The sequence below is a fragment of the Methyloversatilis sp. genome (genome assembly GCF_030698125.1).
Classification (GTDB): domain Bacteria; phylum Pseudomonadota; class Gammaproteobacteria; order Burkholderiales; family Rhodocyclaceae; genus Methyloversatilis.
Window position 1 is genome coordinate 112,499 of sequence record NZ_JAUYNV010000004.1, and the last position, 115,343, is coordinate 227,841.

Annotated in this window: 96 protein-coding genes and 1 tRNA gene (2 of these 97 running past the window's edge); 90 read left to right on the forward strand and 7 right to left on the reverse strand. The window is 64.3% G+C overall.

Annotated elements, in window-relative coordinates:
- Nucleotides 1–1,161, reverse strand: partial view of an adenosylcobalamin-dependent ribonucleoside-diphosphate reductase gene (locus Q8Q80_RS01205; protein WP_305631173.1) — the beginning only. Its footprint begins 1,728 nt before the window's first position; 1,161 of the gene's 2,889 nt are visible here — the first part of the coding sequence; the start codon lies at nt 1,159–1,161; the stop codon falls past the left edge of the window.
- Nucleotides 1,162–1,377: 216 nt separating this feature from the next.
- A complete protein-coding gene (locus Q8Q80_RS01210; RefSeq protein WP_305631174.1) occupies nt 1,378–2,748 on the reverse strand; it encodes a HAMP domain-containing sensor histidine kinase in 1,371 nt (456 codons plus the stop codon).
- A 15-nt stretch (nt 2,749–2,763) separates the two neighbouring features.
- Here Q8Q80_RS01210 and Q8Q80_RS01215 point away from each other — a divergent pair, with 15 nt between their 5' ends.
- From Q8Q80_RS01215 to Q8Q80_RS01235, 5 genes are all read left to right on the forward strand, one after another.
- Nucleotides 2,764–3,396, forward strand: coding sequence for a response regulator transcription factor (locus Q8Q80_RS01215; protein WP_305631175.1), 633 nt, complete (start codon nt 2,764–2,766; stop codon nt 3,394–3,396).
- A 243-nt stretch (nt 3,397–3,639) separates the two neighbouring features.
- On the forward strand, nt 3,640–4,275 hold the full coding sequence (locus Q8Q80_RS01220) for a PEP-CTERM sorting domain-containing protein (protein ID WP_305631176.1): 636 nt from the start codon (nt 3,640–3,642) through the stop codon (nt 4,273–4,275).
- Nucleotides 4,276–4,421: 146 nt separating this feature from the next.
- Nucleotides 4,422–19,463, forward strand: a complete 15,042-nt coding sequence (locus Q8Q80_RS01225; RefSeq protein WP_305631177.1) for a leukotoxin LktA family filamentous adhesin — start codon at nt 4,422–4,424, stop codon at nt 19,461–19,463.
- Nucleotides 19,464–19,513: 50 nt separating this feature from the next.
- Nucleotides 19,514–21,172 (forward strand): ShlB/FhaC/HecB family hemolysin secretion/activation protein, encoded by a 1,659-nt coding sequence (locus Q8Q80_RS01230; RefSeq protein WP_305631178.1) that lies wholly within the window; start codon nt 19,514–19,516, stop codon nt 21,170–21,172.
- 289 nt (nt 21,173–21,461) lie between these two features.
- A complete protein-coding gene (locus tag Q8Q80_RS01235; protein WP_305631179.1) occupies nt 21,462–24,416 on the forward strand; it encodes a leukotoxin LktA family filamentous adhesin in 2,955 nt (984 codons plus the stop codon).
- 93 nt (nt 24,417–24,509) lie between these two features.
- Here the strand turns inward: Q8Q80_RS01235 and Q8Q80_RS01240 are convergent, their stop codons facing one another.
- Complete coding sequence (locus Q8Q80_RS01240; protein WP_305631180.1) at nt 24,510–25,307, reverse strand: S24 family peptidase; 798 nt, start codon at nt 25,305–25,307, stop codon at nt 24,510–24,512.
- A 116-nt stretch (nt 25,308–25,423) separates the two neighbouring features.
- Here Q8Q80_RS01240 and Q8Q80_RS01245 point away from each other — a divergent pair, with 116 nt between their 5' ends.
- The 40 genes from Q8Q80_RS01245 to Q8Q80_RS01440 all read left to right on the forward strand — a co-directional run bounded on the left by Q8Q80_RS01245 (nt 25,424) and on the right by Q8Q80_RS01440 (nt 52,725).
- Nucleotides 25,424–25,807: a helix-turn-helix domain-containing protein gene (locus Q8Q80_RS01245; RefSeq protein WP_305631181.1), complete on the forward strand. Its 384-nt coding sequence runs from the start codon at nt 25,424–25,426 to the stop codon at nt 25,805–25,807.
- Between the two features lie 2 nt (nt 25,808–25,809).
- Nucleotides 25,810–26,247, forward strand: a complete 438-nt coding sequence (locus tag Q8Q80_RS01250) for a hypothetical protein (RefSeq protein ID WP_305631182.1) — start codon at nt 25,810–25,812, stop codon at nt 26,245–26,247.
- 11 nt (nt 26,248–26,258) lie between these two features.
- Nucleotides 26,259–28,499 carry a Mu transposase C-terminal domain-containing protein gene (locus Q8Q80_RS01255; protein WP_305631183.1) on the forward strand — a complete coding sequence of 747 codons (2,241 nt, stop codon included), beginning with the start codon at nt 26,259–26,261 and terminating at the stop codon, nt 28,497–28,499.
- A gap of 58 nt (nt 28,500–28,557) precedes the next feature.
- A complete protein-coding gene (locus tag Q8Q80_RS01260; RefSeq protein WP_305631184.1) occupies nt 28,558–29,295 on the forward strand; it encodes an AAA family ATPase in 738 nt (245 codons plus the stop codon).
- The gene (locus Q8Q80_RS01265) at nt 29,295–29,651 is read left to right on the forward strand and encodes a VVA0879 family protein (protein ID WP_305631185.1); all 357 of its coding nucleotides are present in this window, start codon (nt 29,295–29,297) and stop codon (nt 29,649–29,651) included. Before Q8Q80_RS01260 ends, Q8Q80_RS01265 begins: the two co-directional genes overlap by 1 nt.
- On the forward strand, nt 29,638–29,835 hold the full coding sequence (locus Q8Q80_RS01270) for a hypothetical protein (RefSeq protein WP_305631186.1): 198 nt from the start codon (nt 29,638–29,640) through the stop codon (nt 29,833–29,835). The genes Q8Q80_RS01265 and Q8Q80_RS01270 overlap by 14 nt, the downstream gene beginning before the upstream one ends.
- On the forward strand, nt 29,832–30,296 hold the full coding sequence (locus Q8Q80_RS01275) for a hypothetical protein (RefSeq protein WP_305631187.1): 465 nt from the start codon (nt 29,832–29,834) through the stop codon (nt 30,294–30,296). The genes Q8Q80_RS01270 and Q8Q80_RS01275 overlap by 4 nt, the downstream gene beginning before the upstream one ends.
- Nucleotides 30,296–30,565 carry a hypothetical protein gene (locus tag Q8Q80_RS01280; protein WP_305631188.1) on the forward strand — a complete coding sequence of 90 codons (270 nt, stop codon included), beginning with the start codon at nt 30,296–30,298 and terminating at the stop codon, nt 30,563–30,565. Before Q8Q80_RS01275 ends, Q8Q80_RS01280 begins: the two co-directional genes overlap by 1 nt.
- Nucleotides 30,562–31,185, forward strand: a complete 624-nt coding sequence (locus Q8Q80_RS01285; protein WP_305631189.1) for a hypothetical protein — start codon at nt 30,562–30,564, stop codon at nt 31,183–31,185. The genes Q8Q80_RS01280 and Q8Q80_RS01285 overlap by 4 nt, the downstream gene beginning before the upstream one ends.
- On the forward strand, nt 31,182–31,502 hold the full coding sequence (locus Q8Q80_RS01290; protein ID WP_305631190.1) for a hypothetical protein: 321 nt from the start codon (nt 31,182–31,184) through the stop codon (nt 31,500–31,502). Before Q8Q80_RS01285 ends, Q8Q80_RS01290 begins: the two co-directional genes overlap by 4 nt.
- Nucleotides 31,499–31,771 (forward strand): hypothetical protein, encoded by a 273-nt coding sequence (locus tag Q8Q80_RS01295; RefSeq protein WP_257096831.1) that lies wholly within the window; start codon nt 31,499–31,501, stop codon nt 31,769–31,771. The genes Q8Q80_RS01290 and Q8Q80_RS01295 overlap by 4 nt, the downstream gene beginning before the upstream one ends.
- The gene (locus Q8Q80_RS01300) at nt 31,768–32,574 is read left to right on the forward strand and encodes a hypothetical protein (protein ID WP_305631191.1); all 807 of its coding nucleotides are present in this window, start codon (nt 31,768–31,770) and stop codon (nt 32,572–32,574) included. Before Q8Q80_RS01295 ends, Q8Q80_RS01300 begins: the two co-directional genes overlap by 4 nt.
- Nucleotides 32,571–33,167: a host-nuclease inhibitor Gam family protein gene (locus tag Q8Q80_RS01305; protein WP_305631192.1), complete on the forward strand. Its 597-nt coding sequence runs from the start codon at nt 32,571–32,573 to the stop codon at nt 33,165–33,167. The genes Q8Q80_RS01300 and Q8Q80_RS01305 overlap by 4 nt, the downstream gene beginning before the upstream one ends.
- Nucleotides 33,168–33,184: 17 nt before the next feature.
- Nucleotides 33,185–33,424 carry a hypothetical protein gene (locus Q8Q80_RS01310; protein WP_305631193.1) on the forward strand — a complete coding sequence of 80 codons (240 nt, stop codon included), beginning with the start codon at nt 33,185–33,187 and terminating at the stop codon, nt 33,422–33,424.
- A gap of 2 nt (nt 33,425–33,426) precedes the next feature.
- Nucleotides 33,427–33,702: an HU family DNA-binding protein gene (locus Q8Q80_RS01315; RefSeq protein WP_305631194.1), complete on the forward strand. Its 276-nt coding sequence runs from the start codon at nt 33,427–33,429 to the stop codon at nt 33,700–33,702.
- Between the two features lie 89 nt (nt 33,703–33,791).
- Nucleotides 33,792–34,439 (forward strand): phage protein GemA/Gp16 family protein, encoded by a 648-nt coding sequence (locus Q8Q80_RS01320; protein WP_305631195.1) that lies wholly within the window; start codon nt 33,792–33,794, stop codon nt 34,437–34,439.
- Nucleotide 34,440: 1 nt separating this feature from the next.
- The gene (locus Q8Q80_RS01325; RefSeq protein ID WP_305631196.1) at nt 34,441–34,872 is read left to right on the forward strand and encodes a Mor transcription activator family protein; all 432 of its coding nucleotides are present in this window, start codon (nt 34,441–34,443) and stop codon (nt 34,870–34,872) included.
- Between the two features lie 29 nt (nt 34,873–34,901).
- Nucleotides 34,902–35,843, forward strand: a complete 942-nt coding sequence (locus tag Q8Q80_RS01330; protein WP_305631197.1) for a hypothetical protein — start codon at nt 34,902–34,904, stop codon at nt 35,841–35,843.
- Nucleotides 35,844–36,018: 175 nt separating this feature from the next.
- Nucleotides 36,019–36,543 carry an N-acetylmuramoyl-L-alanine amidase gene (locus Q8Q80_RS01335; RefSeq protein WP_305631198.1) on the forward strand — a complete coding sequence of 175 codons (525 nt, stop codon included), beginning with the start codon at nt 36,019–36,021 and terminating at the stop codon, nt 36,541–36,543.
- Between the two features lie 50 nt (nt 36,544–36,593).
- A complete protein-coding gene (locus Q8Q80_RS01340) occupies nt 36,594–37,073 on the forward strand; it encodes a hypothetical protein (RefSeq protein WP_305631199.1) in 480 nt (159 codons plus the stop codon).
- 149 nt (nt 37,074–37,222) lie between these two features.
- The gene (locus Q8Q80_RS01345) at nt 37,223–37,510 is read left to right on the forward strand and encodes a hypothetical protein (protein ID WP_305631200.1); all 288 of its coding nucleotides are present in this window, start codon (nt 37,223–37,225) and stop codon (nt 37,508–37,510) included.
- A complete protein-coding gene (locus Q8Q80_RS01350) occupies nt 37,507–37,854 on the forward strand; it encodes a hypothetical protein (RefSeq protein ID WP_305631201.1) in 348 nt (115 codons plus the stop codon). Before Q8Q80_RS01345 ends, Q8Q80_RS01350 begins: the two co-directional genes overlap by 4 nt.
- Nucleotides 37,851–38,147: a hypothetical protein gene (locus tag Q8Q80_RS01355; RefSeq protein WP_305631202.1), complete on the forward strand. Its 297-nt coding sequence runs from the start codon at nt 37,851–37,853 to the stop codon at nt 38,145–38,147. Before Q8Q80_RS01350 ends, Q8Q80_RS01355 begins: the two co-directional genes overlap by 4 nt.
- Before the next feature lie 2 nt (nt 38,148–38,149).
- Complete coding sequence (locus Q8Q80_RS01360; RefSeq protein WP_305631203.1) at nt 38,150–38,650, forward strand: DUF1804 family protein; 501 nt, start codon at nt 38,150–38,152, stop codon at nt 38,648–38,650.
- Nucleotides 38,650–40,299: a phage terminase large subunit gene (terL, locus tag Q8Q80_RS01365; protein WP_305631204.1), complete on the forward strand. Its 1,650-nt coding sequence runs from the start codon at nt 38,650–38,652 to the stop codon at nt 40,297–40,299. The genes Q8Q80_RS01360 and terL overlap by 1 nt, the downstream gene beginning before the upstream one ends.
- 2 nt (nt 40,300–40,301) lie before the next feature.
- The gene (locus Q8Q80_RS01370) at nt 40,302–41,009 is read left to right on the forward strand and encodes a DUF2786 domain-containing protein (RefSeq protein WP_305631205.1); all 708 of its coding nucleotides are present in this window, start codon (nt 40,302–40,304) and stop codon (nt 41,007–41,009) included.
- Nucleotides 41,006–42,595, forward strand: coding sequence for a DUF935 domain-containing protein (locus Q8Q80_RS01375; protein WP_305631206.1), 1,590 nt, complete (start codon nt 41,006–41,008; stop codon nt 42,593–42,595). The genes Q8Q80_RS01370 and Q8Q80_RS01375 overlap by 4 nt, the downstream gene beginning before the upstream one ends.
- The gene (locus tag Q8Q80_RS01380) at nt 42,592–42,786 is read left to right on the forward strand and encodes a hypothetical protein (protein WP_305631207.1); all 195 of its coding nucleotides are present in this window, start codon (nt 42,592–42,594) and stop codon (nt 42,784–42,786) included. The genes Q8Q80_RS01375 and Q8Q80_RS01380 overlap by 4 nt, the downstream gene beginning before the upstream one ends.
- 14 nt (nt 42,787–42,800) lie before the next feature.
- Nucleotides 42,801–43,697, forward strand: coding sequence for a recombination-associated protein RdgC (locus tag Q8Q80_RS01385; protein WP_305631208.1), 897 nt, complete (start codon nt 42,801–42,803; stop codon nt 43,695–43,697).
- A 25-nt stretch (nt 43,698–43,722) separates the two neighbouring features.
- Nucleotides 43,723–43,995, forward strand: a complete 273-nt coding sequence (locus Q8Q80_RS01390; RefSeq protein WP_305631209.1) for a hypothetical protein — start codon at nt 43,723–43,725, stop codon at nt 43,993–43,995.
- Nucleotides 43,992–45,308, forward strand: a complete 1,317-nt coding sequence (locus Q8Q80_RS01395; RefSeq protein WP_305631210.1) for a phage minor head protein — start codon at nt 43,992–43,994, stop codon at nt 45,306–45,308. Before Q8Q80_RS01390 ends, Q8Q80_RS01395 begins: the two co-directional genes overlap by 4 nt.
- A 123-nt stretch (nt 45,309–45,431) precedes the next feature.
- Complete coding sequence (locus Q8Q80_RS01400) at nt 45,432–46,022, forward strand: phage virion morphogenesis protein (RefSeq protein ID WP_305631211.1); 591 nt, start codon at nt 45,432–45,434, stop codon at nt 46,020–46,022.
- 264 nt (nt 46,023–46,286) lie between these two features.
- Nucleotides 46,287–47,387, forward strand: coding sequence for a phage protease (locus Q8Q80_RS01405; RefSeq protein WP_305631212.1), 1,101 nt, complete (start codon nt 46,287–46,289; stop codon nt 47,385–47,387).
- 39 nt (nt 47,388–47,426) lie between these two features.
- Nucleotides 47,427–47,834: a hypothetical protein gene (locus Q8Q80_RS01410; protein WP_305631213.1), complete on the forward strand. Its 408-nt coding sequence runs from the start codon at nt 47,427–47,429 to the stop codon at nt 47,832–47,834.
- Between the two features lie 47 nt (nt 47,835–47,881).
- Nucleotides 47,882–48,919, forward strand: a complete 1,038-nt coding sequence (locus Q8Q80_RS01415) for a Mu-like prophage major head subunit gpT family protein (RefSeq protein WP_305631214.1) — start codon at nt 47,882–47,884, stop codon at nt 48,917–48,919.
- A gap of 88 nt (nt 48,920–49,007) precedes the next feature.
- Nucleotides 49,008–49,517 (forward strand): hypothetical protein, encoded by a 510-nt coding sequence (locus Q8Q80_RS01420; RefSeq protein WP_305631215.1) that lies wholly within the window; start codon nt 49,008–49,010, stop codon nt 49,515–49,517.
- A 39-nt stretch (nt 49,518–49,556) separates the two neighbouring features.
- Nucleotides 49,557–49,937, forward strand: a complete 381-nt coding sequence (locus Q8Q80_RS01425; RefSeq protein ID WP_305631216.1) for a hypothetical protein — start codon at nt 49,557–49,559, stop codon at nt 49,935–49,937.
- Complete coding sequence (locus tag Q8Q80_RS01430) at nt 49,934–51,694, forward strand: hypothetical protein (protein ID WP_305631217.1); 1,761 nt, start codon at nt 49,934–49,936, stop codon at nt 51,692–51,694. Before Q8Q80_RS01425 ends, Q8Q80_RS01430 begins: the two co-directional genes overlap by 4 nt.
- Before the next feature lie 5 nt (nt 51,695–51,699).
- On the forward strand, nt 51,700–52,125 hold the full coding sequence (locus Q8Q80_RS01435) for a phage protein Gp36 family protein (RefSeq protein ID WP_305631218.1): 426 nt from the start codon (nt 51,700–51,702) through the stop codon (nt 52,123–52,125).
- A 12-nt stretch (nt 52,126–52,137) separates the two neighbouring features.
- Nucleotides 52,138–52,725 (forward strand): phage protein Gp37, encoded by a 588-nt coding sequence (locus tag Q8Q80_RS01440; RefSeq protein WP_305631219.1) that lies wholly within the window; start codon nt 52,138–52,140, stop codon nt 52,723–52,725.
- A 27-nt stretch (nt 52,726–52,752) separates the two neighbouring features.
- Here the strand turns inward: Q8Q80_RS01440 and Q8Q80_RS01445 are convergent, their stop codons facing one another.
- Nucleotides 52,753–52,998, reverse strand: coding sequence for a hypothetical protein (locus Q8Q80_RS01445; protein ID WP_305631220.1), 246 nt, complete (start codon nt 52,996–52,998; stop codon nt 52,753–52,755).
- Between the two features lie 124 nt (nt 52,999–53,122).
- On the opposite strand from Q8Q80_RS01445, the gene Q8Q80_RS01450 reads away from it, so the two are divergent.
- From Q8Q80_RS01450 to Q8Q80_RS01525, 16 genes are all read left to right on the forward strand, one after another.
- The gene (locus Q8Q80_RS01450; protein ID WP_305631221.1) at nt 53,123–53,329 is read left to right on the forward strand and encodes a hypothetical protein; all 207 of its coding nucleotides are present in this window, start codon (nt 53,123–53,125) and stop codon (nt 53,327–53,329) included.
- A 3-nt stretch (nt 53,330–53,332) separates the two neighbouring features.
- Nucleotides 53,333–54,757 (forward strand): phage tail sheath C-terminal domain-containing protein, encoded by a 1,425-nt coding sequence (locus Q8Q80_RS01455; protein WP_305631222.1) that lies wholly within the window; start codon nt 53,333–53,335, stop codon nt 54,755–54,757.
- A gap of 16 nt (nt 54,758–54,773) precedes the next feature.
- On the forward strand, nt 54,774–55,148 hold the full coding sequence (locus Q8Q80_RS01460; RefSeq protein ID WP_305631223.1) for a phage tail protein: 375 nt from the start codon (nt 54,774–54,776) through the stop codon (nt 55,146–55,148).
- A 6-nt stretch (nt 55,149–55,154) separates the two neighbouring features.
- Entirely contained in the window at nt 55,155–55,514 is a 360-nt protein-coding gene (locus tag Q8Q80_RS01465; protein ID WP_305631224.1) for a hypothetical protein, read from the forward strand.
- 181 nt (nt 55,515–55,695) lie between these two features.
- Nucleotides 55,696–57,546: a phage tail tape measure protein gene (locus Q8Q80_RS01470; protein WP_305631225.1), complete on the forward strand. Its 1,851-nt coding sequence runs from the start codon at nt 55,696–55,698 to the stop codon at nt 57,544–57,546.
- Nucleotides 57,543–58,808, forward strand: coding sequence for a DNA circularization protein (locus Q8Q80_RS01475; RefSeq protein ID WP_305631226.1), 1,266 nt, complete (start codon nt 57,543–57,545; stop codon nt 58,806–58,808). Before Q8Q80_RS01470 ends, Q8Q80_RS01475 begins: the two co-directional genes overlap by 4 nt.
- 57 nt (nt 58,809–58,865) lie before the next feature.
- A complete protein-coding gene (locus Q8Q80_RS01480) occupies nt 58,866–59,207 on the forward strand; it encodes a hypothetical protein (protein ID WP_305631227.1) in 342 nt (113 codons plus the stop codon).
- Nucleotides 59,208–59,221: 14 nt separating this feature from the next.
- Complete coding sequence (locus tag Q8Q80_RS01485; protein ID WP_305631228.1) at nt 59,222–60,355, forward strand: phage baseplate assembly protein; 1,134 nt, start codon at nt 59,222–59,224, stop codon at nt 60,353–60,355.
- Nucleotides 60,352–60,912 carry a phage baseplate assembly protein gene (locus Q8Q80_RS01490; protein ID WP_305631229.1) on the forward strand — a complete coding sequence of 187 codons (561 nt, stop codon included), beginning with the start codon at nt 60,352–60,354 and terminating at the stop codon, nt 60,910–60,912. The genes Q8Q80_RS01485 and Q8Q80_RS01490 overlap by 4 nt, the downstream gene beginning before the upstream one ends.
- A gap of 48 nt (nt 60,913–60,960) precedes the next feature.
- Nucleotides 60,961–61,308, forward strand: coding sequence for a phage GP46 family protein (locus Q8Q80_RS01495; RefSeq protein WP_305631230.1), 348 nt, complete (start codon nt 60,961–60,963; stop codon nt 61,306–61,308).
- Nucleotides 61,308–62,366: a baseplate J/gp47 family protein gene (locus Q8Q80_RS01500; protein WP_305631231.1), complete on the forward strand. Its 1,059-nt coding sequence runs from the start codon at nt 61,308–61,310 to the stop codon at nt 62,364–62,366. Before Q8Q80_RS01495 ends, Q8Q80_RS01500 begins: the two co-directional genes overlap by 1 nt.
- Nucleotides 62,363–62,920, forward strand: coding sequence for a YmfQ family protein (locus Q8Q80_RS01505; RefSeq protein ID WP_305631232.1), 558 nt, complete (start codon nt 62,363–62,365; stop codon nt 62,918–62,920). The genes Q8Q80_RS01500 and Q8Q80_RS01505 overlap by 4 nt, the downstream gene beginning before the upstream one ends.
- Before the next feature lie 11 nt (nt 62,921–62,931).
- A complete protein-coding gene (locus Q8Q80_RS01510; protein WP_305631233.1) occupies nt 62,932–63,654 on the forward strand; it encodes a phage tail protein in 723 nt (240 codons plus the stop codon).
- A 9-nt stretch (nt 63,655–63,663) separates the two neighbouring features.
- Nucleotides 63,664–64,161, forward strand: a complete 498-nt coding sequence (locus Q8Q80_RS01515) for a hypothetical protein (RefSeq protein ID WP_305631234.1) — start codon at nt 63,664–63,666, stop codon at nt 64,159–64,161.
- A 128-nt stretch (nt 64,162–64,289) separates the two neighbouring features.
- Nucleotides 64,290–65,084, forward strand: coding sequence for a DNA adenine methylase (locus Q8Q80_RS01520; protein WP_305631235.1), 795 nt, complete (start codon nt 64,290–64,292; stop codon nt 65,082–65,084).
- Nucleotides 65,085–65,129: 45 nt separating this feature from the next.
- Entirely contained in the window at nt 65,130–76,841 is an 11,712-nt protein-coding gene (locus tag Q8Q80_RS01525) for a leukotoxin LktA family filamentous adhesin (RefSeq protein ID WP_305631236.1), read from the forward strand.
- Between the two features lie 132 nt (nt 76,842–76,973).
- Here the strand turns inward: Q8Q80_RS01525 and Q8Q80_RS01530 are convergent, their stop codons facing one another.
- Together Q8Q80_RS01530 and Q8Q80_RS01535 are read right to left on the reverse strand one after the other, a co-directional pair.
- Nucleotides 76,974–77,312 (reverse strand): cupin domain-containing protein, encoded by a 339-nt coding sequence (locus Q8Q80_RS01530; RefSeq protein ID WP_305631237.1) that lies wholly within the window; start codon nt 77,310–77,312, stop codon nt 76,974–76,976.
- A gap of 262 nt (nt 77,313–77,574) precedes the next feature.
- Nucleotides 77,575–78,894 (reverse strand): DUF1329 domain-containing protein, encoded by a 1,320-nt coding sequence (locus Q8Q80_RS01535; RefSeq protein ID WP_305631238.1) that lies wholly within the window; start codon nt 78,892–78,894, stop codon nt 77,575–77,577.
- An 872-nt stretch (nt 78,895–79,766) separates the two neighbouring features.
- Here Q8Q80_RS01535 and Q8Q80_RS01540 point away from each other — a divergent pair.
- The 20 genes from Q8Q80_RS01540 (at nt 79,767) to Q8Q80_RS01635 (ending at nt 106,380) form a co-directional block, all read left to right on the forward strand.
- On the forward strand, nt 79,767–80,465 hold the full coding sequence (locus Q8Q80_RS01540) for a CoA transferase subunit A (protein ID WP_305631239.1): 699 nt from the start codon (nt 79,767–79,769) through the stop codon (nt 80,463–80,465).
- A gap of 1 nt (nt 80,466) precedes the next feature.
- Entirely contained in the window at nt 80,467–81,114 is a 648-nt protein-coding gene (locus tag Q8Q80_RS01545; RefSeq protein ID WP_305631240.1) for a 3-oxoacid CoA-transferase subunit B, read from the forward strand.
- Nucleotides 81,111–81,548 (forward strand): hypothetical protein, encoded by a 438-nt coding sequence (locus Q8Q80_RS01550; RefSeq protein WP_305631241.1) that lies wholly within the window; start codon nt 81,111–81,113, stop codon nt 81,546–81,548. The genes Q8Q80_RS01545 and Q8Q80_RS01550 overlap by 4 nt, the downstream gene beginning before the upstream one ends.
- On the forward strand, nt 81,545–82,141 hold the full coding sequence (locus tag Q8Q80_RS01555; RefSeq protein ID WP_305631242.1) for a peroxiredoxin: 597 nt from the start codon (nt 81,545–81,547) through the stop codon (nt 82,139–82,141). Before Q8Q80_RS01550 ends, Q8Q80_RS01555 begins: the two co-directional genes overlap by 4 nt.
- 20 nt (nt 82,142–82,161) lie before the next feature.
- Nucleotides 82,162–82,791: a glutathione S-transferase family protein gene (locus Q8Q80_RS01560; protein WP_305631243.1), complete on the forward strand. Its 630-nt coding sequence runs from the start codon at nt 82,162–82,164 to the stop codon at nt 82,789–82,791.
- Nucleotides 82,792–82,823: 32 nt separating this feature from the next.
- The gene (locus tag Q8Q80_RS01565; protein ID WP_305631244.1) at nt 82,824–83,477 is read left to right on the forward strand and encodes a glutathione S-transferase family protein; all 654 of its coding nucleotides are present in this window, start codon (nt 82,824–82,826) and stop codon (nt 83,475–83,477) included.
- Nucleotides 83,478–84,043: 566 nt separating this feature from the next.
- Nucleotides 84,044–86,191: a hydantoinase/oxoprolinase family protein gene (locus Q8Q80_RS01570; RefSeq protein WP_305631245.1), complete on the forward strand. Its 2,148-nt coding sequence runs from the start codon at nt 84,044–84,046 to the stop codon at nt 86,189–86,191.
- Nucleotides 86,192–86,203: 12 nt separating this feature from the next.
- On the forward strand, nt 86,204–88,528 hold the full coding sequence (locus tag Q8Q80_RS01575; RefSeq protein WP_305631246.1) for a hydantoinase B/oxoprolinase family protein: 2,325 nt from the start codon (nt 86,204–86,206) through the stop codon (nt 88,526–88,528).
- 38 nt (nt 88,529–88,566) lie between these two features.
- Nucleotides 88,567–89,073, forward strand: coding sequence for an acetone carboxylase subunit gamma (locus Q8Q80_RS01580; RefSeq protein WP_305631247.1), 507 nt, complete (start codon nt 88,567–88,569; stop codon nt 89,071–89,073).
- Between the two features lie 210 nt (nt 89,074–89,283).
- Nucleotides 89,284–90,291 (forward strand): YCF48-related protein, encoded by a 1,008-nt coding sequence (locus Q8Q80_RS01585; RefSeq protein ID WP_305631248.1) that lies wholly within the window; start codon nt 89,284–89,286, stop codon nt 90,289–90,291.
- A 17-nt stretch (nt 90,292–90,308) separates the two neighbouring features.
- A complete protein-coding gene (locus Q8Q80_RS01590) occupies nt 90,309–92,711 on the forward strand; it encodes an RND family transporter (protein ID WP_305631249.1) in 2,403 nt (800 codons plus the stop codon).
- Between the two features lie 87 nt (nt 92,712–92,798).
- A complete protein-coding gene (locus tag Q8Q80_RS01595) occupies nt 92,799–94,382 on the forward strand; it encodes a DUF1302 family protein (protein WP_305631250.1) in 1,584 nt (527 codons plus the stop codon).
- Between the two features lie 18 nt (nt 94,383–94,400).
- Nucleotides 94,401–95,717, forward strand: coding sequence for a DUF1329 domain-containing protein (locus Q8Q80_RS01600; RefSeq protein ID WP_305631251.1), 1,317 nt, complete (start codon nt 94,401–94,403; stop codon nt 95,715–95,717).
- Between the two features lie 150 nt (nt 95,718–95,867).
- Nucleotides 95,868–97,835: an AMP-binding protein gene (locus Q8Q80_RS01605; protein ID WP_305631252.1), complete on the forward strand. Its 1,968-nt coding sequence runs from the start codon at nt 95,868–95,870 to the stop codon at nt 97,833–97,835.
- A gap of 142 nt (nt 97,836–97,977) precedes the next feature.
- Nucleotides 97,978–99,186 carry an acetyl-CoA C-acyltransferase gene (locus Q8Q80_RS01610; protein WP_305631253.1) on the forward strand — a complete coding sequence of 403 codons (1,209 nt, stop codon included), beginning with the start codon at nt 97,978–97,980 and terminating at the stop codon, nt 99,184–99,186.
- A gap of 239 nt (nt 99,187–99,425) precedes the next feature.
- The gene (locus Q8Q80_RS01615; protein WP_305631254.1) at nt 99,426–101,480 is read left to right on the forward strand and encodes a sigma-54-dependent Fis family transcriptional regulator; all 2,055 of its coding nucleotides are present in this window, start codon (nt 99,426–99,428) and stop codon (nt 101,478–101,480) included.
- A gap of 665 nt (nt 101,481–102,145) precedes the next feature.
- Nucleotides 102,146–103,441 carry a DEAD/DEAH box helicase gene (locus Q8Q80_RS01620; protein ID WP_305631255.1) on the forward strand — a complete coding sequence of 432 codons (1,296 nt, stop codon included), beginning with the start codon at nt 102,146–102,148 and terminating at the stop codon, nt 103,439–103,441.
- A gap of 132 nt (nt 103,442–103,573) precedes the next feature.
- Nucleotides 103,574–104,080 carry a 5-(carboxyamino)imidazole ribonucleotide mutase gene (gene purE / locus Q8Q80_RS01625; RefSeq protein ID WP_305631256.1) on the forward strand — a complete coding sequence of 169 codons (507 nt, stop codon included), beginning with the start codon at nt 103,574–103,576 and terminating at the stop codon, nt 104,078–104,080.
- A 168-nt stretch (nt 104,081–104,248) separates the two neighbouring features.
- A complete protein-coding gene (locus Q8Q80_RS01630; RefSeq protein ID WP_305631257.1) occupies nt 104,249–105,394 on the forward strand; it encodes a 5-(carboxyamino)imidazole ribonucleotide synthase in 1,146 nt (381 codons plus the stop codon).
- A gap of 5 nt (nt 105,395–105,399) precedes the next feature.
- Nucleotides 105,400–106,380, forward strand: a complete 981-nt coding sequence (locus Q8Q80_RS01635; RefSeq protein WP_305631258.1) for an L-threonylcarbamoyladenylate synthase — start codon at nt 105,400–105,402, stop codon at nt 106,378–106,380.
- Here the strand turns inward: Q8Q80_RS01635 and Q8Q80_RS01640 are convergent.
- Nucleotides 106,367–107,110: a DUF3108 domain-containing protein gene (locus Q8Q80_RS01640; protein WP_305631259.1), complete on the reverse strand. Its 744-nt coding sequence runs from the start codon at nt 107,108–107,110 to the stop codon at nt 106,367–106,369. The genes Q8Q80_RS01635 and Q8Q80_RS01640 overlap by 14 nt on opposite strands.
- A 100-nt stretch (nt 107,111–107,210) precedes the next feature.
- On the opposite strand from Q8Q80_RS01640, the gene Q8Q80_RS01645 reads away from it, so the two are divergent.
- The 9 genes from Q8Q80_RS01645 to Q8Q80_RS01685 all read left to right on the forward strand — a co-directional run.
- Nucleotides 107,211–107,286: transfer RNA gene (locus Q8Q80_RS01645), tRNA-Ala, on the forward strand.
- Nucleotides 107,287–107,517: 231 nt separating this feature from the next.
- On the forward strand, nt 107,518–108,513 hold the full coding sequence (locus tag Q8Q80_RS01650; RefSeq protein ID WP_305631260.1) for an NAD-dependent 4,6-dehydratase LegB: 996 nt from the start codon (nt 107,518–107,520) through the stop codon (nt 108,511–108,513).
- Nucleotides 108,514–108,586: 73 nt separating this feature from the next.
- Nucleotides 108,587–109,699, forward strand: a complete 1,113-nt coding sequence (locus Q8Q80_RS01655; RefSeq protein WP_305631261.1) for a LegC family aminotransferase — start codon at nt 108,587–108,589, stop codon at nt 109,697–109,699.
- Nucleotides 109,696–110,865, forward strand: a complete 1,170-nt coding sequence (gene neuC / locus Q8Q80_RS01660) for a UDP-N-acetylglucosamine 2-epimerase (protein ID WP_305631262.1) — start codon at nt 109,696–109,698, stop codon at nt 110,863–110,865. Before Q8Q80_RS01655 ends, neuC begins: the two co-directional genes overlap by 4 nt.
- Before the next feature lies 1 nt (nt 110,866).
- Nucleotides 110,867–111,934 carry an N-acetylneuraminate synthase gene (gene neuB, locus Q8Q80_RS01665; protein ID WP_305631263.1) on the forward strand — a complete coding sequence of 356 codons (1,068 nt, stop codon included), beginning with the start codon at nt 110,867–110,869 and terminating at the stop codon, nt 111,932–111,934.
- Nucleotides 111,927–112,574: an acetyltransferase gene (locus Q8Q80_RS01670; RefSeq protein WP_305631264.1), complete on the forward strand. Its 648-nt coding sequence runs from the start codon at nt 111,927–111,929 to the stop codon at nt 112,572–112,574. Before neuB ends, Q8Q80_RS01670 begins: the two co-directional genes overlap by 8 nt.
- Complete coding sequence (locus Q8Q80_RS01675) at nt 112,571–113,626, forward strand: nucleotidyltransferase family protein (protein ID WP_305631265.1); 1,056 nt, start codon at nt 112,571–112,573, stop codon at nt 113,624–113,626. Before Q8Q80_RS01670 ends, Q8Q80_RS01675 begins: the two co-directional genes overlap by 4 nt.
- Complete coding sequence (locus tag Q8Q80_RS01680; RefSeq protein ID WP_305631266.1) at nt 113,623–114,324, forward strand: cytidylyltransferase domain-containing protein; 702 nt, start codon at nt 113,623–113,625, stop codon at nt 114,322–114,324. Before Q8Q80_RS01675 ends, Q8Q80_RS01680 begins: the two co-directional genes overlap by 4 nt.
- Nucleotides 114,308–115,343: the 5' portion of an N-acetyl sugar amidotransferase gene (locus Q8Q80_RS01685; protein WP_305631267.1), read on the forward strand. 287 nt of this gene lie beyond the right edge of the window; only the first 1,036 of its 1,323 coding nucleotides appear in the window; its start codon is at nt 114,308–114,310; its stop codon lies beyond the right edge, outside the window. The genes Q8Q80_RS01680 and Q8Q80_RS01685 overlap by 17 nt, the downstream gene beginning before the upstream one ends.

Consider the following 115,343-nt stretch of genomic DNA (forward strand, 5'->3'; position numbering starts at 1 on the left):
CAGCATGATCAGCGCGTCGCCCAGGCCGGTGAAGCCGAGGCCGACGCGGCGCTTCGCCATCGCTTCGTCGCGCTGCTGCGGCAGCGGCCAGTGGGTCACTTCGAGCACGTTGTCCAGCATGCGGATGGCCACCGCGCAGACTTCGGCGAAGCCGTCGAAATCGAATTCGGCTGTTTCGCCGAACGGCTTCTTCACGAAGCGGGTCAGGTTGATCGAACCCAGATCGCAGCAGCCATAGGGCGGCAGCGGCTGCTCGGCGCACGGGTTGGTCGCCTCGATGCTTTCGCAGTAGTACAGGTTGTTGTCGCGGTTGATGCGGTCGAGAAACAGGATGCCCGGCTCGGCGTGGTCGTAGGTCGAGCGCATGATCTGGTCCCACAGCTCGCGCGCCCGCGGCTTGGCATAGACCCACAGGCCGTCTTCGCGCTGGTACGCGCCGGCGGCCTTGATGTCGCTGGCAGGCTCGGCCTTGTGCACCAGGTCGACCGTGCTGTCGGCTTCGACCGCCTTCATGAAGGTGTCGGTCACGCCGACCGACACGTTGAAGTTGGTCAGGTCGCCGCTGTCCTTGGCGTGGATGAATTGCTCGATGTCCGGGTGATCGCAGCGCAGCACACCCATCTGCGCACCGCGGCGGCTGCCCGCCGATTCGACCGTTTCGCACGAGCGATCGAACACCCGCATGTAGCTGACCGGGCCGGACGCACGCGACTGCGTGCCGCGCACGCGCGCGCCAACCGGGCGGATGCTGGAAAAGTCATAGCCGACGCCGCCACCGCGGCGCATGGTTTCAGCGGCCTGCGCGAGCGCCGTGTAGATGCCCGGGCGCTGGTCCTCGATTTCGGTGATCGAGTCGCCGACCGGCTGCACGAAGCAGTTGATCAATGTGGCGGTGAGCTGGGTGCCGGCGGCGGAACTGATGCGTCCGGCCGGCACGAAGCCCCGTTCCTGCGCGTCGAGGAATTTCGCTTCCCAGTGCGCGCGGCGGTCTTCGGCCTCGGCCTGCGCAAGCGCCTTCGCCACGCGACGGCGCACTTCGGCCACCGTCGTTTCGCCGCCCTTGGCGTATTTCTCGATCAATACTTCGCTGGAAATTTCCTGCTCGGGCAGGCAGGCGATTTTTTCTTCTTCGGTCAGCGGGACCAGGTCGATCTGTTGCATGGGGTGTCTCCTGACTTCGGTTCACCGAACTTTACGCTTCGGTGAAACGCCGCAACAGCCTTGACAGGCAGCCGGCCGGGCGGTCGTCCGCCTGCCGTCTGGCCTTGCGGACGATGGCGACGGCGCGCTGCGCGATTGCAGTGCAACATGGCCCGGAAAGCTGGGCTGGCTGTGGATCGCCGCGCCCAAAGGAACCCTCCCCACCGGCTCTGGCAGCTATGCCTTCGGTACCCTCAGCGCGAACACGCTGCCGTGGCCGACGCGTGAGCGCACGGTCAGCGGGTGCCCCAGCAATTCCGCCTGCTTGCGCGCCAGCGCCAGACCCAGACCCTGACCTTCATCGTGCCGGGTCTGGCGGTCGTCGAAGCGGCGGTACGGAATGAAGATCTGCGGGATCAGTTCTTCGGCGATGCCCGGCCCGGTGTCCCACACCTGCAGTTCCACCTCGTCGCCACGCGAACGGGTGGCGACGAGCACGCGGCCGCGGTCGGTGTAGCGCACCGCGTTCGACACCAGATTGTCGAGAATGGAACGCAGCATCATCGGGTCACTGTCCAAAGTGGCGCGAGCCGGGCGGATCACCAGTTCGATCCCCTTGTCGCGCGCCAGCGGACCGAACTGGGCGGCGCACGACGCCAACACTTCGGCCAGCGGCAATGCGCGGCGCACCACGCGTGCCTCGCCGGCTTCCAGCCGCGACAGTTCGATCAGTCGCGACAGCTGGCTGCTCATCGCGCGCACCGCCTCGTCGACGCCGGCGCAGGCTTCATTCACCGTCGCGTGGCTCACTTCGTCGTCGCGCAGCGAGCGCAGATATCGCATGTGCAGACCGACCGCATGCACCGGCTGGCGCAGATCGTGCGTCACGCCGGCCAGAAAGAGATTCTTGGCACGCATCGCCGCCTGCACCGCGTCGCGCTCGCGTCGCAGCGTGTCGGCCAGGCGCGCGTTCTGGCGCGTCAGCAGCAGTGCATTGCGCATCGTGGCGTGCGCGTTGCGCCCGAATGAAACGAGTACCGCGAGGTAGAACACGATGGTCAGACCACCGGCGATGTTGATGGCGCCGCCGATCAGCCACGACTTGACGACGAACGGCACCAGCGCGCACACCAGATACAGATTGAGCGCGCGTGGCAGCGCCGTGGTGGCGGTGACGGCGCCGCCAGCCATGCCGACCAGCATGGCGACACTGAAGAAGTCCATGAACGGGTCGCGGCCCTCGTAACCCAGCCAGGGCAAAACGCCCCAGGCCAGACCGGTCAGCGCGGCGATGATCGTGTAGATGCGCTCGGTGCGGTCGAGTTGGTGACCGCCCAGATCGCCCAGTTTGGGCTGCATCCAGCGCACGTACAGGGCGCGCAGGGCGACCAGCAGGCAGACGATGGCCAGCCACACCCAGACCGCCGAGTGTCCCTCGGCGCTGACCAGCACCGCCGCAGCGGTGCTGGCCACGGCAACGTTGCCGGCAACGATGGTGGGCGTATGGCCGAACAGCACGCCCAGCAGATCGCGCCGGACCGCCTCGCGTTCGTGCGCGCTGTCATCCGTGCAGTCGTGTGCGTCGAGCGGTATCGACGTCATCGCCATGGTATTTTCCGGCGCATGGAAGCCCGCGAGATTAGCATCGTCGTTGCCGAAGACCACGCCCTGGTGCGCCAGGGCCTGCGTCTGATGCTGTCGCGTGCGCCGCGCGTGCGCTGGCTGGGCGAAACGGGCGATGGTGAAGGCGCGCTGCGGCTTGCCCGCGAGCTCAAGCCGGACGTGCTGCTGCTCGATCTGGGTCTGCCGCGGCTCGACGGGCTCGAAGTGATGCAGGCCATCTCCGTCGCTCATCTGCCGACCCGCGTGCTGGTCGTGACGGCGCGTCAGGATGCCGCGACCGTGCAGGCCGCGCTGTCTTTCGGTGCGCATGGCTACATGCTGAAGACAGACGACGCCGACGCGCTGGTGTCGGCCATCCACACCGTGGGCGACGGCGGCTACCACGTCAGCCCGGAACTGGCGACCTTGTTCGGCCATGGCGCGACGGCAGAACACGAAGGCCTGACCAGCCGCGAAATGGATATCGCCAGCCATGTCGGACGCGGCCTGTCGAGCAAGCAGATCGGCGCCGAACTGGGCATTTCCGAACACACGGTACGCAAGCATCGGGAGAACATCGCCCGCAAGCTCGGCCTGCGCAACGCGGCCGAGCTGGTGGCCTGGTCGATCCGCCAGCGCCTTCCCGGGGCGTGACCCGGCCGTCGTAGCCGGCCGTGATCCAGTTCCTGCTTTTCTTCATGTCCTGCCGCGCGCTACGCGCTTGTTCGTATTTACCGCCCAAGAGGCTGCGCGCCTAATTCCCTCCTGAAATTTCCGGCGGCGCGTCTGCCGAGTTCCGCTCCGTAAGCGTTTCCCGGGTGCGGGATTCGACACGGTCATGGTCCGGAAGTCACGCGCGGGCAAGCGCCCGCCGACATCCACAACAAGGAGGTTCAGATGACCATTTCCGCTTCCGGCGCGCTGCGAAGTGCCGTGTTTTCCCTGTGTCTGTGGACGGGTGCCGCGTGCGCCGTGCCGATCACCTTCCAGACGACCGGCTCGTCCGTGCAGACCTATTTCGAGGGGCATCCGCTGGCGAGCGCGAGTTCCCGCTTCGACGGGCTGAGCGGCGTACTGGATCTCACGCGGGACACGCCGGTGCTGGCCAACTATTTCAAGCTGTTCGCGGGCACCGGGCCGGCAGACGAATCCGGCATGAGTGGAATCCAGTACCGGACCCACGCGCTGAGCATGACCGTCATGGGCCTCACCCGTTCATTCGAGGTCGACATCGGCATGCAGGAAATCGCCAATGGCCAGTACCAGCTGTATGCCTTCGATCTGCCGACGCTGACCTTCGACCTGGGCGCGACCGGCGTGCTCACCGTGACACCGGACCCGCTGCGTACCCAGTCGGTGCAGTTTCTGGCCAATACGCCCCTGTACCACTTTCGCGATGTGCGCGCGACCTTCGAGTTGTCCGGGCCGCTTGTTTCGGCCGTGCCCGAACCGGGGTCGCTGGCGCTGACCGGGCTCGCCGTTGCGGCGCTGCATGCGATGCGGCGACGCAACTCGATGCGTTGCAGAAATTGACACATATGGCGTCAGGATGCGGTGTCCGCGGAATCCCGACGTGATGCATTGAACACCACCACTGTCACATCAGCTTACAATCATGTAGGAATAATTCCTACGAGCGACCGCAAAGCACGGTCGTGGCAGTAACCGGGAGTCACACCATGAAAAGTACGCAACGTCGTCGCAACCTGCCAAGGTTGCGCACCCTGGTGGCCAATCTGCACCGCCCGCACGGATTCGCGATCGGTATGGCGAGCCTGCCGCTGCTGATGTCACCGGCGGCGTGGGCGCAGGCGATCCAGGCGGATGGCCGGACGCTGACGACGGTGAGCACGGCCGGAGCGGTGACGGACATCCGGACCGGCACGATTGCGGGCAACTCCGGTTTCAACTCGTTCAACACCTTCAGCGTCAATTCGGGGCACACGGCGAACCTGCACGTGCCGAGCGGGGCGGTGAATCTGGTGAACATCGTGCGTGATGCGCGCAGCGACATCCACGGCACGCTGAACGCGATCCGCGACGGGCGCATCGGCGGCAATGTGTTCTTTGCCAATCCGCACGGATTTGTCGTCGGCGCGGGTGGCGTGGTGAATGTGGGTTCGCTGTCGGTGAGCACGCCGACGCAGGGCTTCGCGGACCGCTTCTTCGTCAATGGTCAGCCGGATGCCGGCGCGGTGGGTCAGCTGCTCAACGGGACGGCGCCGCTGTCGCGTGCGGCGATCCGCATCGATGGGCGGATCAACGCGGTCGATGGCGTGACGCTGGCGGCCGGCACGGTGAGCGTGGCCGGCGCGGTGCTGACGGGGGCGCGCTTCGAGGGGCGTGCGCCGGACTTCACCGACATCGTCAATACGCAGGGAGTGAGCACGGGCAGCCGGCTGGTCGAGCGGGCGGGGCGCATCTACATCGCGGCGGACGAGGACATTGAAATCGCCGGCACGCTGGATGCGCGCGGCGGTGCGGGGATCGACGGGGGCGAGGTTGAACTGAAGGCCGGGCGCGACATCCTGATCGACATCGACGCGATGGTGACGGCGGCCGGCGACGGGGACCACTCGGACGGCGGACGGATCGACTCGATGGCGCAGCGCAACGCCACGCTGCGCAGCGGCGCGGTGATGGATGCGAGTGCCGGGGCGAGCGGCGACGGCGGCTTCGTCGAGTTCTCGGCGAAAAAGACAGTGTCGATCAGTGGCGGCGCGCTGCGCGCGGGCGCCGGCGCCGGCGGCCAGGCAGGTCACATCCTGATCGATCCCGAGGAACTGCTGTGGACCGGTTCCGGCTTCGACATGTACTCGCAGGGCGCGCTGCTGGAATTGCGCGCCGACGACCGCATCGTGCTGGACGACGTGTTCCTGTCGTCGCGTAAGGTCGATGGCGCCGCGTCGCGTGCCAACCACCTGGGCGGCGACTCGACCGGGGCGTCGGGCAAGATCAGCCTGGTGTCGAAGCAGATCGAACTGAAGAACGGCACGCAGTTGCTGGCGAATGCGGACAACGGCTTCGCCGCCGGCGATGTGGAATTGCTGGCGACCGACATCAATGCCGTCGGCGCGGTACGTTCGGCCGATGCAGGTATCAAGGTGCAGGGTTCGACGATACGCGGCGCGACCATCACCTTGTCGTCGGTGGCCGATACATCGCTCATCACACAACTGCTCGACACCGTCCCCAACATCACCGTCGAACAGGCGCAGACCTATCTCGATTCGGAAATGGATGACATTTCCGACGGTCCCGGCGGCGAATACCTCGCCATCACGACCGACGCCACTGCGCTGACCGAAATCAAGGGCTCACTCATCAGCGGCACCGGCGATGTGACCATCAAGGCGCATGCCGGCGCCCGCGCCGGCTTCGAAAAGATCGCCACCGCCGATGTGATCATCGGCGACGACAACGGGGTTGCCAGCACGATCAGCGGCCGCAAGGTCGACGTGGCGGCGACGTCGGACACCTCGCTCACCTTCAACGTGCTGGGCAATGCGCTGCGACTGGCCGACCAGAGCTGGCTGCCGGCCGAAGACAGCGGCGAGGTGCAACTGCTGAACGACCAGCTGTTCGATTTTTCCAGCATACCGCTGGTGTCGCTGTCGGAATCCACCGCGCGCGTCACCGTCGATGGTGCGACCGAACTGACGGCGACCGACACGCTGACGCTGTCCTCGTCCGCCACGTCGGCCGCCAAGCCGACGTTTGCCGGGCTCGTCGTCTTTTCGGTGGCATGGGGCGAATCCACGGCGATCGCCGAAACCAGGGTTCAAGGCACGACGAAGCTGGTCAGCGGCAACGCGACATCGGTCAAGGCCGTGACCGACACCGAACTGAACGTGACCGCCAGCGTCAATTCGACCAACAAGCCGATCGACGCGACCTTCGTGCGCGCGTCCAACAACGCCACCACCAGTGCCATCGTCGGCGACGACACGACGACCACGGCCGGGTCGGTCGCAGTCGAAGCGAACACCAAGGCCGACATCTCGGCCGGCGCGATCGCATCGAACACCGGCGGCAGCGGTCTGGGCATTTCGGTCGCGGTCACCACCTCGACCACGAACACCACGGCCACGCTGGGCGGCGACGTCACGACCACCCACGGCGACGTCAAGGTCGACGCGAAAACCGACATCGCCAAGAACAGCAGTGCTGCCGAAGCGGCGACGCTGGGCAACCCGAACACGCTGTCGGCGAAGATGACGAATTTCACCGCCGGCATCCAGCGCAATGTCGGCAGTTCGATACTGGGCGCCACCGGCCTGGTCAGTTCCGGCACAGCCAGCAAGATCACCGACTTCATGTTCCCCGGCATCAAGGAAGGCAAGTTCAATGCCGCCGGTGCCGTGTCCTACACCGATTCGGAAAACAACGCGAGCGCCAGCATTGCGGCCGGTGCGAGCGTGAAGGCGCAGGGCAAGGTCGATGTGGTGTCCCTGATCAACGACCGCCCCAGTGCGAGCGCCGACGCCAAGGCCACCTCGACCGGCACCGCCATCGGCGGCTCGGTGGTGATCGCCAATTTCCTGAACAACAGCGATGCGTGGATCGGCGATCTGGCCGAGGTCGACGCACGCGGCGCGATCCGGGTCGATGCGCAGACGCACATTCCCTATCCGTGGCAGATCGACTGGAGCTCGCCGGCCGTCATCCTGAATCACCTGCAGGGCAATCTGCTCGACCTCGTGCTGACGACGTTCGCCCTGAATTCGGCCAGCGGCAAGAGCGGCCTCGGTCTCGCGGCGGCGGTCACCGTGTTCACGCTCGAGAACAACTCGAACGCCTGGGTCGGCGAGGGCGCGAAACTCAACACGATCTACGACAACGCGGTCGATCCGGCGCTCGATCTGGCTGCGCAGTCGGTGACCGTGTACGCGAAGAACGACGTCAATACGGTGAATGCGGTCGGCATTCTGTCGAAGAAATTCCTCGGCAACAGCGGCGGCAAGGCGGCGATCGGCGGTTCGGCCAATGTGCTGGATATCAGCGGCGAGGCGGTGGCGGGCATCCGCGACGGTGCCGACGTGCGGGCCGAGCAGGACGTCGAGGTCAAGGCCGAAAGCAACAACCAGATGGTCACCGTGACCGAGGCGGGCGGCAGTTCCGACCAGGTCGGCATCGAAGGCGCGCTGTCGATGAATACGGTGCGCACCGACACCATCGCCTACATCGACGACAAGGCGACGGTCGATGCCGGGAAGAATCTGACACTGGATGCCGACAGCGAAATCCGCACGATTTCGGTGGCCGGCGGCATCGTCGTCACCAAGGGGCCGGTCGGCATCGGCCTGTCGGTGTCGCTGAACACGCTGGACGCCGACGTGCGCGCCTTCATCGGCAACCGCGATCCCCTCCTCGATCTGACACCGGCCACCGGCCTCATCAAGGTGGGTGACAACCTGACGCTGGCCGCTACCGCCGACACTGAAATCAGCGCCTACTCGCTGGCCGGCGCGGTCGCCACCAGCAGCAAGTCGCAGACCGACGTGCCGGCCGGCGCGGGCGAAACCCAGGATGGCAGTTCGAGTGCGGCGGTGGCCGGTTCGGGGTCGTCGAGCGGCGGTTCGGCCGGCTCCGGCTCATCGGGTGGCAGCGCGGGGTCGGGCACCGGCAAGGGCAAGTTCGGCATCGCGGTATCGGGTGACGCGTCGGTCAACGACATCGAAGCCGACACGCTGGCCTACATTTCAAGCGGCGTGCAGGTCCAGCAGGCCGACAATGTGTCGGTCACCGCAGACAACACGCTGGACATCAACGCGCTCTCCGGCGCGGTGACCATTTCGACCCAGCAGGATGGCAACAGCATCGCCGGCTCGTACGCGCAGAACACGCTTGCCGGCACCACCAGCGCCTACATCGCCGACGCGAGCGTCACCCAGAACGGCACGCTGACGCTGGACGCCGACGTCGATGGCAACATCAAGACGCTGTCGGCCAGTCTGGCCGGTGCCAAGGGCAAGGCGGGCGTGGCCGGTTCGGTGTCGGTCAACGAAATCAGCAACACCACGCACGCCTACATCGCGCGCTCGTCGCTGAGCGGCGTCAGCACTGCGTTCATCGGTGCAAGCGACCTGTCCGGCATCCAGTCGGTGGCGGGCGCCATCGCCTTCGGCGGCAAGGCCGGCATCGGCCTGTCGTTCGCGTGGAACAAGCTCGACAACGACACCCTCGTGTATGTCGATGACTCCGATCTGCAGGCCGGCGGCAGCATCACGCTGGACGCGCAGACCGACAATGACATCGATACCATTTCGGCTTCGCTCGGTCTGAGCAAGGGGCCGTTGGCGGGTTCCGGTGCGGTGGCGGTCAACACCATCACCAACACGACCGAGGCACGCATCCGCGGCAAGAAGACCGCGCTCGGCATGGACGCCGCCAGCGGCATCGCCGTGCTGGCAAAGGACGACTCGGAAATTTTCGCGCTGGCCGGCGCCATCGGTGCGACCAGCGGCAATGCCGGCATCGGCGCATCGGTCGCCTGGAGCGAGGTCGGCAACTCGGTGAAGGCGACCATCGAAGGCGGCGCCGACGTACGCACGACGAATGGCGAACTGAAGGTGGATGCAGCCGCCGACACGCGGATCGACGCCACGGCGGTGGCCGGTGGCGTGGCGGACAAGGTGGCGGTATCCGGATCGTTCTCGTCGGTCGAAACGGACAATACCGTCAGCGCCAGCATCGTCGGTTCGAAGGCACAGGCGGACAACAACGCCGTCATCGTCACGGCGCGCGACACCTCCGGCATGCTGTCGATCGCCGGCAGCGCGGCGCTGTCGCTGGGTGGCGCAGCGGTCGGCGTCGGCGTCGCCTACAACGTGATCGACAACACCACTGAGGCGCTGGTGACCAACTCGGATGTCGATGGCACGAGCATCCGCCTCGAAGCCACCGAGAATGCCGAGATCGAGGCGATCGCCGCGGGCGGCGGCGGCTCGGCCAAGGTGGCCGTGACCGGTTCGCTCGGCATCAACACGATCAGCAACAGCACCGTGGCCCACGCCTCGGGCTCCGACCTGGATGCCAGCGGCGACATCACGATCAAGGCGCGCGACGAGTCGGAAATCCTGTCGATTTCCGGCGCGGCGAGCGGTGCCGGTACGGCAGCGGTGGGTGCGGCAGGTTCGTACAACTCGATCGGTGGCGAAGTGCGTGCCGAACTGTCGGGCGGCAGTGCCGATGGCGCCAATGTGCGCGTCGATGCCGAACGTCAGGGCACGCTCGACGTGTGGGCGATCGCCGGCTCGGCGGCGGGTACCGCCGGCTTCGCCGGCTCGATCGCCCTGAACAACGCCGGCGGCGGCACGACCGCGCGCATCGACGACGGTGCGATCGTCAACGCGACCGAAAGTGCGACCGTCACGGCCGAGGCCGATGACTTCATCAAGTCGCGCGCCGGCAGCGTGGCTTTCGGCGGTAGCATCGGCGCAGCCGGCGGCATCGCCTTCAACGACATCCAGTCGACGACGACCGCCGAAGTGAGCGGTGCCAACACGTCGGTGACCGCGCTGGGTGGCGGCTCGGGCGAAGGGGTCGACAACGGCGCGCTGAGCGCCTACGACAGCAGCAAGCTGCCGTCGCAGCAACCCTTGTCCGGTCGTCAGCAGAAGGACACCGTGAAGGGCGTCAGCGTGGTCGCGTCGTCCACCGCGATGGTCGAGAACATCGCGCTCAGCGCGGCGGGCGGTGGCAATGCCGGCGTCGCCGCGACGGTGGGCATCGCGATGATGGGCGGCAGCACGACGGCGCAGGTCACGGGCGGGGCAAAGCTGAACGCCAGTCTGGGCACCAGCGACCAGGAAGTACGGGTCGCGGCCTATCACCACGACCAGATCGGCTCCGCCACCGGTGGCGCGGCGATCGGCGGTGACGCCGGCATCGGCGGTGCGGCCGACACGGCCGTGGTGTCGCATGTGACGACGGCGAAGGTCGATAACGCCACGCTGCAGGCGAACAAGGCGGTGACCGTCGATGCCGGTTCGACCAGCAAGTTCGAACAGGTCATCCTCGCGGTCGGCGGCGGAACCTATGCCGGTCTGGCCGGCACCATCGGTGTGCTGCTGGTCGATGGCACGACGCAGGCGCTGGTCAACAGCAGCGATCTCGAATCGCAGGGCTCGATCAAGATCGAGGCAACGTCCGACACCGAAGTCGACATCGATGCCGGTGCGCTCGCCGTCAGTGGCGTGGCCGGTGTCGGCATCACGGCCGCGGTGACGGTCGTCGAGCAGGCCACGCTGGCCCGCGTCAGCGGCACCAGCCGGCTCGATGCCGACGGTGCGACGACCATCCGCGCCGATTCCGGCTTCGATCAGGAAGTGCTCGCCGCCACGGCGGCGGCGGCCGGCGGCGTCGGGGTGGCGGGCACCATCAACGTCGTACTGGCCAAGGGCACGACCGACGCGCAGGTCGGCACCGGTGTGCAGATCAATTCGGACACCGCATTCGGCGGTACCGATGCGCAGGATGTATTCATCGAAGCGGACGACCTCATCAAGGTCGAGAGCGGCGTGGGCAGTCTGGGCGTGGGCATCGGCGGTGCCGGCGTCGGTGCAGCGGTCGATGTCGTGCTGGTACGCAGCGGTTCGTCGGCCACGGTGGCGACCGGCGCGCAGATCACTGCCGACGGCGACATTTCCGTCACCGCCGACAGCGTGCGCGATATCGATTCGACCACCGCCGCTGCGGCGGGAGGGCTGAGTGCCGGCATCGCCGGCGCGGTATCGGTCATTTCCATCGGCACCCGGCCGGATGGCGACGCCAGCGACAACACCACCGGATCGGTCAGCAAGGCGACCGAACTGGCGTCGCGCAGTGCCACCGGCAACCAGATCGACAGCGACACCGATGCGGCCGATGCGTCGGCTGCGCGCGCGAACGCGGCGCGTGCCGGCATCAACGCCTCGTCCGACTTCAACGCGACACCGAGCAATACGTCCGCCGCCGCCATCGTGGCCAGTGGCGCCACGCTCAATGCCGGCGGCAATATCGATGTGCTGGCGCACACCCGCAGCGATACCGATGCTACGGCGATCGGAGCGGCCGTTTCCGGTGGCGTGTCGCTGGGAGGCGGCATCGCGATTTCGATGGTCGAAGATCGTACGGTGGCCAGTCTCGCCGGCTCGACGACGGCAAGCGGTGACGTGACGGTGCGGGCGACCGACGATCAGCCGGACGTTTCGAAGCTGCGCACCTACGCCGGTGGCGCCGGGCTGGCCGGCCTGGCCGCCAGCTTCGCGTGGCACGAAAAATCCTCGACCGCGACGGCCAGTCTGGGTGGCATCGTGACGGCGAGCACCGGCAGCGTGACGGTCAATGCAAAGGTCGATCACAACCTCGATGCCGAAGGGGGGGCAGCCGCCCTGGGTGTCGTGGGTATCGGCGCCGCGATCGCCTACGTCGATGAAACCAGTTCCGCCGAAGCACAACTGCTGAATGGCGCCGATATCACCGCCGAGTCGCTCGACGTGTACGGACAGTCGCGCACCACCTCGAAGGGCGAGGTGGTGGCGGCCGCCGGCGGCATCGTGGCCGGTGCGGGCGCCGATGCCAATGTGAGCGACGTGTCTGCCGCCCGGGCGACCGTCGGCAACAACGTGAAGGTGACGACGGTCGGCGGCCTGACGCAGATCCGCGCCGACAGCGACCCGGTGGCCGAAGCGGTCACCGTCGGCATCGCCGTGTCGGCCGGGCTGTCGATCGGCGTGTCGCTGGCCGAAGCCACCGTCGATACCGATTCTCTCGTCACCATCGGTACCGGCTTCGACGTGACGGCCGGAAACCTCACGCTGAAGGCGCAAACCCTGCCGCGCGCCGGGCGCGAAACGGCCAGCGCCGACGCACTCGCGGCCGGCGGTGGTCTGCTGCTGGGCGCAACCGCCACCGAAGCGATCGCCACGGTGGAATCGATCACACGCGTCCAGATGGGCGCTGGTCACGACATCAAGCTCGGCAACGGTGTGTTCAACACGCTGTCGAAGTCCACCGTCAGCGGGCTGAGCGACGTGAGCGGCATCGCGATCGGCTTCATCGCGGCCGGTGGCAACAGCGCGGAAACGACGGTCGACAGCACCACCGAAGCGCTGATCGGCGCCGGCACGATCAACGCCGGCAGCATCGTCATCCGCAGCGAAAGCAGCGATGAACTGGATGCCGGATCGACATCCGGTGCGGGCGGCCTGGGCGTGCTGCTGGCAGCCAGCGTGGTCAACGATGCCGATGCGACGACCACAACGCAGGTCGCCGGCACGCTGCGTGCCGCCACGGTCGATATCGACGCGAAGCACACCACCGATTTCCAGGGCACGGCCGACAGCACGTCGGCCTCGGTCGCCGGCTATTCCGGCGCCTGGGTCACCAACACGGTGGACAACACGACCAAGGTCGAACTGCTGAACGGCACCCGCATCGAGAACGCGCAGACCGTCGACATCGATGCCGAAACGCGTGTCATCAAGGGTTCGGCCGGCGCCGACTGGACGGTGCAGGCGGCGTCCGGCGGCATCCTGTCCGGTGCGTCGGGCGCGAGCTACTCGACGATACGCAACGACACCGACGTGCTGATCGGCAGCAACGCCTTCATCGATGCACGGGTGGCCGGTCTCAACGCCGGTGCGATACGCCTCGGCGCGAAGAACGATGTCGATGTGTACGACGCTGTGCTGCTCGACACCGGTGGTGCAATCGCCATCGCGCACACCGAATCCTTCATCAATGCCGACAGGAACGACGCGGACATCACGGTCGGCGCGGGGACTCTGCTGCAGAGCGACGGCGACATCGTGCTCGATGCGCGTACCGAAGCCATCATCGATACCGAGGCGCAGAGCAAGACCTACGGCCTTGCAGGGGCGCCGTCCGGCGAGTCGCTGTCGCGCCTGATCACCAGCAACGACATCCATCTGAACGGTGCGCGTCTGGAGTCGGAAGAAAACATCCGCCTGCTGGCCGGGCACAACAACAATCTGGTTGCCGATGCCGAAACCCGGCTGTGGAACAAGACGGTCATCCCGATCAACAGCGTGCCGGACGCGCACGGCGAAATCCGTCAGGACAACCGCATCAGCATCGCCGCCTACAACGCCGACCTGACCGGCATCACCGGCATCCGCGAACAGCAGATCGCGCGTGCGGCCGTGGCGTCGGTCAAGGACATCGACCTGAAGGCGGGCGAAGGCAGCCACACCACGCGCGGCTACGGCAGCGGCACCGACCTGTACCGCGAGGCGCTGGAAGCGCTGGGCAAGATTTTCGACGACGACATCAGCCTCGACATCAAGGGCGGCTCGCAATTCACCGACTCGCGTTCCGGCGTCAACGTCAATGGCACCGTGTTTGCGGGCACGCGCCACCACCAGTATCTGGAGTTCGCAGCCAACGGCAGCGTGCTGCGCCAGTCCGAGAACATGAGCTTCAGCCGGCGCAACAACGTGTCGCTGCAGCGGGAAATCCAGAGCCGGATCGACGCACTGCAACTGCTCTACAACGAGTACATCAATGACAACCCGGATGTCGCCAACGGTTTCCTGAACGATATCCAGATACTGCAGGCGCGTCAGACTCAGCTGGGTGTCGGGGCGACCGTGAATTTCGTCGATATCGATCCGGCCGCGGCCTATACGGGCAACATCAGCATTACCGGAGACTGGCTCACGGGCGCTTCGGCGGCTGAACTGATCGCGCCGGGTGATTCGATCATCGAAGTGATCAACAACGGCAATCAGTTCGTGCGCATCAAGCCGGGTGTCGCGGCGCTCGATTGCATGGCGGCGCTGTGCATTCCCGGCGAGGCCGGTGGGCTGGTCACGCTCAACGGCGTGCGGGTCAGTTCAACGGCCGAAATCAACGCGCGCAACCAGTACGGTCAGGTGGCGAGCTTCGCCGCCGGCAACGTGGTCGACCGCACCAATTCGCCCGACCCGAAGATACTGCTGAAGAATACCTATGAAGATCCGGTCACCCTGAATGCGCTGAAGCCGGAAATCCATGTCGATGGCGACCTGTCCAATGCACGCGGCATCGTCAAGATCGAAAGCACCGGCTCCGTGCTGGTGGCGTCGAATGTCGTCGCCCAGACCATAGACATCGCGACAAAGGGCGATTTCATCAAGACGTTCTCGCTCGGCTTCAGCCACCTCGCGGGCGACCCATCGCTGTACGACGTCGTCGCCGGCTACATCAACAGCGCCGGCAATTTCGTCAACGGCTACCAGCAGCAGTACGAGGCGATCGCAAAGTCGGAATTCGGTGTCGCCACCAGCGCCTTTTCGACCTCCCCCTGGTACAACAACTACAAGGCGTATTCGGTTGCCAATGCCGGGCTGACCGCCGAAGGCAGCACCATCGCCGGCAACAACGTGTTCATCAGCGGCGAGAAGCTGAACATCAACGGCCTGATCCAGAGCGGGCTGACCGACTACAACCTGACGATCAATTCGACCGTGCTGAATCAGGCGAAGGCGGCGAATGGTGGCTGGGTCGCGCTCGAACTGCCGTCGGCCGGCAGCACGCTGGCCGATGTGTTCAGGCCCAAGGTGCGCTGGGACGCCGCCAGCAACACCCTCGAGCTGGGCTCGATTCAGGTCGAGGGCGGCTACATGCAGTTCTACGGCGACATCTTCAGTACCGGAAACGGTCAGCTGAAGGTGCGCGACGGCTACGGGCGGATCGAAGTCAGCAACACCTCGGGTGCAAATCTTGCACTGAACCGGCTCGATACCGGTTCGGCCGCGGCCGGCACGATCAAGATCATCGACACCAGCACCAAGTTCAACGGCAAGCCGCTGGAAACCGTGATCACGCGGCTGAACGGACAAGTGACCTACACGCAGACGAACGCGTCGTCCGACGGACTCCGCCCGACGGTCACGGTACTCGGCGACGCCTCCGGCAGGCTCGCGACGTACAAGCCACGTGGCGAGCGCCGCTTCAAGTGGATCAATGCCGAAACCTACGACGTCTACAAATGGGAAACCTACTCGAAGAGCCTGCTGTTCGATGCCGCGTTTCTGGACGCGCTGTCCAAGGATCCGGGCGGCCGGTCCGGCGGTGACACCACGACCACGCGCACGGAGCGCATCAGCGGTGACTGGCTGGCGCAGGACAACCGCACGGCCGACTACATCATGGACTTCACCAAGACGCGAACCGGTGTCGCGACCAAGGGTGTCGACTCGCTGTGGATTGTCGACAGCTACGGTTCCGACTGCGCCGGTGACCTGTGCGTCTCGAAAACGTATGTGTCGCGCAAGGAATGGGAGTGGACCGAGCGCAACTACTATGTTCACAGCCTGAACGCATCGAAGGCGATCAACATCCAGTTCATCGGCCACGACACCGGTCTGCTGAACGTCAGCAGCAATGGCGCGCTGGCACTGCAGGGCGCTGTACGCAATCTCACCGGAAACACGTCGCTGTCCGGCTCCAGCATCGTGGCGGGTGACGTCGCCAAGATCATCGCCGGCAACCTGACGATGACGGCGAGCAACGGCTCGATCGGCGGCCCGGCCCTGGCCGGCAGCAACCACATCAAGCTCGACCTGCAGGGCACCGGCGCGCTGACCGCGTCGGCGACCGGCGGCGTGGCACTGTGGGAAACCAAGGGCGACATGCGCCTCGTCAATGTCACCGGCGGCAACGGCAGCCTGGTCGACCTGAAGGCGGACGCCAATCTGGTCGACGCCAATGGCGCGGCCAACAATGTGGTCGGCGGTTTCGTGCGGCTCACATCGGAGAACGCGGGCATCGGCAGCCTGGCCGATCCGCTCGAAATCGATGTCCGCTCGCCGAATGGCTGGATCGAGACGAGTGCGGCAGCGGACACCGGGCTGACCGAAACCGACGGCGACATGCGCCTGCTGTCCATCTCGGCCAATGGCGGCGACGTGCGGCTCGAGTCGGTCAATGGCTCGATACTCGACGTCAATGAAGCACAGCAGGTCGATGTGGAAACACGCGCCCAGCTGCTTCAGGTGGCACAGCGTGCGCGGCTGACCGCGTCGGCCGGCGCGAACCAGAGCGTCGACAACACGCTCAAGGCATACAACGACCAGAAGGAGCAGGATTACCTGCAGTACTGGCAAATGCGCGGCCTGAAGGAAAACTTCGACGCCAACGGCGCATCGACCGGCTTCACCGCCGCCGCCTACGACGCCGGCTACACCTTCGTGCTCGATGCGCAGACCGCGCAGGCGCTGCGTACCGCCAATGGCTGGGGCGACGCGGAAATCGCCGCCTACCAGAACCAGCGCACCGCGTTCTTCCACCAGGCGGCGGCCGAATTCGGCACCGGCAGCGCCTCCACGTTCAACAAGGACTTCAGCTACAACGTCGCCGTGCAGGACACCACGCGCGCCGACGCGCTGCGCGACGGTGGCGCCTGGACCGAAGCCGAAGTCACCAACCGCATCGCCGCCGGCCTGTTCAAGGACACGTCGGACACCGAAGTGCTGATCGAAGAGGCCAACGTCATCGGCGACAACATCCAGCTGATCGCGGCGCACGGCATCGGCAAGGAAAGCGCCGCGCTGGTGATCGGCACCAACCCGACGGCGTGGACGGAAGACCAGCAACTTGCGCTGATCGCTGCCGAGCGGGCCGACGTGCGCATCGACACCGATGCGAAAACCATCACCATCCTGCGCAAGGACGACGTCGATTTCACCGCGCAGAACAACGGTACGATCACCGCGACGGCGACCGACAGCATCTACCTCGGCTCGGAAGAGGATGTGCGGGTGGCCTCGATCGCGACGCCGGCCGATGTGCGCCTGAAGACCGCCGGCGCGCTGCTGAGCGCCGCGACGACCGGGCAGGCCGCTGTTCAGTCGCGCAATGTGACGCTGGAAGCCGGCAGCGGCGATCTGGGTCAGGACACGCTGGCCCTGATCGTGCAGGTGGCCAACAACGCGACCGTCACGGCGCGCGCCGGCGGCGACCTGTTCCTGTCCAGTCTGGTCGGAGACCTCCGCATCGACCAGATCTACACCCCGGGCCTGGCCCGCATCCGCTCGGCGGGTGCGCTGGTCGAAGTGTCGTCGGACCTGCAGCGCGACATCCAGGCGCGCTATCTCAGCCTGTACGCCGGCACCACCATCGGTGGCACCGGCAGCAGCGAGCTGGACGCGCTTGATCTGGGTGCTTCACCCGACGGCTGGGTCGAACTCGAAGCCGCAGACGGCATCCATGTGCGCGCCGTCGATGGTGCGCTCGACGTGCGCAGTGCGCTGTCCAGTGCCGGCGACGTCACGCTGCGCTCGCCCGGCAACCTGAACATCGGCGTCATCGACGCGGGCGGCAAGCTGATGCTCGACGCCGCCGGTGACGTGGTGCAGTCGGCGCAGACCGTGGCGGCGGTGGGCAACATCGACCTGTCGGCCGCGCGCTACATCATGGCCGACGGGGCGACGCTGCGCGCCCGCGACGGCCGCATCGACATTGCGACCACCGGCGACGTCGTCGTCGGCCGCATCGAGGCGACCAACAACGCCACCGCCCAGGCCCTGCGCATCGTCGCCGGCGGCGGCATCCACGACGGTGGCGACATCGGCACCTACGACCTGGTCGCCGCCACGCCGGGCGCCGGTGTCGTGCTCGAAGCAACCGATGGCATCGGCAGCGCCACCTGGAACAACGGCATTCCGCTGCCGGTGGCCGATGCACTGGAAACCGACATTGCGATGATCGATGCCATGTCGACGGCGGGCGGCCTGCAGATCGACGAGAAGGACGATGTCGCGCTCGGCACTGTCGAGACCGACGGCGATCTGGCGGTCAAGGCCGGCGGCACGATCAGCGGCAACAGTGCCTACACCGCGCGCGGCAATCTCGACCTGCTGTCCGGCAACAGCGTGACCGTACTGGAAGCGACGGCGGAAGCCGGCAATGCGACGGTGATCGCCGAACAGGACATCATCATGGATGCCGTCACCGCAGGGCAGGGCGTCAAGCTCCAGGCCATCAACGGTCGCGTCAGCGTGAAGCGGCTGACCGGCGACACGCTGGACATATCCGGCAAGGGCGACATCGATCTGGGTACGCTCAGCGTCAAATCGAAGATGAGCTTCAGCACCGAATCGATCACGGCCAGGGTGATTCACACCGGCACCAGCGGTCCGCTGCTGATGAACGTGACCGGTCCGCAGGGTGGCATGGCGCGCTGGGTCGATCTGACGTTCGACAGCCCGATCGGCACGCGCTTCGAGCGGCTGTATTCGCAGGATGCGCGGATCGAGACGGAGCGCGGCTGGCTGGAAGTGCTGGATGGCCGGATCGACAATCAGGCGCGCTTCATCAATCCGCAGAGCAATGTTTACATGGACAATGCGACGACGGTTATCCAGCCGGCGGACATCCAGCTCAATGCGCCGGACAGGCAGTTCGCGCTGCGCCTGGAACGCTACCGTCTGGTGACCGAAGAGACGGCGCTGACGCGCAGCCCGCTGCACGAAGTGGTCAATGAGACGGACCCGGACAACAGCGGGCGGGAGGAGTCGCGTAACGCGATCGAAGGTCGGGTGCCGAATCCGACGCGTCCGCAGGCGGTGAATGTGGTGCCGGCGCTGTCGCAGATCGCGATCAACATCCCGCTGGACATTCCGGCCGTGAATTCGGGCGAGGAAGAGACGGAAGAGGAAGCCGAAGCCCGCCGCAAGGCCGAGGACGAGGCGCAGAATGCGCCCGGCGAAACCCCGAAGGAGACCGCACCGTGAGGCGCGCACACAGGTTGTTCGGCAGACATGCCCGCAGGACTCCGCTGGCCGTGGCAGCACTGACGTGCGCCCTGGGCGCGGCGGCGCCGGCGCAGGCGCAGGTGACCCCGCAACTGCCGCCTGCAGCCGACCCGGGCAGCATCCAGCAGCGCTCGCTGGAGCTCGAGCGGCGGCTGCGCGAAGAACGCGAACGCCGGCCGGAGTCGGAGCCGTCGATCGACCGCGAAGGGCTCAAGCCTGCGCCGGCCAGAAAGCCGGCGGTGACGTCGAGTTTTCTGCTCAAGCGCATCGACTTCACGAAGTCGGAACTGCTGTCGGAAGAGACGCTGCGCGGGCTGGCGGCGACGGTCGAAGGACGTGAAGTCACGCTGGCCGAAGTGGTCGAAGTCGTCGAGCGCATCAACACGCTGTATCGCGAGCGCGGCATCCCGACCGCGCAGGCGGTGCTGCCGGCGCAGGAAGTGGCCGACGGCAATGTGACGATCAAACTGGTCGAAGGGCGTGTGGGTGACATTCTGCTCGAAGGGAACGCGAGCACCGCCGACAGCTTCATCCTGTCGCGGCTCGGCCAGACGAAGGGCGATCTGGCGGACGTGGGGGCGCTGGAGCGCAGCATGATGCGCTTCAACCGCAGCCAGGATGTGCAGCTGCGCGCCGAACTGAAGCCGGGCGCGAAGTTCGGCGAAACCGATGTGGCGCTGACGGCTGTGGAGCCGCCGAAACACGAAATGCGCGTGTTCGCCGACACCAGCGGCAGCTACGCGACCGGCGTGTATCGGGCCGGCGTGTTCTACCAGAACCGCAGCCTGTTCGGCTTCCGGGACGCGTTGAGCGCGTCGCTGATCGGCGCGGAGACGGGGGGGCACGAAGGCCGCGCACTGTCATACAGCATTCCACTGGGCACGCTGGGCACGCGGCTCACGCTGTCCTGGTTCGAAGACCACACGCGGATCAAGAACGGCCCGTTCGCGCCGCTGCGCATCCGCGGTGAATCGACGGCATGGACGGCGTTGCTGCGCCATCCGCTGCTGATCGGCAAGAACTACCAGCTCGATGTGCTCGGCGGGGCGAAGAAGCGCAAGACGGAAAGCTGGATCGAGGGGCGCAAGTTCCAGTCGACCGACATCGACGACGTGTCGGCGGGCGTGGATGCGCAGTGGTGGGAAAGCGACCGGATCTGGACCGGATCGCTGACCTACTCGACGGGGGATGCGGACCCGATCGACGATGTAGTGTCGACCTCATTCAAGATCTGGCGCGGTTCGGTGCGCCGCGTGCAGGAATTCGGCGAAGGCTGGTCGGTGCACAACACGGTGGCCTTCCAGTACACGCGTGACGAGAACCTGACCTCGAGCGAACAGTTCCTGATCGGCGGCGAGGGCAGCGTGCGGGGTTACCAGACAGGTCTGTTCAGCGGCGACAAGGGGCTGATCGCGTCGGTGGAACTGCACCACCCGCTGCCGCAGGCGCCGGTGGCGCCGATCAGGACCAGCGGTTTCCTGTTCCTCGACTACGGCGCCGTGGAGCCCTTCCGTCCGCCGGAATCGACGCGCGGCAGCGACACGATGGCGAGCTACGGCTGGGGGCTGAACGCGAACATCAATCAGAACATTTCGGCCCGGGTGACGCTCGGGCTGCCGATCCGCGACCGCCCGCAGGAGCCGCGTGGCTACTACGTGCACGTTCAGGTCGTCGCCCAGGTGTTCTGACGGCGCCGGGACAACCGCGGCGTGCACCGCGCCACGTCTGGCCGCTCGGCTGGTGCCTGCGCGGCGCCCCACTTTTGCGCTGGCGGGAGATTGAAAAGTGCCGTTCCGGATCCGATTCCTGAGCTGAAGACGTTCGGTCGATTGCCGGCAAGGTTCAGCGCATTTTCCGTTGCCGGATCGCCGACGATAGGGCCGTGATGCGTCACTTCTCGTGACATTGCTCAAGATCAAGTAGGAGTTTGTCCTACAAGCGCACATTGGTTTTTTTGATGATCGAAAAGGATCAGCAATGAAACCGACGCGCTCCACTTCAAGTCTGCCTGGCCTGCGCACGCTATCGGCGGCGCTCGCGCCCTCTTTCTGCACCCTGGCGGGCATGGCGAGCCTGCCGCTGCTGATGTCGCCGGCGGCGTGGGCGCAGGCGATCCAGGCCGATGGCCGGACGCTGACGACGGTGAGCACGGCCGGTGCGGTGACGGACATCCGGACCGGCACGATTGCGGGCAACTCCGGTTTCAACTCGTTCAACACCTTCAGCGTCAATTCGGGGCACACGGCGAACCTGCACATGCCGAGCGGTGCGGTGAATCTGGTGAACATCGTGCGCGACGCGCGCACCGATATCCACGGCACGCTGAACGCGATCCGCGACGGTCGGATCGGCGGCAATGTGTTCTTTGCCAATCCGCACGGATTTGTCGTCGGCGCGGGTGGCGTGGTGAATGTGGGTTCGCTGTCGGTGAGCACGCCGACGCAGGGCTTCGCGGACCGCTTCTTCGTCAATGGTCAGCCGGACGCAGGCGCGGTGGGTCAGTTGCTCAACGGGACGGCACCGCTGTCGAGTGCGGCGATCCGCATCGACGGGCGGATCAATGCGGTCGACGGCGTGACGCTGGCGGCCGGCACGGTGAGCGTGGCCGGCGCGGTGCTGACGGGGGCGCGCTTCGAGGGGCGTGCGCCGGACTTCACCGACATCGTCAATACGCAGGGAGTGAGCACGGGCAGCCGGCTGGTCGAGCGTGCGGGGCGTATCTACATTGCGGCGGACGAGGACATCGAAATCGCCGGCACGCTGGATGCGCGCGGCGGCGGCGGCACCGACGGGGGCGAAATCAAACTTGAGGCCGGGCGCGACATCCTGGTCGACATCGACGCGATGGTGACGGCGGCGGGTGACGGCGCGGATTCGGACGGCGGGCGCATCGACTCGATGGCGCAGCGCAACGCGACGCTGCGCAGCGGCGCGGTGATGGACGCGAGTGCCGGGGCGAGCGGCGATGGCGGCTTTGTCGAGTTCTCGGCGAAGGACACGGTGGAACTCGCCGGTGGCCAGTTCCTCGCTGACGGCAGGGCGGGCGGTGCAGCGGGCCTGGTGCTGATCGATCCGCTGAACATCGTGCTCAGCGCAAACCTGCTGCGCGGTGCCGGCGGCTACACCGGCATTCCGGCCGGGCCGGACAATGGCGTCAGCGTCACCGGTGCCAACCTGGTGCTGCAGGCGGACAACAGGATCACGGTGAACGAAAACGTGACGGTATCCAGCCGCCGTGTCGCCGGAACCGACGCGGCGAGTCACGCGACCGGCGCTTCGGTCGGGCCGTCCGGCGACATCACCTTCGAAGCGAAGCACATCGACCTGAAGTCCGGCAGCAAGGTGCTGGCGCACGCCGACGGCGATTTCGCCCCTTTCGGAGGCGACATCCAGTTGCTGGCCACGGACAACCAATCGACGCCAGTGCTGGGCTCGGTCGAGGATTCCATCGCGTCCATCACCGTCAACAACGCCACCATCACGGGGCGCGATGTCACGCTGAAGGCCGACGCGAACGACAAATGGGTGTGGACGGGCGAGGAGTACACCGACGCGCTGCTCGGCTTTCTCGACGATCTGGCGCTGGTGGTCGATGCCACCGTGTCGGTTGCCCACGCCACGATAGATGTCGATGGCGGCGCGCGCATCGAAGCGAGTGGTGATCTGAAGATCGAATCGGTGGCGGTGACCGATGCGTCGATGCGGGTGGTCGGCTCCGTGCTCGGCATCGGCTACGGCGAAACCGACGCGCTGGCCACGGTCGACATCAAGCGCGCCACATTGTCGTCCGGCGGCGCGATGACGCTGCGCTCGCAGGCCGACAGCACGCTGCTGGTGAAGGTCGACACGATCAACTCCGGTCACTACAACAACATGCTGTCGACGGCCAGCGAGTACGCCAACTTCGCCTTCGCCGTCGGCATCGCGAATCAGCGCGCCGAAACGACGGTGGGCAGTGCGGCGGTGATCGCGAAGGCGGCATCGCTCGATGTCGAAGCGACCGGTGCCAAGTCGATCGAGGTGTCGGCCACCGGCAGTTCCTTCAAGGACGGCATGGCCTCGTCCGGCATCGCGGTGCTGGTGAACACCACCACGATGACCGCTTCGCTGGGTGGCACCGTGACCGATGCCGGCCGCGTGAGCGTGACGGCCTCGCTGTCCGACGACGCGCAGACCGAGGTGGGCGCATCGGCGGGCACCGCGGGCGACCCCAACCCCGAAGAAGGTTTCAGCAACGCCCGCCCGATCGATGTGGCGCTGTTCGAAAAGCTGACAGCCTTCGTCGCCGGCGTGCCGAACAAGGACGCGCGCGCCGGATCGAGCGGCAACTTCGGCCTGTCGGCGTCCTTCGCATGGGTCGACAACAGCAACGCGGTGAAGGCAGAGATCGCCACCGGCGCGGGGGTGACCTCGCGCGGGCGTGTCGACGTGTTCGCGAACGCCGAGGAGTCGCTGTCCTTCGAAACGTCTGCGGCGGTCGACGAGCGCTCGCTGGAGGCGCCGGATCCCGACCACCCGCTGCCGCCCGACGAACAGAAGGCGAAGACGGAAGAAAAGAAGAAGATCGCGATTTCCGGTTCGATCGCGGTGATCGACGTGGCGCATCGCACCGATGCGCTGATCGGCGATGGCGCGACGGTGAATGCCGCCGGTGCCATCACGGTCGCAGCCGACACGAAGCTGACGCCGTTCTGGACGCAGTGGGTCGATGCCTACGACACGCTGGACACGATGGACTGGGCCGACCCCGACGCGTGGACGAATCTGGGCAGCAATCTGTTCGACCTGATCGGCCAGCCGATCAACGCGACGTCTTGGGTGCAGAGTGGCGTCGAAAGCGAAAGGCTGTCCTTCGCCGGCTGTGGGGAGGTGATCGTTTTGGCACAGCCGGAGATCCTGGCGAGCGACGATGAAACCCGCGCCAGACCGTGATCTGAGCCAAATGAGGCGCGGGTGAGGCTTTCGCGCAATCCGTGATCAAACCGCGCAGATTTGCGCGGGTTTTGGCACTGCAGCGGTCGTGGATCAGACCTTCTTGAACATGGGGCTACCGAGCACTCGGCCGTGCAGTTTGAAGTGCGGCTGATCGCGCAGCGTGCTCACCTCAATCGGCGGGTAATCGGCGTTCGAGCTTTCGATCACCAGGCGATCGCCGCGCAGGGATAGGCGCTTCACAAACAGGCCGTCGTCGAGCTCGAATACGTACGCGCCTTCACTCAGGCGCTCGATATCGCCACGGTCGATCATCACGATCTCACCGTCGTGGATGTCTGGCTCCATCGAACGACCGACTACCGGTATCAGTGCGAGGCGGTGCCACGAGACGCCGACCTGCGCTGCGAGCCATTTCCGGTCGAATGCGAGGCTCCGGGTTGCCTCGCCACCCTGCACGAACGCGCCAAACCCAGCACTGGCGCGGACATCGTAGTACGGGATGAATGCGTACTCGGCGATATCGATGTCGTGTTCGACCCGGTGTTGGGCAGGACTTCCGTCACCGGTCGTTAACTCGGTTGATCCAACAGGTCGCGAGTAACCGCCATCGTTGCTCAGCGATGAGTTACTCAAGCTGGTGCGCTCGGACGTCAGCATCACGCCCTCTCCATCCAACAGCCAGCCCAGATTCAACCCCTGCCGGTGCAAAGCACGGAGAAGTTCGCCGCTCGGCATGTTGCTCCCGCTTTCGTTGTCCTGGATGCCGCGTTTCGACACATCGAGCGTCGCCGCGAACGCATCCTGCGACAGCTTCAAGTGTTTGCGAAATTCGCGCAGACGGCGCCCCACCGCCTCCTTGTCACTTTCGGGACTCAAAGCGTCAACCATGGCGGCGACCCTCCGCGACGTTGACACTTTTATATGTGCCTGATTTGACGAGTAAAACCATTTTCATGCGAAGAAAGGCGAAAAGTTAAGCGTCAACTTCCATTCGTCGCGTTGACATGGCACGTAACAACGTGCTTAATGCACATATCAACGGCACACGAATACGTGACATGGAACGTACCTCGGCACCAAAAAAAGCCAGTCAGGCAAACGACTGGCACCCGGCAGATATCGTCGCGGCTCTTCGCAAGGCGGGCTGGTCAGTACGCGGACTCGCCCATCGTCACTCGGTTACTCCAACAACGATTTCCCGTGCGATGCGGCAGAGCTCCGCCGCCAACGAGAAGCGCATTGCCGAGGCACTGAAGCTTGATCCGAAACTGATCTGGCCGTCTCGCTACAACGCTGACGGAAGCCGCAAGTTGCAAGGCTTCCAAGCCATTCGACAGTGTACTCGCGAGACTGTCGCGCGCAATGGCAAGGATAGGGCGGCTGCCTAGACATGAGTCGCGACTCGCTCACCGTCGACATGTTCACGCCTTACGCGGTGCCGACGCCTCATGCGCCGCTGCCTGGCGCACTGGCGTTCAGCGCGGTACTGCGCGGGCTGCTTTCCGAGGCGATCAAGGCGTCGCCGCTGTCTCGGGAAGAGATCGCAGCGCGCATGTCAGTGCTCACCGGGCAAGAGATCACGCTGCACATGATCAACGCCTGGACGGCGGAAAGCCGCGAAGGATGGCGCTTTCCGCTTGAGTTCGCGCCGGCGTTCGAGGTGGCGACCGAGACGCACTCCATCACCGCCTGGCTGGCCGACGTGAGGGGCGGCAAATTACTGGTTGGCCGTGACGCGATCAACGCCGAGCTCGGACGCCTGGAGCGGATGCGCGACGAAGCCGCGCGACGCATCAAGCAGCTCAAACGCACGGTGGGCGACGAATGATCCCGGCGACCGTGAAAGAGCTCGCGGACGTGCTCGCCGTCTCGAAACAGGCCGTACTGCAGCGTGCCGCACGCGAGGCATGGCGCTTCGTCGAGCAAACCGTACGCGGCGGACAGCAGAAGGCATACCTGGTCGAGGCGCTGCCTGAATCACTTCGCATCGCGCTCATCACCGCCCGCATGCAGGTACCCAGCAACCCCGCCGCCGCGACGCCATCCGCTGCGAACGGTTCGGCCGGCACTTCGGTACCGGCCGCTTTTTCTTCCCGGTCGTGCGCCATTGCGGCGACTGATCTCACCGACACCCAGCGAGCCGCGCGCGACGCCCGTGCAGCAGTACTTGCCGCCGTGCGTCGCCTGCAAGCCGACGCCGGCTGCGCCCAGGAGGCCGCCATGGTGACGCTGCTCACCCATGCGCGCGCCGGCCGGCTCGAAGGGCCGCTCGACAGCCTGCTGCGCGCCGCAAGAGACAACCGTGGTCGCAAGGTCGATGAATACCCCTCCGTTCGCACCCTGAAGCGCTGGCTCTCGGCCCCCGATCTCGCGCCGAGGCGGCCTGTGGCAGACATGCGTGTGCCGGCTTGGGCGGCCGACTTCCTGCGCGAGTACCGCAAGCCCCAGAAGCCAGGCGTCACCGAGGCCTACGAGGCGTTCGCCATGCAGTGGCCCGGTGTATCGATCCACCAGGTGCGCCGATTCCTCGACAAGCTGGGCGAAGTCGAGCGCAACCGCGGCCGCATGCTGCCGCGAGAACTGAAGGCCCTGAAGCCCTTTGTCCGCCGCGGCACCGATGGCCTGCTGCCGGGCGACATCTACACCGCCGACGGCCACACCTTCGACGCCGAGATCGAGCACCCCGACCACGGCCGGCCGTTTCGCCCGGAGATCACGGGCGTGGTCGATATCGCCACGCGTCGCCTGGTCGGCTGGTCGGCGGGCCTCGCTGAAAGCACATGGACCGTGCTCGATGCACAGCGCCACGCCTTCACCCGCAACGGCCTGTGCGCGATCTGGTACGTCGACCGCGGCGCCGGCTTCGCCAACGCCCTGCAGGCGGACGAAGTACTCGGCGTCATCGAGCGCATGGGCATCCGCATCGAGCACTCGCTGCCCTACAACTCGCAGGCCCGCGGCGCCATGGAGCGAAACCATCCGTCAGTCTGGATCCGCGCAGCAAAGAAGCTGCCCACCTACATGGGCCGCGACATGGACCGCGAAGCGCGGCAGAAGGTGTTCAAGATCACCCGTGCCGCACTCAAGGATGGCCGCCGCAGCGAGTTGCTCATGGCCTGGCGTGACTTTCTCGCCTTCATCGAAGCGGAAGCCGAGGCTTACAACGCCCGCCCGCACAGCAGCTTGCCGCGCATCGTCGATTCGGAAACCGGCCGCCGCCGTCACCAGTCGCCGAACGAAGCCTGGCAGGCCGCCGTTGCGCAGGGCTGGCAGCCTGAGCTGCCGCGGCCGCAGGACGTGCAGGAAATGTTCCGCCCGTACAAGCTCGCCATCGTGCGCCGCGGCGAAGTGGTGCTGCACACCAACATCTACTTCGCCCAGGCCCTGGCCGACCTCGACCTGCACGGCGAGAAAGTGCGCGTCGGCTACGACATCCACGACCCGTCGTCCGTGGTCATCCGCGATCTGGACGGCCGTTACATCTGCACCGCCGAACTTGACGGTAACAAGCGCGGGTACTTCCCGCAGTCCGTCATCGAGCAGGCACGCGACAAGCGCGCCGCGGGCCGCGAGCGGCGCCTGCAGGACAAGCTCGAAGAAGTGCGCGCCGAGCGCGATGCCGGGCGCGTGCTTGAGCACAGCGCCGGCCCCGGCCTGTACGACCCGCTGCTCGACATCCCCGCCGTGGTCATGCCTGAAGCGCTTCAGCCGGCGCTGTCGTCCAGCGAGAAGCGCGACGAAACAGTCGTCACACAACGCGTTGCGGCAGGTGCGGACGAGTCGCGCCCTGCCGTCCCTGAAGTCGTCCAGTTACCCGGCACCCAGCCGCGCCCGCGCTTCGGCCCGGACGATGACCCCGACCAGTACCGCTGGCTGGTTCGCAATCCGCATGCCTGGGACGCGCTTGACGCCGAGTGGCTGCTCGAATTCGTGAGTGGTGGCCTGTACGAAAACCTGCTGGCGCGCCTCGCCTACCAGGGCGTCGCCTGGACAGCGGATCTGGAAGCACGGGCAAGGGAAGTGATGCGTGGCGCGCGAGACAAGCCGATTGACGAGAGTTTTGAGGTGGCCGCCGGTTGAGCTGTCACTCAACCGACGTCCGGAGCAACACAACGTTTGCAGTCAGGAGGGTAGCACTTTGAAAAAAGCCTTTGTCGAAACCACCAACGTCGAGCGCTTCCGCTCGGCGCTCGCCGCGGTCGAGCAACGCGGCGCACCGGAGGCGAGCTGGCTGCTCGTGTCCGGTGACCCAGCACTTGGCAAGAGCACCACAGTCAAGCAATGGGCCACGCGCAACCGTGCCGTGTATCTGCGCGCCAAAGAGTTGTGGACGCCCGGCTTCTTCATCCGCGATCTCGCGGCGGAGCTAGGCGAAGACGACGAAGGCTCGCTCAAGAGCGTGTTCGGCCGCGTCATCGCACGCATAGGCCACACACAGGCCACGATCGTCATCGACGAAGTGCAGCACTGCCTGCGCAACTGCGCCGCGGTGCTCGAAGAGCTGCGCGACATCACCGACACCACGGAAACCATGGCGGTGCTGGTAACCGGCGTCGAGCAGGTGCAAAGCCGCATCGGCAAGCACGCGCAGATCTCGTCGCGCATCGCCCGCGTGGTCGACTTCCGCCCCGCCTCGGTCGAAGACATCGGCCTCATGTGCGCCCAGCTGTGCGACGTCACAGTCGGCGCTGACGCTGTCGCGCTGATCCATCAAGAAGCGCAGGGCCGCATGCGCCAAACCATGAACGCACTGGTAGCGATAGAGGCCATCGCCCGTCGCAACAAGCTCTCGGCCGTCACCGCCGCCGACCTGAAGGGCGTGGCGCTGGTGCAGGACTGGCGCGTCAAGCGTCCCGCCTCGAAGGAGGCTGCGTAATGGATGAGATCAAGACATACACGCACGCGGAATGGCTGGCGGAAGCAGAGCGCCGGTTTGGCGCCGACCGTATGAAATGGCGATTCGTTTGTCCCTCCTGCAGCCACGTCGCATGCGTGCAGGACTGGAAAGACGCGGGTGCCAGAACAGGTGAAGTGGCTTTTTCTTGCGTTGGTCGTGCCCTGGGTACGCCTGAGGGCGACGCGCACGCCTTCCGCTACGCCGGTGGCCCCTGCAACTACACCTCCGGTGGCCTCTTCTGCATCAACGGGGTCCAGGTGATCACCGACGACGGAAAAACGATCCCGGTCTTTGATTTCGACGGCGCGGCGGAGGTGAGCGATGCCGCGCACTGAAACCATCCAGTGGATTGATGACGGCAGTCGTCCAGATGCCGACGAGATCGTACTGATCACCCTCGACGACGGCGAAGTGGTTGAAGGCTGGTTTGACGGCGAAGTCTTCCGCAACAGCCTGATCGACAACTTCGATGACGAAGTGATCGCCTGGGCGAACTGGCCGCAAGGGGCACGCGCATGATCGAGATTCACGCCCGCGTCCGCTACAAAACCGGCACCTACATCGCCTCCGGCGGTGGCCTGCGCGCGAGCTGCAGCGCCGGCCCGCGCATGGCCATCGAGCGATTGGCCGAAAAGCTCGCCGCCCGCTTCGACGTGCCGATTTACGCCGATATCGACTGGATCACTGGCTGCGAATGGCAGGTGCTGCTCGATGACCGTGAGCACCTCTTTGCCTGGTGCTGGCAAAACGGCGTGATCGAGTTTGGCGAAGCCGTGCCCGATGGCGCGCTGCACGTGCTCGACGGCACCCCCTTCGACGTGCGCGACACCATCGAAGCCACCGCGCGGCTGGCGCACGACGGTACGACATGGCTGGTGCCCGGCGTGCCTGAGGCCAGCGATGGCAAGGCGCGCGTGAAGGCGCTGATGGACTATCGCCGCTGGTTGATCGAGCGGCTGAGCGTGGAAGGAGCCGCGTGATGGCCGGCCGAATCCTCCCCCTCGGCGAAATGCCGCTGAACTGTGTCTCGGTCGGCTTGGCTACCCTGCAGCAGGGCCGATACGGGCTGCTTCGCTTGTCGCTGAGCGAGCCCGTAATTCACAACCAGCAGACCGGCCGCATCTGGACCATCACCTGGCCACAGCTTGTCGAACTCGCCCGCGCCGCCGGCATCGACGAACACGATCCGGCTGTCGCCGCCGAAGCGGCCAGCGCCATCGCTCGCGCGATGGGAAAGGCGGCGCCATGAGCTGGGTCGCCCAACGAGTACTCGCCGCCACCGGCACGGCTCAGCCCGGCGACTGCCTGCGCGAAGCCGATCTGGCGCTGCGCACCGGCCTGACCGAAAAGCAGACCGAAAACGCCTGCCGGGTGCTGGTGCGCCGCGGCCTGCTCTCGCGCCGCGTCGCCGGGTGCCACAACCTCACCGCCGAGGGGCGCGCCGCGCTCGATGCCGGCAGCCGAATCGCCAGCGGCCCGCAGCACCCGCATGTTGCCGGGCGGCGCATCGTCCGCGCCGAGACGGCGCGCGATCGCATGTGGTCAGCCCTGCGGATGGAGGGCAAGGCCACGCTCGACGATCTCGCCATGCTGGTCGCGCAGGGCACCGAAGCCGACCTGAAAAACAACCTCATGAAGTACATGCGGATGTTGGAGCGCGCCGGCTACGTGAAGCGCCTGTCGGTGAAGGAAGCGCCCCTGGTGCTCACCAGTAACGGCTGCATCCGCTGGTGGCTGCTGCCCGACCGTAACACCGGCCCGATCGCACCGCGCCCGGTGCCCAAGCGCCGCGCGCTCTACGACGCCAACCGCGACCGCGACTACCCGCTCGATGGCAGCGGCTGGGCACAGCCCGAGGAGTGTTCATGACCCCCGAAGCCCGCGAACTGTTCGACCGCGCGCTAGCGGAGCACGGCCCCGTGGAGGTCGCACGGCGGTGCGGCTACAAGAACCACACCATCGTCAGCCTCATCGCATCTGGCAAGTACGAAGCGAGCACCCAGCGCTTCGGCGAGCGGGTGCTCATCGCCTTCGGCGTCATCCGCTGCCCGCATCTGGGTATCGACATCCCCCGCACCGACTGCGCCGGCCACGCCCTGCGCAGCGTGCCCACCAGCAGCCCGGAAAAGCTGCGCCTGTGGGTCGCCTGCCAGGCCTGCCCGCACAAACCCAAGGAGGCTGCATGAACACCGAACCTGACCGTCAGCAGTATCTGATCGACGCGCTCGCGCCGCCCGATCGCAACATCGCAACCCTCGCTGATCTGTGTTTCGTCGCCGTGATCGCGCTGGCCACGGGCGTGCTGGCGATGGACTACTTCACTGCCCGCGAGATAGAGCGCTGGGTAGAGCGTGGCGGCGACCTCGCCATCGCCGGCTACACCATCGTCTGCGAACTGCCGCTGACCATCGACTGCCAGGCGCGGCTCATCGGCCCGAATGAGGTGCGGCCATGAGCGACGAACTCTCTGTCACCAGTCAGTTGTGCGAGTTCGTGCGCAAGCACGGCCCGGTGCGAACCCCCGCGCTGCGCGAGGCATTCCCCGAGTGCTCGAACCCATCGGCCTTGCTCGCAGGCCCGGTAAAGATCGGCTATCTGCTGTCGTGCGAAATCATCGGTGCAGGCGCCAACGGCCGGACGTCGAAACTCAACGAGTTCCGAGTCTCCGAAGTGGCAAGTGGCCAGTCGTACGAGGCGTTCAAGAGCAGAGACCTCGCTGCGCCCGCGCTTTCGGCGATACCGCTCAAACACCAGCCGTTGAGAAATCGAACGCCCTCAAGAGAGGCGCTCGAACAGCCGGTGCGGAAGAAGGCGATCGAGGCAGCGAAGAATCAGCCGGCGCCTCTGGCGAAGTGGCCGGGCAACAAGAAAGCGGCGGTCTACACGGAAGGCGCCATGCGCTTCGTTTCGGCGGAAGCATCGCCGAACAAAGCGGAGCCCAGATCCCCGGCTGCAACAGAGAAGCAGCCCACGAAATCGCATTCCGATGCGGGCTTCCGCACGGGGCCCGATCGCTCAGCCGCTCCGGACGGTGTGTCGAAGTCTGAAAGCCCCGCCACGCCTGTCGCTCAGGCGGCCGCTGGCCTCATCACAGCCCCGGTTTTTCTCATCACATCGCTGGGTGATCTGGTCATCTACGAAGGAACCCAGCAACTGGAATTCACCCCGGCTGCCGCGCTCGCGCTGGCCGACTTCACCGCCCGCGTGCGTCCGGCAATCGAAGCCGCGCTCGCCAACCACCCCGGAGCCTCCGCATGAAGTCCACCCCCGAACTCACCGCCATCCGCGACGCAGCGCAGCAGCTCGCCGCGAAAAACAGGGTGCTCACCGCCCTCGGCGCCGCGCAGCAGGCCGCGCTCGTCAAGGCCGTCGAGCCCATTACAAAGCAGTTTCGCAGCGCGCTCGACGAAGCAGCCGCCGAGCGCGCCGAGGCTGAAGCCGAATTGCTGCGCCTGGTCGAGGCTGCCCCGGCGTTATTCGGGAAGCCGCGCTCGATCACCGTCGATGGCGTAAAGACCGGCTTTCGCAAGGAGGAGGACAGCCTCGACTGGTCAGACGAAAAGGCCGTCATGGCCCGCATCGAAAACCTGCTGCCCGAGCTCGCCGATTTGCTCATCCGCACCGAAACCACCCTGGTGAAGGACGCGCTGGGCCAGCTCACCGAATCTCACTTGAAGCGGATCGGTGTGCGCAAGGTGCTCGGCGCCGATCGAGCGTTCGTCACCGTTGGCGAGTGCGATGTCGACAAGCTCGTGAAAATCGTCCTGGCGGATGCTGCCCGCCGCATCGGTGACGACGAACCGGCCAAGAAGGCCGGGAAAACCAAGGTCAAGGCCAACGCGTCGGCCTGAGTCGAGGAGGTAGGAAAATGCTTAAAGCATTGGATCATTTATCGGACTATCTTATTGTCATGTCTCTGAGCATGGCGGGCCTCAAAACGCTGGGCCATACGCCCGAGCTCAGTTGGCCGATGGTCTTTGCACCGATCTGGTTGCCGGCCGCGCTGATCGCGCTGCTCGTCGCAGCCATCGTCGTGCTCATCGCCATCGCCGCCGCGTGTCGCATCGTCGTAACCCCTTTCACCCGTAGCACCCCACCCAAGGAGTAACCATGAACCAAGCTGAAACCATCCGTGCCGTTGCCGAATCCGCCGAGGTCAGCCATGCCGAGGCCGAGCGCGTCCTGAAGGCTCTCGGGTACGTCGCCCAGGCACACCTTGATGCTGACGAAATCGTGCTGCCCGGCATCGGCAAGCTCAAGGCCAGCCCTCGCGCCGGCCGTACCGGCCGCAACCCGAAAACTGGCGAGCCCGTCGCGATCCCGCCCAGCACCACCGTCAAGTTCAGTGCTGCCAAGGCGCTGAAAGACGCCATCAACCTCGTCTGACCCGCGCGGGCCAAGCCCCAAGCGCCACGGCGTGCGCCGTGGCGCTTGATCCTTGCCCCTCCGACCTGCCCTGCATCGAAAGGACGCCCATGAAAGCCGCCGCCACGCCCATGATCTCGCCGCAGCTCGCCGCACGCCGTCGTGCCGTGCATGCCGCGTGCCGCCAGCTCGGCATGGACGACGACGCCCGCCGCGACTTCCTGCAGGCACACGCCAGCGTCCGTTCGACCAACGATCTCGATCTGCGCGCCTGCCAGCGCGTGCTCGATGCCGCCCGCAAAGCCGGTGCCGCACGCCCCGCGCCGGAGAAATACATTGGCCGCCACCCCGGCTACCCCGCGAGCTGCCGGCGCGGCTGCGGTGCGCTGATGGAAAAGGTTGAGGCACAACTGGCTGACATGAAGCTGCCGTGGGCCTACGCCACCGCCATTCTGCGGCACATGCACACCACCGCGAGACTCGAATGGGCTACGCCAAAGCAACTGCACGACCTGGTCGCCGCACTCGCCATCGAGCAGCAGAAGCGTCACCTGGTGGAAGCCGTTACTGCACTCGCGCGCGCCTTGGGCAAGACCGATGCCGACCTTGATCGCCTCGCGCGCGACCTCGCCCCTGTGCCGCGGCCGCTGCCGCCGAAGTGGCGCCGCGACCTGCGCTACCTCGAACTCATGGCGCAGCAGCTTTCAGCATCGTGGGCCGCACATCAGGCCGCGCAACGAGACCACGAGGCCGCCTGACATGAGTCTGCCGCAGTCCGTTGTAGATCTGATCGAGCTGCTCGGGTACGAAGCCGCGATGCGGCTGGTTGACGCGTTCGGCGGGCTTGAGATCGAGGTGCCAATGGGCCGGGCCGCTGCCAACCCTGAGCGTGGCAGCCTGACTGCGCGGTTGATCGAGGTACTCGGCGCAACGCTTGCCGCTCGCTTTATGCATACCTACGGAGGCGAGCCCTACTATGTCGCGAAGTGCATGCAGGCTATCCGTGATGATCGCGACCGATCGATTCAGGCCGACTACGACGCAGGCGTTCGCGTACCCGACATCGCACGCAAGTACATGATCAGCGAGCGCTGGGTCTGGGTGGTTCTCAAGCGCGCGATCGGCGATCAGCAGGCCGGGCGCAAGCGCGACGACAGTCAGTTGGACATGTTCAACACGACGAACGGATAATCCAAGCGCAATCGAAACGGGAGGGTGGGATGAGACGACTTTGCTACGTTCTGGTTTTGTTTTCGGTTTTCGCGCCTGCACAAGCCGCGCCAGACTCGGAGCGGTGCTACACGGGAAAATTCGAGGTGGTTGGCGACAACGGTCCCGAGTTGCGCACCTATGCGCAACGCCTTCCGCAAGCGCAGGCCTACATCCGTGAGGTTGAGACGGCTCATGAAATGGGCAGCGAATTGGTACTTGAGTTTGTTCGCAGCGGCGGCAATGCGGATGTCCGATCCCAGGTAGTCAAGTTCAAAGCCTTGCAGGAAAAGGGCGAGAAACTTTTCCCGTTGTGGACTCCGTATTACGGCTGTGGGCAACTGGGCTTTGCTGCCGGTGAATATTTTCGCGGTTATTTGGCGGCCGCCAACGGGCAAGGCAAACGCCAGATGGAAGACGGGCATCGTCTCTGGAACAGCACATCGACCAATTGCGACGCGGAATTGGACTATGGCCCGCCTGAACGATCGCTGAAACTACGCGCCCCCGGTGCGATCGGTAAGGTCCCGTTTCGTGGCTGCACGATGTCCATCGATGAGGCGGATAGTGCGCTGAAGGTATGGACCTGCCCAATCTCTTCGCTTCCAGGTTGCGCCGGCCACTCGCTGTCAGCCGGTGCCGCAAAAGCCAAAGCACGTTGGCTTCATGATCGAGTGACCGGCAAGCCGCAGACCGGCGCTCTCATGGCTGAGCGTATCGATCTCCCGATGTACAACCGCTACATCGAAGGGCAATTGAAACGGGCGATCAAGATTGCGCCGATCGATGAGCCCGAATTCAAGCCGTATCTCGTGTGCGTCAAGGCTGCAAAGAGCCTCTATCAGTTCGCGACGATCCGGCGTGCAGAGAACGGGCAGAGCGAGAAGTCTGAGAAATACCGCCAGCCCTACTGGCAGCAGATCGGTCAGTGCAAGGAAATCCTGGGTTCTTGACGCTTATCGATTGAGGTAATGTTCAGCCGCCCGGTGCAAAGCCGGGCGGTGCCTGAACCCCTTCACCCCGTAGCCGTGTTCATTCCCCGCGCATTCTGCGCGCATGGACACGCGCCCCTCCGACCACACTCCCGCCCGCAACGCTGAGCCCGTCGAAACCGGCCTGAAGCGGCCGGTGCGGCTCATCGTCATTCACTGCAGTGCCACGCCCAACGCGCGCACGCTGTTCTACGGCGTGGGCACGAAAGACCTGCGCACGCCAGTCGACGAGATCGACGCCTGGCACAGCGACCGCGGTTTCAAGCGCAGCCCGCTTGCCATGGCGCGCTTCAACCCGAGCCTGCGTGCGATCGGCTACCACTATGTGATCGCCCGCAACGGCGGGCTTTTCACCGGCCGGCACCCAGACGAAGTAGGGGCGCACGCCCAGGGCCACAACAGCCACAGCATCGGCGTCTGTCTCATCGGCACAGATCAATTCACCTCGGCGCAGTGGGCCACGCTCGCCGATTGTCTGCCTCGCTGGTGCGAGGCGCACCGTGTCGTGCGCCGGTTCGCTACGCATGACAGGCTCGAAGGCGTGTGCGGGCACCGTGATCTGCCGCTGGTTGCCAAGGCGTGCCCGGGCTTTCGGGTCGCAGAATGGCTGCACGGTGGCATGGAGCCCTTGAACAATCACATCGCAAGCGAGGCGCCCTGATGGCACCGCTCGCAATCGCATTGTCACTGGCCGAACTCGCGCCCCGCCTCATGCGTTACTTCGGCGCCGGCGAGCAATCGACCGTCGTGGCCGAGAAGGTGATCGAGGTCGCCAAGAGGGTGACCGGCGAGCCCACCGGCGAAGCCGCGCTGGCCGCGATTCAGGGCAACCCTGATCTTGCACATGAGTGGCGAATGGCCACACTCGCGGCCGACACCGACCTTGAGCAGGCCTATCTAGATGACCGCCGCAACGCCCGTGCCCGCGACGTCGCGCTCGCGCAGGCCGGTTTTCGCAACCGGCGCGCCGACTGGATGGTGGCGATCGACGCCGTCGGCCTCGTGGCCTGCCTGGCGGTGCTGGCGCTGTTCCGCAAAGAGATACCCGCGGAAGTCGTCACCCTGCTCAGCACCATCGCCAGCCTGTTCGGCGTGTGTTTGCGCGACGCTCACCAGTTCGAATTCGGCAGCTCACGCGGCAGCCGCGAGAAAGACGTGATTCTCGGCGGCGCCGCCAAGCCGCCTTCCTGACGCTTCGTCGTGCGTGTGCCATCGCCGGCCCAGTGGCCTTGTTACGCCGGCAGCCCGATACGTGGTGAGACGAGCGCCGTCCTCCCGGAACCTTTCCCGGTGCAACGCGCGGCGGGGTCGGGCACTTCCAACAGACGAGAGACCTGCCGATGGACATCAACCTCGAACCCGTCATGTACGTCGGCCGCGGCTACACGCTGGCCGATGGTTACGAAGGGCGCCAGCCGTACGAACTGGTGTTCAGCGTATTCAAGGTTTCCGAAGGCCGCGCGCGCGTCTTCGCAGCCCATGGCGAGATTGATCGCGCCACCTTCAAACAGATATCCAAGGCGCTGGCTGACAAGGGTTTCCACACCGCGCTGGTTGAGCGTCACGGCGTTGAGCAGGAGTGGAACACCGGCCTGCAGATACCCGTTCGTACCGAGAGCAAGGCATGAATTTCGACTTCGACGCGGCCAAGTTCTGGCTCGCAGTGATGAATTTTGCGGTGACCGTGCTCGTCGGGCTCTACGTCTGGTCGAGCAATCGCCACCGGGTGACGAACGAGCGAATCAGCGAACTGGAGAAAGGCATCGACGTGCGGCTCGACACACACGACTCACGGCTTGCCACGCTTGAGGGGCAGGTGCGCGCCGCCCCCACGCACACCGACCTCGCCGACATTCACGAAAAGATCAACCGCGTCGCCCAGTGCTCGGCGCGGATGGAAGGCGAGCTCAAGTCGCAGAGCGACCTGCTTCGCCTCATTCTCGACAAGATCGCTGGAAAGGGTTTGCAATGAGCAGTGCCGCACTTCGTATCGTCGAACAAGACCGCCGCCGCGCCATGCTGGCCGTGCTACTGGTCGCACCCGCTTTCAGGTTCCCCGTGCGCGCCGTGCGCCAGGGTGTCGAGGGGCTGGGCTACGTCGTGAGCCTTGATTTGGCGCGCACCGACATCGCCTGGCTGGTCGAGCAGGGGCTGGTCGAGCAGGCCGACGAAGTGGTGACGCTGACCGACCGCGGCAACGATGTGGTGATGGGCCGAGTCGCGCAACCGGGCGTGAAGCGGCCCGAACCCGGCCAGATCGGGTAACCGTGGCACACGGTGACGACACCCGCCGAAAAGTCCGCGCCAGCTACGTCTTCGACCAGCTCGGGCTCGAAATTGCCGCCGTGAAGGAAGGCGTGCCTGAAGCCACCGCCCGCCGCTGGAAACGTGAAGCCAAGACAGCCGGCGACGACTGGGACCGCGCGCGCAGCGCGCAGCTGCTCGCCGGCGGCGGCATTGAAGAAGTGGTGCGCCAGACCCTGGCCGTCGTGGTGCAGCAGGTGCAGGCCACGGTCGAGAGTATCCAGATCAACACCGACATCGCCCCGGCCGAGAAGGTGCAGATGCTGGCCAGCCTGGCTGACGCGTACAACAAGCTCATCGCAGCATCGAAGCGGATGCTGCCCGAGACCGACAAGCTGGCGGTGGGCATGGACGTCATCAAGCGCCTGGCTGAATTCACGCGCGCCCGCCACCCGCAGCACGCCAACGCACTGCTGGCTGTACTGGAGCCCTTCGGCGACGAGCTGGCCAAGGCCTACGGCTGATGGCCAAGCTCAAGTCCCGCCGCGCCTTCCTCGACGAGCTGGCCGAACTGTCGGCCGGCTTCCGCCAGCAGATCGAGGCGGCGGTCTCCGGCTTTGACCCTGACCCCGCCCAGCGCATCGCTCGACGCGAGCGCGCATGGAACGACTTCGAGTTCTTCTGCCGAAGCTACTTTCCGCACTACGTCACCAAGGCCAACAGCGCCCTGCATGACTACCTGTACCGGCGGCTGCCCGAGATCGCCGATTCGCCACGCTCAGAGACCGACGCCATCGCCGCGCCGCGCGGCGAGGCCAAATCGACCATCACGACGCAGCTCTTCACGATCTGGTGCGTCATCACTGAGCGCAAGTGGTACCCCATCATCGGCATGGACGCCTTCGATCAGGCGGCGATCATGCTCGAAGCGATCAAGGCCGAGCTGGAGAGCAACCCGCGCCTGGGCATGGACTTCCCGGAAGCAACCGGGCAGGGCCGCGTGTGGCAGGCGGGCGTCATCCTCACGAAGAACGAGCGCAAGATCGAAGCGGTGGGCAGCGGCAAGCGCATTCGCGGTCGCCGTCACGGGCCGCACCGGCCCGACCTTTTCGTCGGCGACGATCTGGAGAACGACGAGAACGTCAAAACGCCAGAGCAGCGCGACAAGGGCCAGACGTGGATCACCAAGGCCGTGCTCAAGCTCGGTGGCGCGGGCGAGAAGTTCGACGCCATCATCATCGGCACCATCTTGCACTACGACTCAGTGCTCGCCCGGCTGCTGGCCAACAAGCTCTGGCGTGCACGCAAGTTCAAGGCGCTGATCAGCTGGCCTGACCGCATGGACCTCTGGGACAAGTGGGAGGAGCTGCGGCTGAACGCCAGCATCGAGACCTCCGACGCCTTCTACGACGAACACAAGGCCGCGATGGAGGCGGGTGCCGTGGTGAGCTGGCCGGCAGGCCGACCGCTGCTTGAGCTCATGAAGATCCGCGCCCGCGACGGCCACGCCTCGTTCGACTCCGAACTGCAGAACGATCCGCTCAGCGACGACGACGCCCCCTTCGCCAAGGTCATCACCTTCTGGGTCAATCGCCTGTCGCAGTGGGTGTTCTATGGCGCGTGCGACCCGTCGCTGGGCAAACACGGCAAGAGCCGCGACCCCAGCGCCCTGCTGGTGGGCGGCATGAACCGCGAGACGGGCATCCTCGATGTAATCGAAGCCGCCATCCGCAAGCGCCTGCCCGACCGCATCATCGAAGACGTGATCAGCCTGCAGTCGGAGTACCGCTGCCTGCTCTGGGTGGTCGAGGCGGTGCAGTTCCAGGAGTTCCTGCGCACCGAGCTGGTGAAGCGCTCCGCGCAGCGCGGCATTCCGGTACCGGCGCGCCCGACTACGCCCGGCGACGACAAGATTCTGCGCATCGAAGCGCTGCAGCCTCACATGGCCAACGGCCTCATCCGGCTGTACCCGTCGCAATCGACCCTGATTGATCAGCTGCGCCACTTCCCGAAAGCCGACCACGACGACGGCCCCGACGCCCTCGAAATGCTGTGGAAAGCCGCACTCACGCTGCGCGGCGGCGGCCAAGGCTTCCAGTCCGTGCCGCGCCACAAGACCACCAGCAGTCGCGATGACGACTACGCCGACCACCAACAATCCCGGAGGATGTAACGATGACCGACAAGGACAAGATCCTCGACAAGATCCGCAAGTGCATGGCGCTGTCGGCATCGAGCAACGAGCACGAGGCCGCCGCCGCGTTGCGCCAGGCGCGCGCGCTGATGGAGAAGCACGGCATCACCGACACCGATGTGTTGGCATCCGCCGCGGGCGAGATGCGCACGAAGGCAGGTGCTGCATCGCGTCCGGCCCTTTGGGAGGCGAACCTTGCTGCGGCGACCGCTGCCGTCTTCGGTTGCCAATCCATTTTCGCAGGCGGTGTGGCATGGGCAGATCACCCTGGGCAGTGGGTCTTCATCGGCACGGGCGCGCGCTATGAAGTCGCCAAGTTCTGCTTCGAAGTGTTGCTGCGCCAAGCGAAACGCGCGCGCGCCGAGCACATCAAGACGGTGCTGCGGCGCTGCAGGCCAGCGCTCAAGACGCGTCGTGCAGATCTGTTCTGCCACGGCTGGGTCGCCTCAGCGGTTTCGAAAGCCGAAGTGCTGGCGCTGCCGGAGGACGAGCAGAAAGCGCTCGAGGCCTACCTCGCGAAGGCCTACCCGTCGCTGAGAGAGATCAAGACCATCAGCAGGAACGAGAAGAAGAGCATGTCGGGCACCGACTGGCTCGATTTCGCCCGCGGTCATCGGTCTGGCGCCAGTGCGCAGCTTAACCCTGGTGTCGGCGCCAACGGCCCGGCGCCGGCACTGGAGGGCGCATGAAAATCCTCGACCAGTGGGGCCAACCCATTGAAACCAAGGTGCTACGCGAGCCGCAGACATCCAGTATCGGCACGCTCAGCCACGAATGGATCGAGCATGGCGTATCGGCCGGGCTGTCGCCGGCGCGGCTGGCGAGCATCCTGCGCGAGGCCGACCAGGGCAACCTGCTGCGCCAGCACGAGCTGTTCGAAGACATGATGGAACGCGACGCCCACCTCGCGGCCGAGATGGGCAAGCGCTGCATGGCCATCCAGAAGGTCGAGTGGGACATCGTGCCACCGCGCAACGCGACCTCGGCCGAGAAGGCTGCAGCCGAGTGGGTGGAAGAGGTGTTGCGCGACCTCGACGGTATGCAGGATCTGTTGCTCGCGATGATGGAGGCCGTGGGCCACGGCTTCGCGCCCATCGAGCTGGAGTGGCGCGTCGAGGGCCGCGAATGGCTGCCGCAGTGGTACGCCCGGCCGCAGACGTGGTTCCAGCTCGACCAGGCGCGCCGCGAACTTCGCCTGCGCGACAACAGCGCAGACGGTGCCGTGCTGCAGCCCTTCGGCTGGATACTGCACACCCGCAAGCGCGCCAAGACCGGTTACATCGGCCGCCTGGGCCTGCACCGTGTGCTGGCGTGGCCCTACCTGTACAAGGCCTATGGCATCGGCGACTTCGCGGAGATGCTGGAGATCTATGGTCTGCCCTTCATCGTTGGCAAGTACTACCCGGGCTCGTCGAGCGAAGACAAGAGCAGCCTGCTGCGCGCGGTGACTGCGCTGGGCCACGACGCCCGCGCCATCATGCCCAGCGATATGGAGCTGGAGATCAAGGAACTGACCGGCGGCGGCAGCGGCCAGCCGCTACACCTGCAGATGGTGAGCTGGGCCGACAAGGCGCAGAGCAAGGCCATCCTCGGCGGCACGCTCACCAGCCAGGCCGACGGCAAGACCAGCACGAATGCGCTCGGCAAGATCCACGAAGACGTGCGCGACGACATCCTCGTGAGCGACACCGACCAGATCGCCGCCACGCTCACCCGCGATCTGATCTACCCGCTTATCGCGCTCAACCTTGGCGGCATCGACGGCCTGCGCCGCTGCCCGCGCCTGGTGTTCGACGTCGAGCAGCCGGAAGACATCGAGCTGCTGTCCGAAGCGCTGCCCAAGCTCGTGGCCATAGGCATGCAGATCCCCGCGAGTTGGGCGCACGCCCGTCTCAAGGTGCCGCAGCCCGAGGGTGACGAGCCGGTGCTGGCCACGGCTGCGCCGGCGCAGCCGCCTGAATCGAATCCCGAGCCAAAGCCCGGTGCAAAGCCCGGCAAGCCCGCCGCCTTGCGCGGCGAGCTGCCCGAGGGCGATCCGTACCCTGACCAGACCGCGCTCGATGCCGCGCTGGACGCCATCCCGGCAGGCGTGCTCGACGCCGACATGCAGCAGCTGCTCGCACCGGTGTTCGAAGCGCTGGAAGGCGCGGGCGGCTTCGAGGAGGCGCTTACCCGGCTGGGTGAGCTGTACCCGCAGATGAACGACCGGGCGCTCGAAGAGCGGCTGACGCGAGTGATGTTCGCGGCGGAAATGTGGGGAGGTGCCAACGCATGACATGCCTGCGAATTGAGGAAGCCCGAAGCGAAGCAGATGGCGAGCTCGTTGGGTATCGGCTGACGACAGAACCGGGCGGACAAACGCTCTTGGTGTTTGCTGACCAGGCTGCGATGCCGGGCTTTCGTCTCGGTGACGCGTTCGTGCCGGGCTACGGTGATCGTATCAACTACACGCCGAAGGCGGACTGAGAAAGGAACCCGAAGTGTTCTTCAAGAACCTCCAGATCTACACCCTTGCCGCGCCGCTCGCCCTGAGCGTCGCCCAGCTCGCCGAGAAGCTGGCAGCCAAGGCATTCCAACCCGGCAGCAGTATCGAGATGCAGCGCATTGGCTGGATCTCGCCGCGCGACAACGGCAACCTGGTGCATGAAGTCGGCGCGCAGTTCCTGCTGGCGCTGCGCGCTGAAAAGAAGCTGCTGCCTGCGTCGGTGATCAATCAGGCCGCCCGCGCACGGGCCGAACAGATCGAAGAAGAGCGCGGCTACCGACCCGGCCGGCGCGAAATGCGCGAGCTGAAAGACGCAGTCACCAACGAGCTGCTGCCGCGCGCTTTCCTGGTACAGCGCGACACTCGGATCTGGATCGACCCAGACGCCGGCCGCATCGTGGTCGACGCCAGCACCAGCACCAAGGGCGACGAAGCCGTGCAACTGCTGAACGAGTGCGTCGAGCAGCTGGGCGCGCGGCCGTGGCAGACCGTGTTGTCGCCTGTGTCAGCAATGACCGCATGGCTGGCGGCCGACGAACCGCCGAACAGCTTCACCATCGACCAGGACACCGAACTGCGCGCCAGCACCCAGTCGAAGGCCACCGTGCGCTATGTGCGCCATGCGCTCGAAGCTGACGACGTGCGCCGCCACATCGAGGCGGGCAAGCAATGCACACGGCTGGCGCTCACCTGGATGGACCGCATTTCGTTCGTGCTGACTGAAACCCTCGCCATCAAGCGCGTGACTCCGCTCGATGTGCTGACCGAGCGGGAGGACGGTGCGAACGATGAGGCCGAGCGCTTCGACAGCGACTTCGCGCTGATGACGGGGGAGCTGGGGCGGCTGTTTCCGTGGCTCGAAACAGCCCTTGGCGGTCGCGCGAAGGGCTGAGCGCCTGTTGGGCGCGGAGGACACCATGAAACCTGACTATGTGATCTGTGTTGGCGGCACGCCGGGCCACGGGTGGCTGACATTGCCCAGCGACGAACAGCGACCGATCGATCTGATAGTGACTACCGACCCGGAAATGGTGGCGCGCTATTGCGACTACGCGGAGGCCAAGCCGCATTTTGATGCCTTGGTAGCGGCACATCCTCGCCGCCAGTTTTCGATGATGACGCTGGCTCCACTGGGATCTGATGGCGAGACATTCGAGACGCCCAACACGCCTGTAGCCACCGCTAGATGATCAAGGCCCTGCTCAAGCTTGCAATGAACCTTGTACCCGAGCGCGCCGTCGAGTACTTCCGGTCGCGCGGTTTGCGAATTGGTGCAAACTGGCAAGAAACGGCACAGGCGGCGCGTGCTGGCGCTTTCAGCGTCGCGGCCGTCACCCGCGCCGACGTGCTGCAGGACATCCGCGCGTCGATCGACCGCGCGGTGGCCGAGGGCATCACCTACCAGGACTGGCTCAAGACTCTGCGGCCGCAGCTGGCGGCGAAAGGCTGGCTCGGCCGCAACGTCACGGATCCGGCTACCGGCGAAATCCTGCCAGGCAGGGGCCTGCGGCCGCGGCACCTTGAGACGGTGTTCCGCACCAACACTCAGGCGGCGTACATGGCTGGTCGGTACAAGACGATGGTCGAGAACAGCGATCGCCGGCCGAACTGGATGTATGTGGCGGTGCTCGACAACCGCACCCGGCCGCGTCACCGCAGCCTGAACGGCCGCGTGTTTCGCTGGGACGATCCGGCCTGGTCGGCGCTGTACCCGCCCAACGGTTACAACTGCCGTTGCCGCGTGCGCGCCCTGACCGATGAAGAGCTGACAGAGGAAGGTCTCGCGCTCTCGCGTGGCGAGGGGCAGATGGAAACCGTCGAGCTCGACCTCGGCCCGCGCCGCGGCAAGCTGGCCGTCACCGGCTACCGCGACCCGCTCACGAAAACCCTCTTCGCACCTGACCCGGGTTTCGACCACGCACCCGCCGGCAGTTGGGGCCGCGACGTCGCTCTTGCGCGCACAGTTCAAGCCATCCAGTCGCCCGAGGTTCGCATGCAGACGTGGCAGGCGCTCAACGCGAGCCCAGCGCGCGCGGGCGCCTGGCGCGACTTCGTTTCACAGGTGGTCAGCACGCGCGGCGATGCCGTGCGCCGCGCTGGCCACGTCGGCCAGGTGCTCGGGTTCGTCGATGACCAGGTCGCCGGCTTCGCCCGCCGCATGGGCGACGCACAGCCCACCCGCGTGGCGGTGATGACTGAGAAGCAGCTGCTGCACGCCGACAGCGCGCGGCATGAAGCGGGCGGCAGCCGGCTGGAGGCGGACGACTACGCCATGCTGCCCGGCATCGTCGCCGCGCCGGACGCGGTGTATTGGGATGCGCTGCATCGCAACGTGGTGCTGGTGCGCTGGCTGTCAGACGATCGAGCGGTGATGCTGCCTGTCACGGCGGGATATCGAGAAAAGAAGGTCGGGCGCATTGACGCAGTGGTGAATGCGCTGCGGGTGCCGGCCGCGCGCCTGCGCGATCGCAGCCGCTTCGTACCGATGGGAGATGAAGAGTGAGCGGGGGAGTCCGTAGCGGGTGGCCGGCTGTCCACCATCACCGTCCCGCTGCCAAGGCGGGGTCTAAGTCGCTGGCTCGCCGTCTGATTCCCAGCGGTCGCCACGGATGCACGGAGGATAAACGTGTTTGAAGTCGAGATACAAGCGGCCGATGCCCTGGCCGGCCTGCGCAACGTGGCAGAGAACACCCGCAGCCCGCGCCCGCTCATGCGCGCCATTGCGGGCACGCTGGAGAGCGAGACCGAAGCCAATTTCGCCGCGCAAGGTCGGCCGGCGTGGCTGGGCCTGTCGCCTCGCACCCTCAAAAAGCGCGGTGCCGGCGCGAAGATCCTGCAGGACACCGGGCGGCTCGCAGCCAGTGTGGCCAGCCGCTACGGCAAAGACTTCGCGAGCATCGGCAGCAACGTGGCGTACGCGGCGATCCACCAGTTCGGCGGCACGATCAACCGCGCGCCGTATTCGTCGAGCGTGCGCCTGCGGACGGACGCGAAGGGCAGGCTGCTGCGCCAGCCGACCAACAGCAAGCTGGCCGTGTTCGCGAAAGACTCGCACAAGCGCGCGGTGACCCGCCGCTACACCGTGGGCGCGTACGGCATCACCATTCCGGCGCGGCCGTTCTTGCCCGCAACGGCACTCGGCCGACTGCATCCGCGCACCGCCCGCGCCATCGAGAGCGACGTGCAGGCCTGGCTGCGCTCGATCACCGAACCGTGACGAACCGGCCGCAAACCCGCGCCGCCATGCGGAAATCGAAAGCGAGCCCATTTTTAGGCCCTCCAAGGCGTTTGTGTGGGTGCTGGGCTAACATCGGGCGTCTGCGGTAGCGATCGGGGCGCCCGCGCCGAGGTAACGGGGACTTAACGCCGGGTTTTCAGCGAAGGGTTGTTGCCGAAACAGCCCTCGCCCGGTTAGGGTTTCGCGCGTCGGCCCTGTCGCCACCTGTTTCACCATCTGAACACCTTCACCCCCTGACCGCCTGTGTCGCCCCGCGACGATGGCGGCATGTCTCGCAAAGCCCCCTCTGCACCTGTCCGGTTCGCCGCCCTGAGCGTCACGCTTGCCGCCGACGGCCGTGCGCCGGCCGAGGTCATGATCTTCCCGGCCGGCCGCTTCCGTTCGACCGACGGCAGCGGCCGGCCGCTGGACGTGGCGGCCGGCTGGCGCATGGACGCCGCCGCGGCCGCGCGCCTGATCGATCAGGTGGGCGCCCGCGGTGCGGATACCGTTATCGACTACGAACACCAGACGCTGGTCGCGCAGACCGCTGGCGTGCCCGCGCCCGCGGCGGGCTGGTTCTCGAAACTCGAATGGCGCGACGGATCCGGCCTGTGGGCCACCGACGTGCGCTGGACTGATCGCGCTGCAGCGATGATCGCCGCCAACGAGTACCGCTACCTCTCCCCGGTTTTCACATACGACCCGGACGGCACGCCGAACCGGCTGTTCCCGATCGCTCTCACCAACAACCCCGGCCTGGGCGCGCTGCCGGAGTTGTCTGCCGCCCTCACTGCGCTCATCGCCACCACGGAGTCACCTGATATGGATCTGCTGAAATCGCTGCTGACCGCTCTCGGTCTGCCGGCCGAAACCACCGAGGCCACGGCGCTGACTGCTGTCACCGCGCTCAAGGCCAAACACGACGAGCAGGCGGCCAGCCTGACCGCGCTCGCTGCCGACAAGACCGGCCTCGAAAGCAAGGTGGCCGCGCTCACCGCCGCCGGCGCCGATCCCGCCAAGTACGTGCCGGTCACCGCCGTGACCGAACTGCAGACGCAGCTCGCCGCGCTGACCGCGCAGATCACCGGCGGCGAAGTCGACACCCTGGTGAAGGACGCGATGGCCGCCGGCAAGATCCCGCCCGCCCTTGAGCCCTGGGCGCGAGGCCTCGGCAAGAAAGACATCGCTGCGCTGCGCGCCTACGTCGGCGCAGCCGCCCCGGTCGTGGTACCCGGCCAGACGCAGACCGGCGGCGAGAAGCCGAAGGACGGCAGCGCGCCCGCGACGCTCGACGCCCAGGAGCTCGCCGTCTGCACCGCCATGGGCCTCAGCGCCGAAGAGTTCGCGAAGGCCAAGGCGTAAGCCCGCGCCGCATCCCGATCAACTGAACGGAGTTACCACATGGCCGCCCTCACTGAAGAACGCCTCACCCCGGCCCGCGACGCGGACCGTTTCGAGTTTCCCATGGCCGCCGCCACGAAGATTTTCCGCGGCGCGCTGGTGTGCATCAACGCCTCCAGCCTCGCAGTCAAGGGCGCGGTCGCGACCACGCTCAAGTGCGTGGGCATTGCCGAAGAAACCGCCGACAACAGCGCCGGCGCCGCCAGTGCAATGACGGTGAAGGTTCGCCGCGGCTGCTTCCCGTTTGCCAACAGCGCGTCGGGTGACCTCATCGCGCTGAAGGATGTCGGCGGCGACTGTTTCATCGTCGATGACCAGACAGTCGCGCTCACCAACGGCGGCAGCACCCGCAGCGTCGCCGGAAAGATCCGCGACGTGAACGCCGACGGCGTCTGGGTCGATATCTGACCGCCGCCCACTGCACAGCACCCATCGATCACCAGGAGCAACGCCCCATGAAACTCTCGCGCCTCATCCATCAGCCCGCCCTGTGGGTGGCCGTCATCGTGCTGGCCATTGTCACCGCGCTCATTCACATGCCGGTTCCGGAGGCCTCCGCGGAAGCGCTCGCCTTTGGTGGCCTCGGTCCACTGGCGGGTCTTGGCCTGCTTGGCATCACGATCGACCCGGGCGTGCTGCGCAACCTCTATACCGGCTTCAAGGCTGCGTTCCAGAAGGGCTTCGACGGCGTCACGCCGCAGTGGGATCAAATCGCCACGCGCGTGCCGAGCTCGACCAGCCAGGAGGACTACGCCTGGTTGGGCGATATGCCGGCCATCCGCGAGTGGATCGGTGACCGCGTCGTACGTGGTCTTTCCGAATCCGGCTACACGATCAAGAACAAGACCTTCGAGCTGACCGTCGGTGTCAAGCGCGAGAAGATCGATGACGATCAGTACGGCATCTACACGCCGATGATGCAGGACATGGGGCAGCGCGTACGCCAGTTTCCCGACAAGCTGGTTTTCGGACTGCTGAAGGATGGCTTCGCCACCCTGTGCTACGACGGTCAGTACTTTTTCGACAGTGACCACCCGGTGGGTCAGGGCGTGGTCAGCAACGTCCAGGCCGGCGGAGGCAACCCGTGGTTTCTGCTCGATACCTCGCACAGCCTCAAGCCCCTGATCTATCAAGAGCGTCGCCCGTTCAGCTTCGTGCCGATGACCAAGCCCGACGACGAAGGTGTGTTCACCCGCGCCGAGTATCGCTACGGCACCGATGGCCGCTGCAATGTGGGCTTCGGCTTCTGGCAGATGGCTTTCGGCTCGAAGGCAACGCTCGACGCCGCGAACTTCAACGCAGCTTACGCAGCCATGGGCGCCTTCAAGGACGAAGCCGGGGAGCCGCTCGGCGTGATGCCGCGCCTGCTGGTGTGCGGCCCGAGCAACCGCGAGCCCGCCTTGACCGTGGTCAAGGCAGAGCGCAACGCGAACGGCGCCACCAACATCAACCGCGACGCAGTCGACGTGCTGGTCGTGCCCTGGCTGGCCTGATCCACCCCATACACCCCGCGAGAGCCAGTACGCACCCCCGCCGGGTAAGAGGTACCCGGCGGGAGGGCGGCAGACAGGAGATCAGAGCATGGTCAAGACCCCCGCAGCAAAGAAAAACGTACCCAAGCCTGCTGCCAAGGAGGCGCCTGGCGCCGATGCAGCCGCCGCCGAAAAGCAAGGCGCCCCCACTGCCGACCAGGATGCAGGCGTTTCGACTGATCCGCCTGCATCTACCTCGACCGAGGCCGGTACCGAAGGCGCGCCGCCGGCGTCCAGCGACGCAGACGCCGAAGCGGCCGCAACTGCAGCTGCGGCTGTGAAGCTCGACGGCGTGCTGTCCGGTCACCCCGCCACGAGCCTGGATGTGACCGAAGGCGCCGATGGCGTCGTCACTGCAGATCCCGCCAGCGAGATCCAGGCCACGACCGAAACGCGCGTGTCCGGTTGGGTTGTCGAGTGCAAACGCGCGCGGGGTATCTGGCGCGCCGGCCGCTTCTGGCCGCCGGTGCCGACCGCTGTGCCGGATGACGAACTGACCGACGAGCAGCTTACCGCGCTGCAGGCCGAGCCGCTGCTGTCGGTCGTTGGAGTCGAGTAATTGGCGCTCACGGCCGAACAACAAGAAACGAGGTGATCTGTGCGGTACATCAACGATTTCGACGGGGCCAGCAAGAAGGGCATCAGTGCGGTCCTTGATCTGGTTCGACGGTTCGATGTCATGGACTTGGACGTCGTCCAGTTCGATATCGAGAACACAGGTTCGGCAGCACTGACCTCGCTGCGCCTTTTCGGGCGCGCCTCGCCGAATGCCCCGATGCGGGACATCACACCGGTGAGCTGGACTAGCGAGTCGGCTCTAATGTTCCAGCCCCCATCTGTAGCGCCCACGTTGCTGGCGGCAGGTGCGGCGACACAGTACGGCATCAACGTCACCTCGATGTACCAGGTGGAGATTCATGCGGCTGGCGCGGGCGCCGTGCTCGTGCTTTCCGCTGGTGGCTATAAGGTGCAGCCGTGAGTGGGATCGATCGGTTCGGGCGTGACTATTCGCCGCCTACGCCCGAATACGGCGCGAGCTTGCTCGAGGCGGTCTCAGCGAGGTCGAGTGGTTGGACCGATACTGTGTTCGGCCGCCTGCTCCACGTGCGCGAAAATGAGCAGATCGACGTTGCTCTTCGTGCTTGCATTGCCGATCTTCGATCCACCGCGATCCTTAACGGTGGGAGAGTCCCCGCCATCATCGTTAAAGGCCAACGCTATGGGTTGGGCAGCCAATCTGGCCTCTCGGCAATGGTCACCCTTGAACCATTTGTCGAGCTTCGTTTTGTAGGGACGACATACATTGACTGCGCAGGTAAGACCGTCCCGATCTTCTGGGTGCGTAACGACATCACGCCCGAGATCAACTACGGACCGGAGTCGGATAGCAACAACAAGAAGATTATCGGAGGTTCTTCCCTGATCCTGTCGTGCCAAAGCCAAGCGTGGCTTGCGGGCTCAGTCGCGATCCGGTGGGGCAACGGCGACGGCGTCTGGGGTACGAATTTCACAGGCCTGAACAAGTACTACAACGCCTTCATGGAGGTCGAGAACTTGCACATGCAGTTCTTCGACCACTCGATTGAGTTTACGAACAACGGCTCCTTCTGTTCGCGCTGGACGAATGTGTGGTCGTCGAATCCCAACTGGTCGATCGTGACGTCCAGTTCGGCCGCGGAGAAAGACTCGTATGAGATGCACTCTTTCATCAGGTTTTTCTCGGCTAACACGAACCAAGGGCATATACAGTGCAATAGCGGCGGCGCACGCGACCATCAGTTGTCGTTTCTGCATTCGTCTTTGACGTTCACAGCAGGCACGGTGGTCGAACTGAACACGGCGGCGCAGTGCCGCGTCGAAATCTCGTCGTCCCGAATCGAGAACTTCGCAAAGGCCACCGACGCGAAGGTTGCAACGCCGCGCTCCTGGGTGCGACTCAACAACCTCACTATGATTCCGAGCAACAGTCTTGGTGGGCCGCTGGAGTCGCCGACAATTCGTCCGATATTCCGCGGCCTGGCTCACAACGTGCAGTGCTGCGACGTGCGCTGGAACATCGTTTCAATCGTCGCTTGGTCAAACGATAGCTACAACGATGCGGCGCGGCAGTTCATCGCTGACGACGATGTGGTTGTCACGATGAGCGATTCCTACGCCGACGATCCGCCCGGATCGATCACGACAAATAACTCCATGAGACTGCAGCCGATCAACAAGGCGCAAGTACTCAACCGCAACTGGAATTTCGAAGAAGCTACGCTCGCCGGCTGGACGGCTGGCGGTACCGGAAGCATCACGCTCACTACTGCTGCGAACGAGTTCTATGGCGGTGTTCGAGGCGTCAAGGTCACCAATGTGGGGCAACACAGTAATTTGCTGTGTGAGCCGATCCCCGTTACGCCTGGGCGGTTCGTATATGGCAATGCGGTCATGAGGTACTCAGACACCTCCACCGACAACTTGCCGAACGTCACTTTCGAGGTGATCTTCTACCGGGCGGACGGAACGACCGTGATATCGAACTCTATTGTTTCGACCCCGGTTACCCAGCACAACTGGTGGAATCGGCGCTCAGCGACGCGATTCCTCCAGAGCAGCATTGGCACCGGCTTGGTGCGAGTGCCGATTGCGGCTCGGTTCGCAGCGATGAAGATGTACTGGCACGGCAACGGGCCTGTGACGACGCCTACGACCGGCGTTTATTGCCTAGATAACGCGCCTTTCTTTTCATTGTGACCTCAATGCCTTACGCCAGTGTTCTTCAATTCGAACTCGCTCTCGGCGCCAAGGAAACTGCGGCGCTCGCGGATCCTGAAGCGACCGGCACGCCAGTGCCGGGCCGGATCGACTACGGCCTCACCCTGGCCAGCGGCGACATCAACATTATCCTGGGCGACCGGGCACCTGCCATCGCCGCTGCGCAGCCCGACTTCCTTCAGGCCGCGTGCATCCACATCGCCCGCTGGCACTTGTCTGGTGCCAATACGATCGAGAACGACCCCATCACTGCGAAGCATGACTACTACACGCGGCTGCTGCGCGACATGGCGGATGGCGTCGTGGGCAATAGCGGCGGTGAATCTGGCGGAGGCTCGCCCCACTATGGCGATGTGCAGATCGTCTCGCCAGTGAATGCCAACCCGTTCAGCCGCGCCAACCGGCGCTGAGCTGCCGTTGCCATGCTGATCTACGCCGACATCGAGGACGCGATCATCGCGCGCATCAAGGCTGCGCAGACGGCCGGCGCGCTGGGCTACCGCCTGGCGCACATCGACAGCTACGGCGGCGAATTCGATGACGATACCTTCTGGACGAACTTCCGCAGCTTCCCGGCCGTGTGGGTGACCATCGGCGGCGAGACGGTAGAGCGCCTGGGTCGCCGCGCCCGACGTGCCACGGTACGCGGCGCGGTGATGGTCGGCACCCGAAGTGCGCGCGGCGAGCGGTTCGCCCGTATCGGTGTGACCGGAGAGCCGGGTAGCTACCAGATCCTCGACGACGTGCGCCAGCTGGTGACCGGCTTCGGCCTGGTCGCCGAGTGCGAGCCAATCGAACCCGGCCGGGTCACCACGCTGTACAACACGCGCATTGGCACCAACGGCCTGTCAGTGCTCGCGCTGGAGATTTCGACTCGATACGACTTCGAGGTACCCGATGTGGCGGCGGGTGACGCGCAGGACATCACAGAGATCGCACTGAACTACAGGCTGCAGCCGGGCGATGGCGCGGACGACGCACAGGATGTAGTGATCAACCCGACCGCGTAGGTGTCATGCGGGTCAATGGCCCGAAGGCTACTGCTCGACCATCCCTGTGCCGTGACGACCGATGCCAATGAAGTTCCCGGTATTCTCGCAAAAGTCGATGCCGGTATCCGCGTAGTACATAGGCTTGACCTGTTCGTCAGCAGGATTCTCGTTGTCGCCCGTCGTAGTCAGTGCAAAGCACACTAGGGGCCTGAAAAACATTTTCCCCTCGTCTTCGAAGGCAGCATCCCAGCCTTCCGCCGGAATGATCTGGACGATTGTGTAATTACTCATTTTCGCTCCTTTTAAAATCCCCGCTTGAGATTACCACTGAAGGTATTCACCCCCTTGTTCCATCGCGCGCGCGCGGACGATGTGGGCTCCTGCACCGCAGAGTCACATCGCCCCGGAGGCGCCCATGTCCCAGACCACCGTCCGCGTCACCTGCGCCCCCGAGCGCCTGGCGCCGCGCGAGACCAACCCGCGCAAGCACTACCCCGCAGCCGGCGATGAGCCGGTCGAGATCGCGCGCACGCCGCATATCGAGCGCCTGCTCGTCACCGGCGACCTGATCGACGCCGACGCCAAGCCGATTAAGTCGGCGCCCACGAAAGCGAAGGGGTAACCGATGTCGAGCCCGAACGTCTCTTTCTCGCAGGTTCCCGGCAGCATTCGCACGCCCGGCACCTACATCGAATTCAACGCGCGCCTGGCGCTGCGCAACCTGCCGAACAACCGGCAGACGGTGCGGCTGATCGGCGGGCGCACCAGCCTAGGCACCGTACTGGCCGGCGTGCCGACGCAGATCTTCACCGATGCGGAAGCCAGCACCTACTTCGGCGCCGGATCTCATCTGCACCTTATGGTGCGCGCGCTGCTCAAGGCGAATCCCTACGTTGATCTCACCGCGATCGCCGTTGACGACAACGGCGCCGGAGTGGCGGCGACCGGCACGGTCACCATCGCAGGCACCGCGACCAGCACAGGCACGCTCTCGGTCAAGATCGGCGGGCAGTCGGTCGACGTCCTGGTCGAGTCAGGTGACTTGCTCGCCGCAGTCGCCGCCGACCTGGTCGCCGCGATCACCGCCCGGCCGGATCTGCCGGTGACCGCTGCGGCGGTGTCGGGCGTCGTGACGCTGACCGCCAAGAACAAGGGCACGACCGGAAACGACATCAAGGTATCGGCCACGCTGACCGGCGTCACCGGCATCACAGCAACCGTGGTGGCGATGGCCAGCGGCGCAACGAACCCGGACATCGCAGCCACGCTCACTGCCATCCAGTCGGCGGGCGACGAGATTCTGGTGATGCCCTGGACGGACACGGGCAACCTCACGAAGCTGCGCGACCACCTCGAACTGGTGGGCAATGCGCTGGAACAGCGCGGCGCGATCGGCATCGTGGCCACGCACGCCACCTACGGCGCCGCGGTGGCGCTGGCCGCCGGTATCAACGATGAGCGTGTGCTGCTCGCCTGGCTGGCCGGCAGCGCCTCGCTACCCTGGGAGACCGCCGCCGCGCTGGCCACGATCGCGGCCTTCGAAGAAGATCCCGCGCGCCCGCTGAACGGCCTGGAACTGATCGGTCTGGACGTGCCGCCGATCGCCAGCCGCCCCGGCCGTACCGAGATCGAGAACTGCCTGCACAACGGCGTCACGCCGCTGAAGGTGAGCCCTGGTGAGCGGGTCACCGTGGTACGTGCCGTGTCGACCTACACGGTCAATGGTCAGGCGGTCGCCGACCCGGCCTGGCTCGACATCACCACGATTCGCACGCTCGACTACGTGCGCTTCAGCCTGCGCCAGCGCATTACCGCACGCTTCCCGCGCGAGAAGGCGACGGCGCGCGTGCTGCGCGACATCCGCAGCGAAGTCATCGACGTGCTGCTGCGCCTCGAAGACATCGAGATCGTCGAGAACGTGACGGCCAACATTCCCGGCGTGATCGTCGAGCTCGACAGCGTCGAGATCGGCCGGGTGAATGTCCGGGTGCCCACCGATGTCGTCAATGGCCTGCATGTCATCGCGGCCGTGATCGACCTGATCCTGTAAGTGTAAGGGGAACGACATGGCAGAGAAGTTTGCCGGTCACATCGTGCTGACCGTTGATGGCCGCGAGATCGAGGTGGTGTCGCTCAACGCCTCGCAGAACACCGGCCGCAAGCCGGTCATGACCATGAACCGCAAGAAGCGCGTGAGCGGCCACGCACGTGGCCTCACCACCTACGAGCTGTCGCTCGAAGTGGCAATCCCGATCGACGGCAGCGAGCCTGATTGGGCGGCGATAGAAGACGCCAAGATCACGCTCTACCCCGAAGGCCACGACGATCAGCGCGAGAGCTACTACGGCTGCGCATGCACATCGGTGAGTGCGTCGTACCGAGTCGACGGCGAGGCGGTGCGATCGCTGTCGATGTTCGCCCTCGACTACAAGCGGGAGTAAGCCGGCATGGATCTGATCACCGAAGAAGTGCCGCTGCAGTACGGCCTGGCGCCGTGGAGCGCCACGGCGAAGACGGTCGTGCTGCGTCAGGCCACCCTGCAGGACGTGTACGTCGCCGTGGCGGCAGTCGAAATGCCCGACGACATGGCGGGCGCGGGCCGCATTGCCTACCAGATGGCGATCGACGACGCGCAGATCCTCGCGCAGGTCGATCGCATCGACGGCAACGAGCCGCCCGAGGTGCGCCGCCTGGCTCAGCTCATTCACCCGGACGACATGTCGTCGCTGCGGGCAGCGTCCGAGGTCATCAAAAAAAAGCAGCGCGGCGAGAGCGAGCCCTCGCCGACACCCGAGCCGTCGAAGTAGCGCTGGTCGGGCGCGGCTTTCGGCTCGACGATATCCGCACGGCCGACCAGGCCACCATCGAAAGCTGGATCGGCCTGCTGACCCGCAAGGCCGGGCCGTTTGCGCAACCTGCGGCAGAGCCTGCCCCGACCCGATCACGTAACTGGAAGAAGCGCCTGCACCAGAAGGCACCGCCCAAGCCATGACAGACCAGGTCATCAATCTCACGTTGCGCTACCGCGACGGTGGCAGCGCCAACGCCAAGCGCGCGCTGGAGACGGTTGAGCGCGCGCTCGCCGGCACCAGCCGTGAAGGCAAGGGCGCTGCGCAGCAGGCGGCGCGCGTGGTCGAGCAGTTCCGGAACCTGGGCAACCTGCGCCCCAACGAGCGCGTGCCGCGCTGGTTTCGCTCGATCGCAGTTGAAGCCGCCGCTGCCGCCGGAAAGATCGAGCAGCTCACGCGCGGCGTCGGCCGCTTTGTGGGTGCCTGGGGGCAAGGTGCAGCCGGCCTCGCCGCGGGTCGTGCCGTGCTGGCTGACCCGATACGCCAGGGCATGGACTACGACCGGCAGTTGCGCAACGTCAGCAATACCGCGTACGCAGGCCAGAGCCTGGACGCTCGCCGTTCCGGCATGGCGCAGATCAACACCGGCGTGATGGCCGCCATCCGCGCTGGCGGCGGCACGCGTGAAGGCACGCTGGCCACTGTTGATCGACTTGTGGCCAGCGGCCAGTTCAATGCACAAGGCGCGCTGACCGAACTGCCGGCGCTCAACCGCTTCGGTACCGCCTCGGGCGCCGACACCGGCGCGCTGGCGGACATCGCCATCCGCGCCCGTCAGACGTTCGGCCTCGGCAGCACAAGCGACACGCTCGACATGGCGATGCGTGCTGGCCAGCTCGGTGGCTTCGAGTTGCGCGACATGGCCAAGTGGCTGCCGCAGCAGATGGCCGCAGCGAGCACGCTGGGCATGAGGGGCACGGGCGACTTTGCTGCGCTCCTCGCGGCCAATCAGGCTTCAGTGATTACGGCCGGCACACGTGACGAGGCCGGCAACAACCTGGTGAACTTGTTGGCGAAGATCAACAGTCAGGACACGTCGAACGACGCGAAGAAGCTCGGCATCGACCTGTCAGGCTCTCTGGCGGCAGCACGTGCGCGCGGCACCAACCCGCTCGATGCCTTTGTGAACCTCACGGATAAGATCGCCAGCCGCGACGGTCGATACGTTCAGGCACGCGACCAGGCGCGCAGCGCGACCGGTGACGATCAACGCGCCGCCATGACCTCAATGGCCGACCTGCTGCAGGGCAGCGCCATCGGCAAGATCGTGCAGGACCGCCAGGCCCTGATGGCGCTGGTCGGTATTCTGGGTAACCGCCAGAGTATGCAGGGTATCCGCGGGCAGCTCGGCAGTGCCACCGGCACGGGTGATGCCGCGTTCGCGCTCATGGCCGAGTCGCCCAGCTACAAGGCCGAGCTGCTCGCTGCCGAGAAGGCAAACGCCATGCAGACCGCGCTCGACACCATCAACCCGTCGCTCGGCACGATGGCCGAACAGACAGCCGCACTGATCCAGCAGTTTCCCAACCTCAGTGCTGCAGTGCTTGCGACCACGACGGCGCTGACGGCCTTGGCCGCTGCCGCGGGTGTCGCGGCGGGCGTTGGCTTGCTGACGAAAGCGGGCGGCCTCGGCCGGGCTGCCGGTGCGGGTGCTGCAGCGGCCGGTACCGCCGGCAGGTTGCGCACGTTGGCCGCGCTGGCCGGTGGCATGCCGCTCGCAGCGTGGGGCGGCAGCGCTGCGACCTTCGCAACGGCCGCGGGTGGCGTGGCCGGCGCAGGGCTGCTCGGTTACGGCGCAGGCACGCTCATCAACGAGGGCATCAATTGGGGCGCGTCGAAGATGGCCGGTGAAGACACGAGCCTCGGCTCGCTGCTGTACGACTTTCTGAATCAGGCCAAGGAGCCGGTGAAGGTCGAGGTGACGGTGGTCGACGGGAACATCGTCGCCTCGGTCAACGAGAAGAACAGCCGCGAGGCGCGTCGCCAATGAGCTGGGTCAATTCGCTCCAGGATGCGAGCTTTCGCGGCGTCGCCTTCGAAGTGCGCACCACGCGTGATGCCGTGCAGCGCGCGGTGGTGCAGTACGAGTTTCCTTACCGCGATGGTGCGCAGCTCGATGACCACGGCGCCAGCCCACGGCAGATCGCTCTGACGGCCGTCGTCTACGGCGAAGACTACGAGGAGCGCCTGGCGCAGTTGCTGTCGGCGCTTGATGCTGCCGGGCCAGGCGAGCTGGTGCATCCGGTATTCGGCGTCATCGCCCGCGCCCAAGTCGCCGATCGCGAGGTGACGCACGACGCCGAGTCGCCCGACGCGTGCGAGGTTTCGATCCGATTCATCGAGAGTGGCGAACCGGTTGTCTTCTTCGCGAAAGCGACCTCGCGGCAAGCCGCGCAGGTCGTGGCCACGCGCAGCCAGGCCGCGCGCGAGAGCGGCGTCGCTGCCTTCGGCAAGAACATGGAAGCGATCAAGCAGCGCCTCACCGCGCTGCGCGATCGCGTCGCGGTGATCGGCCAGCTTGATGCCATCACCAGTCAGATCCGCGGGCAGGTTCAAGGCGTGCTCACCGCCGGGCTCGATGCGCTGACATTCCCGACCAGCTGGGCCGCCGACATCACAACCCTGATCACCGGCGTGACCAACGCGCCCACAGCCGCGCTCGATCGGCTGCGCGGCACGCTCTCGGGCTGGTCGCTCATCCGCCGCGCCATCTTCCCGGCCGGCGCACGCTCCGGCTCGCTGGCCGTGCCCGTGGTGGCGCGCAGCGCGGTGCCGGTGACGCAGCGCACCGACATCGCTGCCACCACGCAGGCGCAGTGGGTGGCACTCGACCTGGTCGAACGCGAGCGCGCGATCGCGCTGGCCGAGGCGGCGGGCGCGCTGCTCGAACTCGAATCCGATGAAGCGACACTCACGCCAGGCGATCTTGCCACTGTCGCTGCGCAGACCCGTGAAGCGTTGCAGGCAGCGATCGCCAGCGCCCGCAACACGCTGCCGCTCGAAGATGCCCACGCCGTGGGCGAGGCGCTGCGCAACCTCGCCGCGGACGTTCAGGCCGCGGCCGAGGCCGTGATCATCACCCGCCCGCCGCTCATCGAACGCATCGCCCCGGCCACCGGCAACCTGCAGCTGCTCGCGCACTGGTGGTACGGCGACCACACCCGGTGGGCCGAGCTGGCGCAGCTCAACCCGGATGTGGCCGGGCGGGTGTTTGTGCGGGCGGGTGAGCGGCTGAGTGCGTATGCGCAATGATTTCGGGTATGCCTCGCCCTATCAGCGGGGCGTTGGATGATGAGAAGGACGAGACAGATGGGAAACCACAGGGCCGGTATTGCGATGGGTAAGGCCGCCGAGATGGCACTCAAGATGCGCACGAATCAGACGGCGATTGAGTTGCTGGACATGATTTGCGAACCGTACCGAGGCTGCGACGCAGAATTTGAAGCTGAGCATCCGGACCTGCCCGGGCGCGTTCACCCGGAAATTGTCGATTACACCGACCCGAATGGACCGCTCGGCGTGCTCATCGTGGAAGCTTTTGGTGAGAGTGGGCGTGACTACATGATGGGTTGGCCAGAAGACGAGGGATCGGTCAATGCGTTCTACTACGGACCCTACAATCAGTTCAGCGAGCGTTATGAGTTTTGCTGACGCAAGCATCGCGCATGACTGACGATCGCGTCTCACTGCTGCTCGCAGGCGCTGCCCACGCTGACTGGCTTCGCTACGAGCTCGACAGCGACCTGCTGACCCCGGCTGATGCCTGGTCGGTGACGCTGGCACTCGACCCTTCCGGCACCATTCCCACTGCGGTGCGCTCGGGTGAGCCTGTAGAGCTACGGGTGGGTGATGACCCGGTGATGGTTGGCCGCGTGGATACCGTACACCTGCGGAGCCGGCGCGGTGGCGTTGAACTGACCATCGACGGCCGCGACAACTCGGGCCAGTTGCTCGACTGCTCGGCACCGATCTTCACCGCGCAGAACCTGACGCTACCGGAGGTGGTGGCCAAGATCGTGAAGCCCCTGGGCATCACGAAGATCCGCATCGACGCCGACAATGCCCTGCGCCGTGAAAAGGTGAGCGTGGAACCCGGCGACACCGCCTGGGATGCGCTTTCGCACGCGGCGGTGGCGAACGGGTTGTGGCCGTGGTTCGAGCCGGACGGCACGCTTGTGGTGGGCGGGCCGGACTACTCGGCAGCGCCGGTGGCCACATTAATTTATGAGTCCGATGGGCGCGCGAACAACGTGCTGTCACTCGATCTCGAAGACAGCCTGTCGCTGTCGCACAGCTCGGTCACCGTGCTGGCGCAGACGCACGGCGGCGGCGAGTTGCGCCAGGCGCGCGCGGGCATCCGCGCCAGCTTCAACGATCCGAGCGTGCGCCACTATCGGCCCCGCGTGGTTGTCGATCACGAGTCGGACACCGCAGCTCACGCGCAGGAACGCGCCCGAAAACTCACGTTGGATTCACGCCTGGTGCGCTGGGAGCTGCGCGCCACGGTGCCAGGTCACCTCATCAACGCGCCCGGTCAGCCCGCGCACGGCCAGCCCTGGCGGCCGGGCATGCGAGTGGCCGTACGCAGCACGTTGTATGGCCTGCAGGGCATCTACTTCTTGATGGCACGCAGGATGACCGGCGGACGAGGTCTGCCGACGCAGACCGTGCTGACGCTGAAGGAAGACAGCGTGTGGATCGTGAACGCCCACCCACACAAGCGTCGCCATCGGCGCGGCCGCAACGCGGTGCCCGGCGCGGTGCTCGACATATCCAACCAGCCGGAGGCAGCGCAGTGACGCCGGTTGATGTCGTGCGCCGCGAGATTTCCCGCGCCCTGTCGGGCATGCGCCAGGCGTTTCGCGGCGTGGTAGGCAGTTACCGCCACCGCGCTGCCGGGCCGATGCTGGCCCGCGCCGAAGGCCTCGCCGACGAGCAGCTCGTGGACGTCGAGATCATGCAGCAGGCCGGGCTGGTGAGCGGCCTGCCCGCAGGCACACCGGTCATCGTGCTGCCGATCGGCGGAAAGACTGCGCAGTCGGTCGTGATCGCCAGTGAGCACGGCACGTATCGCGTGCTCGTCGCGCCAGGCGAAGTGGCGCTCTACCACCTGACCGAGCCCGACTGCAGCGTGCATCTGAAAGCCGGCCGGGTGGTCGCGATCAAGTGCGACAAGCTGGAAGTCACGGCGGATAGTGAGATCAAGCTCACGGCGCCGATCGTGAAGGTGAGTCAGGACGTGCAGGTGCGAACCGCTTCAACACCGTACAGCTTGAATGCGTTCCTCGCGGCCTACAACGGCCACAAGCACACGGAAACCGGTTCGATTACGACCGGGCCAGACAGCACCGTATGAAGCCCTTCACCCTGCGCCAGCCACGCGCGCGCGCGTAACGTCCGCCCCATGCAACCCCGCATCGACCCTGCTACCGGTCTGTACGACGGCACCCGCATCACCCACCTCGGCAACGCCGTGTGGCTGCGCATCATGACGCCGCTCGGCAGCTGGTGGGCGCGCCCTGAAGTGGGATCTCGCCTGCACGAGCTGCAGCGTCAGAAGGCTCTGCCACGCATCGCGGTGCTCGCAGAGCAGTACGCCGAGGCGGCGCTGGCTGACCTGGTGCGCGACGGCCGGGCGCAGTCGGTTTCTGCGCGTGCGCAGATCAATGGCGGGCGCGTGGATCTGACCGTCGAGGTGATCGATTCAACGGGCCGCCAGTGGTCCTACGCATTTTCGCAGGTGCTGCACTGATGGCGATCGCGCTGCCGAGCTTCGAGGACGTGCGCGACGCGCTTCTGCGTGATGTTCGCGCGCAGCTCGTCGACGCGGACGTGTCGGTCGACTCCGACTGGTACGTGCGCGCCGCCGCGGTGGCCAGCGCAATCACCGGGCTCTACCAGCACCAGGCGTGGATCGCGCGCCAGATACTTCCGGACACGGCCGACACCGAATATCTCGAACGCTGGGCTTCGCTCTTCGGCCTGCAGCGCCTGCCGGCGTCGAGTGCGACCGGCACGCTGCGAATCACCGGGCTGGCGGGCAGCGTGATCGCAGCCGGGCTTGAGGTACAGACTGCCGCAGGCACACGTTACCTGCTCACCGCAGGCGGCACGATTGGTGGTGGAGGCACGATCGATGTGCCGATTGAAGCAGTGGCGGCTGGCGCGGCCGGCAATCTCTCAGGCGCAGCCACCCTCACGATCAGCGCGCCGCCAGCCGGCGTGCAGGTCAACGCACTGCTGGTTGCTGACCTCACCGGCGGTGCCGACATCGAGCTCGACGCTGCAATGCTCGCGCGCCTGCTGCGCCGCATCCAGAACCCGCCACACGGCGGCGCGGCACACGACTACCAGGCATGGGCGTTTGAAGTGCCCGGCGTCGCCGGCGCCTGGGTGCTGCCGCTGCGCCGCGGTATCGGGTCTGTCGACGTGGCCATCATGGCAGTCGGCGGCTTGCCCAGCCCGTCGCTGGTGGCCGATGCGCAGGCCTACATCGACGCGCGCCGCCCGGTGACCGCCGACTGCATCGTGATCGCCCCGGCAGCAGTGCCTGTCGCAGTTACCGCCGCGCTGGTGCTCTCCGGCACGACATTGATCACCGCCACCGCGCAGATCAACCAGGCGCTCGCCGAGTATTTCGCCGCCTTGCCGCCTGGCGGCACGGTGGTACGCACCCGCATCGCTGCGCTGATTGCCGACACGGCCGGCGTCACCGACTTCACGCTCACCGCACCGGCCGCGAACGTGACGACGCTGGCGAACAGCGTCTCGGTGCAGATCCCGACGCTGGGCACGGTGACGATCACATGATGCATGCCGATCTGCTGCGCTTGCTGATGCCGGCGCCGTATGACGTAGAAGGCGCGCGCCTCGCGGCTGAGCTTGACGCGGAGGCGCGCGTGCTCGATGCAGCGCAGGCGCAGGCCGGCATCCTGCTCACTGAATCCGACCCGCGCACGACGGCAGCACTGCTGCCTGACTGGGAGCGCGCCACCGGCCTGCCGGACACCTGCCTGGGTGCCGGTCAGAGCTTCGCGGAACGCCGCGACCAGGTCGTGCAGCGCATCACAGCACAGGGCGGCGGTACGCCGGCGTATTTCGTGCAGCTTGCGGCGCGCATGGGCTACGCCGTCACCGTCACCGAGTTCGATGTCCACACGTGCGAAGACGCGTGCGAGGACGCGCTGCTCGATGAGGTTTGGCGCCTCGCGTGGCAGGTGACCAGCGCGCTCGACACCATCCGCGATTTCACGACCGAAGACGACGCAGACACTCCACTGCGCGTCTGGGGAAACGAACGCCTCGAATGCGGCCTGAGCCGCTACGCGCCAGCACATGGCGTGCTGATCTTCGCTTACCAGTAGGAGCCTGAACCATGCAACGCGTTACCCGATCAACCGCGGCTGTCGCACTGCCCGCCCCACCAGCCGGCGCGGGATCGCCCGGATTTTTCACCGGCGGCAACCCGGGCACCGGTACGCCGGCCACCGTGCCGGGCTTCGAGTGGTTCAACGGCGTGCAGGAAGAGCTGATGTACGTGATCGAGCAGGCTGGTCTCACCGGATCCGCGACCGACCACACGAAGCTGCGGCAGGCACTCGTGCTGCTGGTCGCGGCTGCTGCCGTTCCCACCGGTGCCATCCTTTCGTTTCCGGCCACCGCTCCGCCTGCGGGCTGGCTGAAGGCCAATGGCTCGATTTTGTCGCGCACCACCTATGCGGCGCTGTTCGCGTACGCAGTGGCATCAGGAAACTACGTGACTGATGCCGCTTGGTTGGCGAGTCGCCCAGGCAGCTTCTCGCAAGGCGACGGATCAACGACCTTCCGCATCCCCGACTTTCGCGGGCTGTTCATGCGCGGCTTTCACGACGGATCATCGTCGTACGAAACGAACACCGGTGTGTTGATCGGTCAATACCGAGACTCCCAGATCAAGGCACACATCCACTCGTACCAGACGTCCAACAACAACACTGGCGGCACTGGTCTGCCTGCCGCGTCAATTGGCGGTAGTGCGTTCTCGAGCAACACAGATTCCACCGGGGCGACCGAGGGCTTCCCGCGTCACGCACCCGCGCTGATCTGCATCAAGTACTGAGGAGTCGAGATGTTGATCTATCACTACGACCGGCTGACCGGCCGGTTCCTGCAGGCTGAAGGTGCGGACTCAGATCCCAAAGACCCTGAAACGTACTTGGTGCCGGCATTTGCGACTGAGATTGAACCTCCCGCTGCGCCCGAGGGCATGTTCGCAGCGTTCATCGATGGCGCCTGGGGCCTCGTCGCAGAGCCTGAGCCCGATGAGCCCGAGCCCGAGTCACCGGAGCAGATCCAGATCCGTCTGACAGCAGTCATTCAGAGGCATCTGGATGACCAGGCGCGCACGATGGCCTACGACAACATTTTCACCGCGGTGACCTACGCCGAAGAACCGATTGTCCCGAAATTCCAGATTGAGGGTGCCGCGCTACGTGCATGGCGCAGCCTGGTCTGGGCTCACGGCTATGGCGTTTTAGCCGCGGTACTCGCAGCAGAGCGGGCCGTGCCCACCGAAGAGGATCTGGTCGCCGAGCTGCCGGTGTTTGTACCGCCAGTTATCGAGTAAGAAACGGCGCGGCAAGTAGCGTGCGCTAACACGCTACCGGCCGCCCTAAGCAGGGGTGAGCCTGCGTCGAGCCAAGGCGCCGCCACCGTGATCACGGCGGAGCAAGGCTATCACGCACGGAGTGCACCATGACAGCAGCCCCGATCATCCCTTGGCTGGGCGGCAAGCGCCGCCTCGCCGAACGCCTCATCCCGCTCTTTCCACAACACGAATGCTATGTAGAGCTGTTCTGCGGCGGCGCAGCGCTCTACTTCTTGCGCCCGATGCCCGCGCGCGTCGAGGTCATCAATGACATCAACGGCGAGCTGGTCAATCTGTACCGGGTAGTGCAACACCATCTGGAAGAGTTCGTCCGGCAGTTCAAGTACGCGCTCAGCAGCCGGCAGGTGTTCAAGTGGCTGCAGGCGCAGCCAGTCGAGCCACTCACGGATATCCAGCGAGCCGCTCGCTTTTTCTATCTCCAGCACCATGCGTTCGCCGGCAAGGTCGATGGTCAGTCGTTCGGTACTGCGACCACCGCACCGACGGTAAACCTGCTGCGGATCGAGGAAAACCTGTCCTCAGCGCACCTTAGGCTGGCTTGCGGGACAACCGTCGAGAACCTGCCGTGGCGTGACTGCCTGCAGCGCTACGACCGACCGCACACCTTCTTCTATGCGGATCCACCGTACTGGCAGACCGAAGGCTATGGCGTCCCGTTTCCCTGGCAGGAATACATCGATCTCGCGGAGGCCATGCGCACCTGCAAAGGCCGCGTGATGTTGTCGATCAACGATCACCCCGACATCCGCAGCGCGTTTGAAGGTCTGCAGATGCTCGACCTAGGCATCACATACAGCGTCGCCAACAAACACGGCGCGCAGTCGGAAAGCCGGGAGCTCGTTATAACGAACTACACGCCGGGTGAAGGTGGGCTTTTCTAACTGGCTGGGGCAGCGCGACGGCAGTGCCAAATCGTGCGCAAATCAGTGCCAAATCGGCCGCGCGGTTACACCGGCGCGGTCGATTACTTCACCCTCGACAGCCAGGCCAACGCGAAGATCGGTTCGGCGCAGATCAACGCCGGCACCGCACCGCTGTCGGCATCGCAGGACGTCACCGTTTCCGCTCATGCCTCGCACGGGCTGCTCAATCTGGCGGGCGTGCCTGAAATCGATCTGACCACGCTACCGGACGGTGGGTCGAACAGCGCCTCGGCGGGGTTTGGCGGCACCTACCATCACCTGACGCTGACCGGCGGATCCGACGCGACCATCGCGCGCGGCGCCACCGTGCGCGCCGACGGACTGGCCCTGCTGGCCGGCACCGATTTCGACCAGGTGACCATTGCCGAAGCGGCGGGCAAGGCCGGCAAGGTGTCGGTCCAGGGGGCGTTCTCGCTGATCGACAGCGATCTGCATACGACTGCGCAGATCGCGTCGGGTACCACGGTCAATGCGCGCGACGTCGTGCTGCAGGCGGTCGACAACAGCATGTCGATCAATGTGGCAGGCGGCGTGGCACGGTCGGGCAGCATAGGCATCGGCTTCTCGGTCGCGATCAACGATCTGGACCGCACCACGAGCGCGTTGATCGGCAACCGCCCTGATGAAACCGGGTCGGGCGGCGCGCTGACGGCTGCCGGAAACATCTTTCTGAAGGCGGTCACGGGCGCGACGCAGGGCGCATTCACCGTGGCCGGCTCGCTGCCCGGCGGCGGTGACGAAAGCACGGACGGCAAGCCCGGCGGCGACGGCTCGAAAACCAATGTGAAGGACAAGGGCGAACAGGGCAAGTCCGGCATCGGCATTTCGGCTGCCGTGTCGATCAACCTGGTCAATGACACGACCCGCGCGACCGTGGCCGATCTGGCAAGCGTGTCGGTCGCCGGTACGGCGGCCTCGACGCTGGACATCCATACCGATGCAGACGGCGTGACCGACCTGTCGGTTGCGCTGACGCACGGGCTGAATGCCGGTGCGCGCAACGACGCGCTGGCGCTGGCCGGCGCCGGTGCGCTGACCATTGCCACCGGCAAGACTGCGGGCCTGGGCGGCGCCTTCACCTGGAATCAACTGGAGAAGATCACCCAGGCCACCATCGCCCGAACGGGGCTGACGCTCGGCGGGTCAGGCAATGTCGTGCTCGATGCCTGGAACGGCGGCCCGATGTGGTCGGTGTCGGCCGGCGTGGCCGCGGGGCAGAAGGTCGGCGTTGCCGGTTCCGTTGCCTACAGCAATGTGGACAACGGCACGCGGGTCGCGATCGATGGTGCCGGAGTGGACACCGGCGGGTCGGTGACGCTGATTTCCAGTGACAGTTCCGACATCCGCAGCGTGGCGGGTGCCGCGAGCTATGGCGGCAAGGCCGGCTTCGGTGCAGCGGTGGCGATTTCCACGGTGGATTCCGACACCGTCGCCGAACTGGTCGGCGACGAAACGGATACCGGCATCGACATCGACGACGAGGTAGTGCGCGGCGCCGGCGGCATCACGGCGAGCGCGACCAGCGACAACGACATCGTGTCGGTGGCCGCGGCACTGAGCGCGTCGAACGGCGTGTCGCTGAGCGGTGCGGTCACGATCAACACCATCACCAACGAAACGCGGGCCTCGGCCGACGGCGTGGTGCTGAAGTCGGGTGGCGCGATCGCGTTGTCGGCCAGCGACCTGTCGACGATCGAGTCGCTCGCCGGCGCGGTCGGGTTTTCGCTCAGCACCGCGGGCGTCGGTGTGGCCGTCGCCTACAACGAGATCGGCAACACGACGCGGGCTGCACTCGAGGACGCCCTGGTCGAAGACCAGACCGGCGAGACCGTGGATACGCTGACGCTGACCGCGACCAACACGTCGACCATCAAGTCGGCGTCGGTCGCCGGCGGACTCGCGTCGACCTTCGGCGGTGCAGGCTCCGCCTCGACCAATTTCAGTGACCAGACCCGCACCACCGCCGAAATCGTCGATTCCGATGTCGCTGCAGCCGAAGCCAACGTGACGGTCACGGCGATCGACACCTCGCTCATCGAATCGCTGGCCGGCGGCGTCGGTCTGGGTCTGTCCGCCGGATTCGGCGCGGCCGTCGCGGTGAACGACATCGGCAACGTGACGCTCGCCCGGGTATCCGGCAAGAAGACGGCCGATGGCCTGGACGTTGCGGGTGTCGTCATCAGCGCCGATTCGCTGGCCACCATCAAGACGGCATCGGTAGGTGTCGGTGCCGGCGTCAAGGTCGGCGTCGGGGGCTCGGTCGCGGTGAACCTGATCAGTTCCGACACGCGTGCGCTGATCGAGAACGGCGCGGTGATCGAGGCGCGCGACGACGTCGCCGTGCTGGCCGAATCCGACGACCGGATTTCGGTGCTGGCCGGCGCGGCCGGCATCGGCCTGGCGGCGGCGGGCGTGGGCGCATCGGTGACGGTGAATGAAATCACCGGCACCACCGAGGCGGCGATCCGCAGTAGCGAGGTCGCGGCGCGCGCGCAGCAGGGAACCGGCGTGAGTGTGAACAACGGCGAGGTGGCCGGCGCCAACCTGCGCGACAGCATCGACGAAATGAATACCGAAGGCGGCGGCTATTCATCCAGCAATCCCTTCGTCGCGCCCGACCTGACGGCCTCGCGCGGCAAGGTGAACGTGCGCGGCATCGCGGTCAACGCACTGGCCACGCATCACACCAGCACCGGTGTCGCCAATGTGGCCGGCGGCCTTTATGCAGGCGTCGCGCTGACTGCAAGCGCGAGTGTGATCGGTGGCGAAACGCTGGCCACGGTGAGCGATTCGGTGCTGAACGGTGGCGACAACAGCGGCGCATCGGCGCAGCAGTCGGTCAGCATCCGGGCGGCGGACCACGCCTACGGCAATACCTTCATCGGCTCGATCGCCATCGGTGCCGCGGGTATCGGCGCATCGGCCGACGTCAATGTGTTCCAGCGCAATACCAGCGCCAAGGTCACCGGCGGCGACAACCGTCGCGCCGACATTCATGCGAAGGGCGATGCGGATATCGATGCGCTGTCGGCGCAGGGTGTGGCATCGGTGGTGGTCGGCGCATCGGGCGGCGTGGTTGCCGTGGTGGGCAGCGGCTCGGTGGCGAAGTTCACCAGCACCACGGAAGCGTATGCCCAGGAGGCTGACTTCCATGTCGGCTCGCTGGACGTGATGTCGCAGCACTTTTCGACCTTCCTCGTGGCGGGTGGCGGACTCGCGGTGGGCGGCGTTGCCGGCGCCGGTACCTTTGCCGTCGGCCTCGATGACAGCACCACACGCGCGCGGCTTGAGGACACGACGGTCGACGCCGACGAGGCGGTGACAGTCACCGCAGACACCGCCACCGAAATGCGCACCTGGGCGGTCGGCGGTGCAGGCGGCGGCTTTGCCGGCGTGGCCGGTGCAGTGGCAGTCGGCATCATCGGCAGCACGACGGAAGCTTCGGTGATCGACAGCCGCATCGGCCGCACCGATGATCGCGCCGCAAGCCTGCTGGTCAGTGCCAGCGACAGCGTCGTGACCGAAAGCCGGGCTGGTGCGGCGGCACTCGGCGGCATGGCCGGCGTGGGGGCGGGCGCTTCGGTAACCAAGGTGGACAACACCACGTCGGCGATCATCCAGGACAGCGATGTGTACGTCAGCGGCGACATCGATGTCACGTCGACAGCCGAACGCAAGCTGTCGAACCTGGCCGCAGCGGCGGCGGCTGGCGGTACGGTCGGCATCGGGGGCTCGGCCGCGGTCACGCTGCTCAACGCGACGATGAATGCGAACGCCGCCGGCGAACTGGACAATACCGACGGCGACAACGAAGGCACGCTCAGTTCGGCGCAGGCCTTTTCCAACCGCGACCTGCTGTCCACCGACGACGAGGACGGCAACGTGCGCACGGCGGACAACTTCTCCGCCAGCGACATCGCGCGCGTCAATGCGACGGGCAAGGTCGCGACGAAGGACCAGATCAATGCGGCGCCGGTGGGCAGCACGCTGGCCACCGTGATCGATAGCGACGGCACCCGCGACACGCTGATCGCCGGCGGCAACATCCGCATCGGTGCGTCGGAGAAGGACCGCATCGAAGTCGGGGCCGGCGGCATTGCGCTGGGCGGTCTGGCCGGTGTCGGTGCGTCGGTGGGCGTGCTCGACGTGCGCCACAACGTCGGTGCGACCACGGTCGGCGCGATTTCGCTGCAGGCCGACACCGGCGACATCGAGCTGAGTGCGAAGACAGCTGAACTGCCGGACACCGATCCGCGGGTCCAGGCCGAACCGGCGCTGCAGGTCGACAGCTTCCAGGCTGCCGGCGGTCTGGTGGGTGTCGGCGCCGCGGTCGCGACCGCCGATCTGAACAACACGGTGCGCGCCGGTCTGGGGGCAGGCGCCCGGGCGACCGTTAGCAGCGCTTCGGGCGACGTGCGCGTGACCGCGAGCGACGCACTGGACGCCCGCTCCAGAGCCGAAGGCTATGCGGTCGGGGTGGTGGCGGCCGGCATCGTGATTGCGCGCGCCGACAAGAGCGGCAGCACGACCGCGCAGATCGGCGGCCGCGACACAGCCACGACCCAGTCCGCCGCAACCGGCATTACGCTGGCAGGTGGGCTGCTCGACGTTCAGGCGACGCGCGAAGACACGGTATCCGCCGAATCGAAAGCCGGTGCCGGCGGTGTCGCGGCGGGCTCCGGCTCCGAGTCGCGTGCCGGCGCGCTGGGAACGGCCCATGCGACCATCGCCGATCGGGTGACGATAGACGGCGCCGGTTCGGCCATATCGGTCACCGCCAACAGCACGCCGCAGGTCAGTGCGGTGGCGCGGGGCTACAACGGCTCGTTGGCGTTGTCGATCGGCGTGTCGCTGGCTGAAGCGTCCGCGTCGACGCAATCCTATGCGACGGTGGGCCGCTACAACAGCATCACGGCCGGTGCGCTGTCGCTGAATGCGGCGACGCTGTTGCCGACTGTTGTCACAAGCGTTGGCACCAGCGTCGGCCACAGCGCCTATTCGTACGCCAACGCGACCGGCGGATCGCTGCTGGTCGGCGCCAATGGCAGTGATTCGTACGCGGGCGGCAGCTCGCTGGTCAACGCGACGATGGGTACCGGCAACGTGCTCGCGATCGCGGACAGCACGTCGCTGACCGCATCGAACCGCACGCGCCAGACGGCCGTCACCAGCGGCGTCACCGTCGGCGGGCTGCTGGCGCTCGGGGCGAATCTGGCGGATGCCGTCGCGGGATCGGTCACGCTCGCGTCCATCGACAATGGCAATACCGGCACGGTCGGTGACGCGCTCAGCGTGGTCGCGACCGGTCACGACGAAACGTCGGCCGATGCCGAAGCCGGCTCGGGCGGCATCATCGCGGGTGCAGCAGCCGTGGCGTCGACGCGCAATCTGTCCGATACGCAGGCGCTGCTCGGTGGTGGCGCGTCCGGCGATGCGCTGGTCACGGACAGCGGCGGGCGCATGGAAGTCCGCGCCGATCACACGGCGACCTTCAATGCCCGCGTCGATTCGTTGTCGGCGGGCGTGGTCGGTGCCAGCGGCGCACAGGCGCGCAACGACATCGACGCCAGGGTGGTCGCGGGCATTCGCGCGGGTGCGCATCTGAACACCTGGGATCTCGATGTGTACGCGCTGAACCAGACGCGCAAACCGTGGCTCACACGCGTGGAAGGGACTGCCCTGGTCGACGTGTTCAACGTGTTTGCCGGCGCGGGGGGGCTGGCTGGCGGTGCGGCCGGGTCCGGCGAAACGCGGGTGGACAACATCACGCGGGTCGAGGTCGGAGACAGCGCGCGGGTCAGCGTGCTTGGCGATCCGGATGACGCGGGGCGCAGCAACTTCAATGCAGTGTCCGACGTGATGCTGCGCGACCGCGCGAAGCTGGAAGCCGGCGGCGCCATCAGTGCGGCCGATGCCGAATCCATCATCGAGGTGAACATCAACCCGCTCACCACCGCGGCAGGGGATGTCGGACGGACCGAAGCGCGCATCGGCAGCAATGTCGTCATCGATACCGTGGGCGACTTCAATCTCGCGACGCGGGAAAACGTCGATGTCGAGGCGCGCGCCAGTTCCAAGACCTGGGGCCTGGCCGCCTATGCCGATGGCTTTTCGAAATCGGACATCCACAGCCGGTCGACGACATCGATCGGTGCCGGGACGGACATTCGCGCCGACGGCTTCATCAACCTCGGCGCCGGCCGCGATGCCGGCGGCGTGCGCAACCGCTACTCGTCGGTCGCCTACACGGACCTGTACAACAATTCGCTGATTCCGATACCCGGTCTGGACTGGGGCGCGGACGGCCTGCTCACCCAGACCAGCCGCATCGTTGTCGACGGCAGCCTGCGCAGCGTCAAGGACGTGAGCCTGATCGCCGACAAGGGCTTCGGTCACCTCGTCGACGGACATGGTGTGGCGCGTGACCTGTACAGCCAGGCGGCGAGTGCCATTGCCAGCGGCATCAGCAACCTGTTCGGTGGCGGCGACGTGTCGATCGAGCAGAACAGCGGACGCAGCATCGAACAGTCGCAGGCCGGTGCGACGGTGAATGGCTTCATCGATGCCGGCATCCACAATCAGCGCTGGATGAACATCAGCGAGACGGATCCCGGTGGCGGTGCGCTGCCGCTGACGCTCAGCTCGCAGGTGCCGCGCGACGGTCAGGAGGCGAAGTGCCAGGCGCCCGGCGTTGCGGGCTGCGTCTACGACACCTATTCGAAGCAGTACTGGATCACGCGCTCCGATGGCCTCGACATGCCGATCGCACGCATCGAGAACCTGCAGGACAATCTGCAGACGCGCATCGACTCGCTGAAGGAAATCCGCGGCCAGTATCAGGGTGTGACCAGCACCGGCGCCGACGCCAGCAGCCCGGAGACGGTGGCGGCGCTGACCGCCGAAATCAACTTCCTCGAGCAGCAGCTTGCCGATCTGTTCCCGGCGGGCGGCGCGACGGCATCGGTGTCCGACGCGGCCTTCATCATCCTGCCCGAAATGAGTGCGCGCGGCGGCAACATCAATGTGATGGGCGACTACCTGGCAGGCAGCGGTCAGCTGGTGGCGCGCGGCGACGCGCAGATCCGGATCATCAACAACAGTTCGGCCTTTCTGCGCACCGATGCACTGACCATTCCGGAAGAGGCGACCGGGCGGCTCGTGTTGAACAGTGTCGCCATCCTGAACACGCCGGGCACCCGCCCGACGACGGCCGACATCAATGCCGAGCTGAATGCCCGCACCAAGGGCGGAACCGCCGGCTTCGGCAGCGTCGACATCGCACCGGATTCGGCCGTACCGCTGATCGAGGTGAGGAACACCTACATTCCGCTCGATGCGGACGCCCGCGCGCCGGACATCGAAGTGGTCGGTGACATCAGCAACCTGCTCGGTACCGTCACGCTGGAAAGCGAGCGCGGCAGCGTGCTGGTGCAGCCGAAGGATCCGTTGAATCCGCTGACCGCCCCCAATATCCAGGCGGCAACGATCAACATCACGGCCGGGCGTGATTTCGTGTTCAGTTCGCCGTCGGCCTTCTATCACACCGCCGGCGCCGCACGCGACCTGTGGGGTGGCACGCGCACGCCCAGCGGCGGCAGTGGCGGAACCGCCAACAACTTCGAGGACAGCAGCCTGTTCAGCGGCGCGGCTGACGACGTACGCATAGGCAACGGTGCGCCGACCATCGCCGGCAACAACATCTTCATCAGCGCCCGCTACCTGAACATCAATGGCCTGTTGCAGAGCGGCATTCCCGATCGTTCGATCACGATCGACGCCGATGCGCGTGTCAATCTCAACATCGGCCCGTACAAGACCGCCACCACGCTGGCGCAGGCGAAGACGAATTACGACGCGCTGGTGGCCGGTGGCATGAAGCCGGCCGATCCGCGCTTCCGCATCACCGGCACCGACGGCAACATCGTCGCCTTCTTCAATGCGGAACTGAACCGCATCGAACTGGAGCCGGTCAAGGTCGAAGGCGGCAAGCTCGAACTGCTGGGCGAAATACTGAACACCGGTGGTGGCCGCATCGCGGCCATGGATGGCTACGGCCGCTTCGACATCGACAACCTCACCGGCTACGATATCGTCATCAGCGGACTGGACACCGGCAACGACATCGAAGGCCGCGTGCGCATCACCGACTACCTGCGCCGCTGGGACCCGGTCGCGAACGGCGGTCTCGGTGCCATCGTCAGCAGCCCGCTGCAGTCGAGCACGCCGACGACCGCCTACTACAACAGCCTGACGCCGGTCACCCGCATCGTCACGCGTCTGGGCGCAAACGTTCAGACCTCGGACGTCATCGTGACGACCGAAAGTACACCGGCGGGCGACAAGCTGGTCGAACGTCCGGTGGCGTCTTATGTGGATCTGATCAACACGCGCAACACCGGCTACGCGCCGGTCGAAGACCAGACCTATACCTGGGTGACCGGTCAGCGCAGCACGACGAACACCTACGCGCGTTACGAGAAGGAAACCAAGTTCTGGTTCTTCCCGGGCAGCTGGTCGATCGCGGACCGCACGGCCTACGTCGAATATCCGGACGCGACGCCCTTGATGGAAGGCGAATACACGCGACTCGACCCGACTCTGGGCGACGACGCCTATCGCTATCAGCGCCGCGATGTCCTGACGTCCTACCAGGAATGGTCGAAGGAACGTTCGAAGTGCTCATGGTTCTTCTGCATCTGGAAGTGGCACACCTACGAGGTCTGGAGCGATTTCGGCACCAAGCGCTACAACACGCATACGGTCAAGGCCGACCACGTGATCCCGATCAGCTTCATCGGCCACGACAGCGGCGGCATCGACATCGTCAGCCGCGGCGATATCATCCTCGCCGGCAGCCTGACCAACCGGACCGGTCTGGTTTCGCTCGATGCGACGGCGGGAGACGGGCTGCCCGGCGGCGCCATCGCATCGGAAAGCGCGCGCGGCACCGTGACGACGGAAAGCCTGACGATGCGGGCTGCCAGTGGCATCGGTAGCGCGATTGCACCCTTGCAACTCAATCTGTCCGGAAACGGCAGCATCGATGCCGTGAGCGCTGGCGGCGACGTCGGCTTGCTGGCGGTGTCGGGTGACATGCGCGTGGCACAGGCGATCACCGGTGACGACGGCCGCGTGTTCCTGCAGGCCGATGGCGACATCGTGTCGGCCGGAGCCGGCGATGCCGTGCGCGTGCAGGGCGGTGGCGTCGAACTGGTGTCGCTGAACGGGCACATCGGCAGCGACGCGCAGGCGCTCGTGGTGCAGACGCAGGCCACGCTTCAGGGCGGCCTCGACGTCACGGCCATGGGCGACATCCATGTGCTGCAGCCGGACGGCGACCTGCAGCTGGACAAGGTCGAATCGCTGACCGGGGACGTGACGCTGACCGCCGGCAATGGCCGCATCGTCGATGGCAACCGCAACGAAACGCGCGATACACGTGCCGAAGCCGAGCTGGACGCGGTCTGGAAGAATCTGCGACTGCGCGAGTCGGACGGCGCAGCCGACAGTCTGGCCGACGCGCTCAAGGCGCATCGCGCCGGTGTCGACCGCGAGTACCGCGAGTACTGGTCGCTGCGCAACGTTCAGCTGATCGAAGACCCGGCCAATGCCGGCAGCTACGTCTACCGGGCCGATGCCTACGATGCGGCAGCGGCGCCGCCGCGGCTGCGCGACCTGCACGACAAGCTGGGTGGCCTGGGCGTGACGCTGGCCACTGGATCGGTGCCCGACTATGACGCCGACTTCCAGTACGTCGGGTCGGTCGACACGGACCGGACGCTGGCGGACATTTCCAATGGCACGCACGCATGGACCGACAACCAGGTGCGCTACGGCGTCAGTGCGGCGATCTACAACAAGTCGGTGTCGGATACCGAAACCCGCATCGAACAGCCCAATGTGGTGGGCCGCCACATCGTGCTCAATGCCGCCGGTGCGGCGGGGGGCGTCGGACGCGACGAGGGGCAATTCACGGTCAGCATTGCTGCGCTGGCGACCCTCAGCCCCGACGAGCGGCGTGCGCTCGCGGCGGCCGAAGCCGATGACGTGGCGGTGGACACGGTTGCGAAGACCGCCACGGTGCTCAAGCGCGATGACGTCGATGTGGCGACGACCGCGGACGGCAGCGTGACGGTGAATGCACGCGGCCATGTCTTCCTCGGGGCCGACGACTACGAGCGCAACGGCACGGCGCTGCCGGGCGACATCAATCTGGTGTCGCTCGACGCCAGCGGGGGCGGTGCCGACTACAGCAAGACGATACGGCTCAAGGTATCGGGCGGAATCATTGACGCCGGCGCGGGCGCTGTTCCGAATCTGCGCGGCGGCAGCACCATTCTCGAAGCCAGTCACGGCAGCATCGGCAGCGCTGCGCGCCCGGTCAGCCTCGATCTCGGTACCGCCGCGACGCTCACGGCACGCGCGGCGAGCGGCATCTGGCTGAGTGAACTGAGTGGCCCGATGCGGGTGGCCGAAATGTTCGCCAGCGCTGGCGGCATTCACCTGACCAGCGCCGGCAGCATTCTCGATGCCCGCGGCACCCAGCGTGTCGTGGCGCTGCAGACCGGGGAGGGCGACATCGACCTGCGCTCGCTCGCCGGCAGCATCGGTGCGCCCGGCGAGGCGCTGGTCGTCGCGCCGGGCGACGGTCACGCGGTCAATGCCGAGGCGGCGGAAGACGTGTATCTGTCGGGCATCACCGCCGCCGATTCCGATTTCTCGTCCGATCTCGAAGTGGGCGACGTGACGGCAGGTGGTGACGCGTCGGTCACGGCAATCGGCACGGTCAGCGGCGGCAGCGTACGTGCCGTGCGCAGCAATCTCGATCTGCGCGCCGGCCACAGCGTAACGGTGCTGGAGGCGACGGCCGATGCGGGCAACGCAAGTGTGTTCGCCGAACAGGACATCCTGATGGACGCGGTGACCGCCGGCCGGGGCGTGCGACTGGAAACGATCAACGGTCGGGTCAGTGTGAAGCGGCTGAGCGGCGACACCATCGACATCATCACGGATGGCGACATTGAGGCGGGCACGCTCGAAGTGGATTCGCAACTGTCGATCGGCGTCGGTTCGATTACTGCAAAAATCGTTCAAACCGGCACCAGCGGCCCGCTGCTGATGAACGTGACGGGTCCGCAAGGGAGCATGGCGCGCTGGGTGGATCTGACGTTCGACAGCCCGATCGGCACGCGCTTCGAGCGGCTGTATTCGCAGGACGCGCGGATCGAGACCGAGCGCGGCTGGCTGGAAGTGCTGGACGGGCGGATCGACAATCAGGCGCGCTTCATCAATCCGCAGAGCAACGTTTACATGGACAACGCGACGACGGTGATCCAGCCGGCGGACATCCAGCTCAATGCGCCGGATGGGCAGTTTGCGCTGCGCCTGGAGCGCTACCGTCTGGTGACCGACGAGACCGCGCTGACGCGCAGCCCGCTGCACGAAGTGGTCAATGCGACGGATCCGGACAACAGCGGTCGGGAGGAGTCGCGCAACGCGATCGAACCGCGGGTGCCGAATCCGACGCGTCCGCAGGCGGTGAATGTGGTGCCGGCGCTGTCGCAGATCGCGATCAACATTCCGCTGGACATTCCGGCCGTGAATGCGGGCGAGGAAGAGACGGAAGAAGAAGCCGAAGCACGCCGCAAGGCCGAGGATGAGGCTGGGGCGCAGAACGCAACGCCCGGCGAAACCCCGAAGGAGACCGCACCGTGAAGCGCGCGCACAGCTTCTTCATCCGGTGCTGCGGTACCCGTCAGCGCAGGCAGGGCGAAAGGTGGTGGAAGCCGGGGGAGGGGTGCGCTGCCGGCAACGAGGACCGTTGCCGCCACCGGCAGCGCAGAGGGATCATTCGGCCGGGATGAAATCGAGGCCCTTCGACAGCACGAACATCACCGTACAGCCGGTGTCGGTCGTGTGCGGCCCATGTGACGTGCCGGCCGGCGCGGTGAACACCGAACCCGGACCATAGGTCTTGCCGTTCTCGATGAACTGACCGTCGAGCACATAGGCGACTTCATCGGCTTGCGTATGCAGGTGCGATTGCACGCACGAGCCGGCGTCGAACTTGTAGAGCACGGTGGATGCCGTCGTCTCGAGTTCGCCGTCGATCACCTTGAAGTACACGCCATCGATGCCGCTGGGTTGCCATGCGAGCGAGTCGGCGTGAAATTCCTTTGTATACATGCACGGTCTCCTGGGGGGGCGGTAAGTGCCGGGTTCAATACATTAGCGGTCTAATAATTAAGCACGGGCCATGCCAAGCGCGGCGTCACGGCTGCGCGCCATCTGCCGCGATGACGCGGTGCATCCGGGGACGAAAGTCGGACCCCGTCCGACCACGGTGACCGATTTCCGGACCTGCGCTTGATGCGTTCGTACCGCAACAGCGGAAAAAAGGCCCGTCCGCGCGCAGCACGGACGGGCCTTCGGGTGAAGGCCGGCGGTCTTACTTGCCGGTTGCGACTTCTTCCAGCACGTTGAGCGACACGTCAGTTTCCTTGACGCCCGCCGGATTGGACTTCATGTTCGACGACCAGTTGGTGGCATGGCCACGCTTGACGTCGATGATGTGTCCGATCACGGGCATGACTGCCTTGTAGCCGTCGTCGCCGATGTCAGGCCGGTTCTGGAAGATGAACATCTTCCAGAACTCGCCCTTGCGGTCTTCCGCATAGCCCAGATACGGGCGCGGAAAGTCGACTTCCATGTACACCACCTTCTTGCTGTAGGGGTGTTCCGGGGGCGGGATGCCCTCGACGACATACACCTCACGCGGCTCCCAGCCGATGTCCGGCGCCGGGTTGAAGTGCGGCGGAATGTCGATGCCGATGCGCGGGAAACGCTTGGCCGGATCGGTGTAGGGCTGCTTCACGTCCACACTGATTTCCGGGCTGTGAGCGATCGCCAGCACCCAGCGCTTCTCGATCAGCTTGTTCGACACATACTTGGTCGGGGCGGCGTCCCAGATGTCCCAGTCGTCATACAGCTGGTCGGTACCGCCGATCGGGTCCATCCACGCGCCGCCCGACAGGCGACGCACGCGACGCACCGACTTCAGGTAGGCGTAGGAGTCATCCGGCACCTTCGAGTCAGCCTGGTTGTAGCGGACCGAGAACAGGCCCAGACCGCGGATGTCCTGCGGGTAGGTCGCCACGAAGTAGGTCTTCTGCGAAATGTCGCCCTTGCCCACGGTGATCGGGCCGCCGTCAAGACGCCCTTCCATGTAGTAACGACGCGACTGGAAAGCCTGTACCCGCTCGTAACCCTTCTTCGCATCGAGGAAGGCCCAGGCGATGTCGCGCAGGTCCATCGTGGCGCCGTAGGTGGCGGCACGCAGGTTCCAGATCACCTTGTCGCCGGCGTGCGGGTCGTCCATCTTGATGGTTTCCGGCGGGAACAGCATGCCGGCCTGCCATCCGGACACCGTACGGTCAGCCGGATTGAACTTCACCGTGTTGATGTTCTTCTTCGACCACTCCACGTACTTCGGATCCATCTCGATCTTCTTCGAGTTCGCGAGCTTGATGGTCAGGTTGTAGTTCTTGATCATCCACTCGAGCTTCTCCGGGACCATGCTGGCGATGGTCTTGTTCTCGAAAGTGTCGTTCTTGATGCTTTCGTAGTTTTCCTTGTTGATCACGAAGCCTGCGGGAAGCTCCTTCGCGAAGGCCGGGCTCGCGCCCAATCCGATCGCGAGGGTGATTGCGCCTGCCACGCCTTTTCGCAGCGCACTGCGACGTAGCGTCTGGTTGCCTTGGTTTTGCATCGTCTCCTACTCCTTTGGTCTGTGGTTCAGGATCAAACGAAAGATCGGCGTCCGGTGGAATCCGTCAGCGGGGACGGCTGCTGAATTCCGCCATGGCCGATGTTTGACTGAAGGGCGACGTGTGTCGCCCGCGACCTCCCTACATGTCCGCCTCCCGGAGCGGGGGCGGACTATGCGGCGTTGCGCTGTCATGACGGTGAGGTCAGTGCCGTCCGGCAGCCTTGCATGGGGTGGGTGTCCTGCACTGGACAAAATTCGTGGCGCAGCGCGCAGCGTGATGTGTGGTAAGGCAAGGAACGCGGCACGCGGCCCCACGCTGACACGGCATCGCCTTGGATCGGGAATCTCGTACATGCCTTCTGAAACCGGAACGTTCATGTCTCGCACCTGCTTGCTGTTCGCGGATGCGGTCATCGGGCATGCGCTGAAGAAAGCCGCCGCCGCAAGGGCGCGGCACCGCTTTCGACAGGGCTTCCGACAGACCTAACATTTAGCATCAGATTCCTTAGTGTGCAACCTGTTCCCGGGTCGACCACGTTCTTCGCGGCGCCCGGCGACACACAGACGGTTGCAGCAGGCATTCATCATCGATGCCGTCTCTACGGCATGCGCGCTCATCCGGATGCAATCGGTCGGCTGAAAGTCGAACCCCGGACTGATGGCGACGGACGATTTCCGGACTGCCCACCGTCCGGACATGTCGTCATGTTTCGGACACCCACGGTTTTGGGATTCAAAAACAAGGGTTTGTAATGAGTGCAGTGCAGCATGCCTGCGCAGGCACAGGCTTTGCTGGCCGCTACTGCTGGTCGGCGGCACACCGACGCGGAGTGCTGCGACCAAAAGTGCATGCAGGCACAAGGAGGAGGCAGATGAAAAAGCTTTACCCGGACGCGGTCACCGCGCTCAAGGGATTGATCAGCGACGGACATACGCTTGCGGTGGGCGGTTTCGGTCTGTGCGGCATTCCGGAACTGTTGATCAACGCAGTGGCGGACAGCGGCGTGTCGAACCTGACGGTGATCAGCAACAACGCCGGCATCGATGGCGTGGGTCTTGGGCGGTTGCTCGACAACCGTCAGGTGCGCCGCATGATTGCTTCATACGTCGGCGAGAACGAGGAATTCGAGCGTCAGCTGCTGTCTGGCGAACTGGAGGTCGAACTGACACCCCAGGGCAGTCTGGCCGAGAAGCTGCGCGCCGGTGGTGCCGGCATTCCGGCTTTCTACACGCGCACCGGTGTCGGTACGCCGGTGGCGGACGGCAAGGAAACGCGCGAATTCGGCGGCCATCGCTACCTGCTTGAACACGCCTTGCGCGCTGACGTGTCGCTGGTGAAGGCGTGGAAGGCCGACGAGTCGGGCAACCTGATCTACCGCAAGACCGCGCGCAACTTCAATCCGATGGTGGCGACTGCCGGCAAGGTGACCGTGGTCGAGGTCGAGGAACTCGTGCCGACCGGCGCGCTTGATCCGGACCAGATCCACACGCCCGGCATCTTCGTGCATCGCATCATCGTGAATACCGCACCGCTGAAGCGCATCGAAAAACTCACCACAAGGCAGCAATGACATGGCCTGGACACGAGACGACATGGCGCGCCGCGCCGCGCGCGAGCTGAAAGACGGTTACTACGTGAATCTGGGCATCGGCATGCCCACGCTGGTAGCCAACCACATCCCGGACGGCATGGATGTGTGGCTGCAATCGGAAAACGGCCTGCTCGGCATCGGCCCCTTTCCTCTTGAAAGCGAAGTGGATGCCGACCTGATCAATGCCGGCAAGCAGACGGTCAGCACCATCCCCGGCAGCAGCTTCTTCAGCAGTGCCGATTCGTTCGGAATGATCCGCGGGGGGCACATCAATCTGGCCATCCTGGGCGCGATGCAGGTCAGCGAACACGGCGACCTGGCGAACTGGATGATTCCGGGCAAGCTGGTCAAGGGCATGGGCGGCGCGATGGATCTGGTGGCCGGCGTGCAGCGCGTCATCGTGCTGATGGACCACTGCAGCAAGGCGGGCGAGCACAAGATCCTGAAGAACTGCGATCTGCCGCTGACCGGCGTCGGTGTGGTCAACATGATCATTTCCGATCTGTGCGTGCTCGTCGTGACGCCGGACGGACTGGAACTGCGCGAACTCGCGCCGGGTGTCAGCCTGGAAGAGGTGCAGGAAAAGACCGGCGCTCCGATCCACACCGCGCCCGTGGTGATGCGATGAAACGGGCGGCCGCTTCAACGAAGTCGGCCGCGCGCTCCGCCGATGCGGGGCGCACCCTCAGCCGCGAACAGCTGGTCGAAGGCTATGGACTGCCGCTGAGCCGCTTCGGTGTGTTCGAAGCGCTCGGCATCATCGCGTCCGAAGGCGACGACGGCTTCCGTTGCGACGACGACGACCGTCTGATTATCGCGGCCGCGGCCGTGCAGCTCGGCTTCGACGAACGCGAACTGGGCGAGCTGATGGAGCTTTACGACAACACGACCCCGCAGGATCGCGCCCTGTCGCGTTTCATGAAGCTGCTCGCGAGCTACCAGCGCCTGATGGCGTGGCGGCATCCGGAAGGCTGTGACCCCGATACGCTGGCGAGCCTGGCGCGTCGCCCTTTCCGTGCCGAGCAGTTCGGTTTCGGTGAGTCGGGAAAGGGCCGGGCGTGAGTGCGCTGGTCGGGCGTAGCGCCCCCGAATTCACGGAGAGCGCAGTCTGGCCCGACAACGATTTCCGGCCGTTTCGCCTCGCCGACTACCGGGGGCGGTATGTGGTGCTGTTCTTCTACCCGCTCGACTTCACTTATGTCTGTCCGTCGGAGCTGATTGCGTTCGAACATCGCATGGCCGAGTTCTCGCGGCGTCAGGTCGATGTTGTCGGGTGTTCGATCGACTCGACCTTTTCCCACCTCGCGTGGAAGAAGACGCCGCGGGAAGAGGGCGGGGTCGGTCAGCTGAGCTATCCGCTGATCGGCGACGTGACCCACTCGGTGGTCCGCGCCTTCGACGTTGAAGGCCCGACCGGCGTGGCATTGCGTGCCACCTTCCTGATCGACCGGGAAGGCATCGTGCAGCACCAGATCGTCAACAGTCTCGCCATCGGGCGGGATATCGATGAACTGCTGCGCGTCATCGACGCGCTGCAGCACACCGAACGTAATGGCGAAGTGTGTCCGGCAGGCTGGCAGAAGGGCAAAGTCGGCGTAATGCCGACAGATCGCGGTGTGGCCACGTACCTCGCCGAACATTCGGACATGTTGTGACAACAAGGAGGATCGCCCCGATGAAACTGTACGACTGGCATGCAGCACCCAACCCGAAGCGCGCCCGCATGTGCATCGCGGAAAAGGGTCTCGACATCGAAATCATCGAGGTCGGCGGTGACGACCTGAAGCTGCGCCCCGACTACATCGCCAGGTTTCCGCAGGCCATGGTGCCGATGCTGGAACTCGACGACGGACGGCAGCTGGGCGAGTCCATTGCCATCGCGCGCTACATCGACGAGCTGTATCCGTCGCCGCCGATGTTCGGTCGCAACGCCTACGAACGCGGCGTCGTCGAAATGTGGGAACGCCGTGCTTTCGACGAAGGCATGATGGCGGCCGGCGAGGTGTTCCGTAACACGCACGAAGCCTTCATCGACCGCGGTCTGCCGGGCTTTGCGTTGCCGGTGCCGCAGATTCCGGCGCTGGTCGATCGCGGCCGCATGCGCCTTGACCTGTTCTTCCGCAAGTTCGACGAACAACTTGCCAGGAACCGCTTCATCGCGGGAGACATGTTCTCGATCGCAGACTGCACCTTGTTCTGCAGCGTCGAGTTTGCCTTCTGGTCCGACATCAAGATTCCGGCCGATTGCAGGAATCTGCAGCGCTGGTTCGACGAAGTCAGCGCCCGTCCGAGCGCCAAGGCCTGATCCGGCGATCAGACCACCGAGGGGATGCGCAGGTGATTGATCTGTACACCGCTCCGACACCCGAAGGGTGGAAGGTGTCGATCGCGCTCGAAGAGCTGCGCCTCCCCTACACCGTGCATCCCGTCGACGCCTGCAGCGATCCGCAGCTCGCGCCAGACTTTCTGCGCACTCGCCCGTGCGGTTGCGTGCCGGCCATCGTCGATCGTGCAGCCGGTGATCACGCGGTGATCGAGTCAAGGGCAATCCTGCTCTACCTGGCCGACAAGACCGGACGCCTGATGCCGCGCGACGAAGCCGGGCGCACCCGGGTCGAGCAGTGGCTTGCTCCGGATCTCGCCAACCCCGTGTCGGGCAGCTCAGCCACCGGGGCACGACGCGTCACGTCTGACCCCGCCGGCAATGGCGGCGCCTCGCGCAGCGAACTGCGCGCGCTGTTCGCCCGTCTCGATGCGCAGTTGCAGACAGATGACTATCTCGCCGGCACCTTCAGCATCGCCGATATCGCCCAGTGGGCCTGCGTGCGCATGCATGCCTGGTCCGGCATCGACATGACGCCCTACCGCGCGCTGGCGCGCTGGATCGAACGGATATCCGCGCGAGAAGCGTGTCGACGCGGTGTATCCGTGCCGCGACCGTTCGAACCGGCCGAGCAGGTCTATCGCGTCAGATCCATCCTCTTGCGCTGAGCACCCGCATCCGGATCGCCGTCCGGCGCTTTTCCGGCGGCTCGCGAAGCCGCGATCCGCAACGTGGAAGTGCCGGCGTTTTCGCCCACCGGTTTGCCCCCCGGAACACCGTTCGATGAACGTCGGTTCACTCATTTCGCTGCATGTCGAAGTTGCGCTCATGTCGGCCGCATCGCCTTGCAACGATGGCCCTTTGCGCGCGCGTGGCGTCGGCAAGCCGTTTCAAGCGATATGGCATGTTGCGTCGCAACATCCGGCCGCTGCTTGAACACCGCCGTTCGGCATGCGTCCGGACGGACTGTCCGACCGACAGACGGTCCGCTTCAGGCGAGCCGTCCGAATTCCATCCGTCCGGACGCCGTACGGTTCTGGACGCTGGTGATCGATGCAGAACGGTATTTCATATAAAACAAATGGTTGCGCTTGTTTTACGTGACCGAATGCATGCTGGCATTGTCCTTGCAGAGCATCAGTGCTCGATTGCAAAACGGTCGATCAGAAAAGGCCGGTCCGTCCGGGCGGGCCGGAAGCAAACACAGGCAGGTTAATTAAATGGAGACGTGGAGATGACGATCGAAAACTCGTCGGTTCAGGTGCTGGGGATTGACGCAGGCGGCACCATGACTGACACCTTTTTTGTCCGTGCTGACGGCCGCTTCGTGGTCGGCAAAGCACAAAGCAATCCCGGGGACGAATCCCTGGCGATCTACAACTCTTCGGTCGATGCATTGGCGCATTGGGGCCGCGAAGTTGACGATGTGTATCCGGAGCTGGTGACCTGCGTGTATTCGGGTACCGCCATGCTGAACCGCGTTCTGCAGCGCAAGGGCCTCGATGTCGGCCTGATCTGCAACAAGGGTTTCGAGCAGATTCACTCGATGGGTCGCGCACTGCAGAGCTACCTCGGCTACGCCCTCGAAGACCGCATTCACCTGAACACCCACCGCTATGACGAGCCGCTCGTTCCCGTCTCGCGCACCCGTGGTGTGACCGAGCGTACGGACGTGCAGGGCAAGATCGTCATCCCGCTGCGGGTTGAAGAAGTCCGTCAGGCCACGCGTGAACTGGTTGAAGCCGGTTCCAAGGCCATCGTGATCTGCCTGCTCCAGTCGCACAAGAATGAAGACAGCGAAAAGCTGGCTCGCGACGCCTGCAAGGAAGAGCTGAAGAAGCTCGGCGTCGACCTCCCTGTGTTTGCCTCGGTTGATTACTACCCGAGCCGCAAGGAAAGCCACCGCATGAACACCACGATTCTGGAAGCCTACGGCGCCGAACCGTCGCGTGCGACCCTGAAGCTGGTGAGCGATCGTTTCAAGAAGCACGGTGCCAAGTTCGACCTGCGCGTGATGGCTACGCACGGCGGCACGATCAGCTGGAAGGCCAAGGAACTGGCCCGTACCATCGTGTCCGGCCCGATTGGCGGCGTGATCGGTTCGAAGATGCTCGGCGAGTGCCTCGGTGACGAAAACATCGCATGCTCGGACATCGGCGGCACGTCGTTCGACGTGGCACTGATCACCAAGGGCTCGTTCGCGATCAAGTCCGACCCGGACATGGCGCGTCTCGTGCTGTCGCTGCCGCTGGTGGCGATGGACTCGGTCGGTGCCGGTGCAGGTTCGTTCGTTCGTATCGATCCGTACTCGAAGTCGATCAAGCTGGGCCCGGACAGCGCCGGTTACCGTGTCGGCACCTGCTGGCCGGAAAGCGGTCTGGACACGGTCTCGGTGTCGGACTGCCACGTTGTACTGGGTTACCTGAACCCGAACAACTTCCTCGGCGGCCTGATCAAGCTTGATGTGCAACGTGCGCGTGACCACATCAAGGCGCAGATCGCTGATCCGCTGGGCCTGTCGGTTGAAGATGCTGCAGCTGGCGTGATCGAACTGCTCGACCTGACGCTGTCGGAATACCTGCGCGCGAACATCAGCGCCCGCGGCTACAACCCGACGGAATTCGTCTGCTTCTCGTACGGCGGCGCCGGCCCGGTTCACACCTACGGCTACACCGCTGGCGTGGGCTTCAAGGACGTCGTTGTTCCGGCATGGGCCGCTGGCTTCTCCGCCTTCGGCTGCGCCTGCGCTGACTTCGAGTATCGCTACGACAAGTCGGTTGACCTGGCTGTGCCGCAGAACGGCAGCGATGCCGCCAAGGCCGCCGCCTGCGACACGCTGCAAAGTGCCTGGGCCGAACTGGCTGCCAAGGTGGTGGAAGAGTTCGTCATCAATGGCTACAAGCCGGAAGACGTGCTGCTGATCCCGGGTTACAAGATGCAATACACGGGTCAGCTGAACGACCTCGAAATCATTTCCCCGATCACCAATGCATCGACTGCAGCGGACTGGGACAAGATCGTCGAAGCGTTCGAAACCACCTACGGTCGTGTGTATGCCAATTCGGCTCGCTCGCCCGAGCTGGGCAACTCTTGTACCGGTGCGATCATGCGCGGTACGGTCGTGACGCAGAAGCCGGTGCTGCCGGAAGATCCGGATGGTGGCCCGACGCCGCCGGCCGAAGCTTACCTCGGTACGCGCCCGTTCTACCGTCACAAGAAGTGGGTCGATGCCAAGCTTTACAAGATGGAGTTGCTGAAGGCCGGCAACCACATCGTCGGACCCGCGATCATCGAATCGGACGCTACCACGTTCGTCGTGCCGAATGGTTTCGAGACGACGGTCGACAAGCATCGCCTGTTCCATCTCAAAGAAGTCAAGTGAGGAGAAACAAACATGAACATGTTGAGTAATACCGAAACCGGTTTTGCCGATCTGCTGAAGAACGGCCAGACGCTGTCGCAGTTCCGTGCCGGCATCATCGAGCGCACCAATGCGACCGGCTGCTACAACGGCCTGGAAACCCTTGAGTTGCGCGAACGCGATCCGATCGGCTACGAGAAGCTGTTCTCGAAGCTGCGTGGCGGTCTGGTTCACGCTCGTGAAACCGCCAAGAAGATTGCGGCCAGCCCGATCGTCGAGCAGGAAGGCGAGCTGTGCTTCACGCTTTACAACGCCGTCGGCGACTGCGTTCTGACCTCGACCGGCATCATCATCCACGTCGGCACGATGGGCGCCGCGATCAAGTACATGATCGAAAACAACTGGGAAGCCAATCCCGGTATCGCCCCGGGTGACATGTTCACCAACAACGACTGCGCCATCGGCAACGTCCACCCGTGCGACATCGCGACCATCGTCCCGATCTTCCACGACGGCCGTCTGATCGGCTGGGTGGGTGGTGTGACGCACGTGATCGACACCGGTGCCGTGACGCCGGGTTCGATGTCAACGGGTCAGACCTCGCGCTTCGGCGATGGCTACATGATCACCTGCCGCAAGACCGGTGTGAATGACACCCCGCTGCGCGACTGGCTGCATGAGTCGCAGCGTTCGGTCCGCACGCCGAAGTACTGGATCCTCGACGAGAAGACCCGTATCGCCGGCTGCCACATGATCCGCGAACTGGTTGAAGAAGTGATCGCGGCCGACGGCATTGAAGCGTACGAGAAGTTCGCCTACGAAGTCATCGAAGAAGGCCGTCGCGGCCTGATGATGCGTATCAAGGACATGACGATTCCGGGCGTCTATCGCAAGGTCGCCTTCGTCGATGTGCCGTACAAGCACGAAGACATCGGCGTGTCGAGCGCCTTCGCCAAGCTTGATTCGATCATGCACTCGCCGTGCAAGATGACGATCAAGGAAAACGGCAAGTGGCGCCTCGACTTCGAAGGTGCAAGCCGTTGGGGCTGGCATACCTTCAACGCCCACCAGGTCGCTTTCACCAGCGGCATCTGGGTGATGATGTGCCAGACGCTCGTTCCGACGCAGCGTATCAATGACGGCGCCTACTACGCGACCGAGTTCCACCTGCCGAAGGGCTCGTGGTGCAACCCGGATGACCGCCGCACCGGCCACGCCTACGCATGGCACTTCCTGGTTTCGGGCTGGTCGGCTCTGTGGCGCGGTCTGTCGCAGGCTTACTTCAGCCGCGGCTACCTCGAAGAAGTCAATGCGGGTAACGCCAACACGTCGAACTGGCTGCAGGGTGGCGGTATCAACCAGGACGGCGAAATCCACGCGGTCAACAGCTTCGAAGCGTCGTCGTGCGGTACCGGTGCCTGCGCTGTCAAGGACGGTCTGAACCACGCTGCTGCCATCTGGAATCCGGAAGGCGACATGGGCGACATCGAAATCTGGGAAATGGCAGAACCTCTGCTGTACCTGGGTCGCAACGTCAAGGCCAATTCCGGCGGCTACGGCAAGTACCGTGGCGGCTGCGGCTTCGAAACCCTGCGCATGGTCTGGAATTCGCAGGACTGGACGATGTTCTTCATGGGCAACGGCTACATGAACAGCGACTGGGGTCTGATGGGTGGTTACCCGTCTGCCACCGGCTACCGCTTCGAAGCCCACAAGACGGGCCTCGAGCGTCGCATCGCCAACGGCGAAGCGATCCCGCTGGGCGCCGATCTGGATCCGGCAAAGAAGATCTACGAGCAGAGCATCGACGCCACGTCGGTCGTGAAGCGCGACAAGCAGTGCATGACCACGGAAGATTGCTACGACAACCACGATCTGTACCTGAACTACCTGCGTGGTGGCCCGGGCTTCGGCGATCCGCTGGATCGTGACGTGGCTTCGATCGCCAAGGACCTGAACGAAAAATTCCTGCTGCCGGAATTTGCTGCCAAGGTCTATGGCGCTGTCGTGTCGCAAGATGCGAAGGGCGCCTACACGGTCGATGCTGCCAAGACCGCTGCCCGCCGCGCCGAATTCCGCAAGGAACGCATCGCACGCTCGGTGCCGACCCGCGAGTGGATGAAGGAAGAGCGCGCCCGCATCATCAACAAGCACGCATCCACGCCGGTTCAACACATGTTCGCCACCAGCTTCGCGCTGTCGGAAAAGTTCAAGAACGAATTCAAGACGTTCTGGGACCTGCCGGCCGACTGGGATGTGCTGGAAACCGAACTGGGCGTCCCGTCCTACGGATCGAAGTTCCGTATGGATCTGTCGCTGATGCCCGACGTCCGTACCATCGTCCAGGTCGAAGAGTGATTTCCGGCCTGAACGTCAAGCGAATCTAGGAGTAGGAAATGACGACTTACAACAAAGAGCAAGTAGCACACCTGGCCGCGGGCACCCTCGACTGGGAAACCACTTTCCGCATGCTGTCGATGCCGAAGGACAAGGCACGCTTCAGCATGTACGTGGAAGCACTGCAGAAGACAGTGACTTTCCCGGATCGCATCGTCCTTCCGCTGGGCCCGCATCTGTACATCGTGCAGTCGGCCAAGAACAAGCAGTGGATCGTCAAGTGCGATTGTGGCCACGAGTTTTGCGGCTACAAGGAAAACTGGAAGATGTTCGCCAACATCTATGTGCGTGACACGGAAGAAGCCATGGCCGAGGTGTACCCGACGCTGATGGCTCCGGACACGAAGTGGCAGGTCTATCGCGAGTACTACTGCCCGAGCTGCGGCACGATGCACGACGTCGAAGCTCCGACGCCGTGGTACCCGGTGATCCATGACTTCGAGCCGGACATCGAAACGTTCTACAAGGAGTGGGTGGGCTTGCCCGTACCCGAACGCGCTGCCTGAACAAGGCTCGCGTGGCCCCTGACCGGAGGAGGTCAGGGGCCAGTTCGCGGCCGGCTACAGCCGGCTGCGTTCCTCCAAACACCCTGTACTTGATGCCGGCAGAGCCAAAGCGCTCTACACCGCCGTAGGGAACGGTCGTGCCGAACATCGAAAACAGGTCATGAAAAGCGTCGCGCGCAGAGCACGAATGACGCGTGAAGGAGACTGAAGATGCAACAGGCAAGAGACTCTGGCGGTGGTGTTCAGAAGATACTGAGCATCATCACGCAATTACTTCCGATCATCATTATTGGCGGTCTTCTATACGCCGGCTTCTTCGTCAAGGCGGAAGCAGTCATCACCAAGGTTGAACCCAAGCCGATCGAACGGCGGGACAACTTCTTCAGCATCATTACCCCCACCGAGCAGATCGCGTGGGCGGCGGGTACGGCGGGCAAGATCGTCCGTTCCGACGATGGCGGAAAGACCTGGCTTCGACAGCCCACTCCCACGCTTGTGAATCTGCAGGGCATAGCCGCCTGGGATGCACAGACGGCGGTTGCAGCGGGCAACGAAGGCACGATCCTGCACACCAGCGATGGCGGTGCGAGCTGGAAGGTCGCAAACACTCCGAAGTCCGAAAATCCCAACAAGCTTTTCCGTGTCCGCGTGTTCGGCGACACGGCGTGGGCCGTTGGCGAGTTCTCCGGGCTCTACAAATCCACCGACAAGGGCGCGAACTGGACGCGGCTGCTGCCGGAGGATGACCGCGCTCTGAACGCCATCTACTTCGTTGGCCAGTCCGGCTGGGCCGTAGGTGAAGTCGGCACGATCCTTCGTACCGAAGACGGCGGCGAAACGTGGACCCACGTTGACGTCGACAACCAGGTCAGTCTGATGTCGGTCACGTTCCGCGATGCGACGCACGGCGTCGCCGTCGGCTTGACCGGGACGCTGCTGGTGACCGATGACGCAGGTTTGACGTGGCGTTCGGTACCGGGACTCACGCGCGAACACCTGCTCGATGTCATCTGGGATGAAAACAGCTGGATCGCAGTCGGCGACAAGGGTGTGAAGGTCACCTCCAACGCGGATGCCACCGAGTGGACTGCCGGCCGTCTTGCAGAAGGCGATGTCGCGTGGCGCACCCAGATCGTCCGGGCCGGCTCGAAGTACTTCGTTGCTGGCGCAAATCTCGGAATTCTCGAAGACGGGAAGATCACCGTCATCGGTCGATAGCAGGCAAGGAGAATCGCGTGAAAAATACTACTTTCAGCAAGGTCGAACATGCGTTCGCATTGCTGATCAAGAATCGCATACTGGTTGTACTCGCGGTCCTGATTGCAACGGTCGTCATGGCCTATCTCGCTTCGTTCGTCGAGGTGAAGACAGTGTTCAGCGATCTGCTTCCAAAAAACCACCCCTACGTGGAGGTCAATCAGAAATTCAAGTCCACCTTCGGCGGATCGAACATGGTCAGCATCATGGTCGAAGTCAAGGACGGCGATATTTTCAAGAAGGAAGTGCTTGAAAAGGTCCAGAAGCTGACGGTCGGCCTGCAACAGGTCGATGCGGTCGATACCTACCAGATCGTTTCCATCGCCTCCAAGAAGACAAAGGAAGTCCGGGCATCCACAGAGGGGGTTGAATCGCGCCCGATCATGTGGCCGCGACTGCCTGCGGACGACAAGGAGATGGCGATCCTGCGCGAGGCGGTGTTGAACAACCCGCTGATCTATGGACCGTACGTGTCGATCGACCTGAAGGCTACGCTGATCACGGCTGACTTCCTGGATACGGAAATCAACTACAGCAAGGCCTTCGATCAGATCATGGGTCTGGTCAAGGAAGCGGAGGGCGATGGCGTGCTCGTTCGCGTCGTCGGTGAACCGGTGCTGTATGGCTGGGTCAATTTCTACCTCGACGAAACGATCCAGATCTTCTTCGCCGCGATCGCATCGCTGGTCCTGATCCTGCTGCTGATCACGCGTACCGTTCATGGCACGATCATTCCGCTGATCGCAGCCATCATCAGCGCCTGCTGGGCGCTCGGTGCTGCAAAGTTGATGGGATTCCACCTCGATCCGCTGGTCATCGTGGTGGCCTTCCTGATCACGGCGCAGGCGATCTCGAATTCGGTGCAGCTGATTTCGCGCTTCGACGATGAAATCGCGCACGGAACTGCCAAAGCGTCCGACGCAGCGGTGGCGAGTGCCAAGCACCTGTTCAAGCCCAGTCTGCTTGCGATCGTCGCTGACGCCGGTTGCGTGCTGGTGGTCGCGCTGACCCCGATTCCGATGCTCGAGAAGATTTCCTACATCGGTACCGTCTGGATCTTCGCGATTTTCATCGGTGCGCTGGTCATGACGCCGGTGTTGCTGTCGTGGTTCAACCCGCGCAGGAATGCTGACGGTTCGTACGGTCACCGTTTCGTGCATCCGATCAATATCCGTCCGGTATTGATGGTCATCCTCAACCTCGCTTCCAGCATCGTGGTCACGAAGGCACGGTTCGTCGTGCTCGGTGTGGCGCTGGCGGTGTTTGCGGTGTCCTTCTGGTACTCGTTCAACCTGAAGGTGGGTGACGCGAATCCCGGATCGCCGATTCTCTGGCCGGATTCCCAGTACAACACCGATGCAGCGGACATCAACCGCCAGTTCCAGGGCTCGGACCGCATGTTCGTCGTGGTCGCAGGCAAGGAAAAGGGTTCGTTGCGCGAGCCGGAGGTGCTGCAGAGCATGGCCAACTTCCAGCGCTACATGGAAGCCCAGCCTGAAGTCGGCGGCAGCATTTCGCTGGCTGACATCCTGCCTCAGGTGCGTCGCGTGCTGCGCGAAGGCAACCCGATGTACGGCGAGCTTGGCAACGATGCGGGCGAGAACGGCGAGCTGACCTACATGTTCGTGTCGGGTTCCGACCCGGGTGACATGGATCGCTATGCCGACAGCGATGCACTGAACGGTGCCGTCACGCTGTTCTTCCGCGATCACCAGGGCGAAACGATCCGTACCGCCGTGGCACGTGTGCAGGATTACGTGAAGCAGAACCCGATCGATAACGCCGAATACCTGCTTGCCGGTGGTCTTGTCGGTGTGCTGGCCGCGGTGAATGAAGTGATTCTCGCGGGTCAGATCGAAGCCATCGCACTGGCGCTGCTCGTGCTGGTTGTGTGTTGCACGGTGACCTTCCATTCGATGGTTGCCGGCGTGTTCTTCATGATTCCGGTGATGTTGTCGAACACGATCACGTTCAGCTACATGGCCTACAACGACATTGGCATGAACATCAATACCTTGCCTGTCGTGGCGCTGGGTATTGGTCTGGGGGTGGATTACACCTTCTACATCGTCGATGGCATCCGCGAAGAACTGCACCTGCATGACAACGTTGAAAAGGCCATCCTGAACTGCCTGACCAGCCAGGGTCGTGGTGTGCTGCTGACCGCGCTGACGCTGATCACCAGCGTGGGCCTGTGGAGCTTCTCGTCACTCAGGCTCCAGGCAGACATGGGCTTGCTGATTGCTCTGTGGCTCTTCATTTCGGCCTTCAGCGCGTTGTTCATCATGCCGGCAATCGTATATGTGTTCCGCCCCGCGTTCGTCGTGGGGAGCAAAGAGCGCCCGATCGAGCGCGCCGTGGGATCTGCAGTAGTTGTGTGAGGGCCGCTTGCCTCGCCCGGCATCACACACGATGCCGGGCGTGAGCAGATGGCTCATGGGTAGTGCCAAAACGGAGGGAATGGAGACATGAGAAGAAGCAAAATCTTCAGGCAGACCGGACCGGGTCTGGCTGTTGCAGCTGTGCTGGCCGGGATGGGTATGCCCGTCGCAAATGCCGCTGGCCTCGAGGGAACGTGGGCAGGACGTGACGACTTTACCTGGGCACTGAGCGGCTACGTGCGCGCCTGGGCTTCGATGAACCTGGAAGATCAACCCGAGTTGAGTGCTGTCGGTAAGGACAGCTTCGGCAAGCTTTCGATGCTGCGCGGTTCATTGTTGCTTGACCTCGACGTGAAGACCGGCCCGGTGAAGTGGAAGGCCATTGGCCGTCTCGATCGCGAATACAAGACCAACTACCTGTCGGATCTTGAAGAACTGCGGACTGGTCCGGTTCTGGATACGTCAGGTGGCAAGAGCATCACCGAGAATTACAACAATGGTGACATTCGCGAGTTCTGGGCGGAGGTGCCGATCGGTGATCGCGTGACCGTCAAGTTCGGCAAGCAGCAACTGGTATGGGGCGAGTCGGACTTCTTCCAGGCGATGGACCTGGTGCACGGTTACGACTACAGCTGGCGTCTGTTCTTCGAAGGCGAGAATGAAGAGTGGCGCAAGCCGTTGATCCTGTTGTCGACGAAGATACGCTTCCCCGAAGTTAAGGGCATGCTCGCCGCCTACGTCCGTCCAGGTTGGGACCGGTGTGAAGACATTGGCAACACGTACGACATCAACGGCGGCCGCTGGTTTTTCCAGCCATATCGTGGTTTTGACCTGAGCCAGATCACGGACAAGAACTGTGAGCACAAAGACGGTGACATGGATGATGCGACCTACGGCATTCGTTGGTCCGGTGAAGCATACGGGTTGAACTACTCGATCGCTTACCTGACGACGTTCGCTGCAGATCCGGTTGCAAGTTCGGCTTTCGCCCCACATCAAGGCGTTCCGGTCACTGGTGGTGTGTTTGACCGTATTCACCCGGAAATCGATGTGCTCGGTATTACCGTCAGTGGTTACAGCGAAACGCTGGATGCCGTGCTGAGTGCAGAAATGGCATTCACCAAGGATCAACCGTATAACCAGGGTGTTGGTGCATTTTTGGTCGGTCAGCCGATCAACGGTTGTACGGCAGGCCTCGGTCTTTGCGGCATCAAGAAGAAGGACACTCTTCGTACGATGCTGCGTATCGACAAGGACCTGAACTTCCAGGACCTGCTTGGCACGTCGCGCCCGTCGTTCTCGTCGGTCCAGTTGTTCAACACGCAAGTGCTGGACTATGACGGCAACGAACAGCTTGTTCGTCTGTTTGCCTATGGCACGCCGCTGAACGAGCACAGCACCATTCTTACGATGTTCACCGGCCTGAACTACAAGAACGACACGATCAACCCGGGTCTTGCAGTGGGTTTCGATCTGTCCAACGGTGGTGGCTTCGCAATCCCGAGCGTGTCGGTCGTGTTCGACGACAAGTGGGTGGCCAAAGCTGAAGCGGACATTTTCTGGGATGGTGGCAAGAGCAATCGCCAGCAATTCAGTGCCGGCGAATCCCAGCTGTTCGGCTATTTCAGCCGCGCCAGCCAGCTCGTGCTTCGTGTGACCCGTCAGTTCTGATCAAAGGAAAGAGACATGATGAAGATGAGTACCCAATCCCGTCGTAGCACCCTTGCACGCACAGGTGTCGCCAGCGCAATCGCGCTGATGCTGGCTGCCGGTGCCGGTCAGGCCTTCGCGAAGGAGCTCGAAGCGGGCTTCGTGATCAACAAGGAAAACTACGACAGCATCAAGAACGACACGTTCGAGAACAAGACCATCGCCAGCATGGTTCCGGAAAAGCTCGAATGGATGATCAAGAACTACAACACGACCATCAAGCTCGCGCACTCGAAGAAGATCGAGATGGACCCGAAGTATGTCGAGTGGTCGAAGAAGAACATCAACACGGTGAAGTTCAACCCGGCTGACCGCACGGTATCGGGCTGGCAGGCAGGCATGCTGTTCCCGCCGGAAACCATCAAGATGGACGACCCGCACGCCGGCGACAAGGTGATCTGGAATCTGCGTGCCGCCACCTACGGCGCCACGATGGACCTGCGCGACATCGCCTGGGCCTTCCTGGATGCGAAGAAGGGCTACGAGCGGGTGCAGGCCTTCCAGTCGCGTCGCTACTACATGGAAGGGCGTCTTGACGGCGGCCCGATCACCGTGGGCAAGGGCGACATTTCGCAGAAGACCTACTTCGTGGCGACCTACCCGCAGGACATCCGCGGTCTGGGCCTGTTCTCGGTGCGTTACAACCAGGCCGACTCCAAGGTACCGGATGACTCCTACGCCTACCTGAAGTCGGTTCGTCGCGTTCGCCGCCTGTCCGGCGGTGCGTGGATGGACCCGATCGGCGGCACCGACCAGCTGTACGACGACTGGGACATCTGGGATGCCGCTCCGACGAAGTACAAGTCGAACAAGTTGCTGGAAAAGCGCTGGGTGCTGGCCATCGCGCACAGCCCGGAAATCAGCGTGGACGTGAAGCAGCCCTTCACCGAGCCGGCCAAGCGCTTCCCGCGCATCGGCATCGACATTCCGCCGCACTTCAACCCGGCGCCGGACATCGGCTGGGAGCCGCGTGAAGTGTATGTGGTCGAAGGCGTGTGCCCGGACGAGCATCCGTACAGCAAGAAGACCGTGTACATGGAAGTGGACTTCCCGCGCCCGTACCTCGGCTTCGCGCTCGACCGCAAGGGCGAATTCTGGAAGATGTTCATTTTCCAGAACCGGCCTGACATCGGCGACGACGGCTACAAGGCGGTCATGCCCGTGATCGGACACATCATCGACGTCAAGCGTGGCCATGCCACCAACTGGTCGTCGAACATGAAGTCCAATCCGGCGGGCGTCAAGGAAACCGACGTGTCGCTCAACGTGCTGGAAGAAGTCGCGACCGGCAAGTAAGCGCTTTTGCAAGTATTGCTGGTACCTCCTCCCGGCATGTTCGCCCGCCCCCGCAATCTGCGGGGTCGGGCTTTTTTCTCATGTCCGGCGGAGATCGGGAAGTGAGCAGGAACCCACGTTTGCGTGATTGCATGATCACAAGGTTCAACAATGAAGGTATTCACGCCCTCTGATTACGAGTGGAAGGGCACCCGGCTTGCCCTGTTCATCGAACGTCACGGATATGGAACGCTGGATCAACTGCAGGAAGATGCAGAACGCGATCCCGCCACGTTCTGGGATCGGGTATTGCAGGACATCGGACTGGAGTGGCAGGTCCCGTATCGGCAGACGCTCGATCTTTCGGGCGGAATCATGTGGCCCGACTGGTTCGTCGGCGGCCAGCTTGATCTGTTCGACAATCTCGTCGGCAAACATGCCAGGCGAAACGGCGAAAAGGTCGCGATCCGGTGGGAAGGTGATGCGGGAGAGTGTCGCAATCTGAGCTACCGTGATCTTGCCGATGAGGTGGCCCGTGTTGCATCGGGACTGCTTGCCATCGACATGCGCGCCGGCGACCGTCTTGCAATCTACCTTCCGATGATTCCCGAAGCCGCCGTGGTCATGCTTGCTGCAGCAAGCATCGGCGTCGTATCGGTGCCGCTTTTTTCGGGTCTTTCGTCCGATGCCGTGACCAGATGTCTGGCCGATGCGGGGGCTGCGGTGCTGATCTGTGCCAACAGCTATGAACGGCGCGGCCAGCCGGTACGCATGCTCGCCGATGCGTTGAGCGCTGCGTCTCAGTGCCCGTCGATCCGCCATGTCATCGTGGTGGAGCGAAAGTCGACGACCGGTGCTCATCAGCGTGATCAGGCGGCACCCGGCTTTGGCGTACTTGACTACGAAGCGCTGAAGTCGCTCCCCTCGCACGATGTCGGTGTGAGGAGTTTCCCACCCGACCAGACCCTGATGCTCATCTACACTTCGGGCACGGCGGGACGACCCAGAGCGGTTATCCATACCCATGCCGGATTTCCGGTCAAGGCGGCGCAAGACCTCGCGATGGCGTTTGACCTGAAGGCCGACGACACCTTGATGTGGGTGACCGATATGGGCTGGCTGATGGGGCCGTGGATGTTATTCGGCGGGCTGATGCTGGGCAGCACCATCGTATTGTGCGAAGCGCCGCCCGACCATCCCGACCCTGGGCGCCTGTGGCGCGTCGTAAAGACCCACGGGGTGACCCATCTGGGCTTTTCGCCCAGTCTTGTGCGCAGCCTGATGGGCAGTCACGACGCAGTACCTCCGCCCGGCATGCTTGATACGCTCAAGGTATTCGGATCAACCGGCGAGGCATGGAATGAAACGCCGTGGCTGTGGTTGTTCGAAACCGTCGGCAAGCGCAGGCGGCCCATCATCAACTACTCGGGCGGCACGGAAGTGGGTGGCGGAATACTGACCTGCTTTCCCGGCCTGCCCCAGGTGGCATGCGGCTTTAATGGCCCGGTGCCGGGCATGGCGGCAGACATTGTCGATGCGGCGGGCCGACCGGTCCGCGGAACCGTCGGTGAACTGGTCGTGCGACAGCCCTGGCCCGGCATGGCGCGCGGTTTCTGGAAGGACTACGCGCGCTACGAAGAAACGTACTGGTCGCGCCTGCCGGATTCCTGGCTGCATGGTGACTGGGCAAGCATGGACAGTGATGGTTACTGGTTCGTGCATGGACGCAGTGATGACACGATCCGCGTAGCCGGCAAGCGACTTGGTCCGATCGAATTCGAATCAGCGCTGGTATCGCATCCGCTGGTTGCCGAAGCGGTTGCAGTAGGCGTTCCTGACGCAGTGAAGGGAGAAGCCGTCGTGTGCTTCGTCCGCCTGCATGACGCCCGTACCGATTCCGATACGGGCTGGAGTGTATGGGAGTCTGAACTGTCCGATCACGTGGCACGTTTGCTGGGCAAGCCTTTTCGTCCGGCACGGATCCATGTGCTCGGCCAGATTCCGAAAATGCGCAATGGCAAGGTGTTGCGCCGGGTGCTTCGCAGTGCCTACATCGGGCGGCCGATCGGCGACCTTTCATGCATGGAAGATCCGCGCTCCATTGACGAAGTGCTCAGCTTGCGCAACGCGTGGGCTTGACTGTCCGAATCGGGTGCGTCCTAATATTGAACACATGAAAACGTCGCACATCGCTGTGATCGACGTGGGCGAAATCCTGTCGGTGACATGGATTTTCAGTCCCCGCCACGTGGTTTTGGCGTAACCCATTCAGGAGCGTGAATTGAAGTCAGCCCAGGATCCCGTTGTCATCGTTGCGGCCCGTCGTACGCCACTTGGCGGCTTCCAGGGTGAATTGTCGTCGCTCTCGGCCCCGCAACTGGGTTCGACCGCACTTGCTGCGGCGGTGCAGCAAGCGGGTGTCCAGGTGTCAGAGATCGATGAAGCCTACATGGGCTGCGTACTGCCAGCGGGGCTTGGCCAAGCACCCGCCCGGCAGGCGGCCCTTGGGGCTGGGCTCCCTTATTCCTGCGCTTGCACAACGGTCAGCAAGGTGTGCGGATCGGGCATGAAAGCGGTCATGCTTGCACACGATTCAATCGTCGCCGGCTCCGCAGGCATCGTTGCGGCGGGTGGCATGGAATCGATGAGCAATGCGCCTTACCTCCTGGCGCGTGCGCGCGGTGGCTACCGGCTAGGCCACGATCGGGTCATCGACCACATGTTTCTGGACGGCCTTGAAGACGCATACAACGACCGTGGTTCGTTGATGGGCGTCTTCGCCGAGCAATGCGCCGAGGAATACGGTTTTTCGCGCGAGGACCAGGATGCGTGGGCGCTGCGCTCGCTGACGCGCTCGCGCGACGCCGCTGCAGCCGGCGCCTTTGACTGGGAAATCGCGCCGGTCACGGTTGCCGGCAAAGGCCGCAGCGCTCCGGCTACGGTCGTCACGCGCGATGAGCAGCCGCAGTCGGCCAGACCGGAAAAGATCCCTGCGCTCAAACCCGCGTTCAAAGCGGATGGAACGGTCACGGCCGCGAATTCGAGTTCGATCTCCGATGGTGCGGCCGCCGTGCTGATGATGCGAGCTTCACGGGCGTCCGCGCTGGGTTTGACGCCGCTTGCCAGTATCGTTGCCCATGCGTCCTACGCGGGCGAACCGCGGCGTTTCCCGATGGCTCCCGCGTTTTCGATCCGCCGTGCGGTCGAACGCAGCGGCTGGAGGCTGGCCGATGTCGATCTGTTTGAGATCAACGAGGCATTTGCAGTGGTGACGCTCGCCGCAATTCGTGATCTCGGTCTGGACGCGGATCAGGTGAACCCCCACGGTGGAGCCTGTGCGATGGGGCATCCGATCGGGGCAACCGGTGCGCGCTTGATCGTGACACTTCTTGGTGCACTGCGCCGTGCAGGCGGCCGTCGCGGTGTGGCAAGCTTGTGTATCGGCGGAGGCGAAGCCACGGCAGTGGCGCTTGAGTTGTGGCAGGAGTAAGCTTCACGTAAGTTTCGGATCCACCAGTGATTTATCGTCCGCCAGGGCGTTAACGGTAGCTACGGTATTTCCGGCGAATTTTTTTCGTCGGCGCAGAAGATTAAAATTCAGCCCGCGAGACGGTGTGCCTCGAAGTACATCGCTACGCAGGTCCTGGAGGAGTCGGACCCTGTGCTTCGCAACACGATGTTGTGGTGTATCGGTCATCTGTCTGCCTCCGTGCAAAAAAGGAGGTGGCCATGGATGTAAGGGACGACGATCAAAGCCAGATGTTTTCCCGCCCCGAGCGTGACCGGGACGTGATGAAACACTGGGAGCGAGTGCTCAACGGTGAAGAGTGCAGTTCCGATGCGCTGCGCCGACTGATCGACGATTCCTGGCGCCGTTGTCTGAACGCGCACGTTGATCCCAGCAAGTACCAGGCCCCGCCGCCCTTGAGCGAAAACTCGCTCTATTCCCTGCAGCAAAAGCACGGTGATCTGCTCAGCGCCAGCACGCCCGTCATGGCGATGGCGCGTGACTTTCTCGCCGAAACCGGCACCATCATGGTGCTCACCGATCACAGCGGCACCATCCTCAGCCTCGAAGGCGACCATGCAACGCGCGAAGAGGGCGAAAGCATGAACATGACGCCCGGCGCCAGCTGGAGCGAAACCGCCTGTGGCACGAACGCAATCGGCACCGCGATCGCAGTACGTCATCCGGTGCAGATCCACTCCGCTGAGCATTATTGCGCCGGCATCAAGCGCTGGACCTGTTCGTCCACCGTCATCCTTGATCCCTACGACAGTTCAGTACTGGGCGCGATCGACGTGTCCGGACTGCACCAGACCTACAACCGTCACAGCCTCGCGCTGGTGGTGGCGACAGCCAGCAAGATCGAGGGGCGTCTGGCCAAGCATGAAATGGGTATCCGGTTCCGGTTGCTTGAGCGGTGCATGCACCGATTGACGCATTCCAGTAGCGACGGCGTCGTGGTGTTCGATCGCCGCGGCAATCCGGTCAAGACCAACGAGCGGGCAGAAGAAGCGCTCAACCAACTCGCGGTTGGCCGTATCGGCTCGCGCAGGCTCGATATCGCTTCGATCTCGCTCGGCCATGCCACCGACGACGGCCTTCCGGCCGGTTTGCAAGGCTGGATTGCACCCGAATGGCTGGAGCCCGTGTTCGACAACGGGCAGCGCATCGGTACGTTGTTGACCATCCCGATCTTCCGGCCTCGCGCGGCGCATAGCGGCGCAGCGACCCTGGTGGCAGAGAGCGCGGCACCGGAGCCCAGCAAACTTGACTGCGTTGTTGGCAAGGATCCGGCGCTGCTCGAATCTGTCGAGCGTGCGCGTCAGTTGTCGAAGTCGAATGTTCCGGTGCTGCTGCTGGGCGAAACCGGTGTCGGCAAAGAGGTGTTTGCCAAAGGCATACATGATTGCGGCAGCGCAAAGTCGGCGCCGTTCGTCGTCGTTAATTGTGGCGGCCTGTCACGCGAGTTGCTGGCGACAGAATTGTTCGGCTATGCGGAAGGCTCTTTCACAGGCGCACGGCGCGGCGGCATGATGGGCAAGATCGAAGCGGCCAACGGCGGCACGCTGTTTCTGGACGAATTGGGCGAAATGCCGCTTGACATGCAGCCGCACCTGCTGCGCGTCCTCGAAGAGGGCGAAATTTACCGGCTCGGCGAGAACGCGCCGCGCAAGGTCAAGTTCCGGCTGATCACCGCGACCAACCGCGACTTGCGCAAGGAAGTGACGGACGGTCGCTTCCGCATGGATCTGTATTACCGCGTCGCCGTGACCAGCATCCGCATCCCGCCGCTGCGCGACCGTCTGAGCGACATTCCGGAGTTGTCCCGTGCGCTGCTCGAAAAACTCGCGCTGCACCACGGTGTGCCGGCACCACAACTGAGTTCGGCTGACGTCGGTGACCTGTCGTCGTACTCGTGGCCTGGCAATGTGCGTGAATTGCGCAATGTGCTGGAATCGATGCTGCTGACCGGAGAACGGCCGCGCGCGCTCATCCACACCGATGAGCCGCAGGTCCGCGGTATTCGTCCGTTTGACGCGCCGATGCACGGCGGAGAACAGAACATGTTCGGCATCGGCGAAGTGCGAGACAGCCGGCGCCTTGAAGAGGCCGAGCGCGAAGCCATTCTCAGTGCGATTGACGGCAGTCACGGAAACATGGCGCTGGCAGCCCGTTCGCTCGGTATCGCCAAGAGCACGCTCTATCTGAAACTGAAGAAGTTCGGGCTGGATGCGCTGGTTGAACGGGCTCGCGAGGTTCACGCCAAAGGCCATTGATTCAAAGCAATAAAAAAAGGGGGGGCCGGCTTTTGTCGGCCTCCCTTTTTTTGCCTCAAGGGCTTTACATCACCTTGACAGCCCGGCCGATGAAAAGGATGGGGCCGGTCGGACGACCGATAGGCGACCCTGTTCCGGTTCCAGCGTGATTTCGAACAGCCGGTTGTTTTCGAGCGGCGGCAGCTTGTCCGGTTTCACATCCGTGCGGCGAGGACCGGCGTCGAAGTCAAATGCGTCCGTCAGTGAGTTCATCAAGTCGTCCGGAAGACGAGGCGAACGCGCCCAACTATGTCTGCAAGCTCGCCGATCGTGCTCGCGCACGGTTTGTCTGCCGGATACCCGAAACCTCGCAGGTTGGATGCAGCACAACGCGGCTGACGCGTGCACGTGAAATGTTGCAATGCGAAAAAGCACTTGCAAACATACGCGAGCGTCTGTAAAGTCCGCACCTCAGTGCAGAGCGGCCGATTTCCGATCGGCTTCCGGGTGATTCCGGTGCGTGCACAGCAAGTTATCGTCCCTGGCCTGTCTTTTTCTCCCGCCTGTTTGGTCATGCGTGGTTGATCGGTTAGTGCCGATAGATCGTCGGGATTTCTCCCGACCAACCCGCTCCCTCCGTTCTGCCTCACGCAGCACGGACGGTGGCCATCGTGTGGAAAAAACTCATGGAATTCTCAGAACTCGGTCTCAACGAAAACCTTCTTGGCGCAATCGTCGAGGCCGGCTACCCCAATCCTACGGACGTCCAGCAAATGGCAGTGCCTGCTGCGCTGGCTGGTCGTGACCTGATGGTGTCTTCGCAAACCGGCTCCGGCAAGACCGCTGCATTCATGTGGCCGGCGCTGAATCGCCTGATGCAGGAATCGCCGGTCAAGGCGCGCGGTCCCCGTGTGCTGGTGCTGACCCCGACGCGCGAACTGGCGATCCAGGTCACCGAAGCCTGCCGCAAGTACGGCAAGGGCATGCGCTACGCCAAGGCGGTCAGCGTGGTTGGCGGTACATCCTATGTCATGCAGAACAAGCTGCTGGCCCAGCCGTACGAAGTGCTGGTTGCCACGCCCGGTCGCCTGATCGACCAGATGGACAGTGGCCGCATCGATTTCGGCCGCCTTGAAATGCTGGTGCTTGACGAAGCCGACCGCATGCTCGACATGGGTTTCATCGAAGACATCGAAGCCATCGTTGACCGCCTGCCGCAGAATCGCCAGACGCTGCTGTTCTCGGCGACTTTCGAACCGCGTGTCTGCCGTCTGGCCGAGCGCCTGACGCGTGACGCACAGCGCATCGAGATCGTGGCTACCGCAGCCCAGCACGAAAAGATCGAACAGCGCCTGCTGTTCGCCGATGGCATGGGCCACAAGCAGCGTCTGCTCGACCACCTGCTGCGCGGTGAAGACGTCGAACAAGCCATCGTGTTCACGGCAACCAAGCGCGATGCCGACCAGATCGCAGAAACGCTGGGCGAAAACGGGTTCCTCGCAGCTGCGCTGCATGGCGACATGCATCAGGGCGAACGCAACCGTACGCTGGGTCATCTGCGCCGCGGTGCGCTGCGTGTGCTGGTTGCGACCGACGTTGCCGCGCGCGGCATCGACGTGGCTGGTATCAGCCACGTGATCAATTTCGATCTGCCGAAGTCGGCGGAAGATTATGTGCACCGTATCGGCCGCACGGGTCGTGCCGGCCGCAGCGGCATCGCGGTCAGCCTGGCCTCCGGTGACGACGTGCGCCGCGTGAAGACGATCGAGCGCTTCATCCGCCACGTGATTCCGGTGCATACCATTCCGGGTCTGGAGCCGCGCGTGCAACCGCGCAGCACGGCACCGCGCAGTGCTCGTCCTGGTGGTTCGGCCCGTCCGGGCGGCTGGGGTGCCAAGCCGGGCGGCGCACCGCGCCGCGAAGGTGGTTATCGTGGCAACGCAGGCGGTGGCCGCACAGACCGGGCACGCCGCCCGGACTGATCGCTGAAGCAGCCTGACACGGGCGAAGGGGCATCGGGGAACCGGTGCCCCTTCGCTTTTTCATTTATTGCCGTACAGGTGTAAAGTTCGCACCTTTTTCCGGGCGGCGCGGGCTGCCGGAGGACCTTGACGATGAGTGCTTCTGAAGCAGCGCGAGCGCCCCGGGTTGGCGTGGTGATGGGGTCGAATTCCGACTGGGACACACTGCGCGCCGCAACAGCGCTGCTCGAGCAGTTTGGCGTGCCTTTCGAAGCACGCGTCGTGTCGGCGCATCGCACGCCGGACCTGCTGTTTACGTATGCCGAAGAAGCGCGCGCGCGCGGTCTGCGCGCCATCATCGCCGGGGCCGGCGGCGCGGCGCATCTGCCGGGCATGCTGGCGGCGAAGACCACTGTGCCGGTGCTGGGTGTGCCGGTGCAGTCGAAGGCACTCAACGGCATGGATTCGCTGCTGTCCATCGTACAGATGCCCAAGGGTGTGCCGGTCGCGACCTTCGCCATCGGCGAAGCGGGCGCGGCCAATGCGGCGCTGATTGCGATTGCTTTGCTGGCGGGCGAAGATGCAGCGCTCGCCCGTGCGCTTGATGCCTTCCGCGCGCGGCAGACCCAGACCGTGCTCGACATGAAACTGGATGGCTGACAACGAGCTTCGATGCCGCCGGCCGTCATCGGCGAGTCGTGTTGCAGGTGTCGGGCGGGTTCTGTCTGTGCAGGTTCTTTTGTTCATTGAATTTCATTCCTCTTCGGGTAATGCATCGCCGCATACAGGCGATGCACGTCCGAAGCGCTTTCATCGGAGTCGCAACACATGATTCTTCCTCCCGCGACACTGGGCATGCTGGGAGGCGGTCAGCTCGGCCGCTTTTTCGTGCTGGCCGCCCATGAAATGGGTTATCGCGTGGTCGTGCTCGACCCCGACCGCAACAGTCCGGCCGGACGGGCGGCCGATGAACACCTGTGTGCCGCCTACGACGATGCGGATGCGCTGGAGCGACTGGCGCAAGGCTGTGCGGCGGTGACCACCGAATTCGAGAACGTGCCGGCCGACACGCTTGACCATCTCGCCAAGTTCATCCCGACCCGCCCGAACGCCGAATGCGTTGCCGTGGCGCAGAATCGCATCGCCGAAAAAACCTTCCTGTCCGACCGCGGGTTCGCGGTCGGACCGTTCGCCACGGTCACCAGCGCCGTGCAGATCGAGTCCGTTGACCCAGCGCTGTTCCCGGCGGTGCTGAAGGTGGCGCGCTTCGGTTATGACGGCAAGGGCCAGGCGCGGGTCGCCAACGTGGCGGAAGCCAAGGCTGCGTTCGAAAGCTTCCGCGGCGAAGCCTGCGTCCTGGAAAAGATGCTGACGCTTGACATGGAAGTGTCGTGCGTGCTGGCGCGCGATGCGGCCGGCCGCGTCGAGCCTTTCCCGATCGCAGAGAACAGCCATCGCAACGGCATCCTTGATGTGAGCATCGCGCCGGCACGCATCAGTGGTGCGCTGGCCGCCGAAGCAACTGAAATGGCGGCCGGCATCGCCGCCGAACTGGGTTACGTCGGCGTGCTCGGCGTCGAATTCTTCATTTCGGAAGGCCGTCTTCTGGTCAATGAAATGGCGCCGCGACCGCACAACAGCGGTCACTACACGATCGATGCGTGCGTCACCAGCCAGTTCGAGCAGCAGGTGCGCATCCTGTGCGGCCTGCCACTGGGCGACGCGCGACAGCATTCGCGCGCGGTGATGGTGAATCTGCTGGGCGACCTGTGGTACGAGCGTGATGCGCACCATGCGCACGAGCCCGAATGGTCGCGCCTGCTGCGCGTCCCCGGGTTGAAGCTGCATCTGTATCGCAAGCACCACGCGCGCCATGGCCGCAAGATGGGGCACTTCACGGTGCTGGGTGAGCATGGCGAGCCGGTCATCGATCTGGCGATGAATGCCCGCCAGGCGCTTGGCATCGAAGACTGAGCATCGTGACCGCCGGCAGCACAGAAATTGATGTGGCAGCGCAGCGGCTGCGTGCCGGCGAACTGGTCGCCTTTCCGACCGAAACGGTTTATGGCCTGGGTGCCGACGCGCTCAACCCCGATGCCGTGCGCCGGATATTCGCAGCGAAGGGCCGGCCGGCTGATCATCCGCTTATTGTCCACCTGCCGGACACCGCCCAGCTGGTCGACTGGGCGCGCGACATCCCGCGCGAAGCGATCACGCTGGCTAATGCGTTCTGGCCCGGGCCGCTGACGCTGATCCTGAAACGCGACGCCGATGTACCTGACGAAGTCACCGGCGGGCAGGACACGGTCGGTCTGAGGGTTCCGGCGCATCCCGTCGCGCTGCAGTTGTTGCGTGCGTTCGGAAGCGGCGTGGCTGCGCCGTCGGCGAATCGCTACGGCCGCATCAGCCCGACCACCGCCGCGCATGTCCGCGATGAATTCGGCGACGCGATCACCGTGCTGGACGGTGGCGCCTGCGAAATCGGCATCGAATCGACCATTCTCGATCTGTCGGGAGAGGCGCCGCGCATCCTGCGTCCGGGGGCGATATCGGCCGCACAGATCGAAGCGGTGATCGGTCGCCCGCTTGCGGACACGGCCGGGCAGGGCGCACCGCGCGCATCAGGCACGCTGGCGGCGCATTACGCGCCACGCACGCCGATGAAGAAAGTGGCCGGCGAACGCCTGCGCGATTTCCTGAACGCCTTTCGCCACAGCGGGCGCCGCTGTGCAGTGATCGCCCACTCTCAGCCGCCGCTGGCAGATTGTCCGCACCACTGGAGCATGCTGCCGGCTGATCCGGCGGGCTACGCGCGCGGCCTTTACGCCGCCTTGCGCGAAGCCGATGCCAGCGGTGGTGCGATGATCGTGATCGAGGAGACGCCGGAGGCCGGCCCCTGGTCGGCGGTGAACGACCGGCTCAAGCGCGCGCTGGCCGGGGCGGGCATCACGCCACTCTGAACGACGTCAGTTCCCAGACGATCCAGTCTTCGCGAAAGTAGGGCATGCGGGCGCGCATCTTCTGCAGGTACTGCCCGCGCCATTCGCGCTTCACCCAGCGTTTCACCTCCGGCGCGTACCACAGGTTTTCGACCCGCTCCGAGTGGCTGCGGAAGAAATCCGGGTGCTCGAACTTGATCAGCCGGCGCACGTTCAGCGCCTCGAACGTGCCTGCCGGCACCGTGACCGACTCGGTGCGCAGGGCGTCGATCTGCACATGCCAGCGCCTGGCGCGCGACTTCGGGTCATGCACCACCATCGACTGCCAGCTTTCGCGTGCGCCCGGCTCGAGCAGCGCGGGCAGCAGCGGCAGCGGCGGGTTGTACAGGTTGTCGTAGTCGTACACCGAATCGCGCGTGACGACCCATGGCGCATCGTATTCCTCGCGCTGATCGTGGCGCAGGCCGCTCAGCGGCTTGCCCTCGACTTCAAGCCGCAGCACCGGCGAAGCCCCTGCCTCGGCAATGTAGCGAATCTGCGCCTGGCGCTCGCGGTTGTAACCGTTGAGCTCGTCGTAAGCCCATTCATCGCCCGTTGCGATCGTCGATGCATCGTGATCGCCAACCTTCGAATACAGCCCGGCCGTCGCGCAGCCTGACAGCAGGGCCGGTACCGAGCCCGCCGCCAGCAGCGCGATGCCGTTGCGCATGAAAAGCCGGCGTTCCTGCCCGCGTGTTTCGTCCGATTCCATCGTTTGCTCCGTCACATTATTCCGTGCAGCAGTGCGACCGGTTTCTGCGTCGCACGTTCCTTCACAAGCCGCCTGCGGCGCACTATACTGCGCGCTCGTTGGGGGGGTAGCTCAGCTGGGAGAGCGTCGCGTTCGCAATGCGAAGGTCGGGAGTTCGATCCTCCTCCTCTCCACCAAATTACAACACCGATGTTCCGCTACTGCCTCCCGTTCACAGGTGTGATCAAAAGCGCACGTGTATGCTGTTGGTATTGGTCGAGCCTTAGACTGACTGAAATCTTCTCCCTCAAGTCCACATCGTGGTTAACGCCTATGCCTCGCGCGCCGAGGCTGAAGCGCGGCAGTCGGTCATTCTGAATTCCGCCTCCGGACGTCAGCATTGACCGGCGGGAGCATATGGAGCGATCGTGAAAGTTCTTGTAACCGGTGCTGATGGATTCATCGGATCCCATCTCGTCGAAGCGCTGATTGCCAAGGGGTACGATGTCCGTGCGTTCGTGCTCTACAACTCGTTCAATTCGTGGGGTTGGCTTGACCAGTTGGCGCCGGATGTACGCGGCAAGCTTGACGTTTTTTGCGGCGACGTTCGTGACCCGAATGGCGTGCGAACAGCAATGAGGGACTGCGATGCGGTGCTGCACCTGGCCGCGTTAATTGCTATTCCATACTCGTATCATTCGCCTGATACCTACATCGACACCAATGTAAAAGGTACGCTGAATGTGTTGCAAGCCGCCCGCGACGCGGGCGTTCAGCGGGTAATACACACTTCAACAAGTGAGGTTTACGGAACTGCGCGGTTCGTGCCGATTACCGAAGCCCATCCGCTGCAGGGGCAGTCGCCGTACTCGGCATCGAAAATAGGTGCCGATCAGCTAGCGTATTCATTCTTTGCAGCCTTCGATCTGCCCGTTGTGATCGCGCGGCCGTTCAATACTTATGGGCCGCGTCAATCTGCCCGTGCAGTCATCCCAACCATCATTACGCAGATTGCGAGTGGTCAGCGCGAAATACGGCTAGGTGCTGTTTCTCCGACGCGGGACTTCAATTTCGTCCGCGATACGGTTGCTGGTTTCATCGCCGCGCTCGAGAGCCATCGAGCCGTCGGAGAAGTGATTAATTTCGGCAGCAACTTCGAGATATCGGTGGGCGATACGGCGCGCCTGATTTCCGACGTGATGGGGCATGAGATTCGGATTGTATGTGACGACGAAAGGCTGCGTCCGATGAAATCAGAAGTGGAGCGGCTCTGGGCCGATAATTCGAAGGCGAGGGAATTGCTCGGCTGGTCGCCCTCATACGGAGGTCTGGACGGTTTCCGACGTGGTTTAGCTGAAACTGCCGATTGGTTTGTGAATCCTGCCAACCTGGCTGCCTACAAGGCAGATAGGTACAACATCTGAAATGAAAGCCAGGAATAGTACGTTGGAGGGTTTTCTGTCTGGACTCAATCGTGTCCTAGGCAAGGCTGACACGATGATTTCACTGCATGAGCCCGAATTTCACGGTAATGAATGGACATACGTTAAGGAATGCATTGATACTGCTTGGGTCTCGTCGGTAGGGAAGTATGTTGACCAGTTTGAAACGAGCCTTGCTGCACTGACCGGCGCACGCTTTGCCGTGGCGGTCGTAAATGGCACGGCCGCGCAGCATGTCGGTCTGCTGCTTGCCCGTGTGATGCCGGGGGATGAAGTCATCGTGCCAGCGCTGTCCTTTGTCGCGACCGCCAATGCGGTCTCCCATTGCGGAGCGGTACCGCATTTCGTCGATAGCTGCATGGACACGTTGGGTATGGATCCAGTTGCCTTGCAAGAACATCTTGAGGCGACGACAGAGCGTTCATCTGGGCAGTTGCGAAATGTGCGTACTGGGCGTCGCATCGCTGCGATCGTGCCGATGCATACCTTCGGGCACCCGGTGGATATGCCTGAGCTGATGGACGTTGCCGCGCGGTTCGGTTTGCCGATCGTCGAGGATGCGGCCGAGTCGCTCGGAAGCACCTTACACGGGCGCCACACCGGAACCTTTGGCTTGCTAGGTGCAATGAGCTTCAACGGAAACAAGATCATCACGACCGGCGGAGGCGGAGCCATCCTGACCGACGATCCTGTTCTGGCGAGTCATGCAAAACATCTGACAACCACAGCCAAAAAGCCACACCGTTGGGAGTTCTTCCACGATGAGATTGCATTCAATTATCGCTTGCCGAATCTGAATGCTGCCCTCGGTTGCGCACAGCTTGAGCGCCTGCCAGACTTGTTGCGGCGCAAGCGGCTCCTCGCCGAACGCTACCGGGAGGCGTTCAGCCTTGCAAGCGGTATTCGGTTTGTCGGTGAACCGGACGGTGCGTGCAGCAATTACTGGTTGAACGCCATTCGTCTGGAAAGACCGGACATCAATGCTCGAGATGCCCTGCTAGCAGCCTCGAACGATGCCGGGTTTCAGTGTCGCCCTGCGTGGACGCTGCTGCATCGCTTGCCCATGTATTCCAGTTGCCCGCGTGCTGAACTGCCGGTCTCGGAAGCGCTTGAAGCCAGTCTGATCAATGTGCCGAGCAGCGCTAGGCTGGCCGGGCCAGACGCATGAAGACCCGTCGTCGGATATGCATTGTCACCGGCTCGCGCGCCGAATACGGCCTGATGTACTGGCTGATGAAGGAAATCGCTGCAGATGCGACGTTGCAGCTACAGGTGGTCGCGACCGGCATGCATCTGTCACCCGAATTCGGCTTGACTTATCGGCAGATCGAAGCGGATGGTTTCACCATTGATGTTCGCGTCGACATGCTGCTGTCGGCGGACGACGAGGTCGCCATCACGAAATCTCTCGGGTTGGGCGTGATCGGTTTCGCGGACGCATTTGCTACGCTATCGCCGGATGTCGTCGTGGTCCTCGGTGATCGATTCGAAATCCTTGCTGCAGCGCAGTCGGCAATGCTAGCGCGCATCCCGGTCGCGCACATCCACGGCGGAGAGACGTCGGAGGGTGCGTACGACGAGAGCATCCGACACGCAATAACCAAAATGTCGCATCTACATTTTGTAGCAGCCGAGCCTTACCGCAAGCGCGTGATTCAACTCGGTGAAGCGCCGGAACGGGTTTTCAATGTCGGTGCGCCGGGCCTTGATCACTTGCGCCGGACGGACGTGATGTCGCGCGCCGAGCTTGAACAGTCGCTCGATATGACACTGAAGGGGCCACTTTTTCTCGTGACCTATCATCCGGCAACGCTGGGGAATGTTCTCCCCGAAATAGCGATGACTGAACTGTTGCGTGCGCTGCAGTCGTTTCCACAGGCTACAGTCGTGTTCACCTATCCAAATGCGGATACCGGTGGGCGAGCGTTGATCGGCTGCATCGACCGGTACGTTGCAGAACACCCAGCACGAGCACGTGCGTACGTGTCGCTCGGCCAGCCTCGTTATCTCGGCCTGATGCGCGAAGCGGACGTGGTCATTGGCAACTCATCCAGCGGTTTAATCGAAGCGCCGGCACTCCGCAGGGCAACGGTCAATATCGGCGATCGGCAAAAAGGGCGGCTCAAGGCCGCCTCTGTAATCGATGCGGACGAGCGCTGCAAAGACATCGTCGAGGCTATCCGTCGCGCACTATCGAGCGACTTCCGCGCTGGACTCGACCAAGTGCGCCCGCTTTACGGTTGCGGCGGCGCGAGTGAAGCCATCGTTGCGCAGTTGAAGCAGCCACTACCGCCCGTGCAGAAGTCTTTTTTCGACCTCCAGCATGAGAGCTGACATGAAAACGTTCGTCATTGCCGAGGCCGGTGTCAATCACAATGGCTGCATGGAAAAGGCAAAGCGCCTCATCGATGCCGCTGCGGACGCTGGTGCCGATGCGGTCAAATTCCAGACCTTCCGTACCGCTCATCTGGTCGCGCGTCACGCGCCGAAGGCGGCTTACCAGAAGCATACGACGGATCCTGACGAAAGCCAGTTCGACATGATCCGCAAACTTGAACTTGATGAAGCCAGCCACGAGGCGCTGATAGCACACGCCATGTCGTGCGGCGTGGAGTTCCTTTCTACGCCGTTTGACACTCCCAGCCTGCACCTGCTTACTCGAAAATTTGGGATCTCAACGGTCAAACTGTCGTCCGGTGACATCACGAATGCGCCTTTTCTGCTTGATGTGGGGCGCGCCGCGAAGCGAATTATCATGTCGACCGGCATGAGCACGCTGGCCGATATCGAAGCTGCGCTCGGTGTGCTCGCCTTCGGTATCACGTGTCCTGCTGACGTGACGCCGGGGCGCGATGTCTTCGCGGCGGCGTTTGCGTCCGACGTCGGTCAGCACGCGTTGCGCCATCAGGTTGCGCTCTTGCACTGCACAACCGAGTATCCGGCGCCTTTCGGCGAGGTGAATCTACGCGCGATGGATACGATGGCGAGTGCTTTCGGGCTGACAGTCGGCTATTCGGACCATACCCCGGGCATTCATGTCGCGATTGCAGCAGCGGCACGGGGAGCCGCGATCATTGAAAAGCACTTTACGCTTGACCGTACACTGCCCGGACCCGATCATCAGGCATCGCTTGAGCCCAGCGAACTCAAAGCCATGGTGGCAGCGATTCGCGACATCGAACTGGTGTTCGGTGACGGCGTAAAGCGCCCGACTGCTAGCGAGTCAAAAAATCGTGCCATCGCTCGCAAAAGTCTGGTTGCCGCCCGGGCGCTGGCTGCGGGCGAGGCGCTTGAACTTGCCTGCAAGCGTCCGGGCAGTGGCCTGTCGCCTTTTGATTTCTGGCACCTTTCAGGCAGGCCCGCTTTGCGTGACTACGCAGCGGATGAGGTGCTGGATGACTGATCGGCCCCTGGTGATCCTTGCTGCGGGAGGACACGGCAGTGTCTTGCTTGATGCCTTGCTGAGTGCTGGCCGGTTGGTGCGCGGCATCGCCGATCCGGGCCTAACCGTCGGCAGCACGGTGTTCGATGTGCCCGTGCTCGGTGATGACACGTGGGTCGCTGAAATAGAGCCATCGTCGGTGTCGCTCGTCAATGGCGCTGGCGTCGTGCCAGGCGCGCTGTTTCGCTACCGACTGTACAACGACTGGAAGCAGCGTGGTTTTCAATTCGCTCAAGTGGTGCACCCCTCGGCAGTCATCGGGCGAGGTGCTTTTTTGTCGGAAGGCAGTCAAGTGATGGCTGGTGCAACGTTGCAGTGTCGTATTTGCATCGGTGAGAACACTTTGATCAACACGCGTGTGAGCGTTGATCACGACTGCATCATTGGCTCCCACGTGTTCGTCGGTCCGGGCGCGACGATCTGCGGTGAGGTTACGCTCGGCGCCCATGTGTTCATCGGAGCCGGCGCAGTCGTGCTGCCTGGAGTGAGCATTGGCGAAGGCGCCATTGTCGGTGCTGGCACCGTGGTCACGCGAGACGTGACAGCGGGTGCGCTGCTCAAAGGAGTTCCGGCAACCATCAGGCACGATCGTCACTCATGAAGCACTGGAAAAAGATCGTCATAAAGCCGGACACGTCACTGCGCGACGCCATTGCGTGCATCGACGGCTCAGGCTTGCAACTGGCGCTCGCGCTGGACGAAGCAGGTCGCCTGGTCGGTACGCTTAGTGATGGCGACGTACGCCGGGCCATCCTGCGGGGTTGCGATCTGTCGGCACCGGTATCGGAGGTGATGAACCGCTGCCCGATCACTGCCCCTGAACACGCGTCGCACGCGGAATTGCTCGCGCTGATGCGTCGTAAGGTGCTGCACCACGTACCCATGGTCAATCACGAAAAACAGGTCGTTGACCTCGCCACCCTGGATACGCTGACGGGCGTTGCGGAGCTTCCGAATTGGGTAGTGCTGATGGCAGGCGGACTGGGCACCCGCCTGCGGCCGCTTACCGAAAGCTGTCCCAAGCCCATGCTGCAGGTCGGCGGCAAGCCGATACTCGAGAGCATTCTCGAAAGCTTTGCCGAACAGGGCTTCCGCAAGATTTTCCTGTCGGTGAATTATCTCGCCGATGCCATCAGTGACTATTTCGGCAACGGCAGTCGTCATGGCGTGGAAATTCATTATCTTCATGAGGACAAGCGCCTCGGCACGGCCGGCGCCTTGTCGTTGCTGCCGGAGCAGCCGAACGATCCGATTGTCGTGATGAACGGCGATCTGCTGACGCGTGTTCGGTTCGATCACATGCTGCGCTTTCATGAAGAGCGTGATGCGGCGGCAACCATGGCGGTGCGCGAGTACGATTTTCAGGTGCCGTACGGAGTCGTGCGCATGGACGGCGCCGATATCGTGTCCATCGACGAAAAGCCGGTGCATCGCTTCTTCGTCAACGCCGGAATCTACACACTGTCGCCGGAAGCGCTGTCGCATGTCGCTGGCAATACTTTTTTCGATATGCCGACCTTATTCGAGAAGCTGCTGGACAGTGGCCGGCGGACATCAGCCTATCCGTTGCGTGAGTACTGGCTCGACGTCGGACGCCTCGAAGAACTGGAACGTGCGCAGAGCGAATGGCCTCACGGCGGAGCTGCCGGGTGATCGACGGCGCTACTGTGCTTGCAATCATTCCGGCGCGTGGCGGCTCGAAAGGCGTACCCGGCAAGAACATTCGTCGAGCCGGCGGCAAGCCGCTCATCGCATGGACCATCGAGGCAGCCAGCGCTTCGTCCCTGATTGATCGCGTCGTGCTGTCGTCAGATGATGAAAAAATCATCAATGTGGCACGGGCGCATGGCTGCGAAGTACCTTTCGTCCGCGATCTGGCACTTGCCGGCGACGACACGCCGGCGATCGATGTGGTGGTCGATGTGCTCGACCGCTGCGGAGACCCGACGTGGGTGGTGCTACTTCAGCCCACCTCGCCGCTGCGTACGGCTGCGGACATCGATGGAGCAATCCGTCTCTGTGTCGCGCGCGAAGCGTTTTCGTGCGTTTCGGTCTGTGCGGTGCAGCAGTCACCGTACTGGATGTTCCAACTCAGCGACGACCACCGTCTGCTGCCCCTGTTCCCTGAGGCCGCTATCACACGACGGCAGGATCTGCCTGAAGTTCATGCGCTGAACGGCGCTGTCTATGTCGCCAGAGCCGACTGGTTGCGACAGGAACGCCGGTTTGTCGCGTCGGGCACCATCGGCTACGAAATGCCGCTCGAGCGATCGCTCGATATCGATACCGAAAGCGATTTTATGCACTTAAAATACTTACTGGGAGACATCAAGCATGTTCCGCTACCCTAAGCGCCGCGAATTTGACATCGAGCCCTTCAAGCGGGACGCCGGTCAGCACGACACCCTTTACGGCCTCCCACATGACGTCGTATTCTGCCGAAAGTGCATCATTTCGAACCAGCGGCCGAATTCAGCCGTCGAGTATGTGCATACCAAAGGCACCAAGAAAACGACCATCCACTTTGACGAGCAAGGTATCTGTGATGCCTGCCGGATGGCCGAGCAAAAGCAGAACAGGATCGACTGGGACGATCGCGAGCGGCAGTTGCGCGAGTTGTGCGACCGTCACCGCAGTACCGACGGCTCCTACGACTGCGTGGTGCCGGGCTCGGGCGGCAAGGACAGTTTCTACGCAGCGCACATGCTGAAGTACAAGTACGGCATGCATCCATTGACGGTCACCTGGGCGCCCCACATTTACACCGACTGGGGTTGGCGTAATTTCCAGAGCTGGCTGCATGCTGGTTTCGACAATTTCCTGTGCACGCCGAACGGCAAAATCCATCGGTTGATAACCCGTCTGGCAGTGGAGAACCTTTTCCACCCATTTCAGCCCTTCATGTTTGGTCAGAAGGCACTGGCTCCCAAGATGGCGCTGCTACACAAGATTCCGCTGGTGTTCTACGGTGAGAACGAGGCCGAATACGGCAATCCCATCGCCGACACGCAGTCGGCCAAGCGCGACTGGTCCTATTTCACGGCAGCCGACAAGTCGCAGATTTACTTGGGCGGTACTTCACTGGCGGACCTGAAAGATCACTTCGGCGTCGACGAGCACGAACTGCAGCCCTACCTGCCGGCGAATCCGGCACAGATCGAGGAGAGTAACGTAGAGGTTCATTACCTCGGCTACTACCTGAAATGGCATCCGCAGAGCTGTTATTACTATGCAGTCGAGCACGGAGGATTCCAGGCGTCACCGGAACGGACACCGGGTACTTACAGCAAGTACAACAGCATCGACGACCGTATCGACGATTTCCATTACTACACCACCTTTGTCAAGTTCGGCATCGGTCGCGCGACAT

Excerpts from the sequence above, each read along its gene's own strand:
- Q8Q80_RS01210 (WP_305631174.1), bottom strand. The coding sequence starts at position 2,748 with ATGGCGATGACGTCGATACCGCTCGACGCACACGACTGCACGGATGAC.
- Q8Q80_RS01215 (WP_305631175.1), top strand. The coding sequence starts at position 2,764 with ATGGAAGCCCGCGAGATTAGCATCGTCGTTGCCGAAGACCACGCCCTG.
- Q8Q80_RS01220 (WP_305631176.1), top strand. The coding sequence starts at position 3,640 with ATGACCATTTCCGCTTCCGGCGCGCTGCGAAGTGCCGTGTTTTCCCTG.
- Q8Q80_RS01225 (WP_305631177.1), top strand. The coding sequence starts at position 4,422 with ATGAAAAGTACGCAACGTCGTCGCAACCTGCCAAGGTTGCGCACCCTG.
- Q8Q80_RS01235 (WP_305631179.1), top strand. The coding sequence starts at position 21,462 with ATGAAACCGACGCGCTCCACTTCAAGTCTGCCTGGCCTGCGCACGCTA.
- Q8Q80_RS01240 (WP_305631180.1), bottom strand. The coding sequence starts at position 25,307 with ATGGTTGACGCTTTGAGTCCCGAAAGTGACAAGGAGGCGGTGGGGCGC.
- Q8Q80_RS01245 (WP_305631181.1), top strand. The coding sequence starts at position 25,424 with ATGGCACGTAACAACGTGCTTAATGCACATATCAACGGCACACGAATA.
- Q8Q80_RS01250 (WP_305631182.1), top strand. The coding sequence starts at position 25,810 with ATGAGTCGCGACTCGCTCACCGTCGACATGTTCACGCCTTACGCGGTG.
- Q8Q80_RS01265 (WP_305631185.1), top strand. The coding sequence starts at position 29,295 with ATGGATGAGATCAAGACATACACGCACGCGGAATGGCTGGCGGAAGCA.
- Q8Q80_RS01270 (WP_305631186.1), top strand. The coding sequence starts at position 29,638 with ATGCCGCGCACTGAAACCATCCAGTGGATTGATGACGGCAGTCGTCCA.
- Q8Q80_RS01275 (WP_305631187.1), top strand. The coding sequence starts at position 29,832 with ATGATCGAGATTCACGCCCGCGTCCGCTACAAAACCGGCACCTACATC.
- Q8Q80_RS01280 (WP_305631188.1), top strand. The coding sequence starts at position 30,296 with ATGGCCGGCCGAATCCTCCCCCTCGGCGAAATGCCGCTGAACTGTGTC.
- Q8Q80_RS01285 (WP_305631189.1), top strand. The coding sequence starts at position 30,562 with ATGAGCTGGGTCGCCCAACGAGTACTCGCCGCCACCGGCACGGCTCAG.
- Q8Q80_RS01290 (WP_305631190.1), top strand. The coding sequence starts at position 31,182 with ATGACCCCCGAAGCCCGCGAACTGTTCGACCGCGCGCTAGCGGAGCAC.
- Q8Q80_RS01295 (WP_257096831.1), top strand. The coding sequence starts at position 31,499 with ATGAACACCGAACCTGACCGTCAGCAGTATCTGATCGACGCGCTCGCG.
- Q8Q80_RS01300 (WP_305631191.1), top strand. The coding sequence starts at position 31,768 with ATGAGCGACGAACTCTCTGTCACCAGTCAGTTGTGCGAGTTCGTGCGC.
- Q8Q80_RS01305 (WP_305631192.1), top strand. The coding sequence starts at position 32,571 with ATGAAGTCCACCCCCGAACTCACCGCCATCCGCGACGCAGCGCAGCAG.
- Q8Q80_RS01310 (WP_305631193.1), top strand. The coding sequence starts at position 33,185 with ATGCTTAAAGCATTGGATCATTTATCGGACTATCTTATTGTCATGTCT.
- Q8Q80_RS01315 (WP_305631194.1), top strand. The coding sequence starts at position 33,427 with ATGAACCAAGCTGAAACCATCCGTGCCGTTGCCGAATCCGCCGAGGTC.
- Q8Q80_RS01320 (WP_305631195.1), top strand. The coding sequence starts at position 33,792 with ATGAAAGCCGCCGCCACGCCCATGATCTCGCCGCAGCTCGCCGCACGC.
- Q8Q80_RS01325 (WP_305631196.1), top strand. The coding sequence starts at position 34,441 with ATGAGTCTGCCGCAGTCCGTTGTAGATCTGATCGAGCTGCTCGGGTAC.
- Q8Q80_RS01330 (WP_305631197.1), top strand. The coding sequence starts at position 34,902 with ATGAGACGACTTTGCTACGTTCTGGTTTTGTTTTCGGTTTTCGCGCCT.
- Q8Q80_RS01340 (WP_305631199.1), top strand. The coding sequence starts at position 36,594 with ATGCGTTACTTCGGCGCCGGCGAGCAATCGACCGTCGTGGCCGAGAAG.
- Q8Q80_RS01345 (WP_305631200.1), top strand. The coding sequence starts at position 37,223 with ATGGACATCAACCTCGAACCCGTCATGTACGTCGGCCGCGGCTACACG.
- Q8Q80_RS01350 (WP_305631201.1), top strand. The coding sequence starts at position 37,507 with ATGAATTTCGACTTCGACGCGGCCAAGTTCTGGCTCGCAGTGATGAAT.
- Q8Q80_RS01355 (WP_305631202.1), top strand. The coding sequence starts at position 37,851 with ATGAGCAGTGCCGCACTTCGTATCGTCGAACAAGACCGCCGCCGCGCC.
- terL (WP_305631204.1), top strand. The coding sequence starts at position 38,650 with ATGGCCAAGCTCAAGTCCCGCCGCGCCTTCCTCGACGAGCTGGCCGAA.
- Q8Q80_RS01370 (WP_305631205.1), top strand. The coding sequence starts at position 40,302 with ATGACCGACAAGGACAAGATCCTCGACAAGATCCGCAAGTGCATGGCG.
- Q8Q80_RS01375 (WP_305631206.1), top strand. The coding sequence starts at position 41,006 with ATGAAAATCCTCGACCAGTGGGGCCAACCCATTGAAACCAAGGTGCTA.
- Q8Q80_RS01380 (WP_305631207.1), top strand. The coding sequence starts at position 42,592 with ATGACATGCCTGCGAATTGAGGAAGCCCGAAGCGAAGCAGATGGCGAG.
- Q8Q80_RS01390 (WP_305631209.1), top strand. The coding sequence starts at position 43,723 with ATGAAACCTGACTATGTGATCTGTGTTGGCGGCACGCCGGGCCACGGG.
- Q8Q80_RS01395 (WP_305631210.1), top strand. The coding sequence starts at position 43,992 with ATGATCAAGGCCCTGCTCAAGCTTGCAATGAACCTTGTACCCGAGCGC.
- Q8Q80_RS01410 (WP_305631213.1), top strand. The coding sequence starts at position 47,427 with ATGGCCGCCCTCACTGAAGAACGCCTCACCCCGGCCCGCGACGCGGAC.
- Q8Q80_RS01415 (WP_305631214.1), top strand. The coding sequence starts at position 47,882 with ATGAAACTCTCGCGCCTCATCCATCAGCCCGCCCTGTGGGTGGCCGTC.
- Q8Q80_RS01420 (WP_305631215.1), top strand. The coding sequence starts at position 49,008 with ATGGTCAAGACCCCCGCAGCAAAGAAAAACGTACCCAAGCCTGCTGCC.
- Q8Q80_RS01435 (WP_305631218.1), top strand. The coding sequence starts at position 51,700 with ATGCCTTACGCCAGTGTTCTTCAATTCGAACTCGCTCTCGGCGCCAAG.
- Q8Q80_RS01440 (WP_305631219.1), top strand. The coding sequence starts at position 52,138 with ATGCTGATCTACGCCGACATCGAGGACGCGATCATCGCGCGCATCAAG.
- Q8Q80_RS01445 (WP_305631220.1), bottom strand. The coding sequence starts at position 52,998 with ATGAGTAATTACACAATCGTCCAGATCATTCCGGCGGAAGGCTGGGAT.
- Q8Q80_RS01450 (WP_305631221.1), top strand. The coding sequence starts at position 53,123 with ATGTCCCAGACCACCGTCCGCGTCACCTGCGCCCCCGAGCGCCTGGCG.
- Q8Q80_RS01455 (WP_305631222.1), top strand. The coding sequence starts at position 53,333 with ATGTCGAGCCCGAACGTCTCTTTCTCGCAGGTTCCCGGCAGCATTCGC.
- Q8Q80_RS01460 (WP_305631223.1), top strand. The coding sequence starts at position 54,774 with ATGGCAGAGAAGTTTGCCGGTCACATCGTGCTGACCGTTGATGGCCGC.
- Q8Q80_RS01465 (WP_305631224.1), top strand. The coding sequence starts at position 55,155 with ATGGATCTGATCACCGAAGAAGTGCCGCTGCAGTACGGCCTGGCGCCG.
- Q8Q80_RS01470 (WP_305631225.1), top strand. The coding sequence starts at position 55,696 with ATGACAGACCAGGTCATCAATCTCACGTTGCGCTACCGCGACGGTGGC.
- Q8Q80_RS01475 (WP_305631226.1), top strand. The coding sequence starts at position 57,543 with ATGAGCTGGGTCAATTCGCTCCAGGATGCGAGCTTTCGCGGCGTCGCC.
- Q8Q80_RS01480 (WP_305631227.1), top strand. The coding sequence starts at position 58,866 with ATGGGAAACCACAGGGCCGGTATTGCGATGGGTAAGGCCGCCGAGATG.
- Q8Q80_RS01485 (WP_305631228.1), top strand. The coding sequence starts at position 59,222 with ATGACTGACGATCGCGTCTCACTGCTGCTCGCAGGCGCTGCCCACGCT.
- Q8Q80_RS01495 (WP_305631230.1), top strand. The coding sequence starts at position 60,961 with ATGCAACCCCGCATCGACCCTGCTACCGGTCTGTACGACGGCACCCGC.
- Q8Q80_RS01500 (WP_305631231.1), top strand. The coding sequence starts at position 61,308 with ATGGCGATCGCGCTGCCGAGCTTCGAGGACGTGCGCGACGCGCTTCTG.
- Q8Q80_RS01505 (WP_305631232.1), top strand. The coding sequence starts at position 62,363 with ATGATGCATGCCGATCTGCTGCGCTTGCTGATGCCGGCGCCGTATGAC.
- Q8Q80_RS01510 (WP_305631233.1), top strand. The coding sequence starts at position 62,932 with ATGCAACGCGTTACCCGATCAACCGCGGCTGTCGCACTGCCCGCCCCA.
- Q8Q80_RS01515 (WP_305631234.1), top strand. The coding sequence starts at position 63,664 with ATGTTGATCTATCACTACGACCGGCTGACCGGCCGGTTCCTGCAGGCT.
- Q8Q80_RS01520 (WP_305631235.1), top strand. The coding sequence starts at position 64,290 with ATGACAGCAGCCCCGATCATCCCTTGGCTGGGCGGCAAGCGCCGCCTC.
- Q8Q80_RS01530 (WP_305631237.1), bottom strand. The coding sequence starts at position 77,312 with ATGTATACAAAGGAATTTCACGCCGACTCGCTCGCATGGCAACCCAGC.
- Q8Q80_RS01535 (WP_305631238.1), bottom strand. The coding sequence starts at position 78,894 with ATGCAAAACCAAGGCAACCAGACGCTACGTCGCAGTGCGCTGCGAAAA.
- Q8Q80_RS01540 (WP_305631239.1), top strand. The coding sequence starts at position 79,767 with ATGAAAAAGCTTTACCCGGACGCGGTCACCGCGCTCAAGGGATTGATC.
- Q8Q80_RS01545 (WP_305631240.1), top strand. The coding sequence starts at position 80,467 with ATGGCCTGGACACGAGACGACATGGCGCGCCGCGCCGCGCGCGAGCTG.
- Q8Q80_RS01550 (WP_305631241.1), top strand. The coding sequence starts at position 81,111 with ATGAAACGGGCGGCCGCTTCAACGAAGTCGGCCGCGCGCTCCGCCGAT.
- Q8Q80_RS01560 (WP_305631243.1), top strand. The coding sequence starts at position 82,162 with ATGAAACTGTACGACTGGCATGCAGCACCCAACCCGAAGCGCGCCCGC.
- Q8Q80_RS01570 (WP_305631245.1), top strand. The coding sequence starts at position 84,044 with ATGACGATCGAAAACTCGTCGGTTCAGGTGCTGGGGATTGACGCAGGC.
- Q8Q80_RS01575 (WP_305631246.1), top strand. The coding sequence starts at position 86,204 with ATGAACATGTTGAGTAATACCGAAACCGGTTTTGCCGATCTGCTGAAG.
- Q8Q80_RS01580 (WP_305631247.1), top strand. The coding sequence starts at position 88,567 with ATGACGACTTACAACAAAGAGCAAGTAGCACACCTGGCCGCGGGCACC.
- Q8Q80_RS01585 (WP_305631248.1), top strand. The coding sequence starts at position 89,284 with ATGCAACAGGCAAGAGACTCTGGCGGTGGTGTTCAGAAGATACTGAGC.
- Q8Q80_RS01595 (WP_305631250.1), top strand. The coding sequence starts at position 92,799 with ATGAGAAGAAGCAAAATCTTCAGGCAGACCGGACCGGGTCTGGCTGTT.
- Q8Q80_RS01600 (WP_305631251.1), top strand. The coding sequence starts at position 94,401 with ATGAAGATGAGTACCCAATCCCGTCGTAGCACCCTTGCACGCACAGGT.
- Q8Q80_RS01605 (WP_305631252.1), top strand. The coding sequence starts at position 95,868 with ATGAAGGTATTCACGCCCTCTGATTACGAGTGGAAGGGCACCCGGCTT.
- Q8Q80_RS01615 (WP_305631254.1), top strand. The coding sequence starts at position 99,426 with ATGGATGTAAGGGACGACGATCAAAGCCAGATGTTTTCCCGCCCCGAG.
- Q8Q80_RS01620 (WP_305631255.1), top strand. The coding sequence starts at position 102,146 with ATGGAATTCTCAGAACTCGGTCTCAACGAAAACCTTCTTGGCGCAATC.
- purE (WP_305631256.1), top strand. The coding sequence starts at position 103,574 with ATGAGTGCTTCTGAAGCAGCGCGAGCGCCCCGGGTTGGCGTGGTGATG.
- Q8Q80_RS01630 (WP_305631257.1), top strand. The coding sequence starts at position 104,249 with ATGATTCTTCCTCCCGCGACACTGGGCATGCTGGGAGGCGGTCAGCTC.
- Q8Q80_RS01640 (WP_305631259.1), bottom strand. The coding sequence starts at position 107,110 with ATGGAATCGGACGAAACACGCGGGCAGGAACGCCGGCTTTTCATGCGC.
- Q8Q80_RS01655 (WP_305631261.1), top strand. The coding sequence starts at position 108,587 with ATGATTTCACTGCATGAGCCCGAATTTCACGGTAATGAATGGACATAC.
- neuC (WP_305631262.1), top strand. The coding sequence starts at position 109,696 with ATGAAGACCCGTCGTCGGATATGCATTGTCACCGGCTCGCGCGCCGAA.
- neuB (WP_305631263.1), top strand. The coding sequence starts at position 110,867 with ATGAAAACGTTCGTCATTGCCGAGGCCGGTGTCAATCACAATGGCTGC.
- Q8Q80_RS01670 (WP_305631264.1), top strand. The coding sequence starts at position 111,927 with ATGACTGATCGGCCCCTGGTGATCCTTGCTGCGGGAGGACACGGCAGT.
- Q8Q80_RS01675 (WP_305631265.1), top strand. The coding sequence starts at position 112,571 with ATGAAGCACTGGAAAAAGATCGTCATAAAGCCGGACACGTCACTGCGC.